Genomic DNA, 112,698 nt, shown 5'->3' with positions numbered 1-112,698 from the left:
GCGAGCCAGCCGGGGACGATGAGGGCGAACCCGAACACGGCGGCCGCGATGAGCACCCCGAGCGCGAAGAACACGAACACCAGAGCGCCCACGAGCAGGCCGGCACCGACCCCCGCGGCCTTCGCCTTCGCCGCCATCTCGGCTTTGAACAGGGCGAGCTCGGCGCTGACCAGCCGCTTGAGCTGGGCTGTCGCGTCGCGCGTCAGCACCGGCAACGGTCGCAGCCCGCGGGTCGTCCGGCGACGCTCGCGGGGGAGCGCGGCCTTGTTCTCGGTCATGTGCGTGGCCTCCCTGGTTTCGCGTCCGAACGTACCCCAGTGCGGCGGGCGCGCCAAGGGAGTGCCCTCTCCGCGTGGCCCAGGGGATGGTGCACACTAGTCGCATGAGCGGGTTCGGCGGCAATGGGGCGGGCGGCGGCGCATCGGCCGGGATCAGACCGGGGGGAGTGCTCGTGGCCGTGGTCCCGGGCCAGCCGACCGCTGTGCTCGACCAGGCGGCGCGGCTCGCCGACGACCTGGACGTCCCGCTGGTCTGCGCCAACGTCGACCCGAACCGGTACCTGGTCTCCAGCTATGTCGACGGCACCGTCGTCGCGCTGCCGTACGATCCCGACCTCCCCGAAGTGGAGGACGAGACCTTCGACGCCGAACTGGAGTCGGACATCCGCGCCGCCCTCGACGGCCGCGGCATCCCGTACTCCCTCAAGCAGCTCGCGGGCGACCCGGCGTGGGCGCTCGCCCGGCTCGCGGACGAGATGGACGCCCGCTACATCGTGGTGGGCACCCGCGAGGCGGGCCTGCGCGGGAGCCTGCGCGAGTTCTTCAACGGCTCGGTCGCGGTGCACCTGGCGCACCGGCAGCACCGGCCCGTGATCGTGGTGCCGCTGGCGCCGCTCACCGGGTCGCAGACGCTGCCCTGGGAGGACCCGCCGGTATAGTGGTCCAGCGGCGATGGATCTCGCCGGGGCCGCAGTGCCCGAACCGCGACGGTCGCTGATAGTTCCTGCGCTTCATTCCGAAGGGTGGATGCCGCGTGTCCGCGAGAACCCCGCTGCCCGTGCACCTGCACTGGCGCTCCGTCCTGCTCGTCTTCGCCGGCGGCGCGATCGGGACCACCGTGCGCTACCTGCTGTCGGCCGCCGTGCCGACCGTGGCCGGCATCCCGCTCATCATCCTCGTCATCAACGTGACGGGCGCGTTCGCGCTCGGCTGGCTGCTGGAGGCGCTGGCCCTGCGCGGCCCGGACGCCGGACGCCGCCGTGACCTGCGGCTGTTCGCCGGCACCGGCATCCTGGGCGGATACACGACCTACAGCTCGTTCGCGGTGGACACCGACGGCCTCTTCGCGGCGCACAACCCCGGCGGCGGTGTCGGGTACGCGGTGGCGACCATCCTGATCGGCGCGCTGGCGTCGGTGGCGGGGATCGCGGCAGCGGCGGCGCTCGGACGCCGCAGGGCGCAGCGGGCGGGGGCGGGCCGGTGACGCCGCTGCTGGTGCTCGCCGTCGCGGTCGCGGGCGGCCTCGGAGCCGTCGCGCGCCTCGTCCTTGACGGGGTGCTGCGCAGCCTGTTCCGCATCAACTACCCGTTCGGGACCACGGTCATCAATGTGACCGGCTCGTTCCTGCTCGGCGTGGTCACCGGGCTGGCGCTCGCGCACGGCCTCCCGCCCGAGTGGAGGTCGATCCTCGGCACCGGGTTCCTCGGCGGGTACACGACGTTCAGCACGGCGAGCTACGAGACCGTGCGGCTGGCGCAACAGCGGCGGTACCGGGCGGCCCTGTTCAACGGGGCGGGGATGCTGGTGCTGGCGCTCGCCGCGGCGGCCCTGGGGCTCTGGCTGGGCGGTCTGGTCTGACGGGGCGAGCGCGGAGACTCAGGCCCCCTGCTCCATCCACCACTCGGTGAACTCCTCGGCGCGGCCATCATCGGCGAGCACGACGACCCACAGGTTCGAGTAGGTCGGGCCGTCGTGGTAGTCGGTGACGCCCTCCACGAAGTACTGGGACCCGTCCTGGCCGAGCAGCCGCCACTCGAAGTCGACCGAGCCCGGATCGTCCTGCGCGTCGAGCCAGCCCTCCACGATCTCGAGGTGGCCGTCCCACGGCTCGGCGAACGGCTCGGTGCGGTAGCTGGCGTCCTCGGTGAAGAGCGCCCGGATATCGTCGGGGTCGTTCGACTCCCACGCGCGGCGATAGCGGTCGATCCAGGTCGTGATCGCGTCGGCCATGTTCCCCGTTATACGCCCTGGCCGGGCGAGGCCGCCAGACTTGACAGCGCGCCGCGACGCGGTATGCCCGGGCTGGTCAGCGCCGGGCGAGCGCGAGCTGCGGCAGTGCGTCGAGCAGCGGGGCGAGCTCGGGGACGCGGTGCGCCTCCTGGAGGGCGGCCTCCAGTGCCGCGTCGTGCACCGGCCGGGCGCTGTCGAGCAGTTCGTGGCCGCCGGAGGTGAGCTCGGTGTAGATGCCGCGGCGGTCGTCCAGGCAGTCGATGCGGGTCAGCAGGCCGCGCTCCTCCAGCCGGTTGACCAGCCGGGTGGTGGCGGACGGGCTCAGCGCGCTGGCGCGGGCGAGCTGCTGCATGCGCATGTGCCACCCGTCCTGCCGGCTGAGCGCGTCGAGGACGGTGTACTCGACGACGGAGAGGCCGGCTCCGCGGGTGAGCGCCTTCTCCAGCTCGTTCTCGATGAAGTTGTGGAGCGCGGCGAGGGTGCGCCAGCCTTGCGCGCGCACCTCGACGGCGTCGTCGGCGATGCCCATGTGCGGTCTCCTCGGGGTCTCGGATGGCGGGCGGTTGCGCAAAGTAGTTGCATGTGCAACTATTTATAACGCGTCTGCAAGTACTTAGTGTACGCGCGCCTTCTCCCGTCACCCGACCCTCCCAGGAGTTCTCCATGCCTGCTGGCCTGATCGCCCTCGCGCTGGGCGGCTTCGGCATCGGCCTCACCGAGTTCGTCATCGCCGGGCTGCTGCCCGAGGTCGCCGCCGACTTCCACGTCGACGCCGCCGCGGCCGGCTGGCTCATCTCCGGGTATGCGCTCGCCGTCGCCGTCGGCGCGATCGGCCTGACCGCGGCCGTCACCCGTCTCCCGCGCAAGACGGTGCTGCTCGGCCTGATGGTGCTCTTCATCCTCGGCAACGCGCTCTCCGCTCTGGCCACCGACTACCCGGCGATGCTCACCGGCCGTATCGTCGCCGCGCTCTGCCACGGCGCCTTCTTCGGCATCGGCTCCGTCGTCGCCGCGGGCCTGGTCGACCCCAGCCGGAAGGCACGGGCCATCGCCATCATGTTCACCGGCCTGACGGCCGCCAACGTCCTGGGCGTGCCGTTCGGGACCCTGCTCGGCCAGCAGTTCGGGTGGAGGTCGACGTTCTGGGCGATCACGGTGGTCGGAGTGCTGGCGTTCGTCGGCGTGGCGGTGCTGGTGCCGGGGGAGCGGGCCGGGTCCGCCGCGGCCACCGGGTCCGCCGCTCCCTCTGGCCTGAGGGCCGAGCTGCGCGCCTTCCACTCCGGGCAGCTCTGGCTCTCGCTCGTGGCGACCGTCCTCGGCTTCGGCGGCATGTTCGGCGCCTTCACCTACATCGCCTACACGCTGACCGGGCTCTCGGGATTCCCCGCGGCCGCGGTGCCGTGGCTGCTCATCCTGTTCGGCCTCGGCCTGTTCGCCGGGAACGCAGTCGGCGGCAGGTTCGCGGACCGCTCGATCGACCGGACGCTGCTCGTCGTGCTGGCCGTGCTCACGGTGATCCTGGCCGCGTTCGCGCTTCTCGCCGCCCAGCCGGTCGCCGCCGTCGTCGCGCTCGTCCTGATGGGCGCGTTCGGTTTCGCGACGGTCCCCGCGCTCCAGCTTCGGGTCCTCCGCTCGGCCGATGCCGCGCCGACGCTGGCCTCCGGCGCGAACATCGCCGCGTTCAACATCGGCAACGCGCTCGGCGCGTGGCTGGGCGGCCTCACCATCGCGGCCGGACTCGGCTACGCGTCCCCGCTGTGGGTGGGCGCCGCGATGACCGTCGCGGCCCTCCTGGTCGTCGCGGTCGCTGCCACCCTTCGCAACAAACTCTTCCGGTCTACTAGACAGGGGCGTACACTCGCCGATGTCTCGAACGGAAGGCCGACGATCAGGGGGTGATCGTGTGGTGGATGTGCCAGAGGTGCGGCGCTCCAGCCTCACTCCCGCGCGGCTTCTGATCGGATCCCTCGTCCTCGGCGGCGGCATCGTCGCGCTGGGCCTGCTGTTCGGCGGCGGCTCCGCGAACGCGTCCGAGCTGCCGACGCCCGGCCCGCTGGGCGGCGTGGTCGCGACCGTCGGTTCGGTCGCGTCAGGGGTGGGGAACACGGCCGGCGCCGCTGCCGCGTCGGTGACGCCCGCGGCCCCCGCGCCGGTCCCGGATGTGGCGGCGCAGGTCGTCCAACCGGTGGCGAGCGTCGTGCAGCATGTGGCGGTCGCCGCGCCGGTGGAGGCTGTGGTGAGCCCGGTCGCGCAGGAGGCGGATCGGGTGGTGGCGGAGGTCGCTCCCGTCTCGGAAGCGGCCGCAGCGGCTGTTGCTCCCTCTGCCGCTCCCTCTGCCGCGCAGGCTCCGAGCGCTCAGGCGTCGAGCACCCTCGCCGCGCCGTTCACTCTGGCAAGCGCTCTTGCCGCCCCGCTCTCTCTGGTGCGCTCTCTTGCCGCACCGCTTTCTTCGGTGACATCCGTGCTCGCGAACCACCCCGTCAGCACGGTGACCGAGTCGCTCGCCGCCGCCGCTGACGGCGTCCTCGCGGGCGTCGCGGGAGGTCTTGCGGGCGCTGTCCACCCGCTCGTGGTTCCCGCCGTTGTCGTGCCGGCCGGGGAGGGCTCTGCCGTCCCGTCGGCTGGCGTCACGTCTGCTGTCGCCATCTCCTCGCCTCCCGCGGGTTTGGCGAGCACTCTGCGTGGCGCCGTTGTTGCGTACTCGCCGACCGCCACGCCGACCGCCGGCGCGGCCTCCGGGCTGCTCGGCGACGCCCCCCAGAGCGACCCCGGCGTGCCGTCGCCGGGGGCACCGACGGGTGTGCTCGGCATGAGCCCGAGCGGCGCCCAGGGCGGCGGTTCCGCCCCCGGCGTCTCCGCGCTCAGCGAGAGTGCCGCCAGGCTCGTGGACGCCCTGAGCGTCCGCGCCGGTCTCCCGGGGGACGACGCCCTCCTGACGTCCCCCCTCTTCGATCACGACATCAGCCCCGACTGAGTCGGTCCCCGTCCGCCCTGCGCGCATGCGCGCCGCGGACACGGATCGCGAACTCCCGACCGGGAGTCCGACACACTCACTCGAAGGGCTGAACAATGAACAAGTACGTCTCCAGGGGGTTGTGGTTCACCCTCTGCCTCGGCGGGCTCTGGCTCGCCGGCACCGCGGCCGCGAACGCCGCGGAACCACCCACGACGAGCGGAAGCAACGGCATCGCGTCCGGCACCCAGGCCGTGGCCGGCGTCACAGCACCGGTGACCGTCACCGGAAACGGGATCGCGGTCCTCGGCGACTCCACCACGTCGGGCACATCCGCCGCCCCCGCAGCGCCGGCTCCGGCTCCCTCCGCCACCACCAGCGGGCTCGGCTCCCTGGCCGGTGGCGACCAGGGCCTGGCCAGCGTGTCGGTGCCGGTCACGGCGTCGGGCAACGCGGCGAGCGTGGCCGGCGACGCGACCAGCGGCGCCGCCCCCGCGGCAGCACCCGGGTCAGCCGCTGCGGCTCCCGCGCCCGCGACGACCTCGGGTTCCGGCGGCGTGCTGTCCGGCGCCCAGGCGCCGGTCGTCGCGACGGCTCCGGTGACGGCGACCGGGAACTCGGTGGCGGTGCTGGGGGATGCGAGCAGCGGAGGTTCGGGTGCTTCGGCTCCGGCCGCATCGGCTCCCGCGTCCTCGGGTGCGACGACCTCGGGGTCCGGCGGCGTGCTGTCGGGTGCTCAGGCGCCCGTGTCCGCGGCGGTTCCCGTCACCGCGTCCGGCAACTCGGTCGCCGTGCTGGGTGACGCGAGTAGCAGCGGCCCCTTGGCCTCCGTTCCGGCCTCGTCGGCTCCGGCCGCCGGGACTTCGTCCCCCTCGGGTGCGACGACCTCGGGTACGAACGGTGTGCTGTCCGGGGCGCAGGTCCCGGTGAACGCGGCGGCTCCGGCCACTGCGACCGGCAACTCCGTGGCAGTGCTCGGTGACGCGAGCAGCGGCGGGGCGGCTTCGGGCGCCCCCGCTTCGGCGGCTCCGGCTTCGGGCGCGACGACCTCGGGTGCGAATGGTGTGGGTTCGGGTGCTCAGGTGCCGGTGTCCGCGTCGGCTCCGGTGAACGCTTCCGGCAATTCGGTGGCCGTACTGGGCGATTCGAGTGCCGCAGGGGTGCCTTCGGGTGGCTCGGCTTCGTCGGCTCCGGCTTCGGGCGCGACGACCTCGGGTGCGAATGGTGTGGGTTCGGGTGCTCAGGTGCCGGTGTCTGCGTCGGCTCCGGTGAGTGCGTCCGGGAACTCGGTGGCGGTGCTGGGCGATTCGAGTGCCGCAGGGGTGCCTTCGGGTGGCTCGGCTTCGTCCGCTCCGGTTTCGGGTCTGACGACCTCGGGTTCGAATGGTGCGGGTTCGGGTGCTCAGGTGCCGGTGTCCGCGTCGGCTCCGGTGAACGCTTCCGGCAACTCGGTCGCGCTGCTGGGTAACTCGAGTGCCGCGGGGGTGCCCTCGAGTGGCTTTGCTTCGTCCGCTCCGGCCTCGGGTCTGACGACCTCGGGTGCGAACGGTACGGGCTCGGGCGCGCAGGTGCCGGTGTCCGCGTCGCTCCCGGTGACCGTGGCTGGCAACTCGGTCGCCGTGCTCGGTGATCCCGCTAGTGCCACGACGGTTCCGACCACCTCGGATGCGGCCACGACGCCGGTGGCGTCTACGGGGACGAACCCGGGCACGATCGTCACGGGGACTGACGTGGCCGGAGCCGCGCTCGGGACCGACCCGGCTGCGGGGGGCTTCGGTGCCCTCGCCTCCAGCGCTCTGGCCTCCAGTGCCCTGGGGTCGTCCGCGCTCGCATCGTCCGCGCTCGCATCGTCCGCGCTCGGGTCGTCCGGCTCGGGCTCGTCCATGCTGGCGTCGACCGGTTCGGATGAACTGGCCATCGGGTCGATCGCAGCTCTGCTGGCGATGCTCGGGACCATCCTGCTCTTCGGAGCCGCGAACAGGGAGCGCCGCCACCACACGCGGTGACGGGCGCCCTCGAAAGATGCGACTGGGCTGGGTCGGTCGGAGGACCGGCCCAGCCCATCGCCGCGCCCCGATGACACCCCTCAGTACCCGATCGGCCGCCCCGGTGTCAGCGGTGCCTCGCTGGCGGTGAACATCTCGCCGCGGTTGTACTCGGCCTCCCGCCGTTCGACCTCCGCGATCAGGGCCTTGTTCAGCATCTCCGACCAGCTGCTGTCCTTCTCCTCGAAGGACGTCGAGCGGTAGGTGGCGCGGGCGCGGTTGCGCAGCGTCTCGGACAGGTAGAACGTGACCGTCGTCCTCTTGGCGGTGGTCAGGCTGCCGGCGACGGCGGTCGGCCGGTCGGGCGTCGCCGCCGGACGCTCGTCCGCGGGCTCGTCTGTGGGCGCGAGCTCGGCCGGAGGGTCGGGGGTCACCGGGGAGAGGTCTTGAAGAGTCACGAACCCACCTCGCAAAATACGGCATGTGTCATCTACCGGCAACATACTACGTGATGAGGCTGGGTGAGACCAGCGAAGGAGGCGCGGCCGGTTCGCCGCGCCGCCGTCTCAGCGCGACAGACGCTCCACGATCGCGCCGAAGAGCTGCGGCCGCGCGGTCGCGGTCGCGACGATGCGCGGGCGGAACGGCGACCGGGCGGCGACCACCAGCCCGGTGGTCAGCATCCGGAAGTCGCGCGTCGTCGTCCGCCAGGCGTGCTCGTACTGCTCCGTGTTCCCCGCCCGCACCGCGGCGACGGCAGCGCGCGCCTGCGCGAACCCGACCCGCATCCCCTCGCCGGTGAGCGCGTCGACGTAGCCGGAGGCGTCGCCCGCCAAGAGCACCCGGCCCGAGGCCCGCGAGCGCGAACGCTGCAGCAGGGGTCCGGCGCCGCGCGCGTCCGTCACCGGCTGCGCGCCCGCCAGGCGGTCGGCGAGCTCCGGGATCGTGGCGATCGCGGCCTCCTGGTCGAGCGGCCGCGGGCCGAGCACGGCGACCCCCACCGTGCGGTCGTCTACGGGCGTGACGTAGGCCTCCACGAGAGCGGACCAGTGCACTTCGACCAGGTCGGTCCAGGGCGCGACCGCGTAGTGCCGGCGCAGCCCGTAGCGGCGGCGAACGGGATGCTGCGCGCGCCCGTCCAGCCCGAGCAGCCGCCGGACGGGCGAGTGGAGGCCGTCGGCGGCGATCACCCACGGGGTGTCGATCGTCTCCCCGCCGGCGAGGGTCAGCTCCACGCCGTCCCTGCGCTGCGTCAGCCCGGCCACGCGCCCGCGGACGATCGGCGTCCCCAGCTCGGCGGCGCGGCGGCCCAGCTCGCGGTGGAGCACCGTCCGGCGGACCCCGCGCCCCGGCCGCTCGGCGAAACGGTGCTCGACGCGCTGCGCGCCGTCCAGGTAGGCGATCCCGGCCAGCCGATGGCCGGGCGGGTCGACCCCGATGCGGTGGAGGGCGGCGAGGGCGCCCGGCATGAGCCCCTCTCCGCAGGCCTTGTCGATCGGGTCGTCGCGCGGTTCCACCACGATGACCGCCATCCCCGCGAGCCGCGCCTCGATCGCGCACGCCAGCCCGATCGGGCCGCCGCCCACGACGACGAGCTCGGCGTCGGTCATGCGGAGGCGGACGCGGCGGCGGTGGAGGCCAGCGCCCGGTTCTCGCACGGGATCCGGAAGCCGAGCAGCAGCACCGCGTTCAGCACGGTGAAGGCGAGCGCCGTGATCCACGCGGTGTGCACCAGCGGGAGGGCGAACCCTTCCACGACGACGGCCACGTAGTTCGGGTGCGTCAGCCACCGGTAGGGGCCGCGCTCCACCAGCGGGAGGTCGGGGACGACGATGACGCGCGTGTTCCAGCGCGGGCCGAGCGTCCCGATGCACCACCAGCGCAGCGCCTGACTGGCCAGCACCAGCACCAGCATCGGCCAGCCGAGCCACGGCAGGAACGGCCGGTCCAGCAGCCAGACCTCGGCCAGGCAGGCGAGCAGGAGGCCGGTGTGGAGGGCGACCATCGGCGGGAAGTGCGCGCGCCCGTACTCGACGCCGCCGCGGGCGAACGACCAGCGGGCGTTGCGCGCGGAGACGACGAGCTCGGCGATCCGTTCGGCGCCGGTGGCGAGGATGAGGACGGTGTACCAGATCACGCCGCAGAGCCGATCGCCCGCGCGGCACCCGCGGCCTCCGCGCCCTCCGACCCGGCAGCCCAGCGCAGCAGCACCAGCTCGCTCGTCACCCCCGGCCCGAGCGCGAACAGCAGCCCGACCGTCCCGGCCGGGTGCGCGTCCAGCTGCTCGGCCAGCACGTGCAGCACGGCGGCCGACGACAGGTTGCCGACGCGCGCCAGCGACCGCCAGCTCGCCTCCAGGGCGTCCGCCGGCAGGTCCAGGGCGCGTGCGAACGCCTCGAGCACCTTCGGGCCGCCGGGATGCGCGGCCCACGCGCTTACGTCGGATACCGCGAGGTCGTGCTCGGCGAGGAGGCCGCGGGCGTCGCCGGCGAAGTTGCGGTCGATCACCTCCGGAACGCCCGCGCTCAGGACGATGCGGAAGCCGGTCCCGCCGATGTCCCAACCGATGACGTCCTCGGTGTCGGGGTAGATGCGGCTGCGGGTGTCGACGACCTCCGGGCCGGGGAGGCCGAGCTCCCGGGCGCGGTCGTCTCCGGCCATCACCACCGCCGCCGCGCCGTCGCCGAAGAGCCCGCTCGCGACGATGTTGGCCATGGAGTCGTCGCGCGCCTGCACGGTCAGCGAGCACAGCTCCACCGACAGCAGCACCGCGATCTCACCGGGATGCCCGGCCAGGTAGTCGTGCACCCGGGCGATCCCCGCCGCGCCGGCGACGCAGCCGAGGCCGAAACTCGGCAGCCGCTTGACGTCGGGCCGCATCCCGAGGCGCTGCACGAGCTGGGCGTCGATGGAGGGCGCGGCGATCCCGGTGACCGACGTGAAGAGGAGGTAGTCGACATCCGTGGCGCTCAGCCCCGCTGTCGCGAGCGCCTGGGTCACGGCCCGCTCGGCGAGCGTGGTGCCCTCGGCGATGAAGTAGTCGTTGGACTCGCGGAACGACGCCAGCGAACTGTAGCGCTCGAGGGGCATCACGAGGCTGCGCGACTCCACCCCGCTCGAAGCGTGGATGCGCCGCATCACCGCCTGCCGCTGCGGGTCCGTGGTGATCATCGCGAGCAGCGCGGCCGTGATCTCGCCCTGGCTGTAGCTGCGGGCGGGCAGCACGGGCGCCACAGCGACGATACGGCTCACAAGCGAAACGTACCACCGGGGTGGTTCGGCGGAGTGAGGTCGCGGTGAACTGTCAGAACAGGGTGCCCGACCGCGGGCGCTACGCTCGGCCTCATGCGCGCCTTCCTGATCCTGCATGGCTGGGGCAACTTCCGCCCGCCGGGGCACTGGCAGTACGAACTCGCCGCCGCCCTCCGCGAGCGCGGGGAGCGTGTCGTCTACCCGCAGCTCCCGGACGCCCAACAGCCCGACCTGGAGGCCTGGCGCACCGCCGCGGCGGCAGCGCTCGACGAAGCGCGCGCAGACGACGCCCGCGTGACCGTGATCGCGCACAGCCTCGGCGCCGCGCTCTGGCTCGGCGCCCGCCCGGACGACGCCGAAGACGACACCGAAGACGAAGACGACACCGACGCCGGCGCCGGCCGATCCGTCGACCGCGTCCTCCTGGTCGCCCCGCCGTCGCCCTCCTACCTGCGCGCGAACCCGGAGGTCGCCGCGTTCGCCGCCCTCGAACCGACGCGGCCCGCGGCCGAGACCCGCATCGTCGCGTCCGACGCCGACCCGTGCAATCCCGAGGGCGCGCGCGTCGTCTTCGCCGAGCCGCTCGGCATCCCGCTGACGACGATCCCGGCGGGCGGCCACCTCACGCCCGCGTCCGGATACGGAACGTGGCCGTCGGTTCTCGACTGGTGTCTCGACCCGACGGCCACGATCGTCCCGCGTTAGGCGGAAGTGAAAGGGGCGGACTCAGCGCCTCGCGCCGCGCACGACCTCCACCAGCGGCTCGAACAGCGCCTCCCCGCGCTGCACCCCCATGACCTCGTCCACGATGTCCTCGGGGTTGGCGCGCTGGAGGAGCTGCTGCAGTTCCACGCTCTGCGTGTCCTCTGGCACGTCGAAGTGCAGCGCGGCCCCGATCGCGGTGAGCAACGCCGACGGCACCCCGCCGACGTACTGCACGTAGTCGGCGGCCGGCCCGACGAAGCGGTCGTTGCGGCCGAGCTTGCGCAGCGGCTCGCGGCCGACCCGCGTCACCTCGTCCACCAGGTACGGGTTGCGGAAGCGGTTCAGGATCTTCGCTCGGTATTCCGCCAACTCGGACGGGTCCAGCCCGTGCTTGGCGCTGAGCGCGGCCGACGTCTCCGCCAGCGCGGCCTCCGTCGCCTCCAGCACCGAAGGGATGCCGATCGCCTCGCTGATGATCGTCGCGCCCGCCAGGAAGCCGGTGTAGGCGACGGTCGCGTGCCCGGTGTTGACCGTGAACAGCTTGCGCTCGATGTACGGCCCGAGGGAGTCCACGAAGTGCGCGCCGGGGATCGGCGGCACGTTCCCGTTGAACGGGCTGCGGTCCACGACCCACTCGTAGAAGGTCTCCACGGTCACGTCGATGCCCGCGTCGGGCGCCTGCGCCGGCACGATGCGGTCGACGGCGGTGTTCGCGAAGACCGCGCGGGCGGCCAGCTCCTCGCGGGTGTCGTCGTCCGGGAGGCCGTCCATCAGCTCGGCCGCGAGCAGGTCGGTGGCGCCGATCGCGTTCTCGCACGCCATGACGGCGAGACGCGGGGCGTCCGACGCCCGGGCGGCGAGTCCGCGTGCGATGACCGGCGCGACGAAGCGCAGGATGCGCGGGCCGACGGCCGTGGTCACCACGTCCGCGGTCGCGATCTCGGCGACCAGCGCGTCCTCCGCGGTCGCGCTGTTGATGGCGCGGAAGCCCGTGACGGTCTTGGTCTCCGACTCCTCCCCGACCAGGTGGACTTCGTAGGAGTCCGCGGCGTCGAGGGCGTCGATCAGTTCGGCGTTGACGTCCGCGAACACCACCTCGTACCCGGCTTCGTGGAGCAGGAGCCCCACGAAGCCGCGCCCGATGTTGCCCGCGCCGAAGTGGACGGCTTTCATCCGAGCCCCCGTCTCAGTCGTTGACGTCGCCGAGCAGAGCGAACAGGGCGTCCGCGTCCGGCGCGTCGATGAGCTGCTGCACGTCGTCCTCCTCCGAGAAGAGGATGGCGATCTTGCTCAGGATGTCGAGGTGCTCGTTGTTCCGGCCGGCGATGCCCACGACGAACCGCACCTCCTCGCCGCCCCAGTCGAGCGGCGAGGAGTAGCGGATGAAGGAGAGCGCCGAACGCACGATCTCGTCCTTGGACTCGTTGGTGCCGTGCGGGATGGCCAGGCCGTTCCCCATGAAGGTGGAGACGGTGGCCTCGCGCTGCGCCATCGAGTCGACGTACCCCGGCTGCACGGCGCCCGCCCTCACGAGCAGCTCACCCGCCTCCCGGATCGCGTCCTCCCGCGTGGTCGCGGTGCCCGCGGCCACGACGTTCGCCCGGTCGAGAATCGTGTCGGTCATTTGGTGGCGTCCTCCGTAACGGTCTGCTGCTGCTTGGCGACGAGGTCGACGACCTCGTCGTACTTGGGGCTGTTCATGAAGTTGTCGACGGACACGTGGAGCGACGCCGGCGACTGGCCCTTGGCCCGGTCGGTGAGCTCGCGCTGCGTGATGACCAGGTCGGCCGTGCCGTCGAGGTTGCTGATGGCCTGGTTCGTCACCGTGACCCCCTCCACGCCGGCCTTCTTGATCTTGTTCCGCAGCACGGACGCGCCCATCGCGGACGAACCCATCCCAGCGTCGCACGCGAAGACGATGTTGCGCACCAGCCGATCGGTGCCGTCGCCCTGCGCGTCGCCGGCGTCGTGCTCGCCCTCCTGGACCAGACCCTCGAGGATCGAGGACTCCTTGCCCTTGTTGGCCTCGGTCTGCGCGACGGCGGCGTGGAGGTCGCCGGCGTTGCCCGAGGCCAGGTCGCGCTTGCGGCTGGCCCGCAGGATGATCGAGGCGACGATGAACGACACCGTCGCGGCGCCGATCACCGACAGCGTGACGCCGACGATGCTGCTGGCCGGCGACTGGATCAGCACGGCGATGATCGATCCGGGGGAGGCCGGAGCGCGCAGGCCCGAGTTGAACGTCACGTTGATCGCGATGCCGGTCATGCCGCCCAGGATCGCCGCGATGACGATCATCGGCTTCATCAGCACGTACGGGAAGTAGATCTCGTGGATGCCGCCGACGAACTGGATCAGGGCCGCGCCCGGAGCGCTCGCCTTGGCGATGCCGAGACCGAAGATCGAGTACGCGATCAGGATGCCGAAGCCGGGGCCGGGGTTGGCCTCCAGCAGGAACAGGATGGACTTGCCCTGCTGCTGCGCCTGCTCGATGCCGAGCGGGGTGAGCACGCCGTGGTTGATGGCGTTGTTGAGGAAGAGCACCTTGCCGGGCTCGATCAGGATGCTCGCGAACGGCAGCAGGTGCGCCGAGACGAGCCAGTTCACCGCGTTGCTCAGGACGGAGCTCAGCCACTCGACGAGCGGGGCGATCCCGAAGAACGCGCCGATCGACAACAGCATGCCGACGATGCCGGCGGAGAAGTTGTTGACCAGCATCTCGAAGCCGGCTTTGATCTTCCCCTCCCAGAGCCGGTCGACGTGCTTCATCACCCACGCGCCGAGCGGGCCCATGATCATGGCGCCGATGAACATCGGAATGTTGGACCCGACGATGACACCCATGGTCGCGATGCTGCCGACCACGCCGCCGCGGACGCCGTAGACCATGCGGCCGCCAGTGTTCGCGATGAGCAGGGGAAGCAGGTAGGTGATCATCGGGCCGACGAGGCCCACGTACTGCTGGAAGGTGTGGCCGCTCGGGTCCTGGGCGAGCACGGTCGCCGCGCCGGTCCAGCCGATCTTGGCCTGATCGCCGAAGCCGCCCAGGATCCCGCTGATCGCCCAGCCGGTGTTCTGGAGCCAGCCGGTGGCGATGAACAGGGCCGTGATGAACCCCCAGGCGATGAACGCCGGGATGTTCGGCATGACCATGTTCGAGAGGAAGGTCCCGAAGCGCTGCACGTGGACGCGAGCGCTGCTGGGCTGCTTCGGCGTCGTCGCTGTCGCCGATGTCATGATGGTGCCTCGTTTCTGTGTTGGTCCTGCCTAGGCAGGTGGATGGGCGAACCCGGCGGCCGTGGTTCGGACGGCCTCCCGGGCTTCGGCCGCCCCGTCGGCGGCCAGCGCTGCCTCGGCCAGGGCTTTCGCCTGGTCGAGGGTGTAACGGGTGAGGGACAGCCGCACGTCGGCGAGGGCCGCGGGCGACATCGAGAGGGTGGTCGCGCCGAGACCGACGAGCACCACCGCGAGCAGCGGGTCGGCGGCGGCCTCGCCGCAGATGCCCACCGGCTTGCCGTGGGCAGCGCCCGCTGCGCCGACCTCGCCGACGAGGCGGAGGACGGCCGGGTGCCACGGGTCCTGGAAGCCGGCGACCGAGCCGAGGAGCCGGTCGGCGGCCATCGTGTACTGGGTGAGGTCGTTGGTGCCGATGGAGGCGAACGCGGCCTCCCGCAGCACCCGGTCGGCCAGGAGCGCGGCCGAGGGGACCTCCACCATGACGCCGACGGTCTTCAGCCCGAACTCGGTGGCGAGCTTCACGAAGTACCGGGTCTCCTCGACCGTCGCGACCATCGGGGCCATGACCCACAGGTCGGCCTCCGTCCGGGCGTCGGCCTCGGCGAGGGCGGTGAGCTGCTCGCGCAGGATGTCCTCGTTGGCGCGCAGGGCCCGGATGCCGCGCAGCCCCAGCGCCGGGTTGTCCTCGTGCGCGTCGTTGAGGAACTCCAGCGGCTTGTCCGCGCCCGCGTCGAGCACCCGGACCACGACCTTCTTGCCGGGGAACGCCTGCAGCAGCTTCACGTACTGCTCGCGCTGCTGCTCCACCGTCGGCGCCATCCGGGCGTCCAGGAAGAGGAACTCGGTGCGGAACAGTCCGACGCCCTCGGCGCCGGCGTCGACCGCCGCCTGCGCGCCCTCGGCCGAGCCGAGGTTCGCCAGCAGGGGGATCGCGGTGCCGTCGGCCAGCGTGCCGGGCTCCAGCCCGCCGGAGAGGGCGGCCTCCCGCTCGGCGATGCGCCGCCGGGCGTCGTCGGACTGCGCCGCGGTGGGCGCGATCGTGACGGTGCCGGCTCCGGCGTCGAGGATCACTTCGGCGCCGGCGGCCAGGTCGTCCGCCCCGGCGACGCCGACGATCGCCACGATCGCCTTCTCGCGCGCCAGGATCGCGGTGTGGGAGGTCGGGCCGCCCTCCCGGGTGACCAGGCCGAGCACCTTCGTCAGGTCGAGCAGCGCCGTGTCGGCCGGGGCCAGGTCGCGGGCGACCAGGATGTAGGGCTCGTCCGACTCGGGGACGCCGGGAGCGGGCCGGCCCTCCAGGGCTGCGATCACCCGCTGGGCCACGTCGTCCAGGTCGGTGGCCCGCTCGCCCATGTAGCCGCCGAGGCTGATGAGCATGTCGCGGAACACCCCGAAGCCCTCGAACACGGCGCGCTCGGCGGTCGTCCCGCCGTCGATCCGGGAGGCCACGTCGTCGGCGAGGGAGGAGTCCTCGGCCATCATCGACTGGGCCTCCAGCACGTCCGCGGCGGTCCCGGTGACCCGGCCGGCGCGCTCGCGCAGGTCGGCGGCCACCGTCGCGACGGCCTCGGCCACGCGGGCCTTTTCCTCCTCCGGGGTGCGCGTGCTCGGGGTGGTGTCCGGCTCGGGGAGCGGGTCGGACATGCGGAGGACGTGGCCGACGGCGATGCCCTGGCCGATGCCGGCGCCGGTGAGGGTCGCGGTGTCGTTCGCCGTGGTGTCGTTCGTCGTGGCGTCGTTCGTTGTGTCTGGCATGATCAGGCGTCGTGGTCGGTGGTGAGGATCTCGGCCAGGTCGTCGAGGACCGCCTCGGCGTTCGGGGCGTCCGTCGCCAGGACGATCTTGTCGCCGTGGTCGATGCCCAGCGAGATGACGCCGAGGATGCTGCCCGCGTCGACGGTTCGGCCACCCTCCTTCGACAGCGACACCTTCGCGCCGGAGGCGCCGACGGCCTCCACGAAGAGCTTGGCGGGACGGGCGTGCAGCCCATGGGTCGATCCGACGGTGATGATCCGCTCAGCCATTGTTCCGGTCTCCTTCGTTCTCGGGTGGCACAATACGCGGCGCTGCCACGCTGCCATTCGCTCTCATCGTGCCCCCGCCTTCGCGCTGAGGGCCAGGTCCAGCGCCAGTGCGCCGTCGAGCGCGCCGGGCGACACGGGCGGCAGGACGGCCACGGCGGTCCCTGTGGTGGCGGCGCGGGAGCGCAGCCCGGGGACGGCGGCCTCCAGGTGCGCGCCGACGAGGACGACGTCCACGGCGGCGAGGGAGTCGAGCTGGCTCGCGCTGCCCGCGGCCACCTGCACCTGCAGCCCGCGAGCGGCGGCGGCGTTGCGCAGCTTCACCGCGACGAAGGTGCTGGAGGCGCCCGCGCCGCAGACAACGATGATCTTCATCGACCTCATGCCTTTCGGGTGGAACGGGTGGAACAGGGTGGTTCGGTGGATCGTCACCATGCTCGCTCCGGAGTCGTGCGGGGGCCAGGAGGGTTTCTTCCTGGGGGGCGGAAGCCGGGCGCTGGATCGTGGAAATCTTCCATTGAAATTGATGCTCTAAAATCGAGGGTCATGGCCTCTCGAATCGCACTCCCGACGTCGCGTCGCGGCTTCCGGACCGTCGTCGCCGTCGCTCTCGCGGGCGCGCTCGTGGCCACGACCACAGCGGCGTCGCTCGCCGAGAAACCGTCGAGCGTGGCGGTGGAGTCCGTCGACGGCCGCGTCTCGGCGACCCTCACTCGCAGCGGCTCCGGCAGCCTCGACCTCGCGGTCACGATGGACGGCCGAGCCGTGTTGCAGAGCGTCCGGCTCGGTGTGGTGACGGAAGCGGCTGACCTGACGTCGGGCCTGACGTTCGAACGCTCCCAACGCTCGCGCACGCACTCGACGTATCTGCCGGGTGGGGCGGTGCACGGCACCGTGGCGTCGATCGTGGACGAGGTCGTGGCCGAATACCGCAAGGGCACCGCCGGGCTGACGGTCACGGTTCGGGCGACGCCCTCCGGCGTCGCCTTCCGTTACGCAGTGACAATGCCGGGTGCGTCGGCTGTCGTGTCGGAGGCCACGGCGTTCGACCTCCTTGGCGGCTCGACCGTCTGGGCGAGCCCGTACGAGCGAAACTACGAGGGGAAGCCCCAGCGTTTCGCCGACACCGAGCTCAGCGGCAGCCGGCTGGCCATGCCCGCGCTCGTCTCGACGAAGGACAACCGCTGGCTGCAGCTGACGGAGGCCGCCGTGCGCGCGGGAGGCTCCTATCCCGCTGTGCGACTCGATAGCCCTGTCGGCGGCAGCATTCGGACGCTCCAGGTCGCGCTGCCCGGTCCGGACACCTCCGTCTTCGACAGCACCCCGGCCAGCGTGCGCGTGCCGTTTCAGGGCGGTGTCACGACGCCGTGGCGGGTCATCGGGATCGGCCCAGGACTCGACGGGCTCGCGGAGTCCGACCTGCTCACCGACCTCAATGAGCCTCCCGCGCGTGAGCTGACGGGCGCCGTCGCGAACTGGATCAAACCGGGTGTGTCGCTCTGGCCGTGGTGGTCCAACTCGACCGCGAGCGGAGACGACTATCTCGCACTCCATCGCGAGTACGTCGACGCCGCCGAGCGACTCGGCATCCCGTACGTGACGGCCGACGCGGGCTACTCCTCGTGGGATCAGCTCGAGGAACTCGCCCGCTATGCGGCGTCGCGCGGTGTCGGGATCTTCGCCTGGATGCATCGCAACGAGTTCCGCCGGGCGGACAAGACGCTGTTCGACCAGGATGAGATCGACGCCGCCATGAAAGCGCTGGCGGCTCGAGGGGTCGTCGGGCTGAAGATCGACTTCTTCGACTCGGACCGCGCCGACATCATGCGGTTCTACGACCGGCTCAGCATCGGTTCGGGCCGCGCGAAGCTCATGGTCGACTTCCACGGCTCGACCAAGCCGGGCGGGGAGCAGCGCACCTACCCGCATGTGCTGACGAGTGAGGGCGTTGCCGGTGCTGAGGGATACAAACACGGCAATCCGGCGTCGGCGCGGGACAACGTCAACCTGACTCTCGGCCGAGGTCTCTTGGGAAGTGCGGATGCGACGCCGGTCGCGCTCTCGCTGGGAAACCCGTTGACGACCCAGGCCCACCAGCTCGCCCTCACGGTGGCCTTCACGTCGGCGCTCACCACGCTGGCGGACAGCCCCACCGCGTACGAACGATGGCCGGGACGGGACGTCCTTCAATCGCTGCCGACAGTGTGGGACGAGTCCCGGCTCATCGATGCCGCGCCGGACAGCCACGCAGCGTTCGCCCGCCGCTCCGGGCAGAGCTGGTACGTGGGCGCGATCACGGACGCCGCACGGCGACTCCCGGTGCCGCTGGGCTTCTTGGGCTCCGGGAGCTACACGGCGACGGTGTACCGCGACGGCGGCGCGAACGGGCAACCGCTGGTGGAGCGGTCCGTGGTCACCGCGGCCGACGAGCTCGATCTCCCGCTCGGGCAGCACGGCGGCGCCACCGTCGTGCTGACGCCCGGCGAAGCGGCGCCGACCTCCACGGCTGACCGCGTCCTGGAAGCGGAGCAGGCGACGATGGGCGGCAGCGCGCGGGTCTCGCCGTGCGCGTCCTGCTCCGGTGGGGCCAAGGCCGGCTATGTGGGGTACGCGGGGATCACCTTCCCCGAGGTCGAGGCGGAGGGAAAGTACACCGCCCGGATCGCCTACCTCTCGGGCGAGAAGCGCCGCCTGACGGTCGCCGTCGACGGCGTCGCCCTGCCTCCGGTGACCCCGCCCGAATCCGGCCGGGGAGGTGGTGAGCCGAACGGCTGGAATGTCCCGCGATACGTCGACGTGCCGGTCGAATTCAGCCCAGGGCGGCACACCATCGTGTTGTCCGGAACGGACGGAAACGCCCCCGATATCGATCGGGTGGAGCTGATTCGCTCCTATGAGGCGGAGGACGCGAAGAACGTTCTGAGCGGGCGAGCCACCACCGCGCCATGCGACTCGGAGAAGTGCAGCGGTGAGCTGGTCAGCCAGCTCGGATACGGCGCCTCTGTCACGTTCACCGGCGTGAAAGCGCTGAAGGCCGGCAGCACGACGATCGGCATCCACTACGCCTCGGCTCAGACGAGGTCGATCGTCGTCCGCGTCAACGGCGGCCCGGAGCGTGTCGTCGCATTCCCGCGCACGGCGTCGTGGGACGACTGGAGCCTCCGGACCATCGCCGTCGACCTCGTCGAAGGAACCAACTCGATCACGCTTGCGGCCGAGCCGTCCGGCTGGGCGCCCGACATCGACGCGATCGACGTCGCGCAGTAAGAGGAGCACGCCTCATGCCCATGCCCACCGACCACGTCGCGCCACTCGTCACCCGCCGCGACGCCCGGCGTGCCGCCGCCCCGCGCTCCCGCCTCGCCCTTCTCGACATCCTGCGCCTTGCGGCGGCGCTCTCGGTCGTGGCTTACCACTGGCTGTTCTGGGGCGTCGAGCACGGCGCCATCCACTCGTTCGGCGTTACGCCTGTCTCGTGGCTGGCGGCCTACGGGTTCCTGGGCGTGCAGCTCTTCTTCCTCATCAGCGGGTTCGTCATCTTCCTGTCGGCTTCCGGTCGGGAGGCGTCGGCGTTCGCCGCGGGGCGGGCGACGCGGCTGTATCCCGCGTTCTGGGCCGGGGTGACGCTCACGTCCGCGACTCTGCTGTTGACCGCCCGGGCCGCTCCGCTGGAGTTGCTGCCGAAGTTCCTGGCCAACCTCACGATGGCGCCCGCCGTCTTCCGTCAGCCGCAGCTCGACGGCGTCTACTGGACGCTCACGCTCGAGCTGCAGTTCTACGCGCTCGTCTTCCTATTCCTGCTGTTCCGGCGGCGGCGCTGGCTGGAGACCTTCTTCCCGCTCTGGGCCATCGGGATGCTCGGCACGACCCTCTTCGTCCCCGGGGTCGCTGCGCTCCCGCTCTGCGGCGATCTGTTCACGTTGTTCGCCGGCGGTGCTCTCATCGCGATGATCTCGCGCACGGGCTGGACAGTACTCCGCGCCGCCGGTCTGCTCGCGAGTGTCGTTGGCGGAGTTGTCGCGACCATCCGCCACGCGGACGAGTCCGGGGACGGCGCCGCGACGGATCCGATCGCGCTCGTGGTGGTGGTGGTCCTCCTGTTCGCGCTCGTCTTCGTCCTGACGCAGCCGCGGGTCGCGGCCCTTCCGATTCCGGGCAGCAGGTTCCTCGGGGCGCTGACCTATCCGCTCTACCTGAGTCACGCGGTCTTCGGCTACGCGCTGCTCAACAGGTGGGTGGACCCGGGAGCGCTCTGGCTGGGGATCGCGGCCGCTCTCGCCGTCGTCCTGGTCGTGGCCGCGGTGATCCACCTGGTGGTGGAGCGCGCGGGCGCCCCGTTCTGGCGCGGGCTGTTCCGCGTCGTGTTCTCTCCCGTCGCCCGGCTGGAGGAACGGTCCAGACGATCTTCCTGAGGGGCGGAAACTTGTCGCGGGTCGCCCGCTGTTACCCTGCCGAGTGGTTGACTCGGTTGAGGAAAGGTGGCTCGGCCGATGGCGCTCTCGGCGAAGCAGACGAGGATGCTCGACATCCTGTCGCATCGTGCTGCCTGGGTGACGGCCGCCGAGCTCGCGCAGGACCTGGGCGTGACCTCCCGCAGCATCCGCAGTTACGCCGCCGCGCTCGGCGAGCTGGTCGAGTCGGGGCCCAACGGCTACCACGTCAAAGGTGACGCCTACGCGGACTACCTCGCGGACACATCCGGGGCGTCCCCGTCGGCGGGTTCGCCGCAGGAGCGCCTCGCCTTCCTCGCCCGCCGGCTGCTCGACGAGCCGGAGGGGATCGACGTGTACGAGACGGCGGAGAGCCTGTTCGTGAGCGACTCCACCATCGAGTCCGACCTGACCCGGGTCCGCAGCATCCTGGCCGGCACCGAGCTCGCGCTCGACCGGCATGGTCCGGTCGCGCGGCTCACCGGGCCCGAGATCGCGCGGCGCAAGCTCATCAGCCGGCTGTTCCGCGACGAGATGCGGCAGGGCGTCGTGGACGTGTCGCGCATCCAGGAGGCGTTCGGCTCGGAGGGACTCGCAGCCTTCAAGTCGGACCTGGTCGAGATGCTCGACGCGCGCGGGTACTTCGTCAACGAGTACGGCATCAACGACGTGCTCCTGCACATGGCGGTCGCGCTCGATCGCTTCGCCAAGGACAGGGTGCTCCCGGCGGCGGGCGCGGACGAGGCGGGAGAGGCGCTGCGCCGGCTGGCGGAGGACCTCGGTGCTCTGGTTCGCACGCACTTCGACGTCCAGCTCGACCCGACCGAGCTGCGGTATTTGGCGATCCTGATGCGGACCCGGGTCATCGCGCCGGGCGCGGGGAAGGACAGCGTCGCGGAGTTCGTCCGCGACGAGGACCTCGCCGTCGTCCGCGGGATCGTCGCGCGCGCCTCCACCGAGTACCTGGTGGACCTCCGCGACGAGGACTTCATCGTGCGGCTCACGCTGCACGTGCAGAACCTGGTGGCGCGGGCGCACGAGAACACCTACTCGCGCAACCCGCTCACGCGCTCGATCAAGAGCTCCTACCCGATGACGTATGAACTCGCGGTCTATATCGCCAGCCGCCTGCAGGCCGCGGAGGGGATCGCGGTCAACGACGACGAGATCGCCTACATCGCCATGCACGTCGGCGCCTACCTGGAGCAGCAGTCGCGGCGCAGGGACGCGGTGCGCACCGCGGTCGTCTGCCCCAACTACTACGACATGCACATCCTGCTGCGCGAGAAGCTGGAGAGCGCGCTCGGCGACGAGCTGGACATCGTCAGCGTCATCACCTCCACCGACGCGGACTGGTCCGCGATCGACGCGGACCTCGTGCTGACGACGATCGACCCGCGCGGGCGGCGGGAGAACACGGTCATCGTGCAGCCGTTCCTCACCGCGACGGACGTGGAGCACATCCGGCAGTCGGTGGCGCGCATCCGTCGACAGCGCCGCAGGGCCGGGATCAAGAACGAGCTGCTCGAGTACTTCGACGAGAGCCTGTTCCTGCGCAACTTCTACGCGCGGGACTCCATCACGATGATCCGCGCGCTCGGCGACCGGATGATCGCGGCGGGGGCGATCGGCAGCGACTACGTGGAGCAGGCGGTCGAGCGCGAGCAGATGTCGTCCACGGCGTTCACCGACACCCTCGCGGTGCCGCACGCCATGACGATGAACGCGAAGCGGACGGCCATCGCGATCGTCGTCAACGACACCGCGATGGACTGGGGTGATGCGCGGGTGAACGTGATCGCGTTCATCGCGTTCTCGGAGGGCGGTCGCGCGGCGTTCCAGACCGTCTTCGACCAGTTCGTGGAGGTGTTCTCCGATCGGGAGGCCGTGCTCGGGCTGATCCGTCGCGCCGACACCTTCACGGCGTTCATCGACGAGCTCGTCCGCATCATCGACGCCTGAGCACCACGCGAGTACGCGCGAAATACGGCGGAAGCCGCCGAGTACGCAGAGAATCTGCGTACTCGACGGCTTCCGGGGCGCCGGTCAGTTGGCGGTGACGAGGTACGTCACGGCGACGCCGGGGGTGCCGACGGCGACCGTGTACTTGGCGTTCTTATAGACGGCCTTGCTGTCGGTCGCGCCGGGCTGGACGGTGTAGCCGGCCTTCTCGAGGGCGGCCTTCGCGTCGGCGAAGCCGCTCTTGTCCTTCGGCTGGACCGTGACGGACCAGCCGTTGTTCGCGTCGCCGTTCGCGACGAGCACGGTGCCGCCGACGATCGGGACGTCCGACTTCGGGAAGTCGGAGGGGAGCGACTTGGAGGCCGCCTCCTGGGAGGCCGACGCCGACGGGGTCGAGCTGGAGCCGTTACCGCTGCCGGAGCAGCCGGTCAGTGCGGCGATGGACAGTGCCGCGACGAGGGCGGCGGGAACGAGCAATTTGCTGTTGGTGCGCATCATTCTTCCTAGTGCTGTATACGGTGCGGTAGTGCAACACTCCAGCGTACTGCGCAGCCTCCGACGCTGGCCTCCCGCGGCCTCCCGCGTCCGGCGCTCAGCCCAGCAGCAGCGTGCTGAGCTGGTCGGCCGAGTGCACGACCGCGATCGCGCCCGCCGCCTCGGCCGGAGAGCCGTAGCCCCACTCGACCAGGATCGTCGGGATGCCGTGCTCGCCGGCGCCCTCCACGTCGTACGCGCGATCGCCGACCATCACGGTGTGGTCGAGCGCGACACCCCGCTCGTTCAGGCGGCGCAGCGCCTCCGCGACGACGTCCGCCTTCGCGCTGCGGCTCTCGTCGTCCGTCGCGCCGGCGATCACGTCGAAGTACTCGGCGAGCTCGAAGTGCTCGAGAATCCGGGTGGCCTGCGTCTCCGGCTTGCTGGTCGCGACGGCGAGCGGGATGCCGGCGTCGCGCAGCCGCTGCAGGAGGCCGCGGATGCCGGGGAAGACGGCACTGTCGAAGGCGCCGTGCGCCGCGTAGTCGGCGCGGTAGACCGTGAGGGCGGCGCGGGCGCGGGCCTCGTCGAAGCCGGCCATCGACTGCAGCGAGTCGAGCAGGGGAGGCCCCACGTACTCGACGAGTTCGGCGGGTGTGGGGACGTGGAGGCCGAGCGTCTCGAACATGCGCACCAGGGAGGACGTGATGCCGGGTGCGGAGTCGGTGAGCGTGCCGTCGAGGTCGAAGAGGACGCAGGTCCAGGTGCGAGCGACGGTCGCGGGCGCTTCGGTGGTCGTGGTGGTCGGGTTTGTCATAGCCGTCCCATGATATGTGAGGTGTACGAATGTTCCGTCAGTGCTCGCTGAGAGCGGACTCGATGTGCGCACGCGCGACGACCATCGTGTGGGCGGCTCCCGGGTCGAACTGCACGGCCACGAAGTCCGCGTTGGCGATGTAGCCGAGCGCTTCGGCGGCCGGGACGATCACGGCCTGCACGCGCGTGCCCTTGCCTCCCGCGGCCCCGACGGCGTTGCGCAGCGCCCTCATCGAGGTGAACAGCGGCAGCACCGGCTCGCCCGCGGTCGACTGGATCGTGCGCAGCCGCACCTCGCCGGGCTCGGACCCGGTGACGTCGACCACCAGTCCTCCCGTGGTGGCAGCGGCGAGGAGGGCCTGCAGGTTCTCCAGCGTCGGCTGGGCGGCGATCGCGGCGAGGGCCTTGCGGACAGGGCCGTTCTCGTACGTCTGCGGGAAACGTCCAGCGGGCGCGGCCATCAGAACAGCCTGCTGTCGCTGTCGTCCAGCCCGCGCATGGCGTCGTAGTCGAGCACCAGGCAGCGGATGCCGCGGTCCTCCGCCAGCGTGCGGGCCTGAGGCTTGATCTCCTGCGCCGCGAACACCCCGGACACCGGTGCCAGCAGCGGGTCGCGGTTCATCAGCTCCAGGTAGCGCGTGAGCTGCTCGACGCCGTCGATGTCGCCGCGGCGCTTCAACTCGACGGCGACGGAGGCGCCGCGCTCGTCGCGGGCGAGGATGTCGACCGGCCCGATCGCGGTCATGTACTCCCGGCGGACGAGCACGTGGCCGTCGCCGAGGAGGTGGATCTGCTCGGCCAGCAGCTTCTGGAGGTGCGCCTCTACGCCGTCCTTCTGCAGTCCGGGGTCGACGCCCAGCTCGTGAGCCGAGTCGTGCAGCACCTCGTGGATGGAGACAATGAGCATGTCCGCCGTCTTCGCCTGGCTGACCCGCCAGACCTCGGTGATCCCGGCCTCCCGCTGCAGCTCGTCGGGCTCGTCGACCGTGAGCGTGCAGGGCGGGCTCATCCAGTTGAGCGGCTTGTAGGAGCCGCCGTCGGAGTGGACGAGGAGGCTGCCGTCGGCTTTGAGCATGAGCAGGCGCTTGGCGAGCGGCAGGTGGGCGCTCAGGCGGCCGGCGTAGTCGACGGAACAGTTGGCTATCACGAGGCGCACCGGACAAGTGTACGGTGCCCGCCCTCCCACGCTGCTGGCAGGATGAGGGGATGGCCCGCGACCTCCTCATCGGCACGTACACCCAGCGCCTCCCGCACGTCGACGGTCACGCCGACGGTGTGCTGTCCGCCCGGTTCGACGGCACGGCGGTCGTGGACGTGACGGTCGCGGCTGAGGTGCCGAACCCGTCATGGGTGGCGGTGTCGGCCGACGGCTCGCACGTCTACGCGGTGGAGGAGACCGGCCCGGACGGCGGGGTCTCGGCCTTCGAGCGGCTCGCGGACGGCGCGATGCACCCGCTCGGCCGGGTCTCGAGTGGAGGCGACTCTCCCGCGCACCTGGCGCTGCATCCTTCGGGGCGGTTCCTGCTGACCGGCACCTACGTGGGTGGCACGGTCTCGGTCTTCGCGCTCGCGGACGGGGCGATCGGGGAGCGGACGGCCTTCGTCCAGCACGAAGGGCACGGCCCCGACGCGGACCGGCAGGAGGCTCCGCACGTCCACCAGCTCTCGGTCGACCCGGTGACCGGGGACGTCGTGGTGGTCGACCTCGGGCTGGGGGAGGTGCGCTGGTACGCGCTGTCGGAGTCCGGTGCGCTGACGCTGCGCCCGGAGGCGACGGTCGCGGTGGGCGCCGCGGGACCGCGGCACCTGGCGTTCCACCCGGACGGTCGGCACGCCCTCCTGGTGAACGAGCTGGACAGCACGCTGGACGTGCTGCGCCGGGATGACGACCGGTTCGAGCGGGTGGAGTCGGTCGGCACGCGCGGGCCGGATGCCAGCGCTGCTGCGAACCTGCCCGCAGCGGTGCGGGTGACGTCGGACGGCCGCACTGTGCTCGTGACCAACCGCGGCGACGACACGATCGCTGTGTTCGCCTTCGATGCGGAGGCGTCCGGGCTGGAGCTGGTGGAGGTCGTGGCCGCGGGAGGCCGGGCGCCGCGGGACCTGGTGATCTCGCCGGACGGGGATCGCGTGCTCGCGGCGTGCCAGGACAGCGACGAGGTGAGTGTCTTCGCGTTCGACGCGGCGACGCGCGCGCTGCGCCCGCTGGGGACCACGGCGGTGCCGACGCCGGTCTGCCTCGCCTTCGCATGACCCGCGCTCCTGCACCGGCCGCCGGCTCGTCGCGCGCACACCGAAGCAGCCGCCGAGTACGCGGATTGTCTGCGTACTCGACGCGTTTCGGCTGATTTCGGGCGTACTCGACGGCGTGGCGCGGGCGCGGTTCAGTCCGCGGCGGGCGCCAGCAGCCGTGCGCGGCGGTCGGCGGCGGGGCGCACCGCGGGCGCGGCCAGGAACGACGCCACAAGCAGCACCAGGATCAGGTACAGCGCGTTCAGCAGGCCGAACTCCTTGCCCAGGAATCCGATCAGCGGCGGCCCGACCAGGAAGGCGCAGTAGCCGATGATCGCCACCGCCGACACGCGCGCGGCCGGGTTCTCGGTTCCTTCCGCGGCCGCCGACATCCCGAGCGGGAAGCCCAGCGAGACGCCGAAGCCCCACAGCACCGTGCCGATCACGGCCACCCACAGCGGGCCGCCGAGGATGAAGAGCAGGAGCCCGGCGACGCCCATCGCGGCGGTCACGCGGATCGCGGCGACGCGTCCGACCCGGTCGACGATCGGTCCGCCGAGCACGCGGCCCAGGGTCATCGCGGCGACGAAGAACCCGAACACGAGTGCGCCCGTGGGGTTCGACTGGCCGTGGCCGTCGACCGTGGCCAGCGCGATCCAGTCGTTCGCCGAGCCCTCGCCGAACGCCATGCCGAGCATGACCACGCCGATGAGGATGAGGCGCCAGTCCGTCCACACGGCCAGGGATGAGCGGAGGCGCTGACCGAACGGGACGCGCGGTTTCTCGGCCGACTCGTCGCCGAGCTCGGCCTCCCGCGGGATGAAACGGATCGCGACCAGCGCCACCACGACGAGCACGACGGCGACGAAGGAGAGGTGCCACACGACGCCGATGCGGAGGGCCGCGGCGGCGGCGCCCATCCCGGCGCCGAGCACCGTGCCCAGGCTGAAGAAGGCGTGCATGAGCGGCATCAGCGTCTTGCCGATCTCGCGCTCCACGGCGGTGCCCTCGACGTTCATCATCACGTCGACCATCCCGTTGCCGAAGCCGAGCAGGATGAGGCCGACCGCCACCAGCGGCACCGCGTGGAAGACCGTGGAGCCGAAGCCGACCGCCAGCGTGCCGATCGCGACGATCACCAGAGCCCCGACCATGCCCTTGTGCGGGCCGAAGCGCACCAGCACAAGGGAGGAAACGGACAGTCCGACGATCGCGCCCACCGACATCCCGAGGATGAGCAGGCCGACCGACGACGGGTCGCGGCCGAGGGCGAGGTCGTCGCGGACGCCCGGGATGCGGGCCACCCACGTCGCCATGGCGAGCCCGCTGAGGATGAAGATCACGAAGACCGCGTTGCGCCAGGCGCGCAGTTCGCGGCTGCTGCGGGTCGTCGTCGGGGTCGGCTGTGACATCGGCTGTCCTGGAGAGCGGGGCCGCGTGCGGCCTGCGGGTGCTGGTGGGGAGCGGATTTCGCCACTCGAATCGTTTCGATCGAAACGATTCGACTAAGCTACCACACGTGAACGACAGCAGCACACCCCTCGCGGGCGCCCGGCCGACGCTGGCCGCCGTCGCCCGCCTGGCCGGCGTCTCCAACTCCACCGCCTCCCTCGCGTTCTCGGGCTCCGGCCCGGTCTCGGACGCCACGCGCGAGCGCGTCCTGGACGCGGCGAAGCAGCTCGACTACGCCGGCCCCGACCCGCGCGCCCGCTCGCTGCGCCGCGGCCGGTCGGGCATCGTCGGCGTCGTGATGGAGGAGCGGGTCGGCGACGCCTTCCGCGACCCGATCAAGATCGCCCTGCTCGACGGCATCTCCGACGAGATCGCCGCCGTCGACGCCGGCCTGCTCATCCTCACCGACGCGGGGGAGACCGCTCAGCGCATCGAGGACGCCCCGATGGATGCCGTAGTCCTGGTCGGCTGCAGCCCGCGCCTCGACGAGTCGGTGGCGATGCTGCGCCGGCGCGGCATCCCGCTCGTCGCCATCGAGGGCGACCCGGCTCACGACGTCCCCTCCATCGGGCAGGACAATCGGGAGGCCACCCGCCTCGCCGCCCAGCACCTCCACGACCTCGGCCACCGGGGTGTCGCGGTCGTCGCGCTCCCCCTCACCCGCGACCGAGCGCGCGGACCGCTGACGCCCGCCGTCGTGAGCGGCAGCAGCTCCACCACCGCCGCCGAGCGCCTGGCCGGCGCCCGGGACGTCTTCCCCGACGCGGGCGGCTGGACGACCCGCGGCTCGTTCGTGGAGGAGGGCCGCATCGCCGGCGCCGCCCTCCTGTCCGATGCGGACCGCCGTCCCACCGCGATCATCGCGCAGAGCGACCTACTCGCCGCCGGAGTGATCCGGGCCGCGGAGGAGCTCGGGCTGGAGGTGCCAGGCGATGTCAGCGTGGTCGGGTTCGACGGCGTGCGCGTGGACGGCCTGTGGCCGTACGACCTGACGACGCTGGTGCAGCCCGCGGTCGAGAAGGGGCGCGCCGCTGGGCGGGCCATCGTGGAGATGCTGGAGGGGCACCCGCCGCGCCCGATGTCGTTCACGAGCGAGTTCCACCGCGGCAACACGACGGCGGAGCCGCGCGGCTAGTCGGCACCGCAGGGCGGTCTCCCGTTGGCCACACCTCCTCCGTTCCCCGCGTCACCGCGGCGTGTTGGGTCGCACCTCCTCCGTTCCCCACGTTTCCCCGGCGCGTCGTCGCCGATGTCCTCCTCGGCCGACCACCACCCCGCGCCCGCATAGGGTGGTCCCCATGGACCTCGAAGCCCTCTACCGCGACCTGCACGCCCACCCCGAGCTCTCGTTCCAGGAGCACCGCACCGCCGGCATCGTCGCCGAGCAGCTGTCCGCCCTCGGCCTGGAGGTGCACACCGGCATCGGCCGCACCGGCGTCGCCGGCGTGCTCCGCAACGGCGACGGACCGACCGTGCTGCTGCGTGCCGACATGGACGCGCTGCCCGTCCGCGAGGAGACCGGCCTCCCCTGGGCGTCCACCCAGACCGCGCCGGGTGACGACGGCAACCCGGTCCCGGTCATGCACGCGTGCGGCCATGACATCCACATCACCTGCCTGCTCGGCGCAGTCGAGCGTCTCGCCGGGTCCACCGACGACTGGTCGGGGACGCTCGTGGCCGTGTTCCAGCCTGCGGAGGAGCACGGCGGCGGCGCGGACGTGATGGTCCAGGACGGCCTCTACGCGAAGGTCCCCGCGCCGGACATCGTGCTCGGCCAGCACGTCACCCCGTTCCCCGCCGGCATGGTGGGCGCGCATCCCGGCGCCGCGATGGCCGCCGTCGACGCCTTCGAGGTGACGCTGCGCGGTCGTGGAGGCCACGGCTCGCGCCCGGAGACCACCATCGACCCGGTGGTGATGGCGGCCTCCGCGGTCATGCGCCTGCAGACCGTCGTGTCGCGCGAGATCGCCCCGCAGGACACCGCCGTCGTCACCGTCGGCACCCTCCACGCCGGCACCAAGAACAACATCATCGCGCCGTCGGCGACGCTCGGGATCAGCGTCCGCAGCTTCGACGAGACGGTCCGCACGCGGGTCCTGGAGGGCGTCGACCGCATTCTCCGCGCCGAGCTGCAGGCCAGCGGCTCCCCGCACGAGCCGGTCACGGAGTGGGGCGAGCGCTACCCCGTCACGGTGAACGATCTGGAGGCCACGGCCCGCGTGAACGCGGCGTTCGCGTCCGAGTTCGGGGCGGAGGCCGTGCTCGAGCCGGGCGCGCTGTCCGGCAGCGAGGACGTCGGCAACCTGGCGACCGCGGCGGGCGTCCCGCTCGTCTACTGGCTGCTCGGCGGGGGCGACCCGGAGACGGTCCGCGCGGCGATTGCGGCGGGCACCGTCGACACCGACATCCCGTCGAACCACTCGCCCTTCTTCGCCCCGGTGCCGCAGCCGACGATCGACGTGGGCGTGCGCGCGCTGGTCGTGGCGGCGCGGGAGTGGCTGGCCTGAGGCGTAACGCCGCCGCTACCGCTCCGCGCCCGGGCGCATCCACGCCCGCCCGCGAGCCCGCAGCCCGAGCGTGACGGCCCGCGCCCCCAGGTATCCGAACGCGAAGGCCGCGGTCAGCGCCGCCAGGCCGCCGACGCCGTGGGACCCCCACGCGACGACCGCGAGCGCCAGCGGCACGAACACCGCGACGTTCAGCACCCCCGTCAACGCCAGATAGCGCGCGTCCCCCGCCCCGATCAGCACCCCGTCGAGCACGAACACGTACCCGCCCAGCGGCGCGCTCACCCCGATGATGGCGAGCGTCGCCGGCAGCAGCGCCGCCACCGACGGGCTGCTCGTGAACAGTCCAGCGGCGACCGGGCTGAGCGCGACCGTCGCCGCCCCCAGGACCACTCCGGCGCCGAGCCCCCACTGGACGCACCGGCGCAGCACCTGGCGGACATCGCCGAGCTCCCCGGCGCCGAGTCCCTTGCCCACCAGTGCCTGCGCTGCGATCGCGAGCGCGTCCAGGGCGAACGCGAGCGTCGCGAACACCGTCATCGTCACCTGGAACGCCGCCAACTCGTCCGGCCCCAGCCGCGTCGCGCAGAACACGGCCAGCAGCATCGCCGCGCGCAGGCTCGCCGTGCGCAGGAACAGCCATCCACCCGCCCGCGCGGTCCGGCCGATCCCGGCGTGGTGCGGGAGCAGTGGGGACCCGACCCGGCGCGCGTGGCGGACGACGATGACCGCGTACACCACGACCATCGCCCACTGCGCGACGACGGTCCCGAGCGCGGAGCCGGCGATCCCGAGGCCGGCCAGGTAGATGAAGCAGAAGTTGAGCACGATGTTCGCCCCGAACCCCGCCACGGCCACCGCCAGCGGGGTGCGCGTGTCCTGGAGGCCGCGCAGCAGCCCCGTCATCGCGAACACCAGCAGCATGGCCGGGAGCCCGAGCATCGAGATCATGAGGTAGCTCTCCGCCTGGAAGGTGACCTCCCCGGACGCCCCGAACAGTCCCACCAGCAGAGGGGAGGCCGCCCATCCGGCCGCCGCGAGCACGATCCCGAGCGCCAGCGCCAGCCAGCTCCCGTCCACACCGGCGGCGACCGCCCCGCGCTCGTCGCCGGCGCCGAGCCTGCGAGCGACGGCGGGAGTGGTCGAGTACGCCAGGAACACCATCAGCCCCACGATGGTCTGCAGAACCGCGCTCGCGATCCCGAGCCCTGCGAGCGGCGCGACCCCGAGGTGCCCAACCATCGCCGAGTCGGCCAGCAGGAAGAGCGGCTCGGCCACGAGCGCGCCGAGCGCGGGCACGGCGAGTCGCAGGATCTCGCGGTCGAGCGGGCGGCGGGGGAGGACGTTCACGGCGTGGGCAACGCTACCGCGCGGGACTGACAGTGCCCGTTACCATCGCCTGATGCGCCTCACCATCCTCGGCACGGCATCGCACTACCCCACACCGGCGACGCCCTGCTCTGGCTACCTCCTCGAGCACGGCGCTGCCGTCTGGATCGACGCCGGACCGGGGACGCTCACCGAGCTGCAACGTCACCGCTCGCCCGCGAGCTTGGACGCCGTCTGGGTCTCCCACGCGCACGCCGACCACACGGCCGACCTGCTTCCGCTCTTCTACGCGCTCGCGTTCGGCGACCTCCCGGCGCGCCCACCGCTCCCTGTGCTCGGGCCGCCCGATCTGCGGTCCAGGCTCGTCGGGTTCCTCGGCGCCCGCGCCGCCGGCGACCTCGATCGCGTCTTCGCGTTCGAGTCTCTCGCCGATCCACGGGGCCGGCGCGTGGGCGACCTCGATCTCGCTTGGGAGGCCGTCGAGCACGACGTCCCCGCCTGGGCGCTCCGGGCGCGGGCCGGGGGCGCCTCCCTCCTCTTCACCGGTGATGCCGCGCCGTCCCCCGGCCTGACCGCGTTCGCGGACGGGAGCGACCTGGTGCTCGCCGAGGCGGGCGCGGACCGGCCGGACGGCAGCCACCTGACCCCGGAGGATGCCGGCGCCCTCGCCGCGGACGCGCGCGCCGGGCGCCTCCTGCTCACGCATCTCGCCCTCGGCCTGCACCCCACCGAGGCGGTCGAGCGTGCCTCCACACGCTTCGGCGGCCCCGTTGCGGCCGCGCGTCCCGGCGATGTCGTGTCGGTCGGGCCGGTGTCGGTGGCTGTTCCTACAGTGGAGGGATGAGCCACCTGATGCCGGAACTGCTGTCCACCTGGTCTTGGCGGCTCGAGCGGGTCCGCAACGGGCGCACCGTGCTCACCAAGGGTCAGGCGGCGTCCGCGCGTACCGACCTGCTCCACGACCGGTCGGCGCATCCGGCCGATTACGCGGGGTACGAGGACGAGTACCGCGCCGCCGTGGACGCGCTGGGCGTGCTCGCACAGCAGGCCAACCGCAGCGACGACCTCCTGGCGGTGCTCCGGTCCGAGCGCCGCACGCAGGACGCCCCGGCGCGCGAACGCTACGCCACCGCGCCCGACAGTGCGGGAGCCCACCGCGCCTCCCTCGCCGCCGAGCACGATCGCGTCCCGGCGGGGCTCCCGGAGCCCCTCGATCAGTGGGTGCACCGGCTCATCCGCTTTCGGAGCGGCGCGAAGGTCATCGCCCCGATCGAGGCCGCGCGTGCCGAGATCCGGCTGCGCAACGAGGCCGACCTCAACCCGGGCGCCTACCGCAACGCTACGGCCGCGCCGTACTACGGGAGGGTGATGCGGGAGCTCGGCGAGATCGCGACGGCGCAGCGCCCGGGGGTGCATCTGTCGCGGCGCGGGCTCCACCGCGGCGTCGGCGACGACTCGTTCCTGTGAGGCTTGGGTCCGCACGGCGTCGTCGCGCGGCGCCGTGGCCGGTCGCTGCAGTCGCGCTGCTGATCGCCGTCGCTGCGGGAGGCTACGCCGCGGTGAACAACGCGGGAGGGCATGCCGCATCGACGGCGACCCCGTCCACCGCCGCGTCCTCCACGCTCACAGCCCCGCCCACCGGCCGCCAGGCGGCCGGCCTGCTCGACGCGGCCGGCGCACGCGCGGCGCTCGCGCAGCTCCCGGTGAAGGGCCGCTCCCCGGCGACCGGCTACGACCGCGTCGCGAGGTTCGGCGAAGCGTGGCTCGACGTCGACAAGAACGGCTGCGACACCCGGGACGACATCCTCGCCCGCGACCTCGCCGCCGTCACCCGCCGCGCGGACTGCGCGGTCCTGGCCGGCACCCTGAGCGACCCGTACACCGGCCGCAGCATCGCGTTCACCCGCGGAGTGCAGACGTCGGCGCTCGTCCAGATCGACCACGTCGTCGCACTGCTCGACGCGTGGCAGACGGGCGCGCAGGGTCTGAGTCAGGAGGCGCGCGTCCAGCTCGCGAACGATCCGCTCGAGCTGCTGGCGGTGGACGGGGCGACCAACCAGGCGAAAGGTGCGGGCGACGCCGCGACCTGGCTGCCGCCGAACCGCGGCTTCCGCTGCGAGTACGCGGCCCGTCAGGTCTCGGTGAAGGCGAAGTACGGGCTGTGGGTCACGGCCGCGGAGGGTGCGGCGCTGCGGGGGATTCTCACGCGCTGTTGAGCGCGGCGCAGGAGGACGTCCGGCCCGGTGATCGCGCACCGCTCACCCTCGCGCCGACCCTGTGGCCGGCGCTGATCGGCCGCTACGATCAACGCATGCAGCACCCAGAGCGCATGTTCCCGCACCGGTCCGGCCTCATTGCGGTGCGCCCATGACGCCGGCGGAGGCGGCCGGTCTGCTCGGCCTCCCGGAGAACGCGACCGAAGCCCAGATCACCGACGCGTACGCCGCCCGGGTCGCCACCATCCCGGACGGTGACGTCGCCGCAGTCGACGCGCTCGCGCGGGCTCGGGACGCCCTGCTCGCCGGGGTCCGCTGGCTGCCGCCGCAGACCGCAGGGGCGCCGCGGGAGTGGGGGACGCCCCAGGGAGGCACGACCCCGATCGGGCTCGGCCCGCAGCCGGGTGCGGCGGTGCCGTCGACGCCGAGCAGCGCCCCGCAGGGTGCCGTTCCGCCGCCGCCGAACGCGCAGTCGCCGGGATACCCGCAGCAACCCGGATACCCGCAGCAATCCGGATACCCGCAGCAACCCGGATACCCGCCCCAGCCTGCGTACCCGACTCACCAGGGCGCCCTCCCCCCGAGCGCCTTCCCGAGCGGCGCCACCCCTCCCCAGCAACCGCCCTACCCCGGCTACCCCCAGTCCTTCGCCTACCCCGCGACGCCGACCACCGCGCGCAAGCCGCTGTCCAACGGCGCCATCATCGGCATCGCCCTCGGCAGCACCGCCCTGCTCCTCGTCGTCCTGCTCGTCGCTGTCATCGCCCTCGCCGGCAGCGCCCAGCGCAGCATCGCGAGCTCCGCAGCGCAGCACGGCTCCGGGGCCGCCCCGTCCGCCGCCCCGCCGAGCGGCGACCCGTCGGCGGGGGATCAGAGCTACGTCATCGACGGTGTCACGATCCAGCCCGAGCAGGGGTGGACCTTCCTGCTGACCTCCCCGCGCGACTGCCCCGGCGCCGAGGTGATCGTCGGGTTCTCGGACACCGTGGACGGCGACTCGATGGACCAGCACACCGACACCGTGACGTTGAAGGCCGGAGTCCCGTACACGTACACGGTGCCGGACACGGCCTCCACGCGCGAGTACGCCGGCATCGACGACCTGCAGTGCACGCCGACCTGATGGGCGCCCACCCGACCCGTCGCGCGTAAGGATTGCGTTAATAGTTTTCACAAATTACTGAAGCGCGCGTAAACTCACGCGTATGACCACAGTGATTGAGGCCTCGGGCCTCGAGAAGCGATTCGGCCGGGTCCGCGCACTCGACGGGCTCGACCTCACCGTCGCCGAGGGTGAAGTCCACGGATTCCTGGGGCCGAACGGCGCCGGCAAGTCGACGACCATCCGTGTCCTCCTCGGCCTCGCGCGCTCCAATGGGGGTACCGCCCGCGTCTTCGGCAGCGACCCCTGGCGGGACGCCGTCGCCCTCCACCGCCGCCTCGCCTACGTCCCCGGCGACGTCAGCCTCTGGCCCAACCTGTCCGGCGGCGAGGCCATCGACCTGCTCGCACGGCTGCGCGGGGGCACCGCCGACAAGGCCGCCTACGCCGAGCGCAAGAAGCGCCTGATCGACGTCTTCCAGCTCGACCCGACCAAGAAGGGCCGCACCTACTCCAAGGGCAACCGGCAGAAGGTCGCGCTCGTCGCCGCCTTCGCCACCCCGGCCGACCTCTACATCCTCGACGAGCCGACCAGCGGCCTCGATCCGCTGATGGAGGCCACCTTCAACGCCGAGATCGCCCGGATCTCCCGGGACGGCGCGACCGTGCTCCTGTCCAGCCACATCCTGTCGGAGGTCGAGCAGCTCTGCGACCGGGTCACCATCATCCGCGAGGGCAAGACCGTCGAGTCCGGCACCCTGGACGAGCTGCGGCACCTGACCCGCACCGAGATCTCGTTCGCGGTCGACGGGACGACGGACGAGCAGCTCGCCCGCATCCCGGACGCCCACGACCTGCGCACCGACAACGGCCGCGTGAAGTTCACCGCCGACAGCGACCGCCTCGGTCCCGTCCTCGCGGCGCTCGCCGACCTGAACGCGAAGAGCCTGACCGTCGCGCCGCCGTCGCTGGAGGAGCTCTTCCTGCGCCACTACGGCGACGAGCTCGCCAACGTCGCCGAGCTGGAGGCGGAGGCGAAGGGGCGATGAGCACCACGACCACCGACCGCCCGGCGACGCGCGCCGGGCACACCGCCGTCCCCGAACGCGGACGCGGCGCGACCCTCGCCGTCCTGCTCCGCCAGCGCCTGCGGCGGGACCGCTGGCAGCTGCTCATCTGGATCCTCAGCATCGCGTTCCTGGCGCTGTTCTCGGCCGCGAGCATCGACTCGACGTACGGTTCGGCGACGGGCCGTGCGGAACTGGTCCACCTCGCCATCGCGAACCCGACCGTCCTCGTCCTCCGCGGTCTCCCGCAGGGGACCGGTCTGGGGGCGGTCACCTTCTTCGAGATCTACACCTTCCTCGCCCTGCTCGCGGGCCTGATGAACACGTTCCTCGCCGTGCGGCACTCGCGCGCGGAGGAGGAGTCCGGCCGCGCGGAGCTCGTCGGCTCGACCCCCGCGGCGCGGCTCACCCCGACGGTCGCGACGGTCATCCACGGCGTGCTCGCGAACATCGTGCTCGCGCTCGCCACCGCGCTCGGCTTCCTGGCCTCCGGCCTCCCCGCGTACGGCTCGCTGATCGCGGGCGCCGCGGTCGGCGGGGCGGGCATCGCCTTCCTGGCGGTCGGCCTCCTGCTCGCCCAGGTGATGAGCACCTCGCGCGGCGCGAACGGCTACGCCTCCGCCGTCGTCGTGCTGGCCTGGGTGCTCCGCGGCATCGGCGACGCGATCGGCACGGTCACGGGCTCCGGCACGACGATGGTCTCCGGCTGGCCGACCTGGCTCAGCCCGATCGGGTGGGGCGAGCAGTTCTCGCCGTACGTCCGCAACGACTGGACGCCGCTGCTGCTCCAGCTCGGCTTCGCTGTGGTGCTCATCGCGGCGGTGTTCGGCCTCCAGGCCGTCCGCGACTCTGGCGCCGGGATCGTCCCCGAGCGCGCCGGTCGTCGGGACGCCCTCCCGATGCTGAACGGTCCGTTCGGACTCGCGTGGCGGCTCCAGTGGCCGACCGTCCTCGGCTGGACGATCGGCGGCCTCCTCACCGGCGTGCTCGCGGGCGCGCTCGGCAGCGTGGTCAGCACCTCCATCGCGAACGACCCCAGCCTGGCGAACATCCGGGACGCCGTCGCCCACCTGGGCGCGGGCGGCTCCGGCCCGATGACGGCGCTCTTCCTCTCCGCGATCATGTCGATCGTGGGCGTGCTCGCCGCGGCGTGCGCGGTGCAGGCGGTCATCCGGCTGCGCCAGGAGGAGGTCGGCGGCTCGGCCGAGGTGATGATGGCGACCCCGGTCTCCCGGGTGCGCTGGCTGCTCGACTTCGTGCTGGTCGGTCTGATCGCGATCGTGCTCGTGCTGCTGGCGGCGGCGCTCGCCGCGGGCCTGTCGGCGACGGCGGCCGGCGAGAAGGCGTCGAGCTTCAACGATGCGTTCGCCGCCGCGGCCGCCCAGTTCCCGGTGGCGCTCGTCTACCTCGGCGTGCTGACGCTGGTGTTCGTGGTCGTGCCGAGCTGGACCGTTCCGGTCGGCTGGGCCGCCCTCGGCGCGGGTGCGTTCATCGGGATCTTCGGCGCCCTGATCAAGCTCCCGGACTGGCTGCGCCACTTCTCCCCGTTCGCCGACGCCCCCGTGGTCGTCGGGAAAGTCGATTGGACCGGTGGATACTGGATGTTCGGCATCGCGGTGGTCGCGCTCGCCGCCGCCGCGGCGCTCATCCGCCGCCGGGACTTCGCGATCGGGTAGGGACGGGCATGGCCAGGGACGAACGGGCTCTGACGGAGATGATGGAGCACTCCGCGGCGGTGCTGATCGCCGCGGGGTTCCCGAAGATGCCCGCCCGGGTGCTGATGGCGCTCACCGTCACCGAATCGCCGGGCCTCACGGCGGCGCAGCTCGCCGAACGGCTGGACGTGAGCGCCGCGGCGATCTCCGGCGCGGTCCGGTACCTCCAGACCCTCGGGATCGTGCGGAGGCTGTCGCAGAACGGCAGCCGCCGCGACGTCTACCAGATGCCCGCCGACTGGTATGCCGTGATGATGCGCAACAGTCCGGTCTACGGCGTCTTGGCGGACCAGGCGGACGCCGGCCTCGCCGCGGTCGACGACCCGGACGACCCGGCGACGGAGCGGCTGCGCGACATGGCCGGCTTCTACCGCTTCATGCAGGACAGGCTGCCCGAGCTGCTGAACGAGTGGGAGCAGGTCCGGGCGTCGCGGGAGGCCTGAGAGCGGCGGCACGATCCGGCCGACAACGCGTCGATTTGCGCGTAAACAAATATCAAACTAGTGTCTGAAGTGCGCCCTTCGAGGGACGTCGCGCCGGCCTGGCTAGGGGGAGGCGGCGCGGCCGGTTGCCGAACGGTTTCCACGCCGGCCGACCCGGGTATTGCGCGGCGGATAAGGGGGCCTGCGCGAGTCCGGGCCACGGCCGGGCGGCTACGGGAGACCGTGCCGCACCGTGGATCCGTTCGGCGACCGGCGTGCCTCGCCTGCCGGTCGTGAACATCTGAAATGCTAATGATCGGACTCACCAAGGGGATCGACATGCGTTACACCACTCCGGCGCGGAAGGCACTGGTGGTCGCCGTGCTGCTCGCGATCAACGTGGTGCTCGCGGTGCTCTTCGACGCGCTCCACTCGGAGCCGGCCTCCATCGTCCTGACCGTGTTGCAGGTCGCCGGATGGTACCTCGTCACCCGGGTGTTCCGCGGACCGGGGGAGGCCGTGCGCGCGGCCCGCCCGTGGTGGCGGATGACGAACCGGCCGCTCCTGTCCGGGGTCTTCGGCGTCGGCTACGCCGTGCTCGCCCTGGTGAACATCGGCTTCTCGCTGGCCGGCTTCGGCAGTCTCTCCGGCACGGTCTCGATCGTCGCCGAGCTCGTCCTGGCCGCGCTCTTCTTGAACTCGTACGCGTGCCTCCGTCCGCGCCGGGCCGCGTCGGCGCAGACCCCCGCGCGCCCGCGGTCCCGCCCGCGCGTGCCCGGCGGCGCGCGCACCTGACAGGCGGGGCGCACGCGCCGTAGGCTGGGGCGCATGACGCTCTCCTCCGGCATCGCCACCGACGAACTCGACCCCACGATCCGCCCGCAGGACGACCTGTTCCGGCACGTGAACGGCACCTGGATCGCCCGCACGGAGATCCCGTCCGACAAGGCGCGCTGGGGCTCCTTCATGGAGCTCGCCGAGAAGTCGGAGGTCGCCGTCCGCGAGATCGTGGAGGCTGCACAGTCCGCTCCAGAGGGCACCGAGGAGCGCAAGTTCGGCGACCTCTACACGAGCTTCCTCGACGAGGAGCGCGTCGACGCGCTCGGCGTGAAGCCCATCCAGGGTCAGCTCGCCCTCGCCGACGACGTCGCCAGCATCCCCGAGTTCCTGAAGACCCTCGGCGAGTTGGAGCGGCACGGCGTCGGCGGCTTCTACCAGCTCTTCGTCGACAACGACCCGGGCGACCCCGGCCGCTACCTCGTGTTCGCCGAGCAGGCCGGCATCTCGCTGCCGGACGAGTCCTACTTCCGCGAGGAGCGGTTCGCCCCGATCCGGGAGGCCTTCGCCGCACATGTGCAGCGGATGTTCGAGCTGGCCGGCTTCCAGGACGCCCCGGAGCGCGCCCAGCGGGTCTACGACCTCGAGGTGGAGATCGCCGCCCAGCACTGGGACAACGTGACCTCCCGCGACTCCGAGAAGACCTACAACCTGTTCTCGTGGGCCGACGCCACCGCCCTGTTCGGCTCCGCCGGCCTGGACGACTGGGCCGCCGGCCTCGGCGCCCCGCAGGGTGCTCTGGCCGAGATCGTCCTGCGTCAGCCGTCCTTCACCTCCGGCGTCGCCGGCCTCCTAGTGGAGGAGAAGCTGCAGTCGTGGAAGGACTGGCTGGCCTGGCAGATCATCCACGACTCCGCTCCGTACCTCACGGGCGACTTCGTGGACGCCAACTTCGACTTCTACGGCCGCACCCTCACCGGCACGCCCGAGATGCGCGCCCGCTGGAAGCGCGGCGTCTCCCTCGTGGAGGGCGTGATGGGGGAGGCCGTCGGCCGCATCTACGTCGAGAAGCACTTCCCGCCGACGGCCAAGCAGGCGATGGACGCGCTGGTCGCCAACCTGATCGAGGCGTACCGGCAGAGCATCCAGAAGCTCGAGTGGATGGGCGAGGACACCCGCGAGCGCGCCCTCGACAAGCTCGGCAAGTTCACGCCCAAGATCGGCTACCCGGTGAAGTGGCGCGACTACTCCGCGCTCGTTATCGACCCGACCGACCTGGTCGGCAACGTGCGCGCCGCCGCGCTGTTCGAGTTCAACCGCGAGCTGAACAAGATCGGCAAGCCGATCGACCGCGACGAATGGTTCATGACCCCGCAGACGATCAACGCCTACTACAACCCCGGCTTCAACGAGATCGTCTTCCCGGCCGCCATCCTGCAGTACCCGTTCTTCGACGAGGGCCGCGACGCCGCCGCCAATTACGGCGCGATCGGCGCTGTGATCGGCCACGAGATCGGCCACGGCTTCGACGACCAGGGCTCCAAGTTCGACGGCGACGGCAAGCTCGACGACTGGTGGACCGCCGCCGACCGGGAGGCGTTCGAGAAGCGCACCGGCAGCCTCATCGCCCAGTACGACGCGCTCGCGCCGGCGCAGGTGCCCGACCACCACGTCAACGGCGCCCTCACGATCGGCGAGAACATCGGCGACCTGGGCGGCCTCGGCATCGCCTGGAAGGCCTACCTCCTGTCGCTCGGCGGCGAGGAGCCCCCGGTGGTGGACGGCCTCACCGGCGCGGAGCGCTTCTTCCTGTCGTGGGCGCAGGCCTGGCAGCAGAAGGGCCGCGACGAGGAGGTCATCCGCCTGCTGGCGATCGACCCGCACTCGCCGAACGAGTTCCGCTGCAACCAGATCGTCCGCAACATCGACGCCTTCTACGACACCTTCGGGGTCACCGACGGCGACGCGCTGTGGCTGGCTCCCGAGGAGCGCGTGACCATCTGGTGACGCGCGGCGGATTGCGCGAAAGGGATCGCCCGGCCACCTCCCCGGCGGGGTAACATCGTCCCTATCGTGTCGAGGGTCCGTCCCTCGAAACGCGACGCGGGCCGGGGGGACCGCGCACAGCCCGACGCTCCCGAATCGGAAGAAAGACCCAGCGCGACCGTGACGATCCAGACCCCGGAGACCGACCACCGCCGCAGGCACGCGAGCGCGCGCCGTGGCCGGCACCGCGGGCCCATCCCCGCCGCCCCCGAGGTCTTCAGCCGCGGCTTCGACGCGCTCGGCCGGCTGGCCGTGCAGGGTGTGCAGGTCTCGGCGCGCGCCACGGACCTCTCCACCGGCGAGGTGCTCTTCTCGGTCGACGACCACGTCGTGATGCCGACCGCCAGCATCGGCAAGGTGCTGCTGCTGGTGGAGGTCGCCGCGCGCCTCCAGTCGCATCAGCTCAGCCCGCTGGCCCAGCTCGATCGCGCTCCGCAGGACATCGCGGGGGAGTCCGGCATCTGGCAGCACCTGCAGGTTCCGGCCCTGCCGGTGGCCGACCTCGCGGCGCTCGTGGGCGCGACCAGCGACAACCTCGCGACCAACGTCCTCCTGCGCCGGGTCGGCCTGGAAGCCGTGAGCGCCCGCACGGAGTCCCTCGGCCTCACCCGCACCGCCCTCCTGGACCTGGTGCGCGACCACCGCGGCCCGGACGACGCCCCGCAGCTCTCGGTCGGCAGCGCCAACGAGCTCACCTGGCTGTTCTCGGCGCTGGCCCGCGGGGAGGTCGTGGACGCCGCGACCAGCCGACAGGTGATCTCCTGGCTGTCCCTGAACAGCGACTTCTCCCTGGTGTCGAGCGCGTTCGGCCTCGACCCGCACTCCCACCGCCACCCCGAGCACGGCATCCTGCTGGTCAACAAAACGGGCACCGACGCGGGAGTCCGCAGCGAGGTCGGCGTGCTGCGCGGGCCGCGCGCCGGGGTGACCTACGCGGTGTCGACGTACTTCGACGACACGGCGCTGCCGGCGCGGCTGGCGGTCATCGACGGAATGCGGACGGTGGGGCTGGACCTGTTGGAGTACGTGTTCTGAGGCGGCTCACAACCCCGCGATGAACGAATCCTCCGCCGCGTAGTCGAACCACCGATCCGCTCGCGCCCGCTGCGCGAGCGTCGGGAACGCCTGCTCCCAGTCCTCCCCGCGGCGCTCGGCAGCGCGCACCTCCCGCACCGCCCAGTCGACGGCCGCCGCCACGGCCTCCCGGTACGCGACCGGCTGCCGGTAGCCGAGCTCCACCGTCGCCGCCGCCATGCTGAGCAGCAGCGGGTGCGCGACACTCCAGGGCGTGCCGCCGACACCGTCCACGGGCGGGCCGGGGAAGGTCACCAGCTCCACCTCCTGGTCGAGCGCCGCGTACACCGCGCGGGCGATCTCCGCGACGCTGAGGTCGTCCTGGTCCACCGCGTTGAGCACGCGCCGGCCCGGTTGTGCGCCGCACAGCGCGACCAGCTCCGCGATGTTCGCGGTGGAGGACGTGCTGAACCGGTTGGCGCCGTCGTCGGAGAGCAGCACCCTCCGGCGGCCGTCCAGCGCGCGCTTGACGAAGTACCACTCCCGCAGCGCAGGGCTGAACGGGCCGTGGATGGCGCCGGGGCGCAGGATGCTCACCGGCAGCCCGTCGACCGCGAGCAGCCGGCGCTCCATCGCGGCCTTGAGCGGCGAGTAGGTTCGTTCGTCGTTGTCCACCGTCGGGTCGGTCTCGCGCAACGGGAGGGGATAGTCGGGGAAGTCGTCCGGACCGGTCACGATGTCCAGGTAGCCGCCGTTCCGGCCGGTGTAGACGGAGGCGGTGGAGATCACCACGAGCGAGCCGATGTCGCCCGCGAGCGCGGCGAGCTGGTCGGCGTGCTTCGGCTCGTACGCGACTGTGTCGAGGACCAGGTCGTGGCCGCGGGCGAGCGTGAGCAGCGCGTCCGTGTCGTCGCGGTCGAGGCGGACGGTGGTGATGTCGAAGTCGCTCAGGTCTGTCGCGCCGGGGTGGCCTCCGCGGTGGGCGACCAGCACCGACCAGCCGTCGGCGGCGAGCCGTCGCGCGGCGGCCGATCCGATCTGGCCGGTGCCTCCGATGATCATCGCAGTTCGTGCCGTGGAGCCGGAGTCGACCGTCATGGGGCAACCGTACGCCGGGGCGTGGCGGCACAGCAGGACGGGGAGTCTGCCCTCAGCAGACCGCCGCCCTCACCCCAGCAGTGTCCGCGCCAGCGCCAGGTACTCCCGCGCCTTCGCGTCTGGGAGGTACGCGCGCCCGATCGCGTTGCCGATCGCCGGCAGCGACACGGCGTCCGGGTAGGCCAGCCACAGCGTCTCGTACGTCGGGTTGAACTTGCTCTTGAACGCGAACAGCGACGCGAACCCGTACGCGGGCTCCAGCGTCCGGGCCAGGAAAGCGAGCAGCCGGTCCATCACAACCGGTCCCTCGGCGGAGGCGTCCGCGTCGGCGTCCTCCGGAGCAGCCGGCCCCACCGGCTTCGTCGCCAGCGGCGCCCCCGAGAGGCTCAGGACCTCCACCCCCTCGCCGCGCATCCGCTGCGCCGCGGACGCGATGACGAACTCCATGATCCCCGGGATGCTCTTGTCGGCCCGGCGCATGAAGTCGATGGTGTAGCCGACGATCCGCCCGTCCTGCCAGCTCGGCAGCCAGCTCGTGACGGCCTGGAGGTCGCCCTGCGGGTCGTAGGCGAGGTACAGCCGCACCTCGGGATCCTTCAGCTCGGCCATCCCGCCGAGGGTGAAGCCCATCTCCGGCAGCTCCTTCTCCGACACCCACTGCTCGCTGAGCGCGACGATCTGGGTCTGCTGGATCGGCGCCAGCTCGGCCCACGTCGTCCACAGCGTCGAGATGCGCTCCTTCACCCCGCGGTTGTGCGCCTGCCGCACCTTCTGCCAGGGCTTGCCCTGCATGTCGAAGGTCTGCGGGTGCATCAGCGTCTCCTCGCCGACCGACACGCTCTGCCAGCCGAGCGACTCGAACACCGGGAGGAACGCGCTGTGGATGCTGTAGAAGGCGGGCGTCCAGCTGTTCGCGTCGCAGAAGGCGATGAAGTCGATGATGGTCTGCTCCGCGCGCTCCGGCCGGCACACCGGATCGGAGACGGTGATCGCCACCCCGTTGATCACCCGGTACGCGACGGCGGCCTCACCGTCCTCCGAGAACCAGTAGACGTTGTCTGGCCAGGTGCCCATGAAGCCCAGCGTCCCGCCGCCGCCCGCGCGCAGGAGCTCGCGGAAGTGCAGCTCGTCGCCGACCGTCCGGCCGGTGGACGTCGCCCGGTACAGCCGCATCGTGCCGATGACGAAGATCGTCCAGAACACCGGCCCCACCCACTGGTAGAGCAGCAGGGTGAACGAGGAGGTCGGCACGATCACCGGTCCGAGCACCGACTCGAAGCCCGACGGCACGAACCGGCGCAGCGTCGAAGCGAACACGTCGCCGATGGAGGCCTGAGGCACGAACGACGACAGCGTCCCGAGCGCCGCGATCAGATACAGGACCGCGAGCAGCGCGAACGCCACGACCGCCAGGATGGTGAAACGCACGACCGCGTCGCGGGGTGCCCGGATCTGGAACTGCCGCCGGGTCGCCAGCAGCAGCGCGATCGAGGCCAGCGGCACCAGCAGCGTGGCCGCCAGCCAGAGCAGCACCTCGATCGCGGGCGCCAGCGCGTCCATGCTGTCCACGTTGATAGTGATCGCGCCGCCGGGCAGCGCCGTGAACGGGAGGACGATCATCGCCGCGTTCACGACGATCCCGAGCAGCAAGGCGAAGTGCCGGCCACGACGGAGGCCGATGGCCGTCACGATGAGCAGCACGAGCGGCAGCAGGCTGAGCAGCAGCGGGCCGACCCCCTGCACGGAGACGGCGGCGAGCTCGTCGCGGCAGTTGGTCGTGTCCGACGCTCGGCAGGCGGCCAGCACGGTCGTCGCGTCCACGGCCCGGTGCTGGAACAGGGCTGAGATGAACGAGAACGGGCCGAGGCCGCCGGGCGGCAGCAGGGCGGCGAGCGGGCCGATCGCGGTGATCGCGACGATCGCGGCGACCAGGTTGCGGGTCTCCGCGTGCGAGCTGCGGCGCATCCGGTGCAGCGGCCCGCGGCGCAGGATGACGCCGAGCGCGAGGCCGAGCAGCGCCGCGAACAGCCGGTAGACGTTGTTCTGGTCGCCGTTGTAGAGCACGAACATGGCGAGGGTGGCGAAGGTGAGCAGCCGGATCCGCCGTCGCCACAGCGTCGTCGCGAACGCGCTCGCCGTGACCAGCGCCCCCACCATCCCGATGGTCGGGTCCAGTGTGAAGTCGAACTCGGTGGCGTGCGCCAGGATCTCGCCCGCGTTCGCCGCGGCCCACTGGCCGAGCACGCCCAGCGTGACGCCCAGAACGCCGGTGACGAGGAACGCGACGATGAGGCGCATGGTGCCGAGCAGCCGTTCGGAGGCGGCGAGCAGCGTCAGCGCCAGCAGGACCGAGATCACGACCTCGATCGGGTCCTCCGGCACGAAGAGCGCGGTGAGCGGCGTCCACCAGTATCCGGCCCGGATGGTCGTCGGCACCCCCGCCGCCCAGACCAGCGAGCCGCCGCCCACGCTAGCGGCGCTCCACAGCGTGCCGGTGGCGATGGAGGTCGCCAGCATCAGCACGGCGAGCGTCACGCTCGCGGGCGCGACCTGCACATATGCGCGCAGCATGGCCCACGCCGGCGGCCGCCCCGGGGGCGGGTCGGCCGGCGGTGCTGGTGCGGTGTTCGTGGGAGCCGTGCTCATCGTGTCTCCGTCGTGGCCCCCACCCTAGTGGTCGTCATCCACTCCCGGAGGCGGAATCTGTGGCGCGGGTCGGAAACCTGCCACCCGTGAAGGCTCAGATCTCGCGCAGTCGCTCTGCGAGGTACCGGTCGAGGCCTTCCAGGGGGATGCGCTCCTGCTTCATGGTGTCGCGGTCGCGCACCGTCACCGCGTCGTCCTCGAGGGAGTCGAAGTCGACCGTGACCGCGAGCGGCGTGCCGATCTCGTCCTGGCGACGGTAGCGGCGGCCGATCGCACCCGAGTCGTCGAAGTCGACGTTGCGGCGCTTGCGGAGCTTGTCGGCCAGGCCCCGGGCGAGCGGCGACAGCGCCTCGTTGCGGGACAGCGGAAGCACGGCGACCTTGACGGGCGCGAGGCGCGGGTCGAGGTGCAGCACCGTGCGCTTGTCGGTGCCGCCCTTGGCGTTGGGCACCTCCTCCTCGTCGTACGCGTCGACCAGGAACGCCATCAGCGCGCGGGTGAGGCCGAAGGACGGCTCGATCACGTACGGCACGTAGCGCTCGTTCTTGTTCTGGTCGAAGTAGCTGAGGTCTTTGCCCGAGTGCTCGATGTGGGTCCTCAGGTCGTAGTCCGTGCGGTTGGCGACGCCCATCAGCTCGCCCCACTCGCTGCCCACGAAGTCGAACTTGTACTCGATGTCGATGGTGCGCTTCGAGTAGTGCGCCAGCGCGTCCTTCGGGTGCTCGAACCGGCGGATGTGGGCCGGGTCGATGCCGAGGTCGACGAACCAGTCCCAGCAGAGGTCGATCCAGGTCTGGAACCACTCCTCGTCGGTGCCGGGCTCGACGAAGTACTCGATCTCCATCTGCTCGAACTCGCGGGTGCGGAAGATGAAGTTGCCCGGCGTGATCTCGTTGCGGAACGCCTTGCCGATCTGGCCGATGCCGAACGGCGGCTTCTTCCGCGCCGCCTGCAGAACGTGCGCGAAGTCGGTGAAGATGCCCTGCGCCGTCTCCGGGCGCATGTAGTGGAGCCCGGACTCGTCGTCCACGACGCCGAGGAAGGTTTTCATCAGACCGGAGAACTGCCGGATCGGCGTCCACTGGCCCACCTTGTCCGGGTGGTCCGGGTCCGGGATGTCGTCGAGGCCGTTCGCCGGCGGGTGGCCGTGCTCGGCCTGGTACGCCTCGAAGAGGTGGTCGGCCCGGTAGCGCTTGTGGGTGACGAGCGACTCGGTCAGCGGGTCGCTGAAGACCTGCACGTGACCGGAGGCCTCCCACACGGCGGTGGGCAGGATGATCGCCGAGTCAAGACCGACCATGTCGCCGCGGCCGCGCACGAACGCGTTCCACCACTCGCGCTTGATGTTCTCCTTGAGCTCGACGCCGAGGGGACCGTAGTCCCACGCCGACCGGGTGCCGCCGTAGATCTCGCCGGAGGGGAAGACGAATCCGCGGTGCTGCGCCAGCGTGATGACGGAATCCAGTCTCGACGGTGCGGCCATGGGTGCTCCCTAAAGGTGCCGGGTGGTGGGGGACCCGTCCATCCTACTGAGGAAGCGCCGACCTCACCGGCCCGCGCGGAAGTCGTCCTCCAGGATCGCGAACACCGCGGTGTCCGACCATTCGCCCTTGTAGATCTCGCTCCCGCGCAGCAGCGCCTCCTGCTTCATCCCGATGATGCCGCACAGGCGTGCCGACGTCTCGTTGCGGGCGTCGAGCTGGGCGAAGACGCGGTGGCCGCCGAGGGTGTCGAAGCAGAGCTCCAGGAGGCGGGTGGTCGCCTCGGTCGCGTAGCCGCGGCCGTGGACCGCCGGGTGGAACACCCAGCCCATCTCGAACTTCGCCCACTGAGCCTTCTTGAGGAAGAGGCTCACGTGGCCGATCACCCGGCCGTGGGCGCCCTCGGCGTCGGGGAGCTCGACGGCGTACACGATCCCGTCACCGTCGGCCGCGAGGCGGTTCATCGCGATGCGTTTGCGCAGGTGCTCGGCGGACTCGTCGTGGTCGTGCACCTCCCACAGGAGGTAACGGGCGACATCCTTCAGGCGCTCGAACTCGTGGCCGTTCTGCAGGTCGCCGCTGTTGAGCGGGCGCAGCAGCAGCCGTTCGGTGCGGAGCTCCTCCGCGGCGTAGGGCAGGCCGGTGGCGGCGTGCGGCTCGGTGGCGGTGATCGTGGCCTCGTCGCTCACGTGTCCTCCTCTGGTGGGTGCTCCTGGACGGACGTCAGGAGGCGGCGGTCTCGTCGTCGACGGCGCGGAGCGGGCGCCGGTGCGCGTCCTCGACCTCCACGCCGAACAGCGCGGTCGTCGCGTCGACGAACGACTGGGCCTCGCCGTTCCTGGCGAGCTCGCGCGCCCGCACGGACGGGGCGTGCAGGAGCACGCCGGCCAGGTGCCGGAGCGCCTGCTCGGTCTGCTCGGTCGAGTCGCCGCGGGCGCGCGCCCGGGCGATCTCGGCGTCGAGGATGCCGAAGACGTGGGTCCGGAGGGCTACCAGCGCGGGCGTGATGGCCTGCTCGGCGTTCTGCGCCGCGAACTCGGCGGCGGCGGCGCCGACGAGCTCCCGGGCGTCGGCCGCGGCGTTCAGCTCCTCGATCGGCGCGTGGATGCGGATGGTCTCCAGGTCGAGCAGCTCGACGCCGCGCAGCTCGGCCACGGCGGGGTCGACGTTGCGGGGGAGGCCGAGGTCGATGACGAGGCGGCGCTCGGCCGCGTTCGGCGCGGCGATCGCGTCCGCGAGCAGCGTGCGGGTGATCACGTGGTCCGTGACCGCGGAGCAGGTGACGACGAGGTCGGCGGAGCCCAGCCCCTCCGGGAGGCCGTCGGACTCGACGGGGACGACATCGTGGGACAGGGCGAACTTCGCCGCGCGCCCGGTCGGCGAGAACACCTGCACGTCGACCACGCCGCGCTCGCGCAGCGCGGCGAGGCTCGCGCCGGCGTACTTGCCGGTGCCGACGAGCAGCACGCGGAGGGCCGCCCAGTCGCTGATCCGGCTCTCGGCCAGTTCGAGCGCGAGGCGGACCATCGAGCGGCCGGCCGTCATGATGCCGGTCTGGTTTTTGACCCCGCGGGAGGTGCGCGACGCGACCTGGAAGACGCGCTCCAGGTTCCCGGTGACGGTACCGGAGGTGCGGGCCGCCTGCAGGGCGCGGCGCACCTGGCCGGCGATCTCGCCCTCCCCGACGACGACGGACTCGAGGCCGCTGGAGACGGAGAAGAGGTGCTCGGCGACGGCGTCGTCGCTGTAGACGGCGCTAGAGGAGCGGAGCAGGTCGGCGTCGATGCCGCTGGCGGCGGCGACGGTCTCGATCACCTGGTCCGTGGTCGCGTCCGCTGCGAACGGCTGGGCGTCGACGTCGAGGTACGCCTCGAAGCGGTTGCACGTGGCCAGGACCACCGAGCCGGAGACGATCCCGTGCTGCTCCGCGAGTGCCGCGGTGACGGCGGGCGCATGGCGCTCGAGCCGTTCGAGGAGGTCGAACTCCGCAGTGCGGTGGCTCGACGAGAAGCAGAGAAGCACGGAGGAAAGAATACGCTCGGCGCCGACGAGACTCGAATCGGGATACCCCGTCCTGAGCCTGTTCGACACGATTCCCGGGGGATTGGCAGATTGACGCCTGGCAGAATCGTCGGGTGACCTCCCTCGACCCGACCCACCCGCTCTCCGACGGCCGAACCGCGGGCAGTCGCCTGATCCGCTCCTACCAGGGCGAGCGCCAGGAGACCGTCCCCGTCTGGTTCATGCGCCAGGCCGGGCGCTCGCTGCCCGAGTACCGGGAGCTGCGCGTCGGCACGCGGATGCTCGACGCCTGCCTCGACCCCGCGATGGCGAGCGAGATCACCCTGCAGCCGGTACGCCGGCACGGGGTGGACGCGGGCATCTTCTTCAGCGACATCGTCGTGCCGCTGAAGCTCGCCGGTGTGGCCGTGGAGATCCAGCCCGGCAAGGGCCCGGTGTTCGACCAGCCGGTGCGCACCGCCGCCGACGTTGCGCGGCTCGAGGAGGTCGACCCGGGATCCCTCGGCGCAGACACGTTCGCGCCGATCGCGGAAGCCGTGCGGCTGACCACGGCCGAGCTCGGCGACACCCCGCTGATCGGCTTCGCCGGCGCCCCCTTCACCCTCGCCGCCTACCTGGTGGAGGGCGGCCCGTCCAAGGACCACATCCGCGCCCGCACGCTCATGCACGCCGACCCGGAGACCTGGGCGCGACTGATGGCGTGGAGCGCCGACGTGACCGGTGCCTTCCTGCGCGCCCAGCTCCTGGCCGGCGCCAGCGCCGCCCAGCTCTTCGACTCGTGGGCCGGCTCGCTGTCGCTGCAGGACTACGTCGAGCACGTCGCCCCGGCCTCGGCCCGGGCGCTCTCGCACATCCGCGACCTGACCTACAAGGTGCCGCGGCCTCCCGTGGATGGCGTCGACGCCGTAGGCGACGCCCCCGCTGACTCCGAGCCGCTGGTCCGCAACGTCCCGATCGTGCACTTCGGCGTCGGCACCGGAGAACTCCTGAAGGCCATGCACGAGGTGGGCGCCGACGCGGTCGGCGTCGACTACCGCACGCCGCTGGACGAGGCCGCCCGCCGGCTCGGTCACGTCGTGCCGGTGCAGGGCAACGTCGACCCGGCCATGCTCGCCGCGCCCTGGAAGGTGCTCTCGGCTCACGTCGTCGACGTCCTGGAGCGCGGCCGGGAGGCGCCGGCCCACGTGCTCAACCTCGGTCACGGCGTCCCGCCCGAGACCGACCCGACGGTGCTGACCCGCGTGGTCGAGCTCGTCCACGGATGGCGGGCATGACTCCGGAGCCCCTCGACCACGACGCGGTGACGGAGAGCATCCGGCACGCGGTCGAGGCCGCGCCCACCCGCATCGTCGTCATCGGCGGGGGCGTCTCGGGACTCGTCGTCGCGCGGGAGTGCGCCCGCCCCGGCTTCGAGGTGACCCTGCTGGAGGCCTCCGGTCGCGTGGGCGGTTCGGTGGCGCCGCTGGAACTCGGCGGCATCACGCTCGACGCGGGGGCCGAGAGCTTCGCGACCCGCGGCGGCCACGTCGCCGCCCTGCTGGCCGAGCTGGGCCTCGGCGACGACGTCGTGGAGCCGAACCCGGCCGGCGCCTGGGTCCGCAACGGCACGCGCACCGTGCCGTTGCCGAAGGCCGGCCTGCTCGGCATCCCGAGCTCCCCGTTGGCGACCGATGTCGTGGCCGCGATCGGCTGGGGCGGCGCCGTGCGCGCCTACCTGGACCGGGTCCTCCCCGTGCTGAAGATCGGCCAGGAGCGCAGGCTCGGCACGCTGGTGCGCAAGCGGATGGGATCGAAGGTTCTCACCGAGCTGGTGTCCCCGGTCGTGACGGGTGTGTACTCGGCCGACCCCGACGACCTCGACGTGGATGTGGTCGCTCCCGGCCTGAACGCGGCGCTCACGCGGCTCGGGTCGCTCTCCGGCGCCGTGGGCGAGCTGCGCTCCGCGGCGAAGGCGGGAAGCGCCGTGGGCGGCCTCCGTGGAGGCATGTGGCGGCTGCCGGCGGCGCTCGCCGCGGACATCGAGGCGCGGGGCGGGATCATCCGCACCGACGCTGCGGTGGCCTTCGTCACGCCGTGGGTCGCGCCCGATGTGGAGGACATCGCCGCCGCCGCGGTGGAAGCCGCGATGTCGGCCGAGCCCGCAGAGCCCGCCGACGCCCGGCCCGCCCGGTGGACGGTGACCCTCGCGGACGGCTCCACCCTCGACGCCGACGCGGTGGTCATCGCCGCTCCGGCCGACTCCGCCCTCACGCTCCTCCCCGGCATGGACGCCGCCCTCGGCGACCTCGCCAATCTCGACTGGCCGCCCGCCTCCAGCGTCGAGCTGGTCACCCTCGTCCTCACCGACGACCGGGTCGGCGCTGCGCCGCGCGGCACCGGCGTGCTCGTCGCCGACGGCCCGGAGTCCGGCGTCTCCGCCAAGGCGATGACGCACTCCAGCGCCAAGTGGGCGTGGGTCGCGGAGGCCGCCGGGCCCGGACGTCACGTGGTGCGGCTCTCCTACGGCCGCGCCGGCCGGGCGTCCGAGACCCTTGCGCTGTCCGCCGCCGAGCTCCGGGCGCAGGCGGTCACCGACGCGGCCGCCCTGCTGAATATTCCCCTCACGGAATCCGCTGTCTCCGCGTTCGCCCGGACCCCCTGGACGAACGCCCTCCCCTATGCGACAGTGGGGCAGCGGGAGCGCATCCAGCGCGTCCGCGACGAAGCTGAGAACGTCGAAGGGCTCGAGGTGACCGGCTCCTGGCTGACCGGCACCGGTCTCGCGTCCGTCATCCCGGACGCGCGCCGGGTGGCGGAACGGGCCAGGGGTCTACGCTGGAAGGCACTGACCGACGACCTGGAGGGGTAGGACGGAATGCGGGGCAAGATTCTCTTCGCGACGGGTGCAGCGGTGGGCTACGTGCTCGGCACGCGCGCCGGTCGCAAGCGCTACGAGCAGATGAAGTCGGCCGCCCTCAAGGTCTGGGAGTCGCCGGGGGTGCAAAAACAGGTGAACGCCGTCGAGGACTTCGTCGCCGAGAAGATCGGCGAGGCGCCCGAGGCTCTGTACATCACCGTCAAGAAGGCCGTGGTCCGGGCGAACGAGCGTCGCAGGGAGGCCCGCGTCGGCTCCCGCAGGCCGGGGGTGGCCGTCGTCGCCGTCACGCGGGATGATCCTGAGACGACCTGATCCGGTCGTGAACTGTCAGAGAAGGTGTCACGGAAGGGCGGTGAGCCGATGACCGATCGAGAACGTGCCAGGTCGCAGTCGCTCGGTGAGCTGATCGCGTCGCTCCCGCGGCTGCTGATCCAGCTCGTCAAGGCCGAGCTGGCCAACCTGCGGGCCGAGTACGCCGAGAAGGCGAAGTATGCCGGGATCGGCATCGGGCTCTTCGTGGTCGCGGCGGCCTTCCTCTTTTTCGCGCTCGGCGTCCTGGTCGCCGCGGCGATCCTCGGCCTCGCGATCGTGCTGCCCGGCTGGGCCGCCGCGCTCATCGTCTTCGGCGCCCTCCTGGTGATCGCCGCGATCCTGGTGCTGATCGGCGTCGGCTCGCTCAAGCGGGTGGACGGCGCGGCGCCCAAGGAGACCATCGCCAGCGTCAAGACCGACATCGACGCCGTGAAGGGGTTGGGCCGATATGACAACTGATCGCAACGGTGTCGAGAAGGCCCGTGCCGACCTGGCCGCGACCATCGACGCCATCCAGTACAAGGTCGATATCCCGGCGCGGGCGTCCGAGCGGTTCCGGACGCTCCGCGACGAGAACCCGATGGCGCTCGTCGCCCTGGCGGTCGGGGTGGCCGTCGCCGTGGGAGGCGCGGTCTGGGGGATCGTCGCCGCGTCCCGGCGCTGACGTCGCGCCTCCGGGCCGCCAACGGCGCCCGTCCGGTTTTTGCCTTCTCAGCTTTGCGAGGGAGACTGTCGGTATGAGTAACCCGGCTGCCGTTCCGGCAGAGTCGACCGCCCCCGCAGACACCACCCCCGAAAGCCCCAGCGGCTTCACGCTCTGGGCCGTCCTCCGCCGGGACCCGGCCCGTCCCGACGACCTCGACGGCACCGACGTGCCCAAGGCCGTCCAGGAGCTCGAAGGCGTCATCGCCGACATCGAGCTGCAGGGCGTCACGACCCGCGGGCTCTACGACGTGAGCGGCCTCAAGGCCGACGCCGACATCATGATCTGGCTGCACGGCCCCGAGGCCGAGGCCCTGCAGTGGGGGCTCCGCCAGCTCCGCCGCACCCGCCTCCTCAAGGCCCTCCTGCCGACCTGGAACGCGATGGGCGTGCACCGCGACGCCGAGTTCAACCGCCAGCACGTCCCCGGCTTCCTGCGCGGCAAGGAGCCGAAGGGCTGGCTGTGCGTCTACCCGTTCGTGCGCAGCTACGAGTGGTACCTGCTGCCCGACGAGGAGCGCGCGCAGATGCTCGCGGACCACGGTCGCAAGGGCGCGGCGTTCCGCGGCGTCCTGGCCAACACGGTCGCGGCGTTCGCTCTCGGCGACTACGAGTGGATCCTGCCGTTGGAGTCCGACGAACTCACCGACCTGGTCGACATGATGCGCGACCTCCGCTACACCGAGGCGCGCCGCCACGTGCGCGAAGAGGTCCCCTTCTTCACCGGCCGCCGCATCCAGCCGGCCGAGGTCGTGGAGGTGCTCCAGTGACCGGTACCGAGGCCGTGCCGCGGGTGCTCGGCGCGACGCCGGCTGCCGCGTCCGGCGCGGAGCACGTGACCGAGCCGGTCGCGTACGACGCGATCCTGCTCGCCGGCTTCGGCGGCCCGGAGGGTCAGGACGACGTCATCCCGTTCCTGCGCAACGTGACCCGCGGCCGCGGCATCCCGGAGGAGCGTCTGGAGGAGGTCGCGCACCACTACCGCCACTTCGGCGGGGTGAGCCCGATCAACGACCAGAACCGTGAGCTCAAGGCGGCGCTGGAGGCCGAGCTCGCCTCGCGCGGCATCGACCTCCCCGTGCTGTGGGGCAACCGCAACTGGAGCCCGTACCTCGAGGACGCCCTCGCCGAGGCGCAGGAGCGCGGCCTCACCAAGCTGATCGCCATCGCGACCAGCGCGTACTCGTCCTACTCGAGCTGCCGGCAGTACCGCGAGGACTTCGCCCGCGTGCTGGAGGAGAAGGGCCTGGAGGGCACCATCCAGATCGACAAGGTGCGCCAGTTCTTCGACCACCCCGGCTTCGTGGAGCCGTTCATCGAGGGCGTGCGGAACGCCGTGGACGAGCTGCGCGAGCGCGTCCCGGGCATCGATCCGGCGACCGAGATCCGCATCCTCTACTCGACGCACTCGATCCCGTCGACCGACGCGGCCAAGTCCGGCCCCGCCGAGCGCGGCTTCGGAGAGGGCGGCGCCTACGCGGCCCAGCACCTCGCCGTCGCCGAGGTCGTCTCGCAGGAGGCGACCGGCGGCGTCATCGGCTGGGACCTCGTCTACCAGTCCCGTTCCGGCCCGCCGTCGATGCCATGGCTGGAGCCCGACATCAACGACCGGATCGCGGAGCTGCCCGCACTCGGCGTCAAGGCCGTGATCATCGTGCCGCTCGGCTTCGTGAGCGACCACATGGAGGTGCTCTGGGACCTCGACAACGAGGCCATGGAGACCAGCGAGGAGAACGGCCTCGTAGCCGTCCGCGTGCCCACCCCCGGCACCCACGCCCGCTACGTGAAGGGCCTGGTCGACCTCGTCCTGGAGCGCCGCGACGGCGTCCCGGTCGAGCAGCGCCCCGCGCTGACCACGCTGGGCCCCTGGTACGACGTATGCCGTCCGGGCTGCTGCGAGAACGTCCGCCTCGGCTTCAAGCCCGCCGCCGCGGGGATCGCGCCGTGAGCGGCACCGTGACCAGGGCCGAGGGCCCGTCCGTGCGCCGCGACGGCGTGCTGCGCATCGGCACGCGCGGCAGCGCGCTCGCGGTCGCGCAGACGACGGTTGTCGCGGAGTCGATCGCCCGGGCGACCGGCCTCGACATCGAGCTGGTCACGGTCACGACCCACGGCGACACCTCGCGCGAGTCCCTGTCGGAGCTCGGCGGCACCGGGGTGTTCGCCACTGCGCTGCGGGAGGCCCTCCTCGCCGACGAGTGCGACCTCCTCGTCCACTCGCTTAAAGACCTGCCGACCGCGGCGGCTCCCGGGCTCGTCATCGGCGCGGTGCCGAAGCGCGCCGACGCGCGCGACGCGCTCTGCGCCCGCGACGGCCTCACGCTCGAGACGCTGCCCGACGGCGCGAAGGTGGGCACGGGCTCGCCGCGCCGCGTCGCGCAGCTCAAGTCGGTGCGCCCCGACCTGGAGGTCGTCGACATCCGCGGCAACGTGGACACCCGGCTCGGAAGGGTCGCCGAGGGTGACCTCGACGCCGTCGTGCTCGCCGCCGCGGGCCTCGGCCGACTCGGCCGCCTCGACGCGGTGACCGACTTCTTCGCGCTGTCGCAGGTGCCGACCGCTCCCGGCCAGGGCGCCCTGGCACTGGAGGTGCGCGAAGGCGAGCAGACCGGCCGCGGCGACGTCGCCCGCGCGCTGAAGGCCGTCGACCACGCGACCACGCACGCCTGCGCGACCGCCGAGCGCGCCGTCCTCGCCGGACTCGAGGCCGGCTGCGCCGCCCCGATCGGCGCGTCCGCCCTGGTCGACGACGGCCTGCTGTTCCTCACCGCCACCGTGTACCGCCCGGACGGGACCGAGCGGCTAACGGCCTCCCACGCCGCGACTCCGGACTCCTTCGGCGCCGCCGACCTCGACGAGGCCGCGCGCGAAGTCGGCGCCCGCGTGGTGGCCGAGCTGCTCGGCGCGGGCGCCGCCGACCTGGCCCCGCTCGGGAGCGCATGATGGCCTCCACCCCGTCCTCTCCGAAGCCGCTCGCCGGCTGGCGCGTGCTCGTGCCCAGGGGAGGGCCCTGGGGCGACTCGGTCGCCGCCGACCTCCGCGCCAAGGGCGCGTCGCCGGTCGTGGCTCCGATGATCAACTTCGCGCCGACGGCCGACGCCCCCGCGCTGGACGCCGCCCTGGCGCGGCTCGCCGCCGGCGGCTTCGACTGGGTGACCGTCACCAGCGCCACCACGGTGGACGTGCTGAGCGCCGCAAGGGCCGTCGTCCCGCCGTCCACCCGCATCGCGGCTGTCGGCGAGACCACCGCCGCGGCGCTGGCCGCCGCCGGCTACACCGTCGACCTGGTCCCGGCGGAGGAGAACTCCGCGCGCGGACTGCTCGAGGAGTGGGAGGCCGCGACCGAGGGCGTCGTGCCGCTCCGCATCCTCACCCTCCGCTCCGAGATCGCCAAGCCCCTCCTGACCGAGGGGCTGAGCCGTATCGGCCACCAGGTGGAATCCGTGGTCGCCTACCGGACGGTGGGGATCCCCGTTCCGGAGGGCATCGTCGCGGACGTGCGCGACGGCCTGGTCCAGGCCATCCTCGTCACGAGCGGCTCGGTGGCCGAGCAGGTGCAGTCGCAGCTCGGCCCGATCCCGGAGTCCACCCTCGTAGCCGCCATCGGCCCGCAGACGGCCCGCGACGCGCGCGAGTACGGCCTCCGCGTCGACGTGATCGCCCGCGAGCGCACCGCGGCCTCCCTCATCGAGGCCGTCGCCGCCGTCGCCAGCGCCCGCTCCACGACCTTCTGACCCCTGCGCGCACGTGCGGCGGGCACCCAGCGCCGCGGGCGTAGGCTGGGGAGAGTGAGTGAGTTGCATCCCGTCGTGAGGCCCCGCCGCCTCCGGCAGTCTCCTGCCCTGCGTCGTCTGACGGCCGAGACCCGCCTCCACCCGGCCGAGCTGATCCTCCCGCTGTTCGTGCGGGAGGGCGCCTCCGAGCCGCGGCCGCTCGCCTCCATGCCCGGAGTCGCGCAGCACAGCCTCGACTCGTTGAAGCGCGCCGCCGTGGAGGCCGCGGAGGCCGGCGTCGGCGGCGTCATGCTCTTCGGCATCCCGGAGAACCGCGACGCCATCGGCTCCGCCGCGACCGACCCGGACGGCATCCTGAACGTCGCCACCCGCGCCCTCGCCGCCGAGGTGGGCGACGCGCTCGTCGTCCAGACCGACCTGTGCCTGGACGAGTTCACCGACCACGGCCACTGCGGCGTGCTCGACGCCGAAGGCCACGTCGACAACGACGCCACGCTGCTGCGCTACCGCGACATGGCGCTCGCGCAGGCGGAGGCCGGCTCCCAGCTCCTCGGCCTCAGCGGCATGATGGACGGCCAGGTCGCCGCCGTGCGTGACGCGCTCGACGCCGCCGGCCGCACCGACGTCGTGATCATGGCGTACTCGGCCAAGTACGCCTCCGGCTTCTACGGCCCGTTCCGGGAGGCCGTCGACTCGCAGCTCTCCGGCGACCGCCGCGCCTACCAGCAGGACCCGGCCAACCGCCGCGAGGGCTTGCGCGAGGCGCGGCTCGACCTGGAGGAGGGCGCCGACATCCTCATGGTGAAGCCGGCCCTCAGCTACCTCGACGTCCTCAGCGACGTCGCCGCGTTCAGCGACGTGCCGGTCTGGGCCTACCAGGTCTCCGGCGAGTACGCGATGGTGGAGGCTGCGGCCGCCAACGGCTGGATCGACCGCGAGCGCGTCATCGAGGAGACCCTGATCGGCGTGCGCCGTGCGGGCGCCGATGCCGTGCTCACCTACTGGGCGACCGAGGTCGCGGGATGGCTGCGATGAGCGACTTCTACAACACCGACTCCCACAACACCGGCGCCCACAACATCGGCGCCCAGGACCTGCAGGGCCTGGCCGACGGCGCCGCGATCGGCGACGTCAACCTCGCCCAGTTCGAGCGCGCGCAGCGTGTGATCCCCGGCGGTGTGAACTCCCCGGTCCGCGCCTTCCGCTCGGTGGGCGGCACGCCGCGGTTCATGGTCTCGGCGCACGGCCCCTACATCGTGGACGCCCAGGGTCGCGAGTACGTCGACCTGGTCGCGTCGTGGGGCCCGGCGATCCTCGGCCACGCGCATCCGGCCGTGATCGACGCCGTGCAGGCGGCCGCCGCGCGCGGGCTCTCGTTCGGCGCCTCCACGCCGGCCGAGACCGAGCTGGCGGAGGCCGTGCTCGGCCGCGTCCCGTTCATCGACAAGCTGCGGCTGGTGTCGACCGGCACCGAGGCGACCATGACCGCGATCCGCCTGGCGCGCGGCTTCACCGGCCGCCCGCTGCTGATCAAGTTCGCCGGCCACTACCACGGCCACTCCGACAGTCTCCTCGCCGAGGCCGGGTCGGGCCTGGCGACGCTGTCGCTGCCGGGTTCGGCCGGTGTCACCGAGGCCACGGCCGCCCAGACCCTGGTGCTCCCGTACAACGACCTCGACGCCGTCCGCGCCGCCTTCGAGGCGAACGGTCCCGACATCGCGGCCGTCATCACCGAGGCCGCCGCCGCGAACATGGGCGTCGTCGCCCCCGACGAGGGCTTCAACGCGGCCCTGACCGACCTCGCCCACGAGTTCGGCGCCCTCCTCATCCTGGATGAGGTCCTGACCGGGTTCCGGGTGAGCGAGGCCGGCTATTGGGGCCTCGACCGCGGCTACACGCCCGACCTCGTCACCTTCGGCAAGGTCATCGGCGGCGGGATGCCGCTGGCGGCCGTCGGCGGACGGGCGGAGCTGATGGACTTCCTGGCCCCGACGGGCCCGGTCTACCAGGCGGGCACGCTCTCCGGGAACCCGGTCGCCGTCGCCGCCGGCCTCGCCACGCTGGCGCTCGCCGACGAGGCCGTCTACGACCGGCTGGACGTCGTGGCCGACACCCTGTCGAGCGCCGTCTCCGACGCGTTGGCCGCAGAGGGCGTCGCACATCGGGTGCAGCGCGCGGGCAACCTGTTCAGCTTCGTCTTCGGCGACTTCGCGGCCGCGCCGCGCACGTACGCCGAGGTGCAGTCGCAGGAGGCGTTCCGCTACCGGCCGTTCTTCCACGCGATGCTCGACGCGGGCGTCTCGCTGCCGCCGAGCGTCTTCGAAGCGTGGTTCGTCACGGCCGCCCACGACGACGCGGCCGTCGCGCGCATCCTGGAGGCCCTCCCGGCCGCCGCCCGCGCCGCCGCGCAGGCCACCCCCGCCTGACCCGTCGCCCCGGCTACTCGTCGGCGGCGGAGGGGGCGCGGGAGAGGGACTCGACGTACGTGTAGGTCGCCGAACTCGGCCAGCCATCCGCGTCGAGCAGCGCGTACACGTCGAAGTTGAGCGCCCCGCCGCCACCCGCCGCGCGCCGCAGCGTGCGCGGCGGGACGTCCGACGATGCCCGCACCGTGACGGTCTGCGGATCCACCCCGGAACGCAGAAGGCGGGCGTGGAAGGTGGTGGTTCGGGTCACCGGTCCACCTTCTCACACCCGCCCGGAGGGCTGTCCGCCTAGGCTTGCCCGTGCGATTCGCGCGAGCGACGGGACAGCGAGTCGATGATGACCGCGAGCAGCAGCACCGCGCCGGTGATCATGAACCGGTACGACGAGTCGAGGTTGAGCAGCGTCAGACCGTTCGAGATGGACTGGATGACCAGGATGCCCAGCAGCGCCGACCACGCCGACCCACGGCCGCCGAAGAGGCTCGTGCCGCCGATGACCGCCGCCGCGATCGCGTTCAGGTTGGTGTCCGTGCCGCCGGAGCCCGCGCTGACGGAGGCGAGCCGCGCCGCGGCGAGCAGGCCGCCGATCGCCGCGAAGGTCGAACACAGGATGAACACGCTGATGAACACCCGGTTGACCTTGATACCGGCGCGACGTGCCGCCTCCACCGAGCCGCCGACCGCGAAGACGGAACGTCCCCACTTCGTGCGGGTCAGGAAGAAGTTCATGATGATGACGAGCACGACGAAGAACAGGAACATCGCCCCGGTGCCACGGTCGGTCGACAGGTACCAGACCGCGATGCACAGGCCGATCAGGAGCAGCCCCGCCTTGATCAGGACGACGGCCATCGACCCCTCGGACAGTCCGGCGTTGCGACGGCGGACGTTGCGCCGCCAGTCCGACCAGAACATCCCGAGCGCGGCGATCACGGCCAGCCCGTACGCCGCCCACGGCGGCAGGAACGTCTGCTGGGCGAAGTTGACGATCCACGAGTTGTAGGGGATGTTGATCGAGCTGTTCGGCCCGAGGATCCAGAGCTGCACGCCCAGGAAGCCCAGCAGGCCGGCCAGCGTGATCACGAAGCTCGGCACGCCGAACCGGGTGAAGAGCTGGCCGTAGAGGAAGCCGATCAGCGCGCCCGCCAGGATGGCGACGATCACGGTGAGCGCCAGCGGCCAGTGGAGCTGGGTGAAGCCGACGCCGAGGATGGCCGCGGCCACACCGCTCACCGAGCCGACCGACAGGTCGATCTGGCCGAGCAGCAGCACGAGCACGATGCCGATCGAGATCGTCCCGATCGCGGCGCACTGCAGCGTCAGGTTGACGAGGTTGTTGGCGCTGAGGAAGTTCGGGTTGAGGATCTGGAAGACCACCCAGATCACGATGAGCCCGACGACCACCGGCAGGGAGCCGAGGTCGCCGCCGCGCACGCGGCGCCCGAAGGCGCGGACCGCGCCGCCGAGGCCCTCCTCGCGGATGAGCCGCTCGTCCTGCAGGTCGGCGGCGAGCTGAGCCGGAGTCTCTGGTGCCTTGGTCATCAGGCCTGGTTCCCTTCGCTGTTCTCGACGCGCTCGACGCGCTCCTCGATGCGCTCGGCCCGCTGCGCGACGACATTGTCGGTGGCGCCGGTGATCGCCGAGATGATCTCTTCGTAGCTGACGTCGGGGACGCGGAAGTCCCCGTTGTTGCGGCCCAGCCGCAGCACGGCCACCCGGTCGGCGACCGCCTGCACGTCCGCCATGTTGTGGCTGATCAGGATGACGCCGAGCCCGCGCTCACGGAGCCGCTCGATGAGGTTGAGCACCTCTGCGGTCTGCGCGACGCCGAGGGCGGCGGTCGGCTCGTCCAGGATGACGATGCGCGGCTCGCCGATCAGCGACCGGGCGATCGCGACCGTCTGGCGCTGGCCTCCGGAGAGCGAGGCGACGGCGATCCGGACGGACGGGATGCGTGCCGAGAGCTGCCGGAGCAGGCTCCACGACCGTTTCTCCATCTCTTCCTCGTCGAGCGTTCCTCGGGTGATCTCCCGACCGAGGAAGAGATTGGACACGACGTCCAGGTTGTCGCAGAGCGCGAGGTCCTGGAACACCGTCGCGATGCCGAGCCCGCGGGACGCCGAGGGGGACGGGATGGTGACGTCCTGACCGTCGAAGGTGATCGTCCCCGAGTCCTGCGGATGCACTCCCGCGAGGATCTTGACCAGGGTCGACTTGCCGGCTCCGTTGTCGCCGACGAGGGCGACGACCTCCCCCGGGTAGACGTCGAGGTGGATGTCCGTGAGCGCTTGCACGGCTCCGAACCCCTTCGACACCCCCCGTAGTGAGAGGACGGGCTGTCGGGTGGACGACTCCGGGTCGGTGACCGGGGATTCCATCGTCACGGCGTTCTCCTTCGGGCCTGACGCGATGCTGTCGCGTGGTGCTGGATGCTGCTGGGCTAACTGTATGGCGGAACCACCCGGCCCGGGGATGCGGAATCCGCTCCCCGGGCCGGGTGGCCCCTGTGGTTCTTGCGACTACTTGATGCCGTACTTGTCGCACGCCGCCTTGTAGTCCGGGGTGCAGATCTTCGCGGCGGAGTCGGGACCGTAGAACTGGTCCTTCACGACCGTGGACTCGATGTTGTCCGTGGTCACCGCGACCGGGGTCAGCAGGATGGACGCGATCTTCGCGCCGCCCTTGGTGTCGACCTGGGTGGTCTGCTCGGACGGCTTCTGGCCCTTGGTCAGAGCGATGGCGAGGGTCGCCGCCTGCTCGGCCTCCGGCTTCAGCGCCTTGTAGACGGTCATGTACTGGTCGCCGGCGAGGATCCGCTGGATTGCCGCGAGCTCAGCGTCCTGTCCGGTGACCGGCGGGAGCGGGCTGAGGTTGGCCGCCTTCATGGCCGCGATCGCGCCACCACCGGTGCCGTCGTTCGCCGCGTAGACGCCCTTGATCTGGTTCTTGAACTGCGAGACCTGTCCGGACACCCAGTCCTGGGCCTTGGCGGGGTCCCATGCTGGTGTGTCGTACTCGGCCAGCACCTTGTAGCCGCTGGAGTCGATGACACTGTGCGCGCCCTTCTTGAAGAGCGTGGCGTTGTTGTCCGTCGGCGAGCCGTTGACCATCAGGATGCCGCTGCCCGGGGCGACGCCGTCCTTCTTCAGCTTGTCGACGAACGCGGTGGCCTGCAGCTGGCCGACCTTCTCGTTGTCGAACGAGATGTAGTAGTTCAGGTCGGGGCTGTCGATCAGGCGGTCGTAGGAGATGACCGGGATGTTCTTGGCCTTCGCCTCGCCGACGATCGACGCGGCGGCCTCGCCGTCGAACGGGTCGAGAACGAGCACCTTGACGCCCTGGGTCAGCATGGACTCCGCCTGCTGCTGCTGCTTGCTGGCGTCGCCGTCCGCGTTCGCGTACAGGACCGTGCAGCCGGAGCAGAGCGACTTGACCTTGGCCTCGAAGAAGGGCTTGTCGGCCGCCTCGTAACGGGCGGTGACCGAGTCGGGGAGGAGAAGGCCGATCTTGGCGTTCGCGGCGCCCGACGCATTGTTGGTCGAGGTGTTGCCGGAACCGTTCGAGCAGGCTGTGAGGGTGAGAGCTGTGGCCAGGATCGCGGCGGACACCATGACCGCTCTCTTGGTGGCGATCTTCATTGAAAAACCTCCGATTCGAAGCCGCCGACGTTGGCGACTGGGTTGAGTGTGTCAGGGGCCGCCGCTTGGCGTCAATACTTGAATTCAAGCTTTCGATAACGGTTCGTCACGGACGGGGGGCAACGGGGGACAACGGGGACGCGGCCCCCGTCGCAGCGTCAGACGGCGACGCCCACGCTCGTGATCGAGATGCTGTCGACCGCGTGGGCGACGGCGCCGAGGGTGGCCGCCCGCACGCCGAGCTGCCCCTGGACGATGTCGGGCATCCGGTCCTCGCCGACGATGATGGAGCGTTCCACCGCGTGCCGCATCGGGCCGAGCAGGAGCTCGCCGGCGCGGCCCAGTTCGCCGCCCACGACGATCCGCTCCGGGTCGAGCAGGTTGCAGAGGTTGGCCGTCGCGACCCCGATGTGACGGCCGGCGTCCGCGATGGCACGGATGCAACGGGCGTCGCCGGCCATCGCCTGGAGCACGACGTCGCCGAGCTTCAGGCTGCCGAGGTGGTCGCGCAGCTCGTCCAGTACGGCGGGACCTCCGGCGATCGCCTCCAGGCAGCCGCGGTTGCCGCAGCGGCAGAGCGGGCCGTTCTCCCGGATCGTGGTGTGGCCGAACTCGCCGGCGACGCCGTTGTTCCCGCGGAAGAGCTGGCCGTTCAGCAGCAGCCCCGCCCCGATCCCGTCGCCGACGTCGAGGGTGATCGAGGTGCGCTTTCCGCGACCGGCCCCGAGGCGGGACTCCGCCAGGGCGGTGAGGTTGGCGGCGTTGTCGATGAAGACCGGACGGTGCACGCGGCGCTCCAGGGCGTCCGCGATCACCACGCCGTCCCAGCCGCGCATGATGCCGCTGCGCGCGATGGTGCCGGTGGCGCGGTCGAGCGGCGCCGGCACGGCGAGACCGATCGCCAGCACCTCGTCGCGGGAGGCGTCGACCGAGTCGAGCATGTCGGTCAGCAGCAGCGCGACCTTGTCGAGCTCGTTGTCCGCCCGGTGGTCCTTGGCCAGTGGCATGTGGTTCTCGGCGACGACGGTGTTGGCGACGTCGGCCAGGGCGACGCGCAGGTGCCGGGTGGAGAAGTGGACGCCGACCACGAGGCCGAGCGCGTGCGCGAGCGTGACGTGCTGGGCGCGCCTGCCAGAGCGGATGCTCTGCGTCGTATGCAGAACGCCGGAGGTGGAGAGCTCCTTGACGATGTTGGAGACCGTGGCGGGGGAGAGCCCCGTCGCACCGGCCAGCTCCACCTGCGTCAGGCCGCCGTGCTTCTTGATGGCGTCGACGATCCGAGCCCGGTTGGCTTCACGAAGTGAAGTCTGCGAGCCCGGAGTCCGCCGCTGCGTTGCCACGACGAGAAGGATACATGCCGGTCGGGAATACCGATCATGAGAGTCCCGCGACCCGATCCAGTCGGGTTTCGCGGCTCTCCAAGCCAACGGTTACGGGTTTGTGAGATTCGCGACCCCCGTCGGCCCCGGTCGGCGGGCAGGATAGAGCTATGGCCGACCTGCACGTTCACCCCGACCGCCTGGAGATCCACCTCACCCGGGCCGAGAAGGTGCTCTCCGTGCGTCGGGAGGATCTGGTGATCCCGCGCGAGAGCATCCGATCGGTCGCGATTACGGAGGACCCGTGGATCTGGATCCGCGGCATCCGCGCCCCGGGAGCCGCCGTCCCGCTCACGCTCTCGGTGGGCACCTGGAAGTTCCACGGCGGCAAGGACTTCCTGCTCATCAAGGGCAAGCAGCGCGCGGCGGTGGTCGTCGATCTCGACGGCGAGGAGTTCTCCCGCGTGATCGTCTCGACGCCGCACGCCGCCAAGCTGGTGGAGGCGCTGCGCGTTGACGTGGGCGGGATTCCCGCCGACGGCGAGATCATCGACTGACGCTCGCGCCGCGCCTCACCCCGCGTGGGCGACCGAGAACAACACCAGCCCGGTCAGCGGCGGAAGCCCCTGCAGCACTGCCGCGCCCCAGAACCGCCGGTCCGTCGTGAGCAGCACGACCGCGGCCAGGACCATGCACGCCCCGGTGAAGAACATCAGCCCGAAGCCGACGTGGCGCAGGGTCGTCCAGTAGAGCACGAGCCCGACCGTGGTGCCGCCCGCGAGGAACAGGTTGTAGAACCCTTGGTTGTAGGCCATCGGGCGCACCACGTCGGCGTCCCGCTGTGTCGCGAGCCCGAACCGCCGCCAGACGCTGGGCGACGACCACAGCATGCTCTCCATCGCGAAGAAGACCAGGTGCACGACCGCCGCGAGCGCGAGGAGGACGGAGCCGAGGATCGCCATGGGTGGAGACTACGCTGCGTGGCGCGGCACCGCCCGCTCGTCGACCGTCGGCGCGCCCTGCTTCGGCGGACGCAGGCGGGCTACGAGAACAGCATGAGCACTATGCCGATCAGCGGCAGGATGCCCTGGACGAGCGCCGGACGCAGGTACCCGCGGCCGGTCGTCACCAGCACGATGGACGCCGCGAGCATGCTCCCCATCGTGAAGTAGATGAGCGCCAGCCCCGCCGCGTGCGCCCCGACGCCGAACAGGATCAGCCCGACGATCGCGCCGATCGCGAGGAAGAGGTTGTAGAACCCCTGGTTGTACGCCATCGGCCGGGTCGTGTTCGCCGCCGCCTGGTCGGCGACCCCGAACCGTTTCCACACGGCGGGCCGCGCCCACCCCACGCTCTCCATGAAGAAGATCCCGACATGGAGCGCAGCAGCCAGCGTGACGACGACGGTCGCGAGGACGATCATGCGGTCAGCCTAGTGGCGCGGCGGGCGTCAGGCCCGGACGTCGACCACCGTGCGCCCGCGCAGCCGCCCGGCCAGGATGTCCTCCGCCGCCGGGATCGCCTCCGCGAGCGGGACGAACCGCGTCATCGCGGCGAGCGCCTCCTCGTCCAGGTCGGTCGCCAGCCGTCGCCACGCCGTCTCGCGCAGGGCGGCCGGCGCCTCCACCGAGTTGATCCCGGTGAGCGTGACCGCCCGCAGGATGAACGGCATCACCGTCGCCGGGAGGTCCGGCCCCTGCGCGAGCCCGCACGCCGCGACCGTCCCGCCGTACCGGGTCTGCGCGAGCACGTTCGCGAGCGTGTGGCTGCCCACCGAGTCCACCGCTCCGGCCCACCGCTGGCTCTGCAGCGGCCGCCCCTCGACGGACAGCTCCTCCCGGTCGATGATCGCCGTCGCCCCGAGGTCGGTGAGGTAGCCGGTAAGTTCTTCCGACCGCCCCGTGGAGGCCGTGACCGGGTAACCGAGTTTCGCCAGCAGGGCGACCGCGACCGACCCGACCCCGCCCGCCGCTCCCGTCACCAGCACGCTCGACCCCGCGGCGTGCACGGCCTCCGGCGCGACTCCGTTGCGCTCCAGCGCGAGCACGGCCAGCATCGCTGTGAACCCCGCGGTCCCGATCGCCGCCGCCTGCTCGGAGCTGAGCGCGTCCGGCACCCGGACCAGCGCGTCCCCGCGCACCCGCGCACGCTCGGCCAGCCCGCCGTGATGGCTCTCCCCGATCCCGTCGCCGTTGAGCACGACCCGGTCGCCCGGTCGCCACCGCGGATCGTCGGAGGCCTCCACGACGCCCACCAGGTCGATGCCGGGGATGAGCGGCGACACCCGCGCGACCCCCGGCTTCCCGGCGATGGCGAGGCCGTCCTTGTAGTTGAGGTCGGAGAACTCGACGGCGATCGTCACGTCCCCCGGCATCAGGAACTCGTCGGTCAGCCGCCGCACCTCGGCGGTGTGCGCGAGGATGCGGGAGCCCTCCTTCTCCTGCTCGATGACGATGGCACGGAAGTCGTTCATGCGGGTCCTTCGATCGTGGCGACGGGTGAGGGGAGGAGTGAGCGGGAGGTCGGGGGCTAATTCAGTACCGGCACATCCGCCGGCAGCTCCCCGCCCGCGTACAGCTCCGCCGCCGTCCGCTGCAGGGCGGCGAGCGCCACGCGCTGCGTCCACGGCCCGTACGAGACGCGCGCGACGCCCAGCTCACGCAGCCGCGCCGGCGGCAGCGACCCCGGCGCCCCGATGACGCTGAGCTTCCGTTCCCCGAGTCCGGCGACGAGCTGCGTCACCGTCTCCTCGTCGAGGCGGCCCGGCACGAACACGCAGGTGGCGCCTTCGTCGAGGAACGCTCGCCCGCGGCGGATCGCCTCCTCGGTCTTCTCCGCGGCCGTCGGGTACGTGTTGCGGAGCCAGACGTCCGTGCGCGCGTTGAGTGCGAACGGCACGCCCTCGGCATCGGCCGCGGCGACGGCCGCCCGCACGTGGGCGACGGCCTCCTCGAACGGGCGCAGCTGGTCCTCCAGGTTCGCCCCCACCGCACCGACGCCGATCGCCCGACGGATCGTCTCGCCCGGGTCGCCGTACCCGCCTTCGAGGTCGGCGCTCACCGGGAGGTCGGTGGCCGCCACGATGCGCCCGACCATGTCGAGCATCAGGTCGAGCGGGATGTGCTCACCGTCCTCGTACCCGAGCGTGGCCGCGATCGAGTGGCTGGCCGTGGCCAGCGCGCGGGTCTCGGGCAAGGCGGCGACGGCCTTCGCGCTGATCGCATCCCACACGTTGACGACCTGCAGCAGCTCGGGGCCGTCGTGGAGGCGGCGCAGCTCGGCGCCGCGTTCGGTGATGGAGGTCATGACGCCACCCTACGACCCGCGCCCGGTGCGCTCTAGGATGAGCGCATGGCGGGCGCCGCTGAGCCGGAGGTGCCGCCGCGAGCGGAGTCCGCGGCGGGCGGGGGAGGGCCGTCCGAGTCGCCGTCGGCCGTGGCGCCTGGTGTGGCCGAGTCGCAGTCCGCCGGGGCGCCGGGTCCGGCTGAGTCGCCGTCGGCCGTGGCGCCGGGTCCGGCTGAGTCGCCGTCGGCCGTGGCGCCGGGTCCGGCTGAGTCGCGGTCCGCCGTGCCGCCGGGTCCGGCTAAGTCGCCGTCCGCCGTGCCGCCCGGACCGTCCGAGTCGCCGTCCACCGCCACGCCCGTCCCGGTCAAGACCCTCTCGGCCACCGGCCGGCGGGTGTCCATCAACGCCGTCGTCGACAACGTCTTCTTCGTGTTCGGCGGCGTCGCCGCCGTCTGGCTGGCGTGGCTCATCTTCACCGAGAGCTTCGCGTGGGGGTGGTTCCTGCTCCTTTTCTTCATCGTCTTCTGGATCGTCCTCGCCTACCTCGTGCTGCCGCGGCTGCACCGCATCCTCACCCAGATCTACGTGCCGGACTACTTCATCGGCCGCGCCCGCACCAGCGACGGGCTCCTCGGCGACCCGATCAACCTGGCGCTGCTGGGATCGGAGGCGCAGCTCGACGAAGCGATGACCGAGGCCGGCTGGACGCGCGCCGACGACGTGACCGCCGCCTCCAGCCGCCGCATCATCACCTCCACGCTGCTGCGCCGCAGCTACGATGAGGCTCCGGTGAGCCCGCTCTTCCTGTTCGCGCACCAGCAGGACGTCGCCTACCAGCAGGAGGTCACCGGCAACCCGGCCAAGCGCCACCACGTCCGGTTCTGGCGCTGCCCGGAGGGCTGGCTGCTGCCGGGAGGCCACCGCGTCGACTGGCTGGCGGCCGGGACCTTCGACCGCACAGTCGGCTTCTCTCTTTTCACTCTGCAGATCACGCACAAGATCGACGCGAACACGGACATCGAGCGCGACCACATCGTCTCGACCCTCGTGGGAGCCGATATCGGCGCGGAGGTCGCCGTGATCCGCGACTTCTCGTCCGGTTATCACGCACGCAACGGCGGCGGCGACGCCATCGAGACGGACGGCGACCTGCCCGTCGTGGACCTGTCCGAGGTGCTGGTGGAACCCCGCGCCGTCGAGGTGGCTGCCGAGGCCGACCAGCGTCGCGTCGCCCGCGCCGAGCACCGCCCGGTGCCGACCACGCTCGGCTTCCTGCTCATGCTGCTGCGCGTGCTGGCTGGTGTGCTGACGGTGGTGCTGACCCTGCTCGCCTGGCCGCTGTTCATCCGCTCGGAGCTCGTGTCGGCGACCGGCAAGGCTCTCACCGCCTCGGAGCAGCAGAGCGCGGACCTGGTCTTCGGCATCGCGATGGGCCTGTTCGCCGCCGGCCTGGTGTTCTACTTCGCGATCGCCCTGCTCGTCTTCTCGGGAAGCAACTGGGCCCGCATCGTCGCCATGTCGTACAGCGCGCTGCTGATCATCGTCGCCGCGATCGACTTCTTCAACGGCGGCGAGCAGGTCACCCTCCGGACCAACATTCTCGGCCTCCCGCTCGACATCCTGGTGGTGCTGGCCCTGTCGTCCCAGCGCGCACGCCTGTGGGCCCGACGCCCCCGGCAGCGCCCTCGACGCCCCCGGCAGCGCCCCCGACGCGGAGGCGCCCGCGCGACGAGCACCGCGGGATCGACCGCTGCCGCCCAAAAGACGGCCGCCTAGAAGACTGCCGCCCGGCAGGCTCCAGCCCTCACATCAACTTCTTCCCATCCGTCCCTCCCGCCTTCAGCGCCGACTCCTCGGCGTCCAGGAACGCCAGCACCGACCGCACGGCCAGCTCCTGGTAGCGCCCTTCAGCCCGCGCCTCGAGGACCGCCTGCCGTTCCGCCATGATCATCGACCGCCGCAGCTTGCGGTATTCCAGCGGAGCCGCGACCTCCGCGTCGGGCGTCGGGTTCTCCAGCGCCTCCGAGAGGAACACCGCGTTGATGCGCAGCCGTTCGAGCACCCGTTCGTCCTCCTGGCCGGTCACCCGGGACTCCAGGTGCTCCAGCCCGGCCGCCTGCGCCTCGGCGAGCAGGCGCTCCATCTCGCCGGCCTCCTGGGCGAAGTCCGGGGGCGGCAGCTTGAGCCGGCGGATGACCCACGGCAGCGCGAGCCCTTCCAGCAGTGTCGCCACCACTACCACGAACGCCAGGAACTGCAGGAACTCCCGGTGGGGCGTCGACGGCGGCAGCAGGAACACCGCGGCCAGCGTCACCACCCCGCGGATCCCGGCGAACGACACCGCGATGCCGGTCGGCCACGTCCACCCGCGCTCCCGTAACCGCTGCGGCCCGTACCGGTAGAACGCGGTCGTGCCGACCATCCAGAGGAACCGCGCCAGGAACAGCGCGAGCAGCACCGCGATGCTGATCCACACCGTCTGCGCCACCGTGATCCCCGAGCGGAACGCCGAGCTCAGGATGCTCGACAGCTCCAGCCCGATGAAGAGGAAGACCGCGTTCTCCAGCAGGAACTCGATGGTCCGCCAGTTGATGGTCTCCGCGATCCGCGCCTCTGCCGTCTGGATGGTGGGCGAGCGGTAGCCGAGGTACAGGCCGGCGACGACGACCGACAGGATGCCCGACCCGTGCAGGAACTGCGACGGGATGAACGCCAGGTACGGGGTGATCAGCCCGATGGAGGTGTCCAGCACGGGGGAGCGGAGCTGCTTGCGGATCAGCGAGAGAACCCACCCCACCAGCAGCCCCATCCCGACCCCGACGACGACGGCGATCACGAAGTCGCCGGCGATGGCCCACGGGTTCACGATGCTGACGATGGCGGCGATGCTCGCGTTCAGTGCCACCAGCGCGGTCGCGTCGTTGAGCAGGCTCTCGCCCTCCAGCACGGTGACGAGTCGCCGAGGGAGGTGCACCCGCCCCGCGATAGCGGTGACCGCCACCGTGTCCGTCGGCGCCACCACCGCTCCGAAAGCGAAGGCGGCCGCGACCGTGATCGCCGGCACCACCAGCCAGGTCGTGAACCCGACCACGACCACCGTGAACACCACCAGCCCCACCGAGAGCAGGAGGATGCCGTCGCGCCGGGCGCGCACATCGACGATCGAGGTCTGGATGGCCGCCGCGAACAGCAGCGGCGGCAGCAGCCCGTAGAGCACGATCTCGGGCTCCAGCGCCACATGCGGCACCCCGGGGATGAAGGACGCGATCGCGCCCACGACGACCAGCACGACGGGCGCCGACCAGTTCACGCGACGCGAGAGGCCCGTGACCGTGACCGTCACCACGACGAAGGACACGATCCAGACGATGGTGATGACCGGATCCATGAGGTTCATCTTGGCCGCAACGCGAAACGGCCAGCAATGGTTCCCGCGAATCCGTGGAGAACGCGCCGATCCCGCAGCCTGTGGAGGACTACCGCGGGCTACTGCGGACGACCGCGGACTGCCCCCGCGTCACGCCGCGTGCGCCGCGCACTCCAGCACGCCGCACTCCTCGCAGACCACCATCTGCTCTCGGCACGACGCGTCGCTGCAGTTCCGCATCCGCTCGGTCGCCGCCCCGCACCCCGCACAGCGCCCGACCACCGCGGCATGATCCGAGAACCGCACCGACCCGCGCCCGTCGAAGACGTACAGCGACCCCTCCCAGAGTCCGTCGTCGCCGAAGCGCTCGCCGTAGCGGACCACGCCGCCGTCGAGCTGGTAGACCTCGCCGAATCCGCGCGACCGCATCAGCCCGGACAGCACTTCGCACCGGATCCCGCCGGTGCAGTACGTCACGACCGGTTTGTCCTTGAGGTGGTCGTACCTCCCGCTCTCGAGCTCCGCGACGAACTCGCGGGTCGTCGCCACGTCGGGCACGACGGCCCCGCGGAACCGGCCGATCTCGGCCTCGAACCGGTTGCGCCCGTCGAAGAAGACCACGTCGTCGCGCGTCTCCAGGAGGTCGTGCAGCGCGTCCGGATCGAGCCGCTCGCCGCCACCGACGACGCCCGACGCATCCACCCGCAGCTCCGACGGCGCACCGAACGACACGATCTCCTCGCGCACGCGCACCGAGAGCCGCGGGAAGTCCAGGCTCCCGCCGGTGTCGTCGAGCCCCGACCCTTCGCTCCACTTCACGTCGAGGTCGCGGAACGCCGCGTACTCCTTCGTCTTGCGCAGGTATCGCTTGAGCGCGCCGAGCTCCCCGCCCACGGTTCCGTTGATGCCGTCCGGCGAGAGGAGGATGCGCCCGCGCAGCCCGAGCGCCTCGCACAGGTCGCGCTGCCACAGCCGCACCGCGTCCGGGTCCGGCAGCGGTGCGAAGGCGTAGAACAGGAGGACTTTCGCGACGGGCACCGGGGGATGCTAGCAGCGGCGACTGCGAGAACAGACAGATTCGTTCGTCATCCGTTCAGCGGAATGGACCAGAGTGGTTGTATGCGAACCATCGTCATCCTCCCCACGTACAACGAGCGGGAGAACATCGGACCCGTGGTCGGGCGGATCCGCGCCTCGGCGCCGGAGGTCGACGTCCTCGTGGTCGACGACGGTTCGCCGGACGGCACAGGCGAGATCGCGGATGCGCTCGCCGCGACCGATGCCAACGTCAAGGTGCTGCATCGCGCCGGCAAGGAGGGCCTCGGCGCCGCCTACCGTGCCGGGATGGCCTGGGCGCTCGACGCCGGGTACGACGCGGTCGTCGAGATGGACGCGGACGGCTCGCACCGCCCGGAGGAGCTCCCCTCCCTGCTCGCGGCGCTCCGTCAGCTCCCGCAGGGCGACGGGGCGGTCGGCGCCGACCTCGTGCTCGGCTCCCGCTGGGTCGAGGGCGGCGGTGTGGTCAACTGGCCGGCTCGCCGGCGGTTCCTCTCCAAGGGCGGCAGCACGTACTCCCGCCTCTGGCTGGGCGTCCCGGCGAAAGACGTGACCGGCGGCTATCGCGCGTTCACCGCCGACGCGCTGCGCCGCATCCACTTCGAGGACGTCGAGAGCCAGGGTTACTGCTTCCAGATCGACATGCTGCGCCGCGCATACGACGCCGGCCTCGCGGTCGTGGAGGTGCCGATCACGTTCGTCGAGCGCGAGCACGGCGTCTCCAAGATGAGCGGCAACATCGTCGCCGAGGCCATGCTCCGCGTCACCGGCTGGGGGATCGTCGGCCTCCCGCGCCGCTTCCGCCGCCGTCCCGTCCCCGCGACCGTCACGGAGACCACACAGCAGGCGTAGCGTGTGCGCCATGTCGAAAGATCCGCTGGAGCGCTTCGGCGCCGTTCCTCAGTTCACCGTCACGAGCGACGATGTCGCCGACGACCGCCCGCTGGACCGCGCGCAATGGGGCGCGGGCGGAGGCGGTGGCGACATCTCTCCGCAGCTCTCGTGGAGCGGGTTCCCCGCTGAGACGAAGAGCTTCGCGGTCACCATCCACGACCCGGACGCCCCGACCGGCTCGGGATTCTGGCACTGGGCCGTCTACAACATCCCGGCTTCGGTGACCTCGCTGCCGTCCGGCGCGGGAGCCCAGGGCGGCGCGAGCCTCCCGCAGGGTGCCGCCATGCTCTCCAACGAGCTGGGCTCGAAGAGCTTCACCGGCGCGGGGCCGCCTCCCGGAACCGGCACGCACCACTACAACATCGTCGTGCACGCGCTCGATGTCGCCCACCTCGACCTCGACCCGGAGTCGACGCCGGCCATCCTCGGCTTCAACGCGCACTTCCACTCGCTGGGCCGCGCCGTCATCGTCCCGGTCGCGACCGCGGGGGACATCTAGGCCGCCCGCGCCCGGCTCAGTGCTTGTTCCCGGTCAGCGCGAGGATGCCGCCGAGCCCGATCATCAGCACCCCGCCGGTCGCGCCGAGCCGCTCGACCCGCTTCGGGGACCGCCCGAACCACGCCCGGGCGGTCCCTGCGGCGAGCGCCCACACGCTGTCGAACGTCAACGCCAGCAGCAGGAACACCACCCCGAGCTCGAACAGCTGCGCAGGGATCCCGCCCGCCTGGTAGTCGACGAACTGCGGCAGCACCGCCACGAAGATCACCAGCGACTTCGGGTTGGTCAACCCGACCAGCATGCCCTCGCCGATGATGCGCCAGTGCGAGCGCCGCGGCGGCGTCGCCTCGTGCGTGACCGCCGTGTGCCTGCGGTGCCGGATCGCCTGCACCCCGAGGTAGATCAGGTACGCCGCGCCCGCGAACTTCACGATCGTGAACGCGACCATCGACTGCGCGACGAGCGCCCCGATCCCGAGCGAGACGGCGACCACCAGCGGCAGCATCCCGAGCGCGTTGCCCAGCACGCTGAGCAGGCCGCCGAGTCTCCCGAGCGCCAGCGACCGGCCGATCACGAACAGCACGCTCGGCCCCGGGATGACGATGAGCGCGATCGACGCGAGCGCGAACGCGAGCAGGGAGGGCGCCGGGACCATAGCAGGAGCGTAGGGGAGGTAGGTTCGTTACGTGAAGCTCCACAACGTTCGTGTGCACAGAAGTGACGAGAACCTCGCCCGTCAGGACCAGCTCGCCTGGAAGATCGCGGAGGTCGCCGCCGACCCGGTCGAGGTCGACTCCGAGGTCGCCGACATGGTCATCAACCGCGTCATCGACAACGCCGCGGTGGCCGCCGCCTCCCTCACCCGCAGGCCCGTCGTCTCGGCGCGCTCGCAGGCGCTGGCGCACCCCCTGCCGACCGCGGAGTTGGAGGAGCTGACCTCCTCCACCGAGCACCCGCAGGACGGCTCGACCGTCTTCGGCGAATCGCAGCAGCTGCGGGTCAGCCCCGAGTGGGCCGCCTGGGCGAACGGCGTCGCCGTGCGCGAACTCGACTACCACGACACCTTCCTCGCCGCCGAGTACTCGCACCCCGGCGACAACATCCCGCCGATCACCGCCGTCGCGCAGCACGCCGCCCGCGCCTTCGGGCTGACCGGCCGCGACCTGGTCCGCGGCATCGCGACCGGCTACGAGATCCAGATCGACCTCGCGAAGGCGATCAGCCTGCACGCCCACAAGATCGACCACGTCGCCCACCTCGGCCCGAGCGCCGCCGCCGGCATCGGCACGCTGCTGCACCTCCCGGCGGAGACGATCTTCCAGGCCATCGGCCAGGCCCTGCACACCACCACAGCCACCCGCCAGTCGCGCAAGGGCGAGATCTCGAGTTGGAAGGCGCACGCCCCCGCGTTCGCCGGCAAGATGGCCGTCGAGGCGATCGACCGGGCGATGCGCGGCGAGACCAGCCCGACGCCGATCTACGAGGGCGAGGACGGCGTGATCGCCTGGCTGCTCGACGGCCCGTCCGCGTCCTACGACGTGCCGCTGCCGGAGGCCGGAGAGGCCAAGCGCGCCATCCTCGACTCCTATACCAAGGAGCACTCGGCCGAGTACCAGGCGCAGGCCTGGATCGACCTCGCCCGCAGGCTCCACAAGGAGCACCCGGAGGCCGCCGACCCCGAACGTGTGGAGAGCATCGTCATCCACACCTCGCACCACACCCACTACGTGATCGGCTCGGGAGCGAACGACCCGCAGAAGTACGACCCGACCGCCTCCCGCGAGACGCTCGACCACAGCATCCCGTACATCTTCACCGTCGCACTGCAGGACGGCGGCTGGCACCACGTGGAGTCCTACCTCCCGACCCGCGCCGCCCGTCCCGACACCGTCGCGCTCTGGGGCAAGGTCACCACGACCGAGGACCCGGAGTGGACCCGCCGCTACCACTCGATCGACCCCGCTGAGAAAGCGTTCGGCGGCCGCGTGGTCATCACGCTCGCCGACGGCCGCGTGATCGAGGACCAGATCGCCGTCGCCGACGCCCACCCGCTCGGCGCCCGGCCCTTCGCCCGCGCCGACTACGTCGCCAAGTTCCGCTCCCTCGCGGCCGACGTGCTCGAGGAGGCCGAGATCGAGCGCTTCCTCGCCCTGGCCGAGCGTCTCCCCGAGCTCTCCGCCGCCGAGCTCGGCGGCCTCACCATCACCGCGCGCCCTGGCCTGCTGGCCGGCGTCCCCGCGCCGAGAGGACTGTTCTGATGCTGTACTCCTCCATTCCCGTGCACGAGAAGCGCGTCGCCTTCCGCAAGCGGCTGGCGTCCGGCGAGCTGGTCCGGATGCCCGGCGCCTTCAACCCGCTGAGCGCGCGCCTCATCGAGCGCAAAGGCTTCGAGGGCGTCTACATCTCCGGCGCCGTGCTGTCCGCCGAGCTCGGCCTCCCGGACATCGGGCTCACCACGCTGACGGAGGTGGCCGGCCGCTCCGCCCAGATTTCGCGGATGACCGACCTCCCGACGCTGGTCGACGCCGACACCGGTTTCGGCGAGCCGATGAACGTCGCCCGCACCGTGCAGACGCTGGAGGACGCCGGGGTCGCCGGCCTCCATATCGAGGACCAGGTGAACCCCAAGCGCTGTGGCCACCTCGACGGCAAGCAGGTCGTGGACGAGGACACCGCGCTCAAGCGCATCCGCGCCGCCGCCGATGCCCGGCGCGACCCGAACCTGCTCATCATGGCGCGCACCGACATCCGCGCCGTGGAGGGCCTGAATGCCGCGATCGACCGGGCCAAAGCACTGGTCGACGCCGGCGCCGACGCGATCTTCCCGGAGGCGATGGCCGACCTGTCCGAGTTCGCAGCGATCCGCTCGGCCGTGGACGTGCCGATCCTCGCCAACATGACCGAGTTCGGCAAGAGCGACCTCTTCACCGTCGACCAGCTCCGCGACATCGGCGTCAACATCGTCATCTGGCCCGTCTCACTGCTCCGCCTCGCGATGGGCGCCGCCGAGCGCGGTCTCGACCAGGTCCTCTCCGAGGGCACCCTGGAGCCGATGCTCGGGTCGATGCAGCATCGCGCGGAACTCTACGACCTGATTGACTACGAGGGTTACAACGCGTTCGACACCTCTGTCTACAACTTCGAGGTGCGCCGCTGAGCACTGCTCACGCCGCGTCCAGCACGAGTCACGACCACAGCAGCGAAGGAGCAGCACAATGACCGACCCCGAGATCCACAAGGGCCTCGCCGGCGTCGTCGTGGACACCACGACCATCTCGTCCGTCAACCCGCAGACCAACTCGCTGCTCTACCGCGGCTACCCGGTGCAGGAGCTGGCCGCGAAGTGCTCGTTCGAGGAGGTCGCCTGGCTGCTGTGGCACGGTGAACTGCCGACGCCGGAGGAGCTGGCGGACTTCCAGAAGCTGGAGCGCGGCCTGCGCCGTCTGGACGACCGCACCCGCCGCGTACTGGACGACATCCCCGTCTCCGCGCACCCGATGGATGCCCTGCGCACCGCGGTGAGCCAGCTCGGCGGGATGGACCCGACCCTGGAGCAGCCGAACGGCATCCTCGACCCCGAGCTCAACCTCAGCCGCGCCGTGCACCTCTTCGCCCAGCTCCCGACGATCGTCGCCTACATCCAGCGCCGTCGCCACGGCCTGGACCTGGTCGAGTCGCGGGACGATCTCGACTACGCGGAGAACTTCCTCTGGCTGACGTTCGGCGAGGTGCCGGACGACGTGGTCGTGAACGCCTTCCGCGTCTCGCTGGTGCTGTACGCCGAGCACTCCTTCAACGCTTCCACGTTCACCGCACGCGTGATCGCCTCCACGCTGTCGGACGTCTACTCCGCCGTCACCGGCGCGATCGGTGCGCTCAAGGGCCCGCTGCACGGCGGCGCGAACGAGGCCGTCATGCACGCGTTCGACGAGATCGGCAGCGCCGACCGGGCCGAGGCGTGGCTCGACGAGGCCCTCGCCGGCAAGCGCAAGATCATGGGCTTCGGCCACCGCGTCTACAAGAACGGCGACTCGCGCGTCCCCACTATGCGGGCCTCGCTGGAGACCCTGGTCGAGCACTACGACCGCCAGGACATGCTCGACCTCTACAACGCGCTCGAGCAGGCGATGGGCGACCGCAAGAACATCAAGCCCAATCTGGACTACCCGTCCGGGCCGGCCTACAACCTGATGGGCTTCGACACCGAGACCTTCACCCCGCTGTTCGCCGCGGCCCGTGTCACCGGCTGGACCGCCCACATCTTCGAGCAGTACGCCGCCAACTCCCTCATCCGCCCCCTCTCCCTCTACACCGGCCCCGCCGAGCGCCACCTCCCCTGACCGCGCCCCGCCGCGAACAACGGAGGAGACCAGCCCCTTCCGGGCCTGATCTCCTCCGTTGACTGCTTTTCAGCCTCTCCGCGCGGTGACCTCCTCCGCTGTCACCGCCACAGCAGCAGCGCGTCCCCCTGCCCACCGCCGCCGCACAGCGCCACAGCCGCCCGTCCGGACCCGCGCCGCGCCAGCTCATGCGCCGCATGCCCCGCCAGCCGCGCCCCGGACGCCCCGATCGGGTGCCCGAGCGCGATCGCACCACCGTGGATGTTGACCTTCTCCGCATCGAGGCCCAAGTCCGCCGTCGACTGCAGCGCCACCGCGGCGAAAGCCTCGTTGATCTCCACCAGGTCCAGGTCGTCGACGCTCCACCCGGCCCGCTTCAGCGCCGCGTTGATCGCGTTCGACGGCTGCGAGTGCAGGGAATTGTCCGGCCCCGCGACCTGCCCGCTGGCACCGACCACCGCCAGCCACTCCAGTCCCAGCCGCTCGGCGTTCTCCCGCGACGTCAGGATGAGCGCCGCCGCTCCATCGCTCAGCGGCGACGAGTTACCGGCCGTGAGCGTCCCGCCCTCCGCGAAGCTCGGCCGCAGCTTGGCGAGCACCTCCACCGTCGAGTCCGGCCGTACGCCCTCATCCGCGGACACGACGACCGGGTCCCCCTTGCGCTGCGGGATGCTGACCGGTGCGATCTCCTCCGCGAACACCCCGGAGGCCGCCGCGGCTCCCGCACGCTGGTGCGACGACGCGGCGAACGCGTCCTGTGCCTCGCGCGTGAGCCCGAGCTTCTCCGTGTAGCCCTCGGTGGAGGCGCCCATCGAAATCTTGTCGAACGCATCCGTCAGCCCGTCGTAGGCTGCCGTGTCCAACGCTTCGAGCGAGCCGTACGTCCAGCCCTTCCGCGATCCCGGCAGGATGTGCGGCGCGTTCGTCATCGACTCCTGACCGCCGGCGGCCACCACTGTCGCCTCGCCGGCGCGGATGAGCCGGGCGGCGTCGATCACGGCCGCGAGCCCGGACAGGCACACCTTGTTGATCGTCGTCGCCGGCACATCCCAGCCGATACCAGCGCCGATGGCCGTCTGCCGGGCCGGGTTCTGGCCCGCGCCGGCCTGCAGCACCTGACCGAAGATCACGGTGTCGATGTCGGACGCCTGGATCCCGGACTGCTCGATCGCCTTCCGCAGCGCGATGGTGCCGAGCTGCACGGCGGTCTGGCTCGCGAGCGCGCCGGTGACCTTGCCGAGCGGCGTGCGCGCGGCCGAGAGGATGACGACATCGTAGGGGCGGGGTTCGGGGAGGGTGCTGGTCATTGCGGGGCGACTCCTTCGTCGGTCGATTCTCTCCACCATTGTCATCCACAGGTGGAGGCCGCTGGCCAGTTCTCCACAGATTGAGACGATCGGCCACGAACGACCCCGTGGGCTTCCTAGCGTGGACGCATGTCCGAGCCGGAAACCGTAGAGGAGCCCCTTTCCCATGTACCCAGTCACGACCGCCCGCGCGAGCGGATGCGCCGGCTCGGTGTCGGTTCGCTCACCGACGACGAAGTCCTCGCCCTCGTCCTCGGCTCCGGCCAGATGGGGCGGAATGTCCTGTCCCTCGCGCGCGCCATCCTGGCCCGTTGCGGCGGGTTCCCCGGACTCGCGACGATGGACTTCGCCCGGCTGGAGACCCTGCCGGGCGTCGGCCCCGCGACAGCAGGGCGGCTCGTCGCCATCATCGAGATCTGGCGCCGCGCCGGGCGGTCATCCTCGTGGACGCGGCTGGTCGACCACGAGGCCATCGCGGAGGTCGTCCGGCCCGAGCTGCTTCATCGCGACAGTGAGCGCTTCGTCGTGGTCGTCGCCGATCGCGCGGCCCGGCCGCTGGAGCTGGTGCTCGTCCGCGACGGAGGCGTCGACGAGCGGTCGATCCAGCCCGCCGACATCCTTCAGGCCGTCCTCACCCGCGGCGGACGGTCCTTCGCCGTCGCGCACAACCATCCGTCGGGGTCGCTCGACCCGTCCGTGGCCGATACCGTTCTCACCCGCAGGCTCGATCAGGCGGCCGCGACCATCGGGCTCCGCTTCCTCGGCCACATCCTGGTGGCGGGAGAGCAGTGGACCGCGCTCTCTGCTACGGGGTCAGTCGCGTCGGTCCGCGGAAGAGATAGGTCGTCTCGCGCAGGTTGGCGAGGTGAAGCATCAGCATGAGCACACGCGCCAGCCCCATCCCGAACCCGCCGTGCGGCGGGATGCCGTAGCGGAAGGTCGCGAGCACGTCCTCCAGCTCCTCCACCGAGAGACCCTTGTCCGCGGCCTGCTCCTCGAGGATGTCGACGCGGTGCTCGCGCTGAGCGCCCGTGGAGATCTCGACGCCGTTGAAGATCAGGTCGTAGCTCTTGGTGATCGACGGGTCCTCGGCGTGACGCATGTGGTAGTACGGCCGGATGCTCGACGCGTAGTCCGTGAGGAACACGAACTCGTGGCCGTAGGTCTCCTTCACGTACGCGGAGATCCGGCGCTCGCCCTCGGGGTCCATGTCGTCGTCCGCGCGCGGCACCTCGTACCCGTGCTCGGCGACGATGCGCTTCGCCTCGGCCAGCGGGATGCGCGGGAACGGAGTCGTCGGTACGGTCACCTCGACGCCGAACAGCGCCTCGATCTCCGCGCCGTGCTTCTCCTTGACCGCCGTGAAGCCGGCGACGAGGAGGTCCTCGTGCACCTTCATGACGTCCTCGTGGCTGTCGATCCAGCTCAGCTCGGTGTCCACGCTCGTGAACTCCGTCGCGTGCCGGCTGGTGAAGCTGGGGTCGGCGCGGAACGCCGGGCCGATCTCGAACACCCGGCCGAACCCGGCCGCCTGCGCCATCTGCTTGAAGATCTGCGGGCTCTGCGCGAGGTAGGCGGTCGTCTCGAAGTAGGGCAGCTCGAACAGCTCCGCGCGCGACTCCGAGGCCGACGCCATCAGCTTCGGCGTGTGGATCTCGATGAAGCCGTTGTCCACCCAGTACTGCCGCATCGCGTGCTCGAGCGTGGTCTGAACGCGGAAGATCAGGTTGTGCTTCGGCTCGCGGAGGTCGAGGAAGCGCCAGTCCATGCGCTTGTCGATGCCGCTGTCCGCGGCAATCGGCGTCTCCGGGATGGCGGCCGTCTCGACTTCGAGGGTGTTCAGCTTGATCTCGATGCCGCCGAGCTTGACCCGCTCGTCGTGCTTGAGCTCGCCGGTGGCGCGCACGAACGACCCCTGCGACAGACCGGAGATGGTCGTCGCGGGCTCGTCGGCGACCACGGTGCCGTCCTCGCCGACCGTGCGCGGATTGACGAGCTGGACTGCGCCCGACTCATCGCGCAGCACGACGAACTGCACCTTCTTCTGGTCCCGGACGGTCTCGACCCATCCGGCGACGCTCACGGGGCCGTCGGGCAGGGCGGCGAGGTCTTTGATCAAAACGCGTGCGGTCACGATCGACAAGCCTACCGCCCGCACATACCGCCGGAGAGGCCCCGCGGCCTGCCTCGCACTCCCACGCTCAGTGAATTCAAGGCAAGCCGCTCCGTAGACTGGAGCGGTGGTAGCAAGCCAGGTCCATCTCGTCCGTCATGGAGAGGTGTTCAATCCCGACGGCATCCTGTACGGCAGGCTGCCGGGCTTCGGGCTGTCCAAGCTCGGCCACCGGATGGCGCAGGCCGCCGCGGACGACCTCCTGGCCCGTGGCCGGCCGGTGTCCCTGCTGCGCATGTCGCCGCTGCAGCGCACCCGCGAGTCGATGGCGCCGATCGCGGCGGCGTTCGGCCTGGAGCCCGAGGTCGACGAGCGGATCATCGAGCCCACCAACCACTTCGAGGGCACCAACATGCGCCGTGCCCTGAAGAATCCGGTCAACTGGCCGTTCCTCGTCTACCCGCCCCGGCCGAGCTGGGGGGAGGCCTACACCAGCATCGAGAAGCGGATGAAGGAGGCCGTCGACGACGCGTTCGACTCGGTCGAGTCCGGCGACGTCGTCCTGGTCAGCCACCAGCTCCCGATCTGGGTCATGCACCTTTCCGCGGCGGGGGAGAGCTTCCCGCACGACCCGCGCAAGCGGCGCTGCGCGCTCTCCAGCATCACCACCTTCGAGCGGACCACCGAGCCGGCGCCGGCTCCCCAGCCGCGCCCCGGCGAGGAGGCCGTCCCGGTCGACCCGAACGCACCTCCCGTCGTCCGGGTGGTCGAGACCGGCTACGCCGAGCCCGCCGGCAGCCTCATCACCGCCGCCACCGATGTGGGGGCCGTGTGAGCGCCGTCCGACCCTCCGTTCGCCGCCGCCTGGCGCTCCTTCTTCCTGCGGCCGCCGCAGCCACCGCGCTGCTGCTGTCGGGCTGCACCTCCAACGACGCCCTGGCCACCCAGTACCGCTCCGGCAACGGCCAGAACTACATCGCCGGCGACGGCAGCGTGAGCGAGTACGCGGCGGCGAGCCGCGGCGCCCCCGTCGCTTTCTCCGGCAAACTCGCCGACGGCACCGCCGTGTCCTCGAAGGACTACGCCGGCAAGGTCCTCGTCGTGAACTTCTGGTACGCGGGGTGCCCGCCGTGCCGGGTGGAGGCCCCCGACCTGCAGTCCCTGTCCCAGAAGTACGCGTCGCAGGGCGTCAGCTTCCTCGGCGTCAACCTCTACGACTCCGCGAGCACCGCTGCCAGCTTCGAGCAGGACAAGGGCGTGACCTACCCCTCCGTCCTCGACCGCGACACCGGCAGCGTCCTCCTCGCCTTCAGCAAGACCGTTCCCCCCAAGGCCACGCCGACCACCATCGTGATCGACAAGCAGGGCCGCGTGGCCGCCCGCATCCTCGGCGCGATCCCGGACAAGAGCATCCTCGACTCGCTCATCTCCGACGCCGTGGCCGGGAAGTGACCGTGAACGTCGGTCAGATCGTCTTCAGCGGCCAGCTCCTGCTCGCACTCCCCATAGCGCTCCTCGCGGGATTGGTCTCGTTCGCATCGCCCTGTGTGCTCCCGCTCGTGCCCGGCTACCTCGCCTATGTGGGCGGAATCAGTGACCCCGGCGCCAAGCGCGACCGCGGCCGCGTCCTGACCGGGGTCGCGCTGTTCGTCCTCGGCTTCGCCGTCGTCTTCATCGCCTACGGCGCCGCCTTCGGTGCGCTCGGGAGCTGGCTGATCCGCTGGCAGGAGGTGGTCATCCAGGTGCTCGGCGTGCTCGTCATCGTGATGGGCCTCGTCTTCATCGGCCAGTTCTCGTTCCTGCAGCGCACGATCAAGCCCACCTGGCGTCCGGCGACCGGCCTCATCGGGGCCCCACTGCTCGGTGTGGTGTTCGGGTTGGGCTGGACCCCGTGCATCGGCCCGACCCTCGCGGCGATCCTCTCGTTGAGTGTCGGTTCGGGCTCACCATGGCGAGGTGCCCTGCTTGGACTCTTCTACTGCGTCGGTCTCGGCATCCCGTTCCTCCTCGTAGCGCTCGGCTTCGACTGGGTGGCCGGCTCGGTGGCGTTCGTCAAGCGGCACATCCGTGTGGTCAACATCATCGGTGGCGCGCTGCTCGTCGTGATCGGAGTACTGATGGCCTCCGGCCTGTGGACCGACTTCATGTCCCAGTTCTTGGAGGTGATCCGCGGATTTGAGCCGGCCATCTGACCACATCGACGTCGCGCCGCCCCGCGAGGACCCGGACGTCGTCCAGCCCAAGCTCGGCCCGCTCGGCTGGCTGCGCTGGGCCTGGCGCCAGCTCACGAGCATGCGCACCGCGCTGTTCCTGCTGCTCCTGCTCGCCATCGCGGCCGTGCCCGGCTCGCTGTTCCCGCAGCGCGGGGCGGACCCGAACGGCGTCACCAAGTACTTCAGCGACAACCCGCAGCTCGCGCCGGTGCTCGACAAGTTCCAGCTCTTCGACGTCTACACGTCGTTCTGGTTCTCGGCCATCTACCTGCTGCTGTTCGCCTCGCTGATCGGCTGCATCATCCCGCGGACCGCGCACCACTTCCGCGCCCTCCGCGCCCGGCCCCCGCGCACGCCCGTCCGGCTCACCCGCATGTCGGCCTTCCAGGCGCGCATCCTCCCGGCCGAGCTGCGCGCCGACGCCCCGGACCCGATCGACTCGGCCCGCCAGGTGCTCCGTCGCTCGCGCTACCGGGTCTCCCTCTACCAGGACGCGCGCTCGACGTCGGTGTCGGCGGAGCGCGGCTACCTGCGGGAGACCGGCAACCTCGTCTTCCACATCGCCCTGCTCGGCGTGCTGTTCGCCGTCGGTATCGGCGGAGGATTCGGCTACACCGGCCAGAAGGTCGTGGTCGTCGGCCAGAGCTTCGTCAACAGCCTGCCGTCGTACAACTCGTTCAACCCGGGGCGGTTCTTCTCCGACGGGTCGCTCGAGCCGTTCTCCATCCGGGTCGACAGCCTGGATGTGGCGTACGAGACCAAGAACCCGAACGCCAAGGGCACCCCGCTCGACTACACCGCGAAGGTGACGACTAACGGGCCGGGGGACACCTCCGGGTCGTCGACGATCAAGGTCAACGATCCGCTGGCGATCGGGGGTACCAACGTCTACCTCCTCGGCAACGGCTATGCGCCGACCATCACCGTCCGGGATCCGCACGGCAAGGTGGTGTTCAGCGACTCGGTGCCGTTCATCGCCGAGGACGCGCAGCTCACGTCGCTCGGCTGGGTGAAGGTGCCCGACGGGCTCCGCGAGCAGGTCGGCATGGTCGGCTTCTTCTATCCGACGGTCGGCAAGAGCGCGACCGCCGCCGGCGCCCTGACCTCGACGTTCCCCGGCCTCAACGATCCCGTCCTCAGTCTCAACGTGTACGCCGGCGACCTCGGTGTCGACAGCGGCGTCCCGCAATCGGTGTACAGCCTGAACACCGACAAGATGACCCAGCTCGCAGGCCCCGGCACCAAGACCAAAGCCCTGCAGTTGAAGCCCGGCCAGACGGTCGAGCTCCCGAGCGGGCTCGGTACGATCTCGATGGGCGACGTCAAGCGCTACGCGTCGCTCGACGTGCACCACGACCCGGCCCAGGGCTGGGTGCTGCTCTTCGCGATCCTGATCCTGGGCGGCCTGCTGACGTCGCTCTTCGTGCCGCGCCGTCGCATCTGGGTCAAAGCAGTGGAGAACCCCGACGGCTCCCTGACCCTGGAGTACGCTGGCCTCGCCCGTGGTGAGGACCCCAACCTCCTTGCGGCTGTGACCGCCGTCGCCGACGAGCACACCGCACTCCTCACCCGAACCCCGAAGAATTAGGCTTGCACTCGTGACCGAAACCCTGTCCCAGTTGTCCACGGTCTTCATCTATGTGGCGATGGGGTTCTACGCGGCCGCGTTCATCGCGTTCGCGCTCGACCTCGCCCGCAGAGGAGCCAGAGCCACGGCCGAGGAGGCCGCGGTCGTCCCGAGCGCCGTCGCGCGCCGGGCGGAGGTCGCCCAACCGGTGGGGGCCACGGCCGCGCGGATGTCCGGGTCCGGCGGTGGAGCGGAAGCGCCTCCCGTCGCACCGCCCTCGTCTGCGCTCGGCCGGCTGTCCTCCCGGATCAGCACGCGGCTCGAGGACGACGTGATGAACGGCGCCGCCTCGTCGGCGTCGATCAAGTGGGCGTTCGGTTTCACCATCGTGGGCTGGGGCTTCCACCTGATCGCCACGGTCCTGCGCGGCATCGCCGCCGACCGGGTGCCGTGGGCCAACATGTGGGAGTTCTCGTTGACCGGCACGCTGGTCATCGTCGGCGTCTTCCTGGTCTCGAACCTCAAGTGGGACATCAAGTACCTCGGCACCTTCATCATCGGTCTGGTCCTGGTGCTCCAGGGGATCGCGCTGCTGCGGTACTACGTCCCGGTGGTCCCGTTGCAGCCGGCGCTGCAGTCGTACTGGCTGGTGATCCACATCATCGTGGCGGTGCTGGGCACGGCATTCTTCGCGCTCGGCTTCGCGCTGTCGGGGCTCCAGCTCCTGCAGTACCGGCGCGAACGCCAGATCGCGGAGTCGCAGCCGCAGCAGTTCCGGTTCCTCGCGACCCTTCCCAGCGCCGTCGCTCTCGAGAACCTGGCGTACCGGATCAACATCGTCGGCTTCATCGCCTGGACCTTCACGCTGATCGCCGGAGCCATCTGGGCCGAGAAGGCGTGGGGCCGGTATTGGGGCTGGGACACCAAGGAAGTCTGGACGTTCATCATCTGGGTGATCTACGCCGGCTACATCCACGCGCGTGCGACCCGCGGCTGGCGCGGATCGCGTTCCGCGTGGCTCGCGATCATCGGCTTCGCCGCGGTGCTCTTCAACTTCGGCGTGGTCAACGTGTTCTTCCACGGACTGCACGCCTACTCGGGGCTCGGATCCTGATCGGATTCCGCCCCTCCGCCTGACGCGGTCGCCCTTCCCGGGCGGCCGCGTTTTCGCGTCTCAGGGGGCGACTTCCGCGGAATCACGCGGATCCGGGCCTGCGACACGCCCGGGATGTACTCGGAATTTGCGACGTCCCGGAGGCCTGCGTAAAGTACTTACTTGTCACCCCAAAGGTGCGGGAGAGCGGAAGAGCTCCCCGGCCTCAAGCGGGACCGAATCCTTAGCCTAGCGGCAAAACTCAACTTGAAAGAGTTGCTTTGCTGCGCTTAGGATTAACACCCCACTCACTGAGCAGGTCTAACCGGTTCGGTTCGTGCAAATCGGATGTATCCCACGATGGATGAACGAAAGAGCGCGAAACGGCCGACTTGACAAACTGACTGAGAGTGGTAAGGTAGAGAAGTTGCCTCACAGAGAAACCCGAGAGGGTTGAAGGTGAGAGCGTCCGATCCTTGAGAACTCAACAGCGTGCACAATGTCAAATGCCAAAAACCTCGGCATTGACCCGAAGACCTCGGTCTGAAAGTCGATGCATGAGATTCCTTTGGATTAGAAACAGAATGTCAGTAGATATTCGAAACTAGTCAAGACAAACTCGCGGGAGACGAGATATTTCCTCTCTGACCCCGCACTATGTTTCCAGTCGCTTGCGACTTGGAGCTAAACATTTACGGAGAGTTTGATCCTGGCTCAGGACGAACGCTGGCGGCGTGCTTAACACATGCAAGTCGAACGATGAACCTGGAGCTTGCTCTAGGGGATTAGTGGCGAACGGGTGAGTAACACGTGAGTAACCTGCCCTTGACTCTGGGATAACCTCCGGAAACGGAAGCTAATACCGGATATGACGCACGGAGGCATCTCCTGTGCGTGGAAAGAACTTCGGTCAAGGATGGACTCGCGGCCTATCAGGTAGTTGGTGAGGTAACGGCCCACCAAGCCTACGACGGGTAGCCGGCCTGAGAGGGTGACCGGCCACACTGGGACTGAGACACGGCCCAGACTCCTACGGGAGGCAGCAGTGGGGAATATTGCACAATGGGCGCAAGCCTGATGCAGCAACGCCGCGTGAGGGACGACGGCCTTCGGGTTGTAAACCTCTTTTAGTAGGGAAGAAGCGAAAGTGACGGTACCTGCAGAAAAAGCACCGGCTAACTACGTGCCAGCAGCCGCGGTAATACGTAGGGTGCGAGCGTTGTCCGGAATTATTGGGCGTAAAGAGCTCGTAGGCGGTCTGTCGCGTCTGCTGTGAAAACCCGAGGCTCAACCTCGGGCCTGCAGTGGGTACGGGCAGACTAGAGTGCGGTAGGGGAGAATGGAATTCCTGGTGTAGCGGTGGAATGCGCAGATATCAGGAGGAACACCGATGGCGAAGGCAGTTCTCTGGGCCGTAACTGACGCTGAGGAGCGAAAGCGTGGGGAGCGAACAGGATTAGATACCCTGGTAGTCCACGCCGTAAACGTTGGGCGCTAGATGTGGGGACCATTCCACGGTTTCCGTGTCGCAGCTAACGCATTAAGCGCCCCGCCTGGGGAGTACGGCCGCAAGGCTAAAACTCAAAGGAATTGACGGGGGCCCGCACAAGCGGCGGAGCATGCGGATTAATTCGATGCAACGCGAAGAACCTTACCAAGGCTTGACATATACGAGAACGGGCCAGAAATGGTCAACTCTTTGGACACTCGTAAACAGGTGGTGCATGGTTGTCGTCAGCTCGTGTCGTGAGATGTTGGGTTAAGTCCCGCAACGAGCGCAACCCTCGTTCTATGTTGCCAGCGCGTAATGGCGGGAACTCATAGGAGACTGCCGGGGTCAACTCGGAGGAAGGTGGGGATGACGTCAAATCATCATGCCCCTTATGTCTTGGGCTTCACGCATGCTACAATGGCCGGTACAAAGGGCTGCAATACCGTAAGGTGGAGCGAATCCCAAAAAGCCGGTCTCAGTTCGGATTGAGGTCTGCAACTCGACCTCATGAAGTCGGAGTCGCTAGTAATCGCAGATCAGCAACGCTGCGGTGAATACGTTCCCGGGCCTTGTACACACCGCCCGTCAAGTCATGAAAGTCGGTAACACCCGAAGCCAGTGGCCCAACCCTTGTGGAGGGAGCTGTCGAAGGTGGGATCGGTGATTAGGACTAAGTCGTAACAAGGTAGCCGTACCGGAAGGTGCGGCTGGATCACCTCCTTTCTAAGGAGCATCTGGCACCCTCGGGTGTCCAGGCGCCGGATCTGAGACAGTACTTATCACTTCGGTAAGACTGGGTCTCAGCCGGTTAGCTCATGGGTGGAACATTGACATTGGTGCGGAGCCGAACGGCTCGAACTCAGTACATCCTTCGGGATAGGAACGGTTCGGACTTGGAAGCCCCGCACATGCACGCTGTTGGGTCCTGAGGGACCGGACCTCATCCACTCGGATGAGAACCGAATCCTCTGGACCTTTTCTGGTCGGCCATAACTGGGCCGGCGGAGAAGGTACCGCCCGTACTTTGAGAACTACACAGTGGACGCGAGCATCTTAGATTCGAACCTTCGGGTTCGAGTCACAAAGATGATCACAGTACTTATGTACTGATAGATCATTGGTCAATCTGCGTCAGAGTCTGCTTCGGCAGATGAGACGTCGATCGATTCTAAAACTCATGTGATTTCAAATTTCTAAGAGCAAACGGTGGATGCCTTGGCATCTGGAGCCGAAGAAGGACGTAGTAATCTGCGATAAGCCTCGGGGAGCTGATAAACGAGCTTTGATCCGAGGATCTCCGAATGGGGAAACCCCGCTGGGCCCGTAAGGTGACCCAGTGACTCCCGCCTGAATATATAGGGCGGGTAGAGGGAACGTGGGGAAGTGAAACATCTCAGTACCCACAGGAAGAGAAAGCAAAAGCGATTCCGTTAGTAGTGGCGAGCGAAACCGGAAGAGGCTAAACCGATCATGTGTGATAGCCGGCAGGCGTTGCATGGTCGGGGTTGCGGGACTTTTCAGCAGCTTCTGCCGAACTGCAAGCGTTACAGAGGATCATAGGCGAATGGTATTGAAAGGCCAGTCATAGAGGGTGCCAACCCCGTAGCCGAAATGGTCCAATGGCGCGAAGAGTATCCCAAGTAGCACGGGGCCCGAGAAATCCCGTGTGAATCTGTCAGGACCACCTGATAAGCCTAAATACTCCCAGATGACCGATAGCGGACAAGTACCGTGAGGGAAAGGTGAAAAGTACCCCGGGAGGGGAGTGAAATAGTACCTGAAACCGTTTGCTTACAAACCGTTGGAGCCTCCTTGTAGGGGTGACAGCGTGCCTTTTGAAGAATGAGCCTGCGAGTTAGCGATATGTGGCGAGGTTAACCCGTGAGGGGTAGCCGTAGCGAAAGCGAGTCTGAATAGGGCGATTCAGTCGCATGTCCTAGACCCGAAGCGAAGTGATCTATCCATGGCCAGGTTGAAGCGACGGTAAGACGTCGTGGAGGACCGAACCCACTTAGGTTGAAAACTGAGGGGATGAGCTGTGGATAGGGGTGAAAGGCCAATCAAACTTCGTGATAGCTGGTTCTCTCCGAAATGCATTTAGGTGCAGCGTTGCGTGTTTCTTGCCGGAGGTAGAGCTACTGGATGGCCGATGGGCCCCAAAAGGTTACTGACGTCAGCCAAACTCCGAATGCCGGTAAGTGAGAGCGCAGCAGTGAGACGGTGGGGGATAAGCTTCATCGTCGAGAGGGAAACAACCCAGACCACCAACTAAGGTCCCTAAGCGCGTGCTAAGTGGGAAAGGATGTGGAGTTGCACAGACAACCAGGAGGTTGGCTTAGAAGCAGCCACCCTTGAAAGAGTGCGTAATAGCTCACTGGTCAAGTGATTCCGCGCCGACAATGTAACGGGGCTCAAGCACGCCACCGAAGTTGTGGCATTGACATTATTGGTAGGCCTTCGTGGTCCAGCCGTGTTGATGGGTAGGAGAGCGTCGTGTGGCGAGTGAAGCGGCGGTGTAAACCAGCCGTGGACGCCACACGAGTGAGAATGCAGGCATGAGTAGCGAAAGACGGGTGAGAAACCCGTCCTCCGAAAGACCAAGGGTTCCAGGGCCAGGCTAATCCGCCCTGGGTAAGTCGGGACCTAAGGCGAGGCCGACAGGCGTAGTCGATGGACAACGGGTTGATATTCCCGTACCGGCGAAGAACCGCCCAAGCTAATCCAGTGGTGCTAAGAGTCCTAATCCTGGACACGGATCCCTTCGGGGTGAAGGTCCGGGCCTAACGCTCGACCCCATGCTGGTGCGGCTAGCGTATTAACAGGTGTGACGCAGGAAGGTAGCCCAGCCGGGCGATGGTTGTCCCGGTGTAAGTGTGTAAGCCGAGAGATAGGCAAATCCGTCTCTCACATAGGCCCAGGCACGATGCGTAGTCTTCATTGACGAAATGGGTGATCCTATGCTGCCGAGAAAAGCATCGACGCGAGGTTCCAGCCGCCCGTACCCCAAACCGACTCAGGTGGTCAGGTAGAGAATACTAAGGAGATCGAGAGAATCGTGGTTAAGGAACTCGGCAAAATGCCCCCGTAACTTCGGGAGAAGGGGGGCCTGAGGCGTGAACGGACTTGCTCCGGGAGCGTTTGAAGGCCGCAGAGACCAGTGGGAAGCGACTGTTTACTAAAAACACAGGTCCGTGCCAAGTCGCAAGACGATGTATACGGACTGACGCCTGCCCGGTGCTGGAAGGTTAAGAGGAAGGGTTAGCTTCGGCGAAGCTCAGAATTTAAGCCCCAGTAAACGGCGGTGGTAACTATAACCATCCTAAGGTAGCGAAATTCCTTGTCGGGTAAGTTCCGACCTGCACGAATGGCGTAACGACTTCCCAGCTGTCTCAACCGCGAACTCGGCGAAATTGCACTACGAGTAAAGATGCTCGTTACGCGCAGCAGGACGGAAAGACCCCGTGACCTTTACTACAGCTTGGTATTGGTGTTCGGTGTGGCTTGTGTAGGATAGGTGGGAGACTTTGAAGCGGACACGCCAGTGTTCGTGGAGTCAATGTTGAAATACCACTCTGGTCACTCTGGATATCTAACTTAGAACCGTAATCCGGTTCAGGGACAGTGCCTGGTGGGTAGTTTAACTGGGGCGGTTGCCTCCCAAAAAGTAACGGAGGCGCCCAAAGGTTCCCTCAACCTGGTTGGCAATCAGGTGTCGAGTGTAAGTGCACAAGGGAGCTTGACTGTGAGACTGACAAGTCGAGCAGGGACGAAAGTCGGGACTAGTGATCCGGCAGTGGCTTGTGGAAGCGCTGTCGCTCAACGGATAAAAGGTACCTCGGGGATAACAGGCTGATCTTGCCCAAGAGTCCATATCGACGGCATGGTTTGGCACCTCGATGTCGGCTCGTCGCATCCTGGGGCTGGAGTAGGTCCCAAGGGTTGGGCTGTTCGCCCATTAAAGCGGTACGCGAGCTGGGTTTAGAACGTCGTGAGACAGTTCGGTCCCTATCCGCTGCGCGCGTAGGAAATTTGAGAGGATCTGACCCTAGTACGAGAGGACCGGGTTGGACGAACCTCTGGTGTGCCAGTTGTTCCGCCAGGAGCACCGCTGGTTAGCTACGTTCGGGATGGATAACCGCTGAAAGCATCTAAGCGGGAAGCCGGCCTCAAGATGAGATTTCCATGCCTTCGGGCGAGAGGCTCCCAGCTAGACTACTGGGTTGATAGGCCGGATGTGGAAGTGGGGACTAAAGACCCATGGAGCTGACCGGTACTAATAAGCCGATAATTTGATAATCACTACTCTCATGTCGTTGTAAGGCTGGCATGAGGGGAAAGAGATTGCCCGCGTCCACTATGTGGTTCTCGATGTACGGTCGAGAACTGATTCAAGCTAAAGCTTGATCGTTCACTTTGATACATCAATAGTGTTTCGGCGGCCATAGCGAGAGGGAAACGCCCGGTTACATTCCGAACCCGGAAGCTAAGACTCTCTGCGCCGATGATACTGCAGGGGGGACCCTGTGGGAGAGTAGGACACCGCCGGACTTCTTTGTGAGATGGCCACCCAGTGATGGGTGGCCATTTCGCGTTAACGGACATTTTCGCGCGGGCGGGTCCCGACGCGATCCACGCACATAAGCTGGGCGGAAACCCGGCACCCGACAGGAGAAGTCGTGAGCGATACACCGGCAGACGACGACAGGACGTCCGCCTCGAGCGGCAGCGACCGCGGTCGAGGCTCCGGTCGCCCACGCGACAGCGCCGGCCGGGACGGCGAACGCTCCGGTGGCGCTCCGCGACGCGACTCCGGTCAGGGCTACGGACGACCGAACGGCGGCGAGGGCGCGGACCGCAGGGGCGGTTCCGGCGGCTTCTCGCGCAGCGGCGGCCCGAGCCGGCCGCGCGACGGCCAGTGGAGTCGCGACGGGCAGCGCGGTGGAGCTCAGTCCCGAGACGCGCAGAGACGCGATGTTCAGGGACGCGATGGATTTGGTCGCGGCGGACAGAGCCGCGACGGCCAGGGCCGCGACGGCCAGGGCCGCGACGGCCAGAGCCGCGGCGGACAGAGCCGCGACGGCCAGAGCCGCACTGGGCAGAGCCGCGACGGATATGGTCGAGGCGGCCAGGGCGGTGGCGCTCAGTGGAGTCGCGACGGCCAGAGCCATGGTGGTCCGAACCGCGATCGGCAGAACCGTGACAGTCAGGACCGCGATCGCCAGGGCCGCGAGGGTTCGTGGAATCGCGATGGTCAGCGCCGCGACGGCCAGGGCGGTGGCGGTCAGTGGAATCGCGACGGACGGGGCCACGATGGTCAGCGCCGCGACAGCCAGCCTCGTGACGGTCAGTGGAATCGTGACGGACAGGGCGGTCGCGGTCAGTGGGGCCGTGACGGGCAGGGTCACGACGGTCAGCGTCGCGAGGGTTCGTGGAATCGTGATGGTCAGCGTCGTGACGGGCAAGGCGGTGGCGCTCAGCGCGGTCGCGACGGCCAGGGTCGCGACGGTTCATGGGGCCGTGATGGTCAGCGCCGTGATGGCCAGGGCGGTGGCGCCCAGCACAGCCGTGACGGCCAGGGGCGTGACGGTCAGCGACGCGAGGGATCGTGGAATCGTGACGGTCAGCGCCGTGATGGCCAGGCCAGTGGTGGCCAGCGCAACCATGGCGGACAGGACCGCGGACCTCAGGGCGCTCGCGGGCAGGGCCGTGACGGCCAATGGAATCGCGATGGTCAGCACCGCGACGGTCAGCAGGGTCGCGGCGGCCAGCGCGGCGGTTCGTGGGACGCGACGCGTTCGCGTGACGGGGCCGGATCGCGGGGCTTCGCCGGCGGCCGCGACGGCGCTGGTTCCCGGAGCGGACAGGGCGCGCAGGGTGGCCGCCCCGGTCGTCCGGCCGGCACCGGCGGATCGAGAGGCTACGGCCGCTCGGACGACACTCTCTGGACGAGGGACGGTCGACCCGCGCGCGGTGATCGCGACGCCCGGGACCGCGAGTACGAGCTCGATGCCGAGGCGGAGCTCGCTCGGGAACTGCGGTCGGTGCGTCCGCGGCACGACGACCCCGACCTCCCCGCGGATGTCGAGGCGCGGGAACTGCCGAAGGAAGCGCGCGTCGAGCTCAAGACGCTGAGCAAGGACAACGCCGACTGGGTTGCGCAGCACCTGGTCATGGCCGGGCGCCTGATCGACAGCGATCCGGAGCTCGCACACCTTCATGCCCTCTCGGCTGCGCGCCGCGCCGGACGCATCGGTGTCGTGCGCGAGACGCTCGCCATCACCGCGTACGCGACCGGCGACTTCGCGCTCGCGCTGCGCGAGCTCCGCACCTACCGCAGGATCACGGGTTCCAACGACCAGATCGCACTGATGGTGGACAGTGAGCGCGGAGTCGGCCGGCCCGACCGTGCGCTCGAGCTGGGACGGTCGATCGACCGCAGCGCGCTGCCGTCCGACGTCCAGGTCGCACTGGCCATCGCCATGTCCGGCGCGCGGCTCGACCTCGGCCAGGAGGAGGCTGCCCTGGCCGAGCTGGAGATCCCGCAGCTCGACCCGGACCGGGCCTTCAGCTGGAGCCCGGACCTGTTCCATGCCTACGCCGAAGTCCTCGAAGCCCTGGGCCGCGACGCGGAATCCGCGTCCTGGCGCGAGCGCGCCGAACGGGCCGAGCTCGCGCTCGAGGAGGCCAGCGCCGACGCCGAACTCGAAACGGTCCATATCATCGAGGAGGAGTTCGAGCTCGCCGTCGCGATGGATGAGTACGAGACGCCCGATGAGGGCGACGCGGGGGATGGGTTCGTCGACGACCAGCTCGCGACTGCAGAGGATGCGGTCGGCGATGAGTGGGTTGACGAGGCTGTCCCGGGCGCAGGTGCGACCGATGAGGCCGATGTGGATGAGGCCGTTCTGCACGAGGCCGCTTCGGATGAGGCCATTGCGCACGAGGCCGCTTCGGACGAGACCGTCGAGGACGAGATCGCGTCGGATGCGGTCGGCGTGGATGATGCTGCTGCGGGCGAGCTTGCGACGGACGAGGCCGACAGCACCGCCGCCGTCGGCGACCAGGCAGCCGTTGACGAGACCGTCGGTGACCAGGCTGCTCCTGAGGTGGCAGGTGACGTGGCAGGCCACGACGAGTCTGCGGCGGACGAGTCTGCGGCTGACGAGTCTGCGGCCGATGAGTCTGCAGCCGACGAGGCCGCACCCGCCACGACCGCACACCACGCGACAACGGAGGACGAGCCGCACAATGGCGCTGTTTCGACGGACGAGTGACGCTGTGACGCCGCTGAGCGGTGTCGATCTGGTGCTGGCCGACCTCGACGGGGTCGTCTACACCGGGTCGAACGCCATCCCGCACGCCGTCGAAAGCCTGAACGGCGTGGCTGAAACCATCAAGGTTGGTTACATCACCAACAACGCCTCCCGGACCGACGCGTCGGTGGCGGCGCACCTGAGCGAGCTCGGCCTCCATGTCGAGCCGCGGGATGTCGTGACATCGCCTCAGGCCGCCGTCCGGTTGCTGAGCCGGCACGTTCCGGCCGGCTCCACGATCCTCGTCGTCGGTGGCGACGGGCTGGTCGACGAAGTTCAGAAGGGCGGCTTCTCCGTCACGCGTTCGGCCGACGACGAACCCGCCGCGGTCATCCAGGGCTTCTCGCCCGACATCGGCTGGGCGCAGCTCGCGGAGGCCTCCTTCGCTCTGCAGGGACGCTCCGACAGCGAGCGGCCGTGGATCGCGACGAACACGGACTGGACCATCCCGGTCGAGCGCGGCATCGCGCCCGGCAACGGGACGCTCGTCTCGGCAGTCCACACCGCCGCCGGCCGGCTCCCGCTCGTCGCGGGGAAACCGGAGGTGGCGATCTTCGAGGAGGCCGTCGCGCGGTTCCAGGCGACGAAGCCGCTGTTCATCGGTGACCGGCTCGACACCGACATCCTCGGCGCCAACCGTGCGGGGATCGACTCTGTGCTCGTGCTCACCGGGATCGACCGCGCCAAGCAGCTCCTCGCGGCGGACGCCGAGTCGCGGCCGACCTACATCCTGGGCGACCTGCGCGGCCTGGGCGAGCCCTACCCGGAGGCGAAGACGGCGAAGAACGGCGCGGTGACGGTCGGCAGATCGACCGTGAGCGTGGAGGGCAACGACGTCCGCATCCTCAGCGAGGGCGACGACGAGCTCGACCTGCTGCGGGCGGCGTGCCGCGCGATCTGGGACTCCGGACGCGCGATCTACGGCCTCGAGGTGCCGGAGCGGCTGTACGGCTGAGCCGCGTCAGAGCGCGGCCGCGTGCTCCACGATCCGGTAGCACCGGCGTACGCGGTCGAGCCACCAGTCCCGGCGATCGTCCGGCGCGGCGAGGCTGTCGAGCTGCGCGGTCGACACCTGCGGGCGGGCGACCGGGATCGCGCCGCCCACCGGGACGAGCGGAGCCTCCGCGACGTCGTGCTCGAACATGGCGACGGTTCCGAGACCGCAGTCGAACTCCAGGTCGGGCACCGCAGCGGCGAGGTGCGCGCCCATCGCGATGCCGACCGAGGTGTCGATCGCGCTGGAGACGACGACCGGGAGGCCGGCCTCCGCCACGATCCGCAGCGCCGAATGGATGCCGCCGAGCGGCTGGGCCTTGATGACCAGCAGGTCCGCGGCGCCGGCGCGCGCGACCGCCAGCGGGTCGCTCGCCTTGCGGACGCTCTCGTCGGCGGCGATCGGGATGTCCAGGTAGCGCGTGCGCCGACGGATCTCGGCGAGCTCCTCCACGGTCGCGCAGGGCTGCTCGACGTACTCGAGGTCGAAGGGCGCGAGAGCATGGATGGCGTGCTCGGCCTCGTCCACATTCCACAGCGCGTTCGCGTCGACACGGATGCGGCCCTCCGGACCGAGGTAGGCGCGGACCGCTCGGACTCGGGCGACGTCGTCGGCGAGGGTCTGGCCGGGCTCCGCGACCTTCACCTTGGCGGTTCGGGCTCCCGGATAACGGTCGAGAACGGCGGGGACGTCCGCCGCCGCGACGGCCGGGACGGTGGCGTTGACGGGGATGGTGTCGCGTAGCGTTGCGGGGGCGGCGCGCCAGCCGAAGTCGATCGCGGCGTGCAGCCAGGCGGCGGACTCCTGGTCGTCGTACTCGACGAAGGGGGAGAACTCGGTCCAGCCCTGCGGTCCCTCGAAGAGGACGGCCTCCCGGGCCGTGATGCCGCGGAACCGGGAGCGCATCGGGAGACGCACGACGCGCGCTGTCCCTAACAGGTCGGTGAGTTCGGGCAGCATTCCACCAGTTTGGCACGCGACCCGCCGCGGTATTGCGCCCGACCGTAGGCTGGTGGCATGGCTTCGGCAGTATCAGACCTCTTCGACCCCGCGGTGTGGACGGACGTCCCCGGTTTCGGGGAGCTCAGCGACATCACGTACCACCACGACGCGAGCGGGCGCATCGCGCGCATCGCGTTCGACCGGCCGGAGGTACGCAACGCTTTCCGCCCGCACACGGTCGACGAACTGTACGCGGCGTTGGACGACGCGCGGACGAACTCGAAGATCGGCGTCGTGCTGCTGACCGGCAACGGGCCGAGCCCGAAGGACGGCGGCTGGGCGTTCTGCTCGGGAGGCGACCAGCGCATCCGCGGCCGCGACGGGTACAAGTACGCCGACGGCGAGACGGCGTCGGGCATCGACGCGGCGCGTAGCGGCCGGTTGCACATCCTCGAGGTGCAGCGGTTGATCCGGTTCATGCCCAAAGTCGTCATCGCCGTCGTGCCCGGGTGGGCAGCGGGTGGCGGCCACTCGCTGCACGTGGTGTGCGACCTCTCCATCGCGAGCGCGGAGCACGGCAGGTTCAAGCAGACCGACGCTGACGTAGGCTCGTTCGACGCCGGCTACGGGAGCGCGTACTTCGCGCGGCAGGTCGGGCAGAAATTCGGTCGCGAGGTGTTCTTCCTGGCCCGCGAGTACTCGGCGCAGCGCGCCTACGAGATGGGCGCGGTGAACGCGGTCGTGCCGCACGCCGAACTCGAGGCGACGGCTCTCGACTGGGCGCGGGAGATCCTGACGAAGTCGCCGACGGCGATCCGGATGCTCAAGTTCGCCTTCAACGCCGTGGATGACGGGATGGTCGGGCAGCAGGTGTTCGCGGGGGAGGCGACGCGGCTGGCGTACGGGACCGACGAGGCGGTGGAGGGGCGCGACGCGTTCCTCGAGAAGCGGGAGCCGGACTGGTCGCCGTTCCCGTGGCAGTACTGAGCGGACGCGGGTGAGCGTCGGTGGTGCGGGTGGAATCAGTGGTGAGGGCGAGGTGACGCGACCGTACCGGGTGGTCGACGCTCGCCGCACGGGGGAGGTCTTCGCGGCGTTGCGGGAGGCGCTGTCGGAGGGCGGAGCGGCGGTCGTCCCGCGGAACGTGGGCTCGGACGGAGCGCGTGCGGGCGGCGCCGGGACGGGCGGGCCTGGCAGGAGCGGACCCGGGACGAGCGGACCCGGGACGAGCGGACCCGGGACGGGTGGGCCCGGCGCGTGGCCCAGCGAGGGGGAGCGGGCTCCGCAGAACGTCGCGCTCGTCATCGAGACCTCCGGCTCGACGGGGGTTCCCAAGCGGGTCGCCCTCTCGGTGGACGCGCTCCTGGCCAGTGCGGCCGCCTCCGCCGGTGCGATGGGCGGTCAGGGGCAGTGGTTGCTCGCCCTCCCCGCGCACTATGTGGCCGGCGCGCAGGTGCTCGTCCGATCGCTGGCGGCGGGGACCGAGCCTGTCGTCTACGGCGAGGGGCACTTCGATCCGGTGCGGTTCGCGGCCTTGGCCGACGAGCTGACCCATGACCTCCGCTACACATCGCTCGTCCCGGTGCAGCTCGCGCGGCTGGTCGACGCGGCCGAAGGCGGCGCCCGCGAGGTCGCGGCCGCCGTGCGCCGGTTCGACGGCATCCTCGTCGGCGGGCAGGCTCTCGACCGCGGGCTGCGCGAGCGGGCCGAGGCGCTGGGGGCACGGCTGCTGACGACCTACGGGTCGAGTGAGACGGCGGGCGGCTGCGTGTACGACGGGGTGCCGATCGGCCCGACCGTCGTCCGGGAGGTGGACGGCCTGCTGGAGATCAGCGGTCCGACGCTCGCGGAGGGGTACCTCGGCGATCCCGAGCGCACGGCAGCGGTGTTCCACGAGGAGGACGGCGTCCGCTGGTACCGCACGGGCGACCTCGGCGAGGTGCGCGACGGGCGGGTGGCCGTGCACGGGCGGTCGGACAACGTCATCATCTCGGGCGGCGAGAAGGTGCTGCTGGACTCGGTCGAGCGCCTCGTGCGCTCACGGCCCGGGCTCCGGGACGCGGTCGTCGTCGCCGTGGACGACGCGCGGTGGGGGCAGGTGCCGGTGGTCGTCGCAACCGCCACCGACGATGCCGCCGCGACCGACCTCCCCGGACTTCGCGGCATGGTCGCCGGGGTGCTCGGGCGGGCGGCCGCGCCCGACCGGATCGTGACCGTCGCCGAGCTTCCGCACCTCAGCAGCGGGAAGCCCGACCGGGTCGCGGCCGCGCGTCTCGCGCGTGGCGACGTTGCCGGACCGTCGCAGGCATAGCGGTTGTTGTTACGATTCGCACTGTGATGAGCCAGAACCCTCGAATGCAGCGGATGGCGCCGCCCCCGGCGCGTGGACCTCGTGGCGGGAGGAGCGGGCGTCCCGGCGCCAAGGCCTCCGCCGTGCGTCCGGCCACGGCATCCGACTGGATCGCGGGCGCGCGGCTGCGGACGCTCCCGCTCGCCGTCGCCCCGGTGCTCATCGGCGTCGGCGCGGCGAAGGTCATCGAGGGTGTGGGCATCTGGCATCCGATCCGCTCGCTGCTCTGCCTGGCGGTCGCCGTCCTGCTCCAGATCGGCGTCAACTACGCCAACGACTACTCCGACGGCATCCGCGGCACGGACGAGTACCGGGTCGGGCCGGGCCGCCTCACCGGCTCGGGAAAGGCAGCGCCCAAGCGGGTGCTCGCCGTCGCACTCACGTTCTTCGGGCTCGCGGCCGTCGCGGGGCTGATCCTCGTCCTGCTGACGCAGCTCTGGTGGGTGCTCATCGTGGGCGCGGCGGCCATCGCGGCCGCCTGGTTCTACACCGGGGGCAAGCGCCCCTACGGCTACTACGGTCTCGGCGAGGTGTTCGTCTTCGTCTTCTTCGGGATCGTCGCCACGGTGGGGACGACCTACATGCTCGCCAAGTCGGTCAACCAGGAGGCCTGGTTCGGCGGTGTGATCGCGGGACTCATCGCCTGCGCGGTGCTCATGGTCAACAACATCCGCGACATCGAACCCGACCGGCTCGCCAAGAAGCGCACGCTCGCCGTCCTGCTCGGCAACACGGCGTCGCGGATCGTGTTCTGCGTGTTCCTGCTCGTGCCGTTCGGCATCCTCGCGGTGCTGGCGCTGTTCTACCCGTTCGCGTGGTTCGGGATGTTCGCGCTGCTCGCCGCACTGCCGGCCTGCGTCATCACACTGTTCGCCAAGAAGCCGCGGGAGCTCATCACGGCGCTGCAGCTCACCAGCCTCACCGGGCTGCTCGTGGCGGTCGCGCTCGGCGCGGCCTACGCCTTCTGACCCGGGGCCTTCTGGGCGGGGGCCTTCTGAGCGGGGGCCTTCTGAGCGGGCGTGTTCTGGGCGGGCTCGGCGCCCGCCACGTCGGTGCGTGCCTGTGCGGCGTCGATCGCCTCGTCCTCGGCGTCGTCGGCTGACGGCGCCGGCTTGTCGCGGTGGCGGGCCGCGTACAGGTCGGACGCGACCGCGTGGCGCTGCTTGGCGAGCAGGATGTACGAGAGGCACAGACCGATCAGCGCTGCGGCGATGACCGACGCGTACCAGACGATGCCGAGCAGAAGCAGGATCGCGAGCGGCACCGCGAACAGCACGAGCCGCAGCACGGTGTAGGTCAACCAGGAGGGAATCCGCTTCACCCTCCCAGCTTAGGCAGGCTCTCTGAGAGTTACGATGTAGCCATGGTTCGCCTCTGGATAGTCCTCGGCGTCGCAGCCGCGGTTTTCTACATCTATTCGGTGGCAGACTGCGCTCTCTTCGCCCGGTCCAGGGTGCGTGGCCTACCCAAGCCCGTATGGGTGCTCGTCATCGTCCTCTTCCCGATCATCGGCGGGATCCTCTGGTTCCTGATCGGCCGCGGCCGACGGCGCGCGGAGGCCGGCCGGAAGGTCAGGGCCCCGGACGACGACCCCGAGTTCCTCGGCAAGCTCCGGATCGACCACGACCAGGAGGAGCGCATCCGCCGGCTCGAGAAGGAGCTCGCCGACCTCGACGACAACGGACCCGACGACCAGACCGGCCGACGGGATGGGTGACCCGCGGGTCTCGGAAGAGCCCGCGGAGGTGGAGGCCACCGGGAATCCGGCGACCGACTACGCGCTCGCGCTCCTCGCCGGCTTCGTTGAGGCCGGCGTCGCCGACATCGTCGTGAGCCCCGGCTCGCGTTCCCAGGCGCTCGCGCTCGCCGCGGCCGAGCTCGAACGCGCGGGGGCCGTGCGGCTGCACGTGCGGATCGACGAGCGGGTCGGCGGTTTCCTCGCGCTCGGGCTGACCCGGGAGACCGGCGCCCCCACGGTGATCGTCACGACCAGCGGCACGGCGACCGCGAACCTCCATCCGGCTGTGCTGGAGGCGCACGAGGCCGGCATCCCGATGATCGTCGTCACCGCCGACCGGCCCCGCGAGCTCCGCGGCATCCGCTCGAACCAGACCACGCGGCAGGACGGTCTGTACGGCACCGTTGTGCGCGCCAGCCACGACGTCACCGCGCCCGTCGGCGCGGAGGGGGAGCCGGAGGAGGCGCGGGCGCTCGCGCGTTCGGCCGTGGAGGAGGCCGTCGGCGCGGCGACCGCGGATCCCGGGCCGGTGCACCTCAACGTCGGCTTCCGCGAGCCCCTCTCGGTGGCGGTCCCGTCGGTCCGGGGACTCGTCCGCGGCGACCTGCCGGCGACGGCCGGACCCGCGGCGCTGGGCCGGGAGGTCGTCGAGCTGGTGGGCGGGCCGCTCACGGTCGTCGTCGCCGGAGCGGACGCCGGGCCGGCGGCCGCCGAACTCGCCCGCACGGGCGGCTACCCGTTGCTCGCGGAGGTGTCGAGCGGTTCCCGCTTCGGGCCCGAGCTGGTGGTCGCCTACCGGGAGCTGCTGCGGGACGAGTCCTTCGGCGCCCGGGTCGAGCGGGCGGTCGTGTTCGGGCACCCCACGCTCAGCCGCGAGGTCCCCGCTCTGCTGCTACGCGACGATGTCGAGGTGGTGGTCGTCGCGCCCACCGGCGGTGAGGCGTACAACCCGGGCCGGCGTGCACAGGTCGTCGGCGGTGTCAGCGCTCCTGCGGGCGTCGACCTCCGCAGCCCGGAGGTGCGGGCGTGGGTCGGGAGCTGGGTCTTCGCGAGCCGTCGCCTGACCGAGGAGGCCGAGCGCGCGGCCGACCCCGCCGCCACGGCGCCCGACGTCGAGAAGGCGCGGTCGTTCGAGCCTGCGGACGCGCTCGCGTTCGCGCGCGCCGAACTCGCTGCGGTCCGCGCCCCGATCACCCGGGCGCTGCTGGCGGAAGCGCTCTGGCGCTACACCTGGCCGCACGACCGGCTCGTGCTGGGGGCGTCCCGGCTCATCCGCGACGCCGACCGGCTGGTGCCGGGGAAGAAGATCGTGGTGCACTCCAACCGCGGGCTCGCGGGCATCGACGGGACCATCGCGACCGCCACGGGCATCGCGCTCGCCGCCGAAGCGCGCGCCGCGGAGGCCGGCGCCGCAGCGGGCGTCACGCGCGTGCTGCTCGGCGACCTCGCCCTGCTGCACGACGTCGGCGCGTTGCTCGGCGGGGCCGGGGAGGCGCGCCCCCACCTTCAGGTCGTGGTCGGCAACGACGGCGGCGGGACGATCTTCGACGGGCTGGAGGTCGCCGCGACCGCGCCGGCGGAGGCGTTCGACCGGGTGCTGTACACGCCGCAGGCCGTCGACTTCTCGGCGCTCGCGCGCGCCTACGGCTGGGAGCACCGGATCGCGCGTACCAAGGGCGAGCTCGACCAGGCACTCTCGGCGCCACCGGCTGGCGTGAGCATCCTCGAGGTGCCGCTGCCGCGCTGAGCGGTCTCGGCCGCCCGGGCCGCGCGCCCCGTCACAGGCTGTCCGGGTCCAGGTTGAGGGCCGTCGACGCGAGCAGGTATTGGTTGCCGCCGTCCCCCGGGAGGTCCGGGTTGAGCCAGAGCAGCCATTCCACCGGGATACCGAAACGATCCGCGACCGCGGTGGTCGTGTCTCCCTGGGCGACCTCGTAACGTCTCGGGGCACCGCTCGCGGTCGTCGCCGTCACCGCGCCGGCCGCGTTGAGGCGGGCTCCCGAGTCGACCGGGTGCACGTTGGACGCGCGGACGGGCACGGACCAGCGGACCGTGTCGACGGCGAGCACCTTGTCCGGGCCGAGCTCCTGCGGGACGCCGTCGAACGACGTGGCCGAGGAGTAGGTCACGAGCGTGCCGAGGTAGGACGGCTGGCCGGCCCCGGTCAGCAGGGCCGTCGACGCCGCGGCCGGTGCGGAGGTCGGGCCGCCGAGGAGGTGGTCGCCCACGCCGTGGTAGGTCAGGCCGTCGCCGACACGCGGCGGGATGTCGATGAAGGTGACCGACACCGGGACCGGGACGGTCGAGGTGAAATTCGAGAACTGGGCCGAGTAGGTGTTGTCGCCGTTCGAGACCACCCGGTAGTGGAAGTGGATGCTGCCCTTGGGCGACGCGACGCTCGCCTCCGCCACCACGGTGCCGGTCGGGACCGGAGTCAGCGTCGGCGCGGGCACCGGCGTCGGTGTGGGTGTCGGAGTCGGGGTCGGCGTCGCGGTGCCGTAGCTGCGATCCTCGGCCAGCGGCGTCGTGGTCGGCTTCGGCGTCCGCGAGTGTGTGGCGCCGGCGCCTCCCTTGCCTCCGCTCGCGAACAGCGCACAGCCCGCCAGCACGGAGACGACGGTGACGGTGGCGACCGTCGCGGCCGCCGTCCGTCGCACGCGAGCCCGAACGGCCCTCGACGCAGTGCGATCCCGGAATATTCGATTTAGCACGATTTCCCCCTCGCAGAACCCTAGCGGGCTTGGAGAGGGTCCACAACGAAGATGAGGTGGCCTTGGCGCATCACTAACATGACCGCGTGCACATGATCTTCCGGACGATGCTCCACGCGTTCCTCTCCCGGTTCGGCGCGCGCCTCGGTCACTGGGACGTCGCGCGCACCCGCTTCCGGGTGCTGCCGACGGACCTCGACATCCTCAAGCACATGAACAACGGCGTGTACCTGTCGATCGCCGATATCGGGCGGTTCGACCTGCTGCGCAGGAACGGGGTCTGGGCGACCTTCGAGCAGCGCGGCTGGTATCCGGTCGTCGCGTCGGAGACCATCTCGTTCCGCAAGTCGCTGGAGCTCTGGCAGCCGTTCGTGGTCGAGTCGCGCATCCTCGGGTTCGACGAGAAGGCCGTCTACGTCGAGCAGCGGTTCACGGTCGACGGCGAGATCTACACCCAGGCGTTCATCCGCGGCCGGTTCCTGAAGCGCGGCGGTGGGGTGGTCTCGATCGAGGAGCTGCTGGAGGCCGTCGGCCCGTCGCCGACCGACGTCGCCATCCCGGAGTGGCTGGTCGCGTGGGGCGCGGACGCGGCGCTGCCCTCGACGCGCGCGGAGGCGCCGAGCGTCTGGGCCGAGTGAGGCGTCGGCTCAGGCCGGACCGAACGCGAAGACACGCTCCGGATCGTAGGTGGCGCGCACCTCGGTGAGCCGGGCGCCCACGTCGGCCGGCCAGGAGGCCGCGAACGTGGCCCGGTCGGTCAGGTCGGCCGCCCAGTTGACTTTGGTGACCGCGGAGATGCGGTGTTCCAGCGCGCGGGTGATCGCCTCGGCCGCGGCGGGTGCGGTGGTGCCGAAGGTCGCGGGATCGGCCGCGATGGCGCTCAGCGTGTAGGCGCTGTCGCGGCCTCCCACGGCAGTGCCGTCGTGCGTGTCGCGCCGGGCCGCTCCGCCGAGCTGGCGGATCTCCAGGGCGAGGAAGGGCGAGTCCACCCGCGGGCCCGCGACGTCGAGCAGGGCGTCGCCGTCGTCGGCGTCGAAGTCGTCGAGCATGAAGCCGCGGATCCAGGCCGGAGCCCCCTCCTCCGGGTCGTTGTGGATGGTCGCGACCGCCGTCGTCGGGATGACGCCCACGAAGTCGAGGAAGACCGGCGCCGCCGCACGGATGGGCGCGAACAGGCGCTCGCCGTCCCCCGCGTCGCCCGGGTAGGCGAAGCGCACGCTGAGCACGGTGCGTCCGCGCAACGGCGGAGGTGGCCCGTCGACGTCGGGGACGCGCAGCAGGACGACGGAGGTCGTGGCCTCCTCGCCGAGAGCGGCCGCCCAGTCGACCCACGCGCGGAAGGCCGGCTCGATCGCCTCGCCTTCGAAGAACACGCTGCCCGCGTAGAGAGTAGTGAGCGGCACCAGCTCCAGCGTCATCTCGGTGACGACCCCGAGGCCGCCCTTGCCACCGCGGAGCGCCCAGAACAGCTCGGGATGCGACTCCGCGTCGGCCGTCACGATCTCGCCCTCCGCGGTGACCACGCGGAAGCCCCGCACCCAGTCGGCGGTGAAGCCGTGCGTGCGGGCCAGCGGGCCGAGGCCTCCGCCGAGGGTGTAGCCGACCGCGCCCACACTGGTCGAGGACCCGGTGACGGGGGCCAGCCCGAACTCGGCGGACGCGGCGATGACCGGTGCCCAGCGGACTCCCGCGCCCAGCCGGACGAGCCGCGACGCGGCGTCGATGTCGATCGCGTCCAGCGCCCGGGTGGAGACGATGAGGCCGCCGACGATCGGGGCCTCAGAGCCGTGGCCGGTGGCCTGGACGCGAACGGGGATGCCCTGCTCGCGGGCGAAGCGCACGGACTCCGCGACATCCTCCTCGTCGGCGACGGCCACCACGACGTCCGGGTCGTGGCGGACGGTGGGATTGAAGCAGGCGACTTCGGCGGCGAGCCCCTCGTCGCCGCGCGCGTAGACGGTTCCGTGGACGCGGTCGCGGAGGCGCGCGACGGCGTCGGCTTCGATGTCGATCCCCATGGCGAGAACCTAGGGGAATCCACCGACAGGCGGCCAGCCCCGTCGTCGACGTCACGGTCAGCCGCGTGACGTAGCATGCCGTGCATGACCGCCGTCCTCCCCGCCGACGCCCCCTCCGGGCGCGCGGTGGAGACGGTGTACCGTCCGGCCGGCACACTGGATCTGCCCGGCACGCTGGGCCAGCTCGGCCGCGGGCCCTACGACCCCACCACCGTCTGGGACCTCGCCGGGATGTGGCGCACCTGGCGTACGCCGGAGGGACCGGCGACCCTGCGCGTCCTCCGGCCCGCGGCCGACGGCAGCGTCGCGGCCGCCGCCTGGGGTCCAGGCGCGCACTGGGTGATCTCCGCGGTGCCCGGGCTGCTCGGCCGCGGGGACGACTGGTCGGGGCTGGAGGTCGGCTCGCACCCGCTGCTGAGGCATAGCCTCCACCGCAATCCGGGCCTCCGGCTGACGCGCACCGGTCTGGTCCTGGAGGCGCTCCTGCCCGCGATCATCGAGCAGCGCGTCACCAGCCTGGAGGCCTACCGGTCGTGGGCGCGGCTGCTGCGCTGGTACGGCGAGCCGGCTCCCGGCCCCGCGCCGGAGGGGATGCGGGTGGTGCCGACGCTCCAGCAGTGGCGCGGCATCCCCTCGTGGGACTGGCATCGCGCGGGAGTCGACCCGCGACGGGCGCGCGCCGTGCAGGCAGTGCTCGTGGTGGCGCCGTCGCTGGAGCGCGCGATCGGGTCCGCCGCCACCCTGGACGCCGCGGAGGCCGCGCTCCGGACCATCTCGGGCGTCGGGCAGTGGACCGCGGCGGAGACCCTGCAGCGCTCGCACGCCCACCCCGACCTGGTCAGCGTCGGCGACTACCACCTGGCGCATCAGGTGGGCGAGGCGCTCACCGGCTCGCGCGTGGACGACGACGGCATGCTCGAACTGCTGGAGCCGTGGCGCGGGCAGCGTCAGCGCGTCGTGCGGTTGATCCTGGCCAGCGGTTTCCGGTTCCAGCGCCGGGGGCCGCGCATGGCACTCCAGGACCACCGCTGGCACTGAGCGTGGCCGGGGCAGCGCCGGAGCCGCTCAGCCGGTCGTGCCGTTCCGCTGAGCGGTGAGGTGCTCGGCGCGGAGGTCGTGGTCGAGCTCGCGGCACAGCGTCTCGTAGTGGTCGCGCATGGCCGGGTAGTAGTCGTCCCAGTTCGGCAGCGGCTTGCCGTTGTGCGCCGCGACGAGGCGGTCGAGGTAGTAGTCCCACCCGATGCAGTAGTCGGCGGAGGAGCCGACCGCGCGCAGGCGCTGGCCGAACGTCACGGTCGTGTGGCCGCTGGCCTCCGTGAGGTGCACGAACATCACGAGCGAGTCAGGGGCCTCGCCGACATCGACGTGGAGGCGGTGCGGTGCGTCGCAGAGCATGACGGCGACGTTCTGCCACTCGGCGTCGTCGCCCTCCGCGTTCATCCGGAACTTGACAGCGCCGGTCGAGCCGGTGCCCTTGTACTCGCCGATCCACTCGGCGAGCCGGGGCGACCTGCTGAAGTACGTCCACACTTCTTCGATCGGAGCTTTGAAGATCCGGTCGAGCACCACATACACTCCGTCGTCCTTGCGAACGAGTCGTCCCGTCGGCTGCGGCATCATGGTGACCTCCTACAGAGTTCCCCTCGTGATCCACAGACTAGTCACCGGTTCGCGATTCCGGCAGGGGCCACGCCTGGGCGTCGGGTGCGAGTCCTTCCGGTCTTCGAAGGCGTCGCTCGACGGGCTCAGCCTTCGAGGACCGCCATCGCCGCGTTGTGCCCGCCGAGCCCGCTCACGGCGCCGCCGCGACGCGCTCCGGACCCGCAGAGCAGGATGCGCTCGTGCCGCGTCGCGACGCCCCAGCGCTGGGCCGGGGTCCGCAGTTCGTCCCCGTCATCCGCGAACGGCCAGGACAACGGGCCGTGGAAGATGTTGCCGCCCGGCATGTTGAGCGCGTGCTCCAGGTCGCGGGTGGTCTTGGTCTCGATGCACGGGTTGCCCTCGCCGTCGGTGAGCAGGAGGCCCTCGATCGGCTCCGCCAGCACCGAGTTCAGGGAGGCGAGCACGGCGTCCTGGAGCCGCTGGCGGGTCGCGTCGTTGTTGTCGTCGGTCAGCCAGCGGTCGGGGGTGTGCAGGCCGAACACGGTGATGGTCTGGGCGCCGCTCTCGGCGAGGTCGGGGTCCAGGATGCTGGGATCCGCGAGCGTGTGGCAGTAGATCTCGCAAGGCAGGAGCTCCGGCATCACACCGCGCAGCATCCCGTCGTACGCGGACTCGAGCTGCGTCAGCGTCTCGTTGATGTGGAACGTGCCGCCGAAGGCCGCTGCGGGGTCGACCGAGGCGTCCCGCAGCTTCGGCAGGCGCTTCAGCAGCAGGTTGACCTTGACCTGGGCGCCCTCCGCGCGCGGCCGGGGCGGCTCGGCGGGCTCACCGAGCAGGGCGTCGAGCACGTCGGGGGCGACGTTGACCAGCACGCTGCGGCCCTCCACCCGGCGCTCGTGGCCGTTGCGGGTGTAGGTGACGGAGCCGTCCGGGCTGATGGAGGTGACCTCCGCGCCGGTGACGATGCGGGCGCCGGCCTCACGGGCGACGCGCGCGAGCTCGCCGGTGACGGAGCCCATGCCGCCGACCGGGACGTCCCACTCGCCGGTGCCCTGGCCGATCACGTGATAGAGGAAGCAGCGGTTCTGGGACAGGTCCGGGCTGTCGACGCTGGCGAACGTGCCGATCAGCGCGTCCGTCGCGGCCACGCCGCGCACCAGATCGTTGTGCAGCCGCGACTCGATGAAGCCGCCGATCGGCCGCTCGATGAGCGCGTCCCACAGCTCGTCGTCGCCGACGAGCGCCTTCGCCTCGCTCCGGGTGAGCAGTGGTTCGGTGACGGTCGGCCAGAGCGCGCGGGCCACGGCTGCCGTCGACTCGTAGAAGCGGTCGAACGCCTCGGCGTCCTCGGCGGCCCCGATCCGGGCGAAGGACGCGGCGGTGGCCTCCCGGTCGGTGTTGTCGATGAGGAGGCCCGCGCCCTCCGGGTCGCCGGGGACGGGCGTGTAGGAGGAGTAGCGCCGCCGGGCCAGCCGGATGTCGAGGCCGAGGTCCTCGATGATCCGCTGCGGCAGGAGGCTGACGAGGTACGAGTAGCGCGACAGCCGGGCCTCCACACCCGGGAACGCCTGGGCGCTGACGGCGGCGCCGCCGACGTCGTCCAGTCGTTCGAGCAGGATGACGCTGCGTCCTGCTTTGGCGAGGTAGGCGGCGGCCGTGAGGCCGTTGTGCCCGCCGCCGACGATCACGACATCGTGGCTCGCGGCTGCGGGGGAGGCTGCGGGGGCGGTCATGGCTCAGAGCCTAAGGGATGTGCTCCGGCGGCACCGCCTCCGCGAGCGCCCGCCGCGCGGCGACCACGCCGGGGGCCGACGCCGACGAGCGCCGCGCTGAGGTGAAGATGGTGCGCCGCGGCGAGCCGGGGAGGGGGAGCAGCGCGACCTCGGGGCGTGCCCCGGCCCACACCAGGTCGGGCAGCAGGCCGACCGCGTTGCCCGACGCGACCAGCCGGATGTGGGTCACCAGGTCGGCGGTCTCGAAGCGAACGTCGGGCTCGAACCCTGCGGCACGGCAGAGCTGGACGGCCCAGGTGCGCGACACCGTGCCCTCCGGTTCGAGCACCCACGGGAGGTCCGCGGCATCGGCGAGGGAGGTCGCGCGGATGCGGGCGGCGGGGTCGGCGGAGGTGGCGAGGTGGATGCCGTCGGCGGCCAGAGCGGTGCGGTCGAGGTCGGCGCGGAGCGGCCGGGTGCTGCCGGGGTACTGCTCGGCGACGGCGAGGTCGAAGTCGCGCGCGGAGACGTCGAAGAGCCCCTGCTCGGGCTCGCGTTCGGTGACCTCCACCCTCAGCGCGGGGTAGTCGCGGGCGAGGGCCGCCACGGCCGCCGGGAGGATCGCGTGGGCGGCGGACTGGAAGACCGCGACGCGGACCACCCCGGCGACGGTCGCGCTGGAGCCGGCGACGGCGGCCTCCGCGGAGTCGAGGGCGTCGAGGATCGCCGCGGCGCGCTGGGCGAGCAGCTCGCCCTGCGGTGTGAACTGCAGGCGGCGTCCGGACCTCACGAGGAGGACAGCGCCCGCCTCCCGCTCCAGCGTCGCGAGCTGCTGGGAGACCGAGGACGGGCTGTAGGAGAGGGCCGCCGCGACGCCGGCGACGGTGCCGCGGATCCTCAGTTCGTGGAGGAGGCGCAGTCTGCGGATGTCGAGCATGGCAACCATTCGGCTCAGGTGAACGATATCGTTCGGAAACGTTCGCTATCGCCGATGGTAAACCACCCCGAGAATGTATCCACAGGCATCGGCGACAGCGACTTATCCACGGATCCCCGGACTTCCCGCGTCGCCTCAGGAGCGAGGAATACAGTCGTGGACATGGTTGAAGACACGGACGACGCGCGCACGCTGCGAGCCGAGGCGCCGAGCGCGTCTGCGGCCGGCGCGCACGCTGCCGGCGAGGTGCCGCCCGCGCAACTGGCTCAGGAGGCCGTCGAACTCGTCCGGCGCTGGCTCGCCGAGAGCGCAAGCAGCGGCCAGAACGCCCCGCGCGATCCGGCCGCCGAGCGGCTGGCCGGCGTGCTGCGCGACCCGCACGGCCTCGACTTCGCGGTCGGGTTCGTCGACGGTGTTGCCCGCCCGCAGGACCTCTTCGTGGCCGGGTACAACCTGCAGCGCGTGGCCAAGCGGATCCCCGCCTTCTTGCCCTGGTACATGCGCGCGGCCATCTGGCTGGGCGGCGTGTTCGGGCCGGTGCTCCCGTGGGTCGTCATCCCGATCGCGCGCCGTGTGCTGCGCGGCATGGTCGGCCATCTCGTGGTGGACGCGACGCCCGAGAAGCTCGGGCCGGCGATCGCGCACCTGCGCTCGCCGAAGGACCCGGAGGGACACGGCGCCCGCCTCAACCTCAACCTGCTCGGCGAGGCCGTTCTGGGCGAGGAGGAGGCCGCCCGGCGGCTCGAGGGGACGCGCGCGCTGCTGGCGCGCGACGACGTGGACTACGTCTCGATCAAGGTGTCGTCCATCGCCTCCCAGCTCTCGATGTGGTCGTTCGACGAGACGGTCGACCGGGTGGTGGAGCGGCTCGTCCCGCTGTACGAGCTCGCCGCGGCCTCCCCGTCGCCCAAGTTCATCAACCTCGACATGGAGGAGTACCGCGACCTCGACCTCACCATCGCGGTCTTCGAGCGCATCCTCGGCCGTCCGGGGCTGCTGGGGCTGGAGGCGGGGATCGTCCTGCAGGCGTACCTGCCCGACGCGCTCGACGCCCTCCAGGGGCTCACCGAGTGGGCCGCGCAGCGCCGCGCCCAGGGCGGCGCGCCGATCAAGGTGCGCGTCGTGAAGGGCGCCAACCTCGCGATGGAGCGCGTGGACGCGGCGATCCACGGCTGGCCGCTGGCGACGTACGGCAGCAAGCAGGCGACGGACACCAACTACAAGCGCGTCCTCGACTGGGCGCTGACGCCGGCGCACACCGACGCCGTCAAGATCGGCGTCGCCGGGCACAACCTCTTCGACGTCGCATACGCGTGGCTGCTCGCCTCGTACCGCGGCGTCACCGGCCGCATCGACTTCGAGATGCTGCTCGGCATGGCCACCGAGCAGGCGGAGGCCGTCAAGCGCACGGTCGGGCAGCTCCTCCTCTACACGCCCGTGGTGGACCCGGGCGAGTTCGACGTCGCGATCTCGTACCTCATCCGACGGCTGGAGGAGAACGCCAGCCCGGAGAACTTCATGTCGGCCGTGTTCGAACTCGGCTCCGATCGCGGGCTGTTCGACCGGGAGCGGGACCGCTTCCTCGCCTCCGTCGCGGAACTGCAGGCCGACGCCGCGCCGCGCGGTGCGGCTCCGCTGCCCAACCGGCAGCAGGACCGCTCGCGCGAGTGGGAGCAGGAGACGGCGGAGTCGTTCACGCGGCCGCCTGCGGTGGACGTGGAGTCGTCCCTCGGTAACGCCTCCGCTACGGACCGGGCCGCGGAGGAGGGGCTCACGAGCGTCGTGCTCGGCCTGACCCGGGGGTCGGCCGGTGCGGTGCTGGAGCCACCGGCGGCCGCGTCGGCGTCCGCTTCGGCGCCGGCGATCGCGGGCGCCGCGGCGAACGGGTTCCAGAACACCGCGGACACCGACCCCTCGCTCGCGGCGAACCGCGCATGGGGTCGGCGCATCCTGGCCCGCTCGGCCACGAGCGAGCTGGGCGCTCGCACCATCGCGGCCGCTGAGGTCGTCGACGCGGGTCACCTCGACCGGATCCTGACCGCCGTCCGCTCGGCGGGCGCCGCGTGGGGCACCCGACCAGGCGCCGAGCGCGGAGCGGTCCTCGACCGGGCCGGGCACGCGCTGGAGGCCAACCGTGATCGACTGATCGAGGTCATGGCGAGCGAGACGGGCAAGACGATCGCCGAGGCGGACGTCGAGGTGAGCGAGGCAGTCGACTTCGCGCACTACTACGCGTCGCTCGCGCGAGAGCTCGACGTGGTGCAGGGTGCGGTGTTCGTACCGTCCGCCCTCACGGTCGTCACGCCGCCGTGGAACTTCCCGGTGGCGATCCCGGCCGGCGGCGTGCTGGCGGCGCTCGCCGCGGGCAGCGGCGTGGTCATCAAGCCGGCACCGCAGGCCCGGCGCGCGGCGGCCGTCATGGTCGAGGCGCTGTGGGAGGCCGGCGTCCCGCAGGAGCTGCTGGCCCTCGTCGACGTCGCGGAGAACGACCTCGGCCGTCAGCTCGTCGCGGACCCGCGCGTGGACCGCGTCATCCTCACCGGCTCGTACGAGACCGCCAAGCTGTTCCGATCCTGGCGGCCGGACCTGCCGCTGCTGGCCGAGACCAGCGGCAAGAACGCCATCATCGTCACGCCGAGCGCCGACTACGACCTCGCCGTCGCCGACATCGTCAAGAGCGCGTTCGGCCATGCCGGGCAGAAGTGCTCGGCGGCGAGCCTGGTCATCCTGGTGGGCTCGGCGGCGCGCTCGGAGCGCTTCCACCACCAGCTCGTCGACGCGACCAGGAGCCTGCGCGTCGGCTACCCACAAGACCCTGTGAGCCAGGTCGGGCCGCTGATCGAGCCCGCGTCGGGCAAGCTCCTGCACGCGCTCACCACCCTCGGCGCCGACGAGGAGTGGCTCGTCGAGCCGCGCCCGCTCGACGACAGCGGCCGGCTCTGGTCGCCGGGCATCCGCACGGGGGTGCAGCCGGGGTCG

103 protein-coding genes, 3 rRNA genes and 1 riboswitch (2 of these 107 only partly in view) are annotated in these 112,698 nt (G+C 70.8%); of the genes, 60 read left to right on the top strand and 46 right to left on the bottom strand.

Annotation, left to right across the window (positions count from 1 at the left end; genetic code table 11):
* Positions 1-278: the 5' portion of a phage holin family protein gene (locus ABIA36_RS07525; RefSeq protein WP_369961666.1), read on the bottom strand. Its footprint begins 154 nt before the window's first position; only the first 278 of its 432 coding nucleotides appear in the window; the start codon lies at positions 276-278; its stop codon lies beyond the left edge, outside the window.
* A 104-nt stretch (positions 279-382) separates the two neighbouring features.
* Here ABIA36_RS07525 and ABIA36_RS07520 point away from each other — a divergent pair, with 104 nt between their 5' ends.
* From ABIA36_RS07520 to crcB, 3 genes are all read left to right on the top strand, one after another.
* Entirely contained in the window at positions 383-937 is a 555-nt protein-coding gene (locus tag ABIA36_RS07520) for a universal stress protein (RefSeq protein WP_369961665.1), read from the top strand.
* Positions 938-1,012, top strand: a riboswitch (Fluoride riboswitch).
* Between the two features lie 20 nt (positions 1,013-1,032).
* Positions 1,033-1,482, top strand: coding sequence for a CrcB family protein (locus ABIA36_RS07515; protein WP_369961664.1), 450 nt, complete (start codon positions 1,033-1,035; stop codon positions 1,480-1,482).
* Complete coding sequence (crcB, locus tag ABIA36_RS07510; protein WP_369961663.1) at positions 1,479-1,856, top strand: fluoride efflux transporter CrcB; 378 nt, start codon at positions 1,479-1,481, stop codon at positions 1,854-1,856. The genes ABIA36_RS07515 and crcB overlap by 4 nt, the downstream gene beginning before the upstream one ends.
* Before the next feature lie 18 nt (positions 1,857-1,874).
* Here the strand turns inward: crcB and ABIA36_RS07505 are convergent, their stop codons facing one another.
* Positions 1,875-2,228, bottom strand: coding sequence for a nuclear transport factor 2 family protein (locus ABIA36_RS07505; protein WP_369961662.1), 354 nt, complete (start codon positions 2,226-2,228; stop codon positions 1,875-1,877).
* Between the two features lie 76 nt (positions 2,229-2,304).
* Positions 2,305-2,757, bottom strand: a complete 453-nt coding sequence (locus ABIA36_RS07500) for a MarR family winged helix-turn-helix transcriptional regulator (RefSeq protein ID WP_369961661.1) — start codon at positions 2,755-2,757, stop codon at positions 2,305-2,307.
* 134 nt (positions 2,758-2,891) lie between these two features.
* Between ABIA36_RS07500 and ABIA36_RS07495 the strand changes: the two genes are divergently transcribed.
* The 3 genes from ABIA36_RS07495 to ABIA36_RS07485 all read left to right on the top strand — a co-directional run bounded on the left by ABIA36_RS07495 (position 2,892) and on the right by ABIA36_RS07485 (position 7,187).
* On the top strand, positions 2,892-4,127 hold the full coding sequence (locus ABIA36_RS07495) for an MFS transporter (protein WP_369961660.1): 1,236 nt from the start codon (positions 2,892-2,894) through the stop codon (positions 4,125-4,127).
* Between the two features lie 7 nt (positions 4,128-4,134).
* Complete coding sequence (locus tag ABIA36_RS07490) at positions 4,135-5,202, top strand: hypothetical protein (RefSeq protein WP_369961659.1); 1,068 nt, start codon at positions 4,135-4,137, stop codon at positions 5,200-5,202.
* A gap of 95 nt (positions 5,203-5,297) precedes the next feature.
* Positions 5,298-7,187 (top strand): beta strand repeat-containing protein, encoded by a 1,890-nt coding sequence (locus ABIA36_RS07485; RefSeq protein ID WP_369961658.1) that lies wholly within the window; start codon positions 5,298-5,300, stop codon positions 7,185-7,187.
* A gap of 80 nt (positions 7,188-7,267) precedes the next feature.
* On the opposite strand, the gene ABIA36_RS07480 is transcribed toward ABIA36_RS07485, so the two are convergent.
* The 4 genes from ABIA36_RS07480 to ABIA36_RS07465 form a co-directional block, all read right to left on the bottom strand.
* Positions 7,268-7,624 (bottom strand): hypothetical protein, encoded by a 357-nt coding sequence (locus tag ABIA36_RS07480; protein WP_369961657.1) that lies wholly within the window; start codon positions 7,622-7,624, stop codon positions 7,268-7,270.
* 108 nt (positions 7,625-7,732) lie between these two features.
* A complete protein-coding gene (locus ABIA36_RS07475; protein WP_369961656.1) occupies positions 7,733-8,776 on the bottom strand; it encodes an NAD(P)/FAD-dependent oxidoreductase in 1,044 nt (347 codons plus the stop codon).
* Complete coding sequence (locus ABIA36_RS07470; RefSeq protein WP_369961655.1) at positions 8,773-9,303, bottom strand: isoprenylcysteine carboxyl methyltransferase family protein; 531 nt, start codon at positions 9,301-9,303, stop codon at positions 8,773-8,775. The genes ABIA36_RS07475 and ABIA36_RS07470 overlap by 4 nt, the downstream gene beginning before the upstream one ends.
* The gene (locus ABIA36_RS07465; RefSeq protein WP_369961654.1) at positions 9,300-10,418 is read right to left on the bottom strand and encodes a type III polyketide synthase; all 1,119 of its coding nucleotides are present in this window, start codon (positions 10,416-10,418) and stop codon (positions 9,300-9,302) included. The genes ABIA36_RS07470 and ABIA36_RS07465 overlap by 4 nt, the downstream gene beginning before the upstream one ends.
* A gap of 93 nt (positions 10,419-10,511) precedes the next feature.
* On the opposite strand from ABIA36_RS07465, the gene ABIA36_RS07460 reads away from it, so the two are divergent.
* Positions 10,512-11,123 (top strand): RBBP9/YdeN family alpha/beta hydrolase, encoded by a 612-nt coding sequence (locus tag ABIA36_RS07460; protein WP_369961653.1) that lies wholly within the window; start codon positions 10,512-10,514, stop codon positions 11,121-11,123.
* Between the two features lie 21 nt (positions 11,124-11,144).
* On the opposite strand, the gene ABIA36_RS07455 is transcribed toward ABIA36_RS07460, so the two are convergent.
* From ABIA36_RS07455 to ABIA36_RS07430, 6 genes are all read right to left on the bottom strand, one after another.
* Positions 11,145-12,296 carry a mannitol-1-phosphate 5-dehydrogenase gene (locus tag ABIA36_RS07455; RefSeq protein ID WP_369961652.1) on the bottom strand — a complete coding sequence of 384 codons (1,152 nt, stop codon included), beginning with the start codon at positions 12,294-12,296 and terminating at the stop codon, positions 11,145-11,147.
* Between the two features lie 13 nt (positions 12,297-12,309).
* A complete protein-coding gene (locus ABIA36_RS07450; protein WP_369961651.1) occupies positions 12,310-12,747 on the bottom strand; it encodes a PTS sugar transporter subunit IIA in 438 nt (145 codons plus the stop codon).
* The gene (locus ABIA36_RS07445) at positions 12,744-14,360 is read right to left on the bottom strand and encodes a PTS mannitol transporter subunit IICB (RefSeq protein WP_369961650.1); all 1,617 of its coding nucleotides are present in this window, start codon (positions 14,358-14,360) and stop codon (positions 12,744-12,746) included. The genes ABIA36_RS07450 and ABIA36_RS07445 overlap by 4 nt, the downstream gene beginning before the upstream one ends.
* A gap of 30 nt (positions 14,361-14,390) precedes the next feature.
* Positions 14,391-16,115, bottom strand: coding sequence for a phosphoenolpyruvate--protein phosphotransferase (ptsP, locus tag ABIA36_RS07440; protein WP_369961649.1), 1,725 nt, complete (start codon positions 16,113-16,115; stop codon positions 14,391-14,393).
* A gap of 2 nt (positions 16,116-16,117) precedes the next feature.
* Complete coding sequence (locus ABIA36_RS07435) at positions 16,118-16,384, bottom strand: HPr family phosphocarrier protein (protein ID WP_179604070.1); 267 nt, start codon at positions 16,382-16,384, stop codon at positions 16,118-16,120.
* A 63-nt stretch (positions 16,385-16,447) separates the two neighbouring features.
* Positions 16,448-16,756: a PTS sugar transporter subunit IIB gene (locus ABIA36_RS07430; RefSeq protein WP_369961647.1), complete on the bottom strand. Its 309-nt coding sequence runs from the start codon at positions 16,754-16,756 to the stop codon at positions 16,448-16,450.
* 171 nt (positions 16,757-16,927) lie between these two features.
* On the opposite strand from ABIA36_RS07430, the gene ABIA36_RS07425 reads away from it, so the two are divergent.
* The 3 genes from ABIA36_RS07425 to ABIA36_RS07415 all read left to right on the top strand — a co-directional run bounded on the left by ABIA36_RS07425 (position 16,928) and on the right by ABIA36_RS07415 (position 22,773).
* Positions 16,928-19,648: a glycoside hydrolase family 97 catalytic domain-containing protein gene (locus tag ABIA36_RS07425; RefSeq protein WP_369961645.1), complete on the top strand. Its 2,721-nt coding sequence runs from the start codon at positions 16,928-16,930 to the stop codon at positions 19,646-19,648.
* A 14-nt stretch (positions 19,649-19,662) separates the two neighbouring features.
* A complete protein-coding gene (locus tag ABIA36_RS07420) occupies positions 19,663-20,793 on the top strand; it encodes an acyltransferase family protein (protein ID WP_369961643.1) in 1,131 nt (376 codons plus the stop codon).
* A gap of 78 nt (positions 20,794-20,871) precedes the next feature.
* Positions 20,872-22,773, top strand: coding sequence for a transcription antiterminator (locus tag ABIA36_RS07415; protein ID WP_369961642.1), 1,902 nt, complete (start codon positions 20,872-20,874; stop codon positions 22,771-22,773).
* A gap of 84 nt (positions 22,774-22,857) precedes the next feature.
* Here ABIA36_RS07415 and ABIA36_RS07410 read toward each other — a convergent pair whose 3' ends face one another.
* From ABIA36_RS07410 to nucS, 4 genes are all read right to left on the bottom strand, one after another.
* Positions 22,858-23,268 (bottom strand): hypothetical protein, encoded by a 411-nt coding sequence (locus ABIA36_RS07410; RefSeq protein WP_369961641.1) that lies wholly within the window; start codon positions 23,266-23,268, stop codon positions 22,858-22,860.
* 97 nt (positions 23,269-23,365) lie between these two features.
* A complete protein-coding gene (locus tag ABIA36_RS07405; RefSeq protein ID WP_369961640.1) occupies positions 23,366-24,064 on the bottom strand; it encodes an HAD hydrolase-like protein in 699 nt (232 codons plus the stop codon).
* A 37-nt stretch (positions 24,065-24,101) separates the two neighbouring features.
* The gene (locus tag ABIA36_RS07400) at positions 24,102-24,524 is read right to left on the bottom strand and encodes an SseB family protein (protein ID WP_369961639.1); all 423 of its coding nucleotides are present in this window, start codon (positions 24,522-24,524) and stop codon (positions 24,102-24,104) included.
* Positions 24,524-25,219, bottom strand: a complete 696-nt coding sequence (gene nucS, locus ABIA36_RS07395; RefSeq protein ID WP_369961638.1) for an endonuclease NucS — start codon at positions 25,217-25,219, stop codon at positions 24,524-24,526. Before nucS ends, ABIA36_RS07400 begins: the two co-directional genes overlap by 1 nt.
* 50 nt (positions 25,220-25,269) lie before the next feature.
* Between nucS and ABIA36_RS07390 the strand changes: the two genes are divergently transcribed.
* Entirely contained in the window at positions 25,270-26,316 is a 1,047-nt protein-coding gene (locus ABIA36_RS07390) for a lactonase family protein (protein ID WP_369961637.1), read from the top strand.
* A 131-nt stretch (positions 26,317-26,447) separates the two neighbouring features.
* Here ABIA36_RS07390 and ABIA36_RS07385 read toward each other — a convergent pair whose 3' ends face one another.
* Positions 26,448-27,707 carry an MFS transporter gene (locus ABIA36_RS07385; RefSeq protein WP_369961636.1) on the bottom strand — a complete coding sequence of 420 codons (1,260 nt, stop codon included), beginning with the start codon at positions 27,705-27,707 and terminating at the stop codon, positions 26,448-26,450.
* 107 nt (positions 27,708-27,814) lie between these two features.
* On the opposite strand from ABIA36_RS07385, the gene ABIA36_RS07380 reads away from it, so the two are divergent.
* Together ABIA36_RS07380 and ABIA36_RS07375 are read left to right on the top strand one after the other, a co-directional pair.
* Positions 27,815-28,882 (top strand): LacI family DNA-binding transcriptional regulator, encoded by a 1,068-nt coding sequence (locus tag ABIA36_RS07380; protein ID WP_369961635.1) that lies wholly within the window; start codon positions 27,815-27,817, stop codon positions 28,880-28,882.
* Positions 28,883-29,045: 163 nt separating this feature from the next.
* A complete protein-coding gene (locus ABIA36_RS07375) occupies positions 29,046-30,254 on the top strand; it encodes an amidohydrolase (protein WP_369961634.1) in 1,209 nt (402 codons plus the stop codon).
* A 15-nt stretch (positions 30,255-30,269) separates the two neighbouring features.
* Here the strand turns inward: ABIA36_RS07375 and ABIA36_RS07370 are convergent, their stop codons facing one another.
* Positions 30,270-31,604 carry an MATE family efflux transporter gene (locus ABIA36_RS07370; protein WP_369961633.1) on the bottom strand — a complete coding sequence of 445 codons (1,335 nt, stop codon included), beginning with the start codon at positions 31,602-31,604 and terminating at the stop codon, positions 30,270-30,272.
* A gap of 52 nt (positions 31,605-31,656) precedes the next feature.
* Here ABIA36_RS07370 and ABIA36_RS07365 point away from each other — a divergent pair, with 52 nt between their 5' ends.
* From ABIA36_RS07365 to ABIA36_RS07320, 10 genes are all read left to right on the top strand, one after another.
* A complete protein-coding gene (locus ABIA36_RS07365; RefSeq protein ID WP_369961632.1) occupies positions 31,657-32,427 on the top strand; it encodes an MBL fold metallo-hydrolase in 771 nt (256 codons plus the stop codon).
* Entirely contained in the window at positions 32,424-33,050 is a 627-nt protein-coding gene (locus ABIA36_RS07360; RefSeq protein WP_369961631.1) for a hypothetical protein, read from the top strand. The genes ABIA36_RS07365 and ABIA36_RS07360 overlap by 4 nt, the downstream gene beginning before the upstream one ends.
* On the top strand, positions 33,047-33,799 hold the full coding sequence (locus ABIA36_RS07355; RefSeq protein ID WP_369961630.1) for an HNH endonuclease family protein: 753 nt from the start codon (positions 33,047-33,049) through the stop codon (positions 33,797-33,799). The genes ABIA36_RS07360 and ABIA36_RS07355 overlap by 4 nt, the downstream gene beginning before the upstream one ends.
* Positions 33,800-33,950: 151 nt before the next feature.
* On the top strand, positions 33,951-34,922 hold the full coding sequence (locus ABIA36_RS07350) for a hypothetical protein (RefSeq protein ID WP_369961628.1): 972 nt from the start codon (positions 33,951-33,953) through the stop codon (positions 34,920-34,922).
* An 82-nt stretch (positions 34,923-35,004) separates the two neighbouring features.
* Positions 35,005-35,949, top strand: coding sequence for an ATP-binding cassette domain-containing protein (locus ABIA36_RS07345; RefSeq protein ID WP_369961626.1), 945 nt, complete (start codon positions 35,005-35,007; stop codon positions 35,947-35,949).
* The gene (locus tag ABIA36_RS07340; RefSeq protein ID WP_369961625.1) at positions 35,946-37,643 is read left to right on the top strand and encodes an ABC transporter permease; all 1,698 of its coding nucleotides are present in this window, start codon (positions 35,946-35,948) and stop codon (positions 37,641-37,643) included. Before ABIA36_RS07345 ends, ABIA36_RS07340 begins: the two co-directional genes overlap by 4 nt.
* A gap of 8 nt (positions 37,644-37,651) precedes the next feature.
* Complete coding sequence (locus ABIA36_RS07335) at positions 37,652-38,125, top strand: GbsR/MarR family transcriptional regulator (RefSeq protein WP_369961624.1); 474 nt, start codon at positions 37,652-37,654, stop codon at positions 38,123-38,125.
* A gap of 318 nt (positions 38,126-38,443) precedes the next feature.
* Positions 38,444-38,899: a hypothetical protein gene (locus ABIA36_RS07330; protein WP_369961623.1), complete on the top strand. Its 456-nt coding sequence runs from the start codon at positions 38,444-38,446 to the stop codon at positions 38,897-38,899.
* A gap of 33 nt (positions 38,900-38,932) precedes the next feature.
* Positions 38,933-40,888, top strand: a complete 1,956-nt coding sequence (locus tag ABIA36_RS07325; RefSeq protein ID WP_369961622.1) for a M13 family metallopeptidase — start codon at positions 38,933-38,935, stop codon at positions 40,886-40,888.
* Between the two features lie 159 nt (positions 40,889-41,047).
* Positions 41,048-41,962, top strand: a complete 915-nt coding sequence (locus ABIA36_RS07320; RefSeq protein ID WP_369961621.1) for a serine hydrolase — start codon at positions 41,048-41,050, stop codon at positions 41,960-41,962.
* Between the two features lie 6 nt (positions 41,963-41,968).
* Here ABIA36_RS07320 and ABIA36_RS07315 read toward each other — a convergent pair whose 3' ends face one another.
* The 5 genes from ABIA36_RS07315 to ABIA36_RS07295 all read right to left on the bottom strand — a co-directional run bounded on the left by ABIA36_RS07315 (position 41,969) and on the right by ABIA36_RS07295 (position 49,188).
* Positions 41,969-43,039: an NAD-dependent epimerase/dehydratase family protein gene (locus ABIA36_RS07315; RefSeq protein WP_369961620.1), complete on the bottom strand. Its 1,071-nt coding sequence runs from the start codon at positions 43,037-43,039 to the stop codon at positions 41,969-41,971.
* 69 nt (positions 43,040-43,108) lie between these two features.
* The gene (locus ABIA36_RS07310; RefSeq protein ID WP_369961619.1) at positions 43,109-45,685 is read right to left on the bottom strand and encodes a bifunctional lysylphosphatidylglycerol flippase/synthetase MprF; all 2,577 of its coding nucleotides are present in this window, start codon (positions 45,683-45,685) and stop codon (positions 43,109-43,111) included.
* Positions 45,686-45,779: 94 nt separating this feature from the next.
* Positions 45,780-47,168 carry a glycine--tRNA ligase gene (locus ABIA36_RS07305; protein WP_369961618.1) on the bottom strand — a complete coding sequence of 463 codons (1,389 nt, stop codon included), beginning with the start codon at positions 47,166-47,168 and terminating at the stop codon, positions 45,780-45,782.
* 63 nt (positions 47,169-47,231) lie between these two features.
* The gene (locus tag ABIA36_RS07300) at positions 47,232-47,855 is read right to left on the bottom strand and encodes a GNAT family N-acetyltransferase (RefSeq protein WP_369961617.1); all 624 of its coding nucleotides are present in this window, start codon (positions 47,853-47,855) and stop codon (positions 47,232-47,234) included.
* A gap of 34 nt (positions 47,856-47,889) precedes the next feature.
* Complete coding sequence (locus ABIA36_RS07295; protein ID WP_369961616.1) at positions 47,890-49,188, bottom strand: glutamyl-tRNA reductase; 1,299 nt, start codon at positions 49,186-49,188, stop codon at positions 47,890-47,892.
* 113 nt (positions 49,189-49,301) lie between these two features.
* Here ABIA36_RS07295 and hemE point away from each other — a divergent pair, with 113 nt between their 5' ends.
* The 11 genes from hemE to hemL all read left to right on the top strand — a co-directional run bounded on the left by hemE (position 49,302) and on the right by hemL (position 59,219).
* Positions 49,302-50,462 (top strand): uroporphyrinogen decarboxylase, encoded by a 1,161-nt coding sequence (gene hemE / locus ABIA36_RS07290; protein ID WP_369961615.1) that lies wholly within the window; start codon positions 49,302-49,304, stop codon positions 50,460-50,462.
* Positions 50,459-52,036, top strand: coding sequence for a protoporphyrinogen oxidase (hemG, locus tag ABIA36_RS07285; RefSeq protein WP_369961614.1), 1,578 nt, complete (start codon positions 50,459-50,461; stop codon positions 52,034-52,036). Before hemE ends, hemG begins: the two co-directional genes overlap by 4 nt.
* A gap of 6 nt (positions 52,037-52,042) precedes the next feature.
* Positions 52,043-52,357, top strand: a complete 315-nt coding sequence (locus ABIA36_RS07280) for a hypothetical protein (RefSeq protein ID WP_369961613.1) — start codon at positions 52,043-52,045, stop codon at positions 52,355-52,357.
* A gap of 48 nt (positions 52,358-52,405) precedes the next feature.
* Positions 52,406-52,816, top strand: coding sequence for a phage holin family protein (locus ABIA36_RS07275; protein WP_369961612.1), 411 nt, complete (start codon positions 52,406-52,408; stop codon positions 52,814-52,816).
* Positions 52,806-53,021 (top strand): DUF3618 domain-containing protein, encoded by a 216-nt coding sequence (locus ABIA36_RS07270; RefSeq protein WP_369961611.1) that lies wholly within the window; start codon positions 52,806-52,808, stop codon positions 53,019-53,021. The genes ABIA36_RS07275 and ABIA36_RS07270 overlap by 11 nt, the downstream gene beginning before the upstream one ends.
* Positions 53,022-53,094: 73 nt before the next feature.
* Complete coding sequence (gene hemQ / locus ABIA36_RS07265; RefSeq protein WP_369961610.1) at positions 53,095-53,829, top strand: hydrogen peroxide-dependent heme synthase; 735 nt, start codon at positions 53,095-53,097, stop codon at positions 53,827-53,829.
* Positions 53,826-55,007 carry a ferrochelatase gene (locus ABIA36_RS07260; protein ID WP_369961609.1) on the top strand — a complete coding sequence of 394 codons (1,182 nt, stop codon included), beginning with the start codon at positions 53,826-53,828 and terminating at the stop codon, positions 55,005-55,007. Before hemQ ends, ABIA36_RS07260 begins: the two co-directional genes overlap by 4 nt.
* Positions 55,004-56,002: a hydroxymethylbilane synthase gene (gene hemC, locus ABIA36_RS07255; RefSeq protein WP_369961608.1), complete on the top strand. Its 999-nt coding sequence runs from the start codon at positions 55,004-55,006 to the stop codon at positions 56,000-56,002. The genes ABIA36_RS07260 and hemC overlap by 4 nt, the downstream gene beginning before the upstream one ends.
* Complete coding sequence (locus ABIA36_RS07250; RefSeq protein ID WP_369961607.1) at positions 55,999-56,793, top strand: uroporphyrinogen-III synthase; 795 nt, start codon at positions 55,999-56,001, stop codon at positions 56,791-56,793. The genes hemC and ABIA36_RS07250 overlap by 4 nt, the downstream gene beginning before the upstream one ends.
* Before the next feature lie 63 nt (positions 56,794-56,856).
* Positions 56,857-57,828, top strand: coding sequence for a porphobilinogen synthase (hemB, locus tag ABIA36_RS07245; RefSeq protein ID WP_369962093.1), 972 nt, complete (start codon positions 56,857-56,859; stop codon positions 57,826-57,828).
* Positions 57,816-59,219 carry a glutamate-1-semialdehyde 2,1-aminomutase gene (gene hemL / locus ABIA36_RS07240; protein WP_369961606.1) on the top strand — a complete coding sequence of 468 codons (1,404 nt, stop codon included), beginning with the start codon at positions 57,816-57,818 and terminating at the stop codon, positions 59,217-59,219. The genes hemB and hemL overlap by 13 nt, the downstream gene beginning before the upstream one ends.
* A gap of 13 nt (positions 59,220-59,232) precedes the next feature.
* Here the strand turns inward: hemL and ABIA36_RS07235 are convergent, their stop codons facing one another.
* The 5 genes from ABIA36_RS07235 to ABIA36_RS07215 all read right to left on the bottom strand — a co-directional run bounded on the left by ABIA36_RS07235 (position 59,233) and on the right by ABIA36_RS07215 (position 64,197).
* Positions 59,233-59,469 (bottom strand): hypothetical protein, encoded by a 237-nt coding sequence (locus ABIA36_RS07235; protein WP_369961605.1) that lies wholly within the window; start codon positions 59,467-59,469, stop codon positions 59,233-59,235.
* 38 nt (positions 59,470-59,507) lie between these two features.
* The gene (locus tag ABIA36_RS07230; RefSeq protein ID WP_369961604.1) at positions 59,508-60,761 is read right to left on the bottom strand and encodes a sugar ABC transporter permease; all 1,254 of its coding nucleotides are present in this window, start codon (positions 60,759-60,761) and stop codon (positions 59,508-59,510) included.
* Complete coding sequence (locus tag ABIA36_RS07225) at positions 60,761-61,597, bottom strand: ATP-binding cassette domain-containing protein (RefSeq protein WP_369962092.1); 837 nt, start codon at positions 61,595-61,597, stop codon at positions 60,761-60,763. Before ABIA36_RS07225 ends, ABIA36_RS07230 begins: the two co-directional genes overlap by 1 nt.
* A gap of 141 nt (positions 61,598-61,738) precedes the next feature.
* Positions 61,739-62,857, bottom strand: coding sequence for a sugar ABC transporter substrate-binding protein (locus tag ABIA36_RS07220; RefSeq protein ID WP_369961603.1), 1,119 nt, complete (start codon positions 62,855-62,857; stop codon positions 61,739-61,741).
* 158 nt (positions 62,858-63,015) lie between these two features.
* Positions 63,016-64,197: an ROK family protein gene (locus tag ABIA36_RS07215; protein ID WP_369961602.1), complete on the bottom strand. Its 1,182-nt coding sequence runs from the start codon at positions 64,195-64,197 to the stop codon at positions 63,016-63,018.
* A gap of 149 nt (positions 64,198-64,346) precedes the next feature.
* Between ABIA36_RS07215 and ABIA36_RS07210 the strand changes: the two genes are divergently transcribed.
* Entirely contained in the window at positions 64,347-64,733 is a 387-nt protein-coding gene (locus ABIA36_RS07210) for a hypothetical protein (protein WP_369961601.1), read from the top strand.
* A 15-nt stretch (positions 64,734-64,748) separates the two neighbouring features.
* Here the strand turns inward: ABIA36_RS07210 and ABIA36_RS07205 are convergent, their stop codons facing one another.
* The 4 genes from ABIA36_RS07205 to ABIA36_RS07190 form a co-directional block, all read right to left on the bottom strand.
* Positions 64,749-65,138, bottom strand: a complete 390-nt coding sequence (locus ABIA36_RS07205; RefSeq protein WP_369961600.1) for a DUF1304 domain-containing protein — start codon at positions 65,136-65,138, stop codon at positions 64,749-64,751.
* An 80-nt stretch (positions 65,139-65,218) separates the two neighbouring features.
* Positions 65,219-65,599 (bottom strand): DUF1304 domain-containing protein, encoded by a 381-nt coding sequence (locus tag ABIA36_RS07200; RefSeq protein WP_369961599.1) that lies wholly within the window; start codon positions 65,597-65,599, stop codon positions 65,219-65,221.
* Between the two features lie 27 nt (positions 65,600-65,626).
* Positions 65,627-66,649, bottom strand: a complete 1,023-nt coding sequence (locus ABIA36_RS07195; protein ID WP_369961598.1) for an MDR family oxidoreductase — start codon at positions 66,647-66,649, stop codon at positions 65,627-65,629.
* A 56-nt stretch (positions 66,650-66,705) separates the two neighbouring features.
* On the bottom strand, positions 66,706-67,482 hold the full coding sequence (locus tag ABIA36_RS07190) for an isocitrate lyase/phosphoenolpyruvate mutase family protein (RefSeq protein WP_369961597.1): 777 nt from the start codon (positions 67,480-67,482) through the stop codon (positions 66,706-66,708).
* Positions 67,483-67,527: 45 nt separating this feature from the next.
* Between ABIA36_RS07190 and ABIA36_RS07185 the strand changes: the two genes are divergently transcribed.
* Positions 67,528-69,237, top strand: coding sequence for an LssY C-terminal domain-containing protein (locus tag ABIA36_RS07185; protein WP_369961595.1), 1,710 nt, complete (start codon positions 67,528-67,530; stop codon positions 69,235-69,237).
* A gap of 28 nt (positions 69,238-69,265) precedes the next feature.
* Here the strand turns inward: ABIA36_RS07185 and ABIA36_RS07180 are convergent, their stop codons facing one another.
* Entirely contained in the window at positions 69,266-70,849 is a 1,584-nt protein-coding gene (locus tag ABIA36_RS07180; protein WP_369961594.1) for a Na+/H+ antiporter, read from the bottom strand.
* A 129-nt stretch (positions 70,850-70,978) separates the two neighbouring features.
* Positions 70,979-71,866, bottom strand: a complete 888-nt coding sequence (locus ABIA36_RS07175) for a rhodanese-related sulfurtransferase (protein WP_369961593.1) — start codon at positions 71,864-71,866, stop codon at positions 70,979-70,981.
* An 81-nt stretch (positions 71,867-71,947) separates the two neighbouring features.
* On the opposite strand from ABIA36_RS07175, the gene ABIA36_RS07170 reads away from it, so the two are divergent.
* Together ABIA36_RS07170 and ABIA36_RS07165 are read left to right on the top strand one after the other, a co-directional pair.
* The gene (locus ABIA36_RS07170) at positions 71,948-72,736 is read left to right on the top strand and encodes a polyprenol monophosphomannose synthase (protein WP_369961592.1); all 789 of its coding nucleotides are present in this window, start codon (positions 71,948-71,950) and stop codon (positions 72,734-72,736) included.
* Between the two features lie 10 nt (positions 72,737-72,746).
* Entirely contained in the window at positions 72,747-73,277 is a 531-nt protein-coding gene (locus ABIA36_RS07165) for a YbhB/YbcL family Raf kinase inhibitor-like protein (protein ID WP_369961591.1), read from the top strand.
* Between the two features lie 16 nt (positions 73,278-73,293).
* Here ABIA36_RS07165 and ABIA36_RS07160 read toward each other — a convergent pair whose 3' ends face one another.
* Entirely contained in the window at positions 73,294-73,932 is a 639-nt protein-coding gene (locus ABIA36_RS07160) for a LysE family translocator (protein ID WP_369961590.1), read from the bottom strand.
* Positions 73,933-73,963: 31 nt separating this feature from the next.
* Between ABIA36_RS07160 and ABIA36_RS07155 the strand changes: the two genes are divergently transcribed.
* The 3 genes from ABIA36_RS07155 to ABIA36_RS07145 are packed head-to-tail and all read left to right on the top strand — an operon-like array spanning position 73,964 to position 77,617.
* Entirely contained in the window at positions 73,964-75,535 is a 1,572-nt protein-coding gene (locus ABIA36_RS07155; protein WP_369961589.1) for an MmgE/PrpD family protein, read from the top strand.
* A complete protein-coding gene (gene prpB / locus ABIA36_RS07150; protein WP_369961588.1) occupies positions 75,535-76,434 on the top strand; it encodes a methylisocitrate lyase in 900 nt (299 codons plus the stop codon). The genes ABIA36_RS07155 and prpB overlap by 1 nt, the downstream gene beginning before the upstream one ends.
* A 58-nt stretch (positions 76,435-76,492) precedes the next feature.
* Positions 76,493-77,617, top strand: a complete 1,125-nt coding sequence (locus ABIA36_RS07145; RefSeq protein WP_369961587.1) for a bifunctional 2-methylcitrate synthase/citrate synthase — start codon at positions 76,493-76,495, stop codon at positions 77,615-77,617.
* A 101-nt stretch (positions 77,618-77,718) separates the two neighbouring features.
* Here the strand turns inward: ABIA36_RS07145 and ABIA36_RS07140 are convergent, their stop codons facing one another.
* Positions 77,719-78,924 carry an acetyl-CoA C-acetyltransferase gene (locus ABIA36_RS07140; RefSeq protein ID WP_369961586.1) on the bottom strand — a complete coding sequence of 402 codons (1,206 nt, stop codon included), beginning with the start codon at positions 78,922-78,924 and terminating at the stop codon, positions 77,719-77,721.
* 129 nt (positions 78,925-79,053) lie between these two features.
* Between ABIA36_RS07140 and ABIA36_RS07135 the strand changes: the two genes are divergently transcribed.
* Positions 79,054-79,806 (top strand): RadC family protein, encoded by a 753-nt coding sequence (locus ABIA36_RS07135; RefSeq protein WP_369961585.1) that lies wholly within the window; start codon positions 79,054-79,056, stop codon positions 79,804-79,806.
* Here the strand turns inward: ABIA36_RS07135 and aspS are convergent.
* The gene (aspS, locus tag ABIA36_RS07130) at positions 79,730-81,058 is read right to left on the bottom strand and encodes an aspartate--tRNA(Asn) ligase (protein WP_369961584.1); all 1,329 of its coding nucleotides are present in this window, start codon (positions 81,056-81,058) and stop codon (positions 79,730-79,732) included. The two genes, ABIA36_RS07135 and aspS, sit on opposite strands and share 77 nt — an antisense overlap.
* A 106-nt stretch (positions 81,059-81,164) precedes the next feature.
* Here aspS and ABIA36_RS07125 point away from each other — a divergent pair, with 106 nt between their 5' ends.
* The 8 genes from ABIA36_RS07125 (at position 81,165) to rrf (ending at position 91,950) form a co-directional block, all read left to right on the top strand.
* A complete protein-coding gene (locus tag ABIA36_RS07125; RefSeq protein WP_369961583.1) occupies positions 81,165-81,872 on the top strand; it encodes a histidine phosphatase family protein in 708 nt (235 codons plus the stop codon).
* Positions 81,869-82,489 carry a TlpA family protein disulfide reductase gene (locus ABIA36_RS07120; protein ID WP_369961582.1) on the top strand — a complete coding sequence of 207 codons (621 nt, stop codon included), beginning with the start codon at positions 81,869-81,871 and terminating at the stop codon, positions 82,487-82,489. The genes ABIA36_RS07125 and ABIA36_RS07120 overlap by 4 nt, the downstream gene beginning before the upstream one ends.
* Positions 82,490-82,491: 2 nt before the next feature.
* Positions 82,492-83,229, top strand: a complete 738-nt coding sequence (locus ABIA36_RS07115; RefSeq protein WP_369961581.1) for a cytochrome c biogenesis CcdA family protein — start codon at positions 82,492-82,494, stop codon at positions 83,227-83,229.
* Positions 83,213-84,838, top strand: coding sequence for a cytochrome c biogenesis protein ResB (locus ABIA36_RS07110; RefSeq protein ID WP_369961580.1), 1,626 nt, complete (start codon positions 83,213-83,215; stop codon positions 84,836-84,838). The genes ABIA36_RS07115 and ABIA36_RS07110 overlap by 17 nt, the downstream gene beginning before the upstream one ends.
* A gap of 10 nt (positions 84,839-84,848) precedes the next feature.
* Positions 84,849-85,931 carry a c-type cytochrome biogenesis protein CcsB gene (gene ccsB / locus ABIA36_RS07105; protein WP_369961579.1) on the top strand — a complete coding sequence of 361 codons (1,083 nt, stop codon included), beginning with the start codon at positions 84,849-84,851 and terminating at the stop codon, positions 85,929-85,931.
* A gap of 670 nt (positions 85,932-86,601) precedes the next feature.
* A 16S ribosomal RNA gene (locus ABIA36_RS07100) occupies positions 86,602-88,125 on the top strand.
* A gap of 460 nt (positions 88,126-88,585) precedes the next feature.
* Positions 88,586-91,699 (top strand): 23S ribosomal RNA (locus ABIA36_RS07095).
* Between the two features lie 134 nt (positions 91,700-91,833).
* Positions 91,834-91,950, top strand: a 5S ribosomal RNA gene (gene rrf, locus ABIA36_RS07090).
* Together the 16S, 23S and 5S rRNA genes form the textbook arrangement of a ribosomal RNA operon.
* Positions 91,951-92,909: 959 nt before the next feature.
* Here rrf and ABIA36_RS07085 read toward each other — a convergent pair.
* Positions 92,910-93,458 (bottom strand): hypothetical protein, encoded by a 549-nt coding sequence (locus tag ABIA36_RS07085; protein WP_369961578.1) that lies wholly within the window; start codon positions 93,456-93,458, stop codon positions 92,910-92,912.
* On the opposite strand from ABIA36_RS07085, the gene ABIA36_RS07080 reads away from it, so the two are divergent.
* Both ABIA36_RS07080 and ABIA36_RS07075 read left to right on the top strand, forming a co-directional pair.
* Positions 93,444-94,676, top strand: coding sequence for a hypothetical protein (locus tag ABIA36_RS07080; protein WP_369961577.1), 1,233 nt, complete (start codon positions 93,444-93,446; stop codon positions 94,674-94,676). The two genes, ABIA36_RS07085 and ABIA36_RS07080, sit on opposite strands and share 15 nt — an antisense overlap.
* Positions 94,651-95,670, top strand: a complete 1,020-nt coding sequence (locus ABIA36_RS07075; protein WP_369961576.1) for an HAD-IIA family hydrolase — start codon at positions 94,651-94,653, stop codon at positions 95,668-95,670. The genes ABIA36_RS07080 and ABIA36_RS07075 overlap by 26 nt, the downstream gene beginning before the upstream one ends.
* Positions 95,671-95,676: 6 nt before the next feature.
* On the opposite strand, the gene ABIA36_RS07070 is transcribed toward ABIA36_RS07075, so the two are convergent.
* Complete coding sequence (locus ABIA36_RS07070) at positions 95,677-96,669, bottom strand: o-succinylbenzoate synthase (protein ID WP_369961575.1); 993 nt, start codon at positions 96,667-96,669, stop codon at positions 95,677-95,679.
* Between the two features lie 57 nt (positions 96,670-96,726).
* On the opposite strand from ABIA36_RS07070, the gene ABIA36_RS07065 reads away from it, so the two are divergent.
* Genes ABIA36_RS07065 through ABIA36_RS07055 form a run of 3 tightly spaced genes read left to right on the top strand, consistent with a single transcriptional unit; the run spans position 96,727 to position 99,969 of the window.
* Entirely contained in the window at positions 96,727-97,638 is a 912-nt protein-coding gene (locus tag ABIA36_RS07065) for a 1,4-dihydroxy-2-naphthoyl-CoA synthase (RefSeq protein ID WP_369961574.1), read from the top strand.
* A 52-nt stretch (positions 97,639-97,690) separates the two neighbouring features.
* On the top strand, positions 97,691-98,962 hold the full coding sequence (locus ABIA36_RS07060; RefSeq protein WP_369961573.1) for an AMP-binding protein: 1,272 nt from the start codon (positions 97,691-97,693) through the stop codon (positions 98,960-98,962).
* Positions 98,963-98,988: 26 nt separating this feature from the next.
* Positions 98,989-99,969, top strand: coding sequence for a 1,4-dihydroxy-2-naphthoate polyprenyltransferase (locus ABIA36_RS07055; RefSeq protein ID WP_369961572.1), 981 nt, complete (start codon positions 98,989-98,991; stop codon positions 99,967-99,969).
* Here the strand turns inward: ABIA36_RS07055 and ABIA36_RS07050 are convergent.
* Complete coding sequence (locus ABIA36_RS07050) at positions 99,957-100,322, bottom strand: DUF4229 domain-containing protein (RefSeq protein ID WP_369961571.1); 366 nt, start codon at positions 100,320-100,322, stop codon at positions 99,957-99,959. The genes ABIA36_RS07055 and ABIA36_RS07050 overlap by 13 nt on opposite strands.
* A gap of 42 nt (positions 100,323-100,364) precedes the next feature.
* Between ABIA36_RS07050 and ABIA36_RS07045 the strand changes: the two genes are divergently transcribed.
* Positions 100,365-100,718, top strand: a complete 354-nt coding sequence (locus ABIA36_RS07045; RefSeq protein WP_369961570.1) for a PLD nuclease N-terminal domain-containing protein — start codon at positions 100,365-100,367, stop codon at positions 100,716-100,718.
* Entirely contained in the window at positions 100,711-102,486 is a 1,776-nt protein-coding gene (gene menD / locus ABIA36_RS07040; protein WP_369961569.1) for a 2-succinyl-5-enolpyruvyl-6-hydroxy-3-cyclohexene-1-carboxylic-acid synthase, read from the top strand. The genes ABIA36_RS07045 and menD overlap by 8 nt, the downstream gene beginning before the upstream one ends.
* A 31-nt stretch (positions 102,487-102,517) precedes the next feature.
* On the opposite strand, the gene ABIA36_RS07035 is transcribed toward menD, so the two are convergent.
* Positions 102,518-103,396 (bottom strand): LysM domain-containing protein, encoded by an 879-nt coding sequence (locus tag ABIA36_RS07035; RefSeq protein WP_369961568.1) that lies wholly within the window; start codon positions 103,394-103,396, stop codon positions 102,518-102,520.
* 146 nt (positions 103,397-103,542) lie between these two features.
* On the opposite strand from ABIA36_RS07035, the gene ABIA36_RS07030 reads away from it, so the two are divergent.
* On the top strand, positions 103,543-104,088 hold the full coding sequence (locus tag ABIA36_RS07030; protein WP_369962091.1) for an acyl-CoA thioesterase: 546 nt from the start codon (positions 103,543-103,545) through the stop codon (positions 104,086-104,088).
* A 9-nt stretch (positions 104,089-104,097) separates the two neighbouring features.
* On the opposite strand, the gene ABIA36_RS07025 is transcribed toward ABIA36_RS07030, so the two are convergent.
* A complete protein-coding gene (locus ABIA36_RS07025) occupies positions 104,098-105,468 on the bottom strand; it encodes an FAD-binding oxidoreductase (RefSeq protein ID WP_369961567.1) in 1,371 nt (456 codons plus the stop codon).
* 84 nt (positions 105,469-105,552) lie between these two features.
* On the opposite strand from ABIA36_RS07025, the gene ABIA36_RS07020 reads away from it, so the two are divergent.
* A complete protein-coding gene (locus ABIA36_RS07020) occupies positions 105,553-106,506 on the top strand; it encodes a DNA-3-methyladenine glycosylase (protein ID WP_369961566.1) in 954 nt (317 codons plus the stop codon).
* Positions 106,507-106,533: 27 nt separating this feature from the next.
* Here the strand turns inward: ABIA36_RS07020 and ABIA36_RS07015 are convergent, their stop codons facing one another.
* From ABIA36_RS07015 to ABIA36_RS07005, 3 genes are all read right to left on the bottom strand, one after another.
* Positions 106,534-107,088, bottom strand: coding sequence for an SRPBCC domain-containing protein (locus ABIA36_RS07015; RefSeq protein WP_369961565.1), 555 nt, complete (start codon positions 107,086-107,088; stop codon positions 106,534-106,536).
* Between the two features lie 125 nt (positions 107,089-107,213).
* A complete protein-coding gene (locus tag ABIA36_RS07010; RefSeq protein WP_369961564.1) occupies positions 107,214-108,803 on the bottom strand; it encodes a phytoene desaturase family protein in 1,590 nt (529 codons plus the stop codon).
* Between the two features lie 10 nt (positions 108,804-108,813).
* Positions 108,814-109,728 carry a LysR family transcriptional regulator gene (locus ABIA36_RS07005; RefSeq protein ID WP_369961563.1) on the bottom strand — a complete coding sequence of 305 codons (915 nt, stop codon included), beginning with the start codon at positions 109,726-109,728 and terminating at the stop codon, positions 108,814-108,816.
* Between the two features lie 153 nt (positions 109,729-109,881).
* Here ABIA36_RS07005 and ABIA36_RS07000 point away from each other — a divergent pair, with 153 nt between their 5' ends.
* Positions 109,882-112,698: the 5' portion of a proline dehydrogenase family protein gene (locus ABIA36_RS07000; RefSeq protein WP_369961562.1), read on the top strand. The gene runs 936 nt beyond the window's last position; only the first 2,817 of its 3,753 coding nucleotides appear in the window; it begins with the start codon at positions 109,882-109,884; its stop codon lies beyond the right edge, outside the window.

This window comes from Leifsonia sp. EB34 (assembly GCF_041260585.1).
GTDB lineage: Bacteria > Actinomycetota > Actinomycetes > Actinomycetales > Microbacteriaceae > Leifsonia.
The sequence above is the reverse complement of the archived record's forward strand: the minus strand, read 5'-3'. Positions and strand labels throughout refer to the sequence as shown.

Excerpts from the sequence above, each read along its gene's own strand:
- ABIA36_RS07425 (WP_369961645.1), top strand. The coding sequence starts at position 16,928 with ATGGCCTCTCGAATCGCACTCCCGACGTCGCGTCGCGGCTTCCGGACC.
- ABIA36_RS07165 (WP_369961591.1), top strand. The coding sequence starts at position 72,747 with ATGTCGAAAGATCCGCTGGAGCGCTTCGGCGCCGTTCCTCAGTTCACC.
- ABIA36_RS07375 (WP_369961634.1), top strand. The coding sequence starts at position 29,046 with ATGGACCTCGAAGCCCTCTACCGCGACCTGCACGCCCACCCCGAGCTC.
- ABIA36_RS07445 (WP_369961650.1), bottom strand. The coding sequence starts at position 14,360 with ATGACATCGGCGACAGCGACGACGCCGAAGCAGCCCAGCAGCGCTCGC.
- ABIA36_RS07485 (WP_369961658.1), top strand. The coding sequence starts at position 5,298 with ATGAACAAGTACGTCTCCAGGGGGTTGTGGTTCACCCTCTGCCTCGGC.
- ABIA36_RS07450 (WP_369961651.1), bottom strand. The coding sequence starts at position 12,747 with ATGACCGACACGATTCTCGACCGGGCGAACGTCGTGGCCGCGGGCACC.
- ABIA36_RS07145 (WP_369961587.1), top strand. The coding sequence starts at position 76,493 with ATGACCGACCCCGAGATCCACAAGGGCCTCGCCGGCGTCGTCGTGGAC.
- ABIA36_RS07335 (WP_369961624.1), top strand. The coding sequence starts at position 37,652 with ATGGCCAGGGACGAACGGGCTCTGACGGAGATGATGGAGCACTCCGCG.
- ABIA36_RS07225 (WP_369962092.1), bottom strand. The coding sequence starts at position 61,597 with ATGGAATCCCCGGTCACCGACCCGGAGTCGTCCACCCGACAGCCCGTC.
- ABIA36_RS07405 (WP_369961640.1), bottom strand. The coding sequence starts at position 24,064 with ATGACAAACCCGACCACCACGACCACCGAAGCGCCCGCGACCGTCGCT.
- ABIA36_RS07410 (WP_369961641.1), bottom strand. The coding sequence starts at position 23,268 with ATGCGCACCAACAGCAAATTGCTCGTTCCCGCCGCCCTCGTCGCGGCA.
- ABIA36_RS07520 (WP_369961665.1), top strand. The coding sequence starts at position 383 with ATGAGCGGGTTCGGCGGCAATGGGGCGGGCGGCGGCGCATCGGCCGGG.
- ABIA36_RS07070 (WP_369961575.1), bottom strand. The coding sequence starts at position 96,669 with ATGCTGCCCGAACTCACCGACCTGTTAGGGACAGCGCGCGTCGTGCGT.
- hemQ (WP_369961610.1), top strand. The coding sequence starts at position 53,095 with ATGAGTAACCCGGCTGCCGTTCCGGCAGAGTCGACCGCCCCCGCAGAC.
- ABIA36_RS07275 (WP_369961612.1), top strand. The coding sequence starts at position 52,406 with ATGACCGATCGAGAACGTGCCAGGTCGCAGTCGCTCGGTGAGCTGATC.
- ABIA36_RS07270 (WP_369961611.1), top strand. The coding sequence starts at position 52,806 with ATGACAACTGATCGCAACGGTGTCGAGAAGGCCCGTGCCGACCTGGCC.
- ABIA36_RS07075 (WP_369961576.1), top strand. The coding sequence starts at position 94,651 with ATGGCGCTGTTTCGACGGACGAGTGACGCTGTGACGCCGCTGAGCGGT.
- ABIA36_RS07455 (WP_369961652.1), bottom strand. The coding sequence starts at position 12,296 with ATGAAAGCCGTCCACTTCGGCGCGGGCAACATCGGGCGCGGCTTCGTG.
- ABIA36_RS07430 (WP_369961647.1), bottom strand. The coding sequence starts at position 16,756 with ATGAAGATCATCGTTGTCTGCGGCGCGGGCGCCTCCAGCACCTTCGTC.
- ABIA36_RS07030 (WP_369962091.1), top strand. The coding sequence starts at position 103,543 with ATGATCTTCCGGACGATGCTCCACGCGTTCCTCTCCCGGTTCGGCGCG.
- ABIA36_RS07400 (WP_369961639.1), bottom strand. The coding sequence starts at position 24,524 with ATGGCCGCGCCCGCTGGACGTTTCCCGCAGACGTACGAGAACGGCCCT.
- ABIA36_RS07170 (WP_369961592.1), top strand. The coding sequence starts at position 71,948 with ATGCGAACCATCGTCATCCTCCCCACGTACAACGAGCGGGAGAACATC.
- ptsP (WP_369961649.1), bottom strand. The coding sequence starts at position 16,115 with ATGCCAGACACAACGAACGACGCCACGACGAACGACACCACGGCGAAC.
- ABIA36_RS07135 (WP_369961585.1), top strand. The coding sequence starts at position 79,054 with ATGTCCGAGCCGGAAACCGTAGAGGAGCCCCTTTCCCATGTACCCAGT.
- ABIA36_RS07310 (WP_369961619.1), bottom strand. The coding sequence starts at position 45,685 with ATGAGCACGGCTCCCACGAACACCGCACCAGCACCGCCGGCCGACCCG.
- ABIA36_RS07140 (WP_369961586.1), bottom strand. The coding sequence starts at position 78,924 with ATGACCAGCACCCTCCCCGAACCCCGCCCCTACGATGTCGTCATCCTC.
- ABIA36_RS07325 (WP_369961622.1), top strand. The coding sequence starts at position 38,933 with ATGACGCTCTCCTCCGGCATCGCCACCGACGAACTCGACCCCACGATC.
- ABIA36_RS07250 (WP_369961607.1), top strand. The coding sequence starts at position 55,999 with ATGATGGCCTCCACCCCGTCCTCTCCGAAGCCGCTCGCCGGCTGGCGC.
- ABIA36_RS07010 (WP_369961564.1), bottom strand. The coding sequence starts at position 108,803 with ATGACCGCCCCCGCAGCCTCCCCCGCAGCCGCGAGCCACGATGTCGTG.
- ABIA36_RS07415 (WP_369961642.1), top strand. The coding sequence starts at position 20,872 with ATGGCGCTCTCGGCGAAGCAGACGAGGATGCTCGACATCCTGTCGCAT.
- ABIA36_RS07015 (WP_369961565.1), bottom strand. The coding sequence starts at position 107,088 with ATGATGCCGCAGCCGACGGGACGACTCGTTCGCAAGGACGACGGAGTG.
- ABIA36_RS07280 (WP_369961613.1), top strand. The coding sequence starts at position 52,043 with ATGCGGGGCAAGATTCTCTTCGCGACGGGTGCAGCGGTGGGCTACGTG.
- ABIA36_RS07365 (WP_369961632.1), top strand. The coding sequence starts at position 31,657 with ATGCGCCTCACCATCCTCGGCACGGCATCGCACTACCCCACACCGGCG.
- ABIA36_RS07435 (WP_179604070.1), bottom strand. The coding sequence starts at position 16,384 with ATGGCTGAGCGGATCATCACCGTCGGATCGACCCATGGGCTGCACGCC.
- ABIA36_RS07020 (WP_369961566.1), top strand. The coding sequence starts at position 105,553 with ATGACCGCCGTCCTCCCCGCCGACGCCCCCTCCGGGCGCGCGGTGGAG.
- ABIA36_RS07200 (WP_369961599.1), bottom strand. The coding sequence starts at position 65,599 with ATGATCGTCCTCGCGACCGTCGTCGTCACGCTGGCTGCTGCGCTCCAT.
- ABIA36_RS07180 (WP_369961594.1), bottom strand. The coding sequence starts at position 70,849 with ATGGATCCGGTCATCACCATCGTCTGGATCGTGTCCTTCGTCGTGGTG.
- ABIA36_RS07505 (WP_369961662.1), bottom strand. The coding sequence starts at position 2,228 with ATGGCCGACGCGATCACGACCTGGATCGACCGCTATCGCCGCGCGTGG.
- ABIA36_RS07065 (WP_369961574.1), top strand. The coding sequence starts at position 96,727 with ATGGCTTCGGCAGTATCAGACCTCTTCGACCCCGCGGTGTGGACGGAC.
- ABIA36_RS07210 (WP_369961601.1), top strand. The coding sequence starts at position 64,347 with ATGGCCGACCTGCACGTTCACCCCGACCGCCTGGAGATCCACCTCACC.
- ABIA36_RS07385 (WP_369961636.1), bottom strand. The coding sequence starts at position 27,707 with ATGTCACAGCCGACCCCGACGACGACCCGCAGCAGCCGCGAACTGCGC.
- ABIA36_RS07185 (WP_369961595.1), top strand. The coding sequence starts at position 67,528 with ATGGCGGGCGCCGCTGAGCCGGAGGTGCCGCCGCGAGCGGAGTCCGCG.
- ABIA36_RS07495 (WP_369961660.1), top strand. The coding sequence starts at position 2,892 with ATGCCTGCTGGCCTGATCGCCCTCGCGCTGGGCGGCTTCGGCATCGGC.
- ABIA36_RS07195 (WP_369961598.1), bottom strand. The coding sequence starts at position 66,649 with ATGAACGACTTCCGTGCCATCGTCATCGAGCAGGAGAAGGAGGGCTCC.
- ABIA36_RS07390 (WP_369961637.1), top strand. The coding sequence starts at position 25,270 with ATGGCCCGCGACCTCCTCATCGGCACGTACACCCAGCGCCTCCCGCAC.
- menD (WP_369961569.1), top strand. The coding sequence starts at position 100,711 with ATGGGTGACCCGCGGGTCTCGGAAGAGCCCGCGGAGGTGGAGGCCACC.
- ABIA36_RS07475 (WP_369961656.1), bottom strand. The coding sequence starts at position 8,776 with ATGACCGACGCCGAGCTCGTCGTCGTGGGCGGCGGCCCGATCGGGCTG.
- ABIA36_RS07460 (WP_369961653.1), top strand. The coding sequence starts at position 10,512 with ATGCGCGCCTTCCTGATCCTGCATGGCTGGGGCAACTTCCGCCCGCCG.
- ABIA36_RS07045 (WP_369961570.1), top strand. The coding sequence starts at position 100,365 with ATGGTTCGCCTCTGGATAGTCCTCGGCGTCGCAGCCGCGGTTTTCTAC.
- ABIA36_RS07055 (WP_369961572.1), top strand. The coding sequence starts at position 98,989 with ATGAGCCAGAACCCTCGAATGCAGCGGATGGCGCCGCCCCCGGCGCGT.
- ABIA36_RS07500 (WP_369961661.1), bottom strand. The coding sequence starts at position 2,757 with ATGGGCATCGCCGACGACGCCGTCGAGGTGCGCGCGCAAGGCTGGCGC.
- ABIA36_RS07350 (WP_369961628.1), top strand. The coding sequence starts at position 33,951 with ATGACGCCGGCGGAGGCGGCCGGTCTGCTCGGCCTCCCGGAGAACGCG.
- hemL (WP_369961606.1), top strand. The coding sequence starts at position 57,816 with ATGGCTGCGATGAGCGACTTCTACAACACCGACTCCCACAACACCGGC.
- hemG (WP_369961614.1), top strand. The coding sequence starts at position 50,459 with ATGACTCCGGAGCCCCTCGACCACGACGCGGTGACGGAGAGCATCCGG.
- ABIA36_RS07305 (WP_369961618.1), bottom strand. The coding sequence starts at position 47,168 with ATGGCCGCACCGTCGAGACTGGATTCCGTCATCACGCTGGCGCAGCAC.
- ABIA36_RS07420 (WP_369961643.1), top strand. The coding sequence starts at position 19,663 with ATGCCCATGCCCACCGACCACGTCGCGCCACTCGTCACCCGCCGCGAC.
- ABIA36_RS07340 (WP_369961625.1), top strand. The coding sequence starts at position 35,946 with ATGAGCACCACGACCACCGACCGCCCGGCGACGCGCGCCGGGCACACC.
- ABIA36_RS07005 (WP_369961563.1), bottom strand. The coding sequence starts at position 109,728 with ATGGTTGCCATGCTCGACATCCGCAGACTGCGCCTCCTCCACGAACTG.
- prpB (WP_369961588.1), top strand. The coding sequence starts at position 75,535 with ATGCTGTACTCCTCCATTCCCGTGCACGAGAAGCGCGTCGCCTTCCGC.
- ABIA36_RS07230 (WP_369961604.1), bottom strand. The coding sequence starts at position 60,761 with ATGACCAAGGCACCAGAGACTCCGGCTCAGCTCGCCGCCGACCTGCAG.
- ABIA36_RS07345 (WP_369961626.1), top strand. The coding sequence starts at position 35,005 with ATGACCACAGTGATTGAGGCCTCGGGCCTCGAGAAGCGATTCGGCCGG.
- ABIA36_RS07160 (WP_369961590.1), bottom strand. The coding sequence starts at position 73,932 with ATGGTCCCGGCGCCCTCCCTGCTCGCGTTCGCGCTCGCGTCGATCGCG.
- ABIA36_RS07330 (WP_369961623.1), top strand. The coding sequence starts at position 38,444 with ATGCGTTACACCACTCCGGCGCGGAAGGCACTGGTGGTCGCCGTGCTG.
- ABIA36_RS07205 (WP_369961600.1), bottom strand. The coding sequence starts at position 65,138 with ATGGCGATCCTCGGCTCCGTCCTCCTCGCGCTCGCGGCGGTCGTGCAC.
- ABIA36_RS07025 (WP_369961567.1), bottom strand. The coding sequence starts at position 105,468 with ATGGGGATCGACATCGAAGCCGACGCCGTCGCGCGCCTCCGCGACCGC.
- ABIA36_RS07190 (WP_369961597.1), bottom strand. The coding sequence starts at position 67,482 with ATGACCTCCATCACCGAACGCGGCGCCGAGCTGCGCCGCCTCCACGAC.
- ABIA36_RS07220 (WP_369961603.1), bottom strand. The coding sequence starts at position 62,857 with ATGAAGATCGCCACCAAGAGAGCGGTCATGGTGTCCGCCGCGATCCTG.
- ABIA36_RS07315 (WP_369961620.1), bottom strand. The coding sequence starts at position 43,039 with ATGACGGTCGACTCCGGCTCCACGGCACGAACTGCGATGATCATCGGA.
- ABIA36_RS07360 (WP_369961631.1), top strand. The coding sequence starts at position 32,424 with ATGAGCCACCTGATGCCGGAACTGCTGTCCACCTGGTCTTGGCGGCTC.